Here is a 110,786-nt window from a genome sequence, read left to right on the forward strand (position 1 = left end):
AACCAAACAGTCTGGGCCCCGGTCGAGAACCCTCGCGGTTCTCCCGGGGCCCAGACTCGTTTCCCGGCCCGCACGCGGCAAGGCCCGAACTCCTCACAGGGTTCGGGCCTTCGTCATGTCCGGGTCACAGCGGCAACCCGCGGCCTCGGACGGCCTCTCGTCGCGCTGGCGTGCTTCACGTTGCCCGCGGGGCGATACAGGCCGGGTTTCTGTCTGGCGGTGGAATCACTGCCGCGGGTGCTCCGTGTTGCGAGAAAGCGTGGGGGATGAGCCAGCAGGACCGACTGCGGAGGTCTCCCTGCCACCTAGTGCAGGCGCGCCGACGCGAGGAGTACGCGGCCAGTTGCCGGAAGCGGAGGTACGCGGCGAGGGAGTTCGGCCGGCATCGCCGTAACAGGGAAAGGCAGCCCGTGGCGGGCTTGTTTTCATCGCCCGAAGCCCGAAGCCCGAAGCCCGAAGCCCGAAGCCCGAAGCCCGAAGCCCGAAGCCCGAAGCCCGAAGCCCGAAGCCCGAAGCCCGAAGCCCGAAGCCCGAAGCCCGAAGCCCGGCGGGCAGCGAGGACCCCAGGCCAGCGCCGGACAAGCCGGATCAGCCTGGCCCAGCCGAGCCAGCCGGGCTAACCGGGGCGCCCGGATCACCCAGATCAGCTGGGGCCGCCGAAGGCCAGGCGGCTTGGCCCGTAGCCCCCCCGTCCGCTTCCGAGGCAAATGGGCCGAACCCGGCCCGTCGATCCTGTTTCCGGGCAACGAAAAAGGTGCCGGAGCACGAAGCTCCGGCACCTCTCTCTGTCGAACCGCTCAGTCGAACCGAACCCGGTCCCCGTTCTGGCCGCTGGTCTTACTGGGCCGAGCCCTTCTGCCAGTCGGTCCAGGACTTGGACCAGTCGCCGTACAGGTCCCACACCGGCAGCTGCGGGCCGCCCGAGTTGGTGACCTCTACGACGTCGCCGAGGCCGAAGTTGTTGAAGAACCACTCGGCGTTGGCGGCGTTCAGGTTGATGCAGCCGTGCGAGACGTTCGAGCTGCCCTGCTGCCCGACGCTGTTCGGGTTCTCGTGGACGAACTCGCCGTCGTTCGAGATGCGCTGCGAGAACTTCTCGTTCGAGCGGTACGCCTTCGGGTCCGGCGGGCACACGCCGTACGTGCAGGAGTCCATCGTGTAGTTCGCCTGCTTGTCCGAGATGACGTGCGGGCCGAGGTGCGTGGGCGTCGCGTCCTTGCCCATCGAGATCGGCATCGACTTCACCATCGAACCGTTGTGGAAGATCTGCATCTGCTCGCTGTTGCCGTCGGCTTTCGCGATCCACGAATCGTGCACCTTGTACGTTTCGGTGCGATCGTCCGCTCCGTACACGCCATTTCCGAAATCGACGCCGTAAATCTTCGCGGTGACGGTGAGCGTGGTGCCCGGTTTCCAGTATTCCTTCGGCCGGTAGTGGACGTTCTTGTCGTCCATCCAATACCAGCTGCCTTCTTGCTTCGGCGACGACTCGACCGTGAGCGCCTTCTCCACGGCCGCCTTGTTCTTCACGGCGGTCCCGAAGCTGAACACGATCGGCTGCCCCACGCCGACGCCGGTGCTCTTGACCGCGCCGGGGGCCGGGATCAGGTTCGCGTTCGCCTGCTTCTTCGGCGACAGCGTGGTGACCTGGCCCTGCTGTTCGACGGATTTCCCGTCAGCGCCTTGGGCATGCGCCTTCACCTGGTAGGTGCCGCCGTAGCCGAGGACCTCGGTGGTCGTCCAGCTGAGCTTGTCCGCCGCGAACTCGCCCGCGACGGGTTTGCCTTTGGCACTCGTGACCGTGACGTCCGTGAGCTTCCCGTTCGCCGCCTTCACGACGATGGGCGTGCTCGGGCTGATCCCGGACGCGTTGGCCGGTTCGATCGACACCGAAGCCGGTGTCGCGGTCTGGCTCGACCCGCCCGGCGCACCGGGCGTGCCAGCGTCGCTGCCGCCGTCCTCGGAGGAACAGGCGGAAAGCAGCAAGGTCGCCGCGAGAATTCCGGCAACCGGAAAAAATGTCTTCTTCGGGAACATTATGTCTCTTTTGTGAGGGTCGCGGACCGGCAGGGTTCAACTGCAAAACTACGCGATCGGAAAGACGCCCTGACCGGTGGATCGGTGCATTGGGGTGACGCGGATCACTCTCGCGATTTCCGGCCGCCTCGCGGTCAGGGTCGAAGCAATCCGGGGGCTCCGTACAGGCCGGGGCCGTCGACGGTGAGTTCCTTCAGATGGTCCCGCGCGGAGCGGTAGGCCTGCGACGCCAGGTCGTCGGTGCGGGTGAAGTCCAGCGGGCTCACCTGAACCGGTGCCGGGCCTGGCAGGTAGACGACCGGCACCTTCCGGGCCGCGGCCGGCGCTTCCAGGACGGCCTGATTGCGCATGCTGATCATCGCGGTGAACATCATGACCTCGGCGAACGTCCGCGGCGCGCCGGGCATTTTGCCGGGGAACGCGCAGTCGAGGACGACCAGCGACTTCGCGCCCATGCTCAACGCCTGTCGCATCGGGACATTGGCGACCAGGCCGCCGTCGTAGAGGAGCCGGTCCTCGTGCGGCACCGGCGGGTAGATGCCGGGGATCGCGCAGCTCGCCAGGAGCGGTGCCTGCAGCGGGCCCGAGGTGAGCAGAACCGGCTCGGCGGTGTCGACGTCGGTGGTGACGACGCCCAGCGGCAGCGCCATGTCCTCGAACCGGCTGCCCGCGCCGAGGTGATCGTCGATGATTTTGGCGAGGCCGGTGTTGGGGAAGAGGTGGGTTTTGCTGTGCCGGAGCGTCCGGACCTGGCTGAGCACGCCGCCGGGGAAGGCCTCGGCTTTGGTCATGTGCGCCCAGATGTCGCGAAGCCGCCCGAGTCGGTCGTCGCCGGGAAGGGAGAGCACCGCGGCGTTCAGCGAGCCGACGGACGTGCCGACCGCCAGATCCGGCGTGATGCCCGCTTCGTCGAGGGCCTGGAGCATGCCCACCTGCAACGCGCCGAGGCTGCCGCCCCCGCCGAGAACGAACGCGACCGGCTTCGGGAGGTCTAGTGCCTGCATACGGTCGAATCTAATTCGCGAACGGGACCTCGGGTGGGTGACTTCGGGTCTGGGGCGGGGGTTGGGTGAGTGAGGTTCGCCGCTTCGCTCGCTGACGGGCTGGGCGGGCGGTCGCGGGGCGGGTGGATGAGGAACGTGGCTCGCCTGGGCCGGGGGCGGGAGGGCGCGGGTGAATGGGGCGGACGCATGCGCTGACCGGCCAGGCGGGCAGGCCGTGCGCGACGCGGATCGGCGGAGGCACCCGGCGGCGGGGTGTGGCAGCCCGGCTGGTTTCGCTCGGAAGCCGGGAGGGCGGGTGAGCTGGGCGGGCAGATGCGTTGGCCAGCCTGCTGGGTGGGCTAGTGCAGGCAGAGGCGTGCCGGGCAGCGCGGGTGGAGGAAACTCGGCTTGCCTGCTTGCCTGCCTGCCTGCCTGCCTGCCTGCCTGCCTGCCTGCGCGGCACGGCAACGCAGGTGGAGAAACTCGGCTTGCCCACTCGTGCTGCCCGGCACGGCCAGGCAGTGGACAAAACTCGGCTTGCCCACCCGTGCTGCGCGGCGCGGCCAGGCAGCGGAGAAAACTCGATTTGCCCGCCCGCACTGCCCGGCACGGCCAGGCAGTCCGCCGGACGCGGCGAACTAGTTGCCGGTGCGAGCAGGCTCCTCCGCCTGTTCGTCCGGAGAACCCGCAGCCTCCGACACGCCCAGTGCCTTGCGTTTCTTCAATCGCAGCAAGAAGAACACCAATACCCCCACCGCCAGCGCGGCCACCACCAGGAATCCGGTGTTCATCGCGCTCTCGACCTGCTTGGCCGCCTCTCCGAGCGCCGCACCGAGGCTGATGTGCACCAGCGACCAGCAGAACGCGCCAGCCGCGGTTGCGGGGAGGAATTTGCGGAACGGCAGGTTCGAGGCTCCCGCGGCGGCTGGCGTCAGGGTGCGCAGCACGGGCAGGAACCGCGCGAAGAAGACCGCCCACGCGCCTCGGCGTTCGAGGACGCCGGTGGCTCGGTCCCAGGCATCCAGACCGAATTTGCGGATGAGCTTCGTCTCCCGCAAGCGCGGTCCGAACTTCCGGCCGAGGACGTAGCCGACCGAATCGCCCAGTGCCGCGCAGACGGTGACTACCGCCCACAGGGTCAGGAAGCGGGGCACGGACGTCGCCGTGGTCGCCGCGATCAGCAGGCCTGATTCGCCGGGGGCGATGAAGCCCAGGCCGATCGTGCACTCGGCGAACACGAGCCCGCCGGCTGCCGCGACGAGACCCGGTTGGGGGAGTGCTTGCAACCAGTCGAGGAGGTCCGTTACTAAAGCCACACCATCACTTTACTGATTCTTGGGAATTGGGCGCCGCGTTCGGGGGACAGCGCAAGGGCCCCGGTACGTAACCGGGGCCCTTCGGTGAACGGGGGTCAGCGGGACAGCAGGCTGCTGGCTTCCTGCGCGGCCGGTCCTTCGGCGGTGAGGTGGGCCAGGTTTTCCGGCAGGTCCTCGCCGCGGTGGGCCTTGGTCTGGGCGTAGAGCCGTCCGGCGCGGTAGGACGAGCGGACCAGCGGGCCGGCCATGACGCCCGGGAAGCCGATCTCCTCGGCGGTCTTCGCGTGGCCGACGAATTCCTCCGGCTTGACCCAGCGGTCGACCGGGTGGTGTCGCGGCGAGGGGCGCAGGTACTGGGTGATCGTGATGATCTCGCAGCCCGCGTCGAAGAGCTCCCGCAGCGCGACGCTGACCTCGTCCGGGGTTTCGCCCATGCCGAGGATCAGGTTGGACTTCGTCACGAGTCCGGCCGCGCGGGCCTGGGTGATGACGTCCAGCGACCGCGCGTAGCGGAAGCCGGGGCGGATCCGCTTGAAGATGCGCGGCACCGTCTCCACGTTGTGCGCCAGCACCTCGGGACGGGAACCGAACACTTCGGCCAGTTGGTCGGGCTCGGCGTTGAAGTCCGGGATCAGCAGTTCGACGCCGGTGCCGGGGTTCAACGCGTGGATCTGGCGGACGGTCTCGGCGTACAGCCAGGCGCCGCCGTCGGCGAGGTCGTCGCGGGCGACGCCGGTGATCGTCGAGTACCGCAAGCCCATGGCCTGCACCGATTCGGCGACCTTGCGGGGCTCGGTGCGGTCCAGCGCGGCAGGCTTGCCGGTGTCGATCTGGCAGAAGTCACAGCGCCGGGTGCACTGGTCGCCGCCGATCAGGAACGTCGCTTCGCGGTCTTCCCAGCATTCGTAGATGTTGGGACAACCCGCCTCTTCACAAACGGTGTGGAGGCCTTCGCGGCGCACCAGGCCTTTGAGTTCGGTGAATTCGGGACCCATTCGCACCCGGGTCTTGATCCACGGCGGCTTCTTCTCGATCGGGGTCTCGCTGTTGCGCACCTCAAGCCGCAACAACTTCCGTCCCTCCGGTGCAGCACTCACGGGCTCCACCCTACGCCGGGGTTTTCCGGTGAACCGGGCCCGATCAACCCCCGGGACAGCCGGAACGCACAGGGTTCTCCCAGAAGCTCTCCGGATTCCCCCGGACCGCCCCGGCACGCTCGCCGGCATGACAGCGATCGAAGTACGCGGGCTCACGAAACGGTACGGGCCCGACACCGTGGTGGACGACCTGTCGTTCACCGTCGAGCCCGGGCAGGTCACCGGATTCCTCGGGCCGAACGGGGCGGGCAAGTCCACGACGCTCAAGATGGTCACCGGTCTCGCCGCGCCGTCCCGTGGGTCGGTGACGATCGGCGGGCTGCGTTACCGGGACCTGCCGGTTCCGCTCACCGAGGTCGGCGCGCTGCTGGACGCGGGTGCGGTGCACGGGGCCCGCAAGGCGCGCGATCACCTGCTCGCGCTTGCGGCGAGCAACCGGCTTCCCCCACGCCGGGTCGACGAAGTTCTTGCCCGTACCGGCCTGGAGAGCGTGGCCGGACGGAGAGCAGGCGGGTTTTCGCTCGGGATGCGGCAGCGGCTCGGGCTCGCGGCCGCGCTGCTCGGCGATCCCCGGGTGCTGATTTTCGACGAACCGGTGAACGGCCTCGACCCCGAGGGCATCCGCTGGATCCGGCACTTCATGCGCTCGCTCGCCCGCGAAGGCCGTGCGGTCCTGGTGTCCAGCCATCTCATGAGCGAGATGGCGCAGACCGCCGACCATCTGGTGGTCATCGGCCGGGGAAAGCTGCTCGCCGACACCACGACCCACGAGTTGGCCGGTCCGGAGGGGACGGTGCTCGTCCGCACCTCCGATCCGGACGGGTTCACGCGGCATCTGCTCGCCGCCGGGGCCACTGTGCGGGACGGTGCCGGGCGTGCGCTGATCGTGTCTGGCCTGACCAGCGACGAGGTCGGAAAACTGGCCGCCTACCACGGGATCGCGCTCAGCGAGCTCACACCGCAGCAGGGTTCGCTCGAGGACGCGTTCCTCGCGCTCACCGAGGACAGCGTCGAGTACCAGGGGGCCGCGGCATGATGATCTCCGGAGCCCTCCGGTCGGAGTGGATCAAGCTCCGCAGTCTGCGTTCCACCTGGTACACCGTGGGTGGCCTGTTCGTCGCCGGGATCGGCATCACCGCGTTGGCGACAGCTTCGGCGGGTGCCGAGTACGCCAAGGCGACGGCTGCGGAACGCGCGGCTTGGGACCCGACCGGCCTCAGCCTCAAGTCCTTCATCATCGCGCAGCTGATCATCGGGGTGCTGGGTGTTCTCGTCGTCACGTCGGAGTACGCGACCGGCCTGATCCAGTCGTCGCTCACCGCAACGCCGCGGCGGTCGAGGCTGCTCGCGGCGAAGGTGGTGCTCGCCGCCGCGGTCGCCGTCGTGGCCGGGCAGGTGCTGATGTTCGCCGCTTTCCTGATCGGGCAAGGGTTTCTCGCCGGACAACAGTTGCCGCACGCGAGCCTCGGCGACCCCGGCGTGTTCGGGGCCGTGGCGGGCGGCGGGCTGTACCTCGCCGCGATCGCGCTGCTCGCGGTCGGCCTCGGCACGCTGATCAGGGCGACCGCGGGCGCGTTGGCCGCCCTCGTCGGCATCGTGCTGCTGGTGCCCGCGGTCGCGGGCGTCTTCCCGGACTGGATGCAGTGGCTGTTCACGTTCTGGCCGTCCAAGGGTGCGGCGGCGATCTTCTCCGTCAAGCTCGATCCGGCGTACCCGGACCCGTGGCTCAACCTCGCCGGTCTGTACGCCGGAGTGGTTGTGGTGCTGGCAGCCTCATTCGCGGCCTTCCGGCGGCGGGACGTGTGACCGCGGTCTCCGTACGCTGGCTTCCATGGCAGTGATGACGCCCGCGCGTCTGCTGGTGGTCGACGACGAGGCGACCGTGCGGGAGCTGCTGTCTGCGGCGCTGCGGTTCGCCGGGTTCGAGGTGAGTTCCGCGGCGACCGCGGGCGAAGCGGTCGCCGCGGCCGACGGGGAGCCGCCTGACCTGGTGCTGCTCGACGTGATGCTGCCGGACGCGGACGGTTTCGAGGTCGCCCGGCGCTTGCGCGAACGGCATCGGCCCGGCCGGAGCGGGCCGGTGCCGGTGCTCTTCCTCACCGCCCGCGACCGGCAGGCGGACAAGGTGGCCGGCCTGTCGCTGGGCGCCGACGACTACGTCACCAAACCGTTCGACCTGGAGGAGCTGATCGCCCGCATCCGCGCGATCCTCCGGCGCACGCAAGGACACCAGGAGGTGGTGACGGTGGGCGAGCTGGTGCTCGACGCGGAAGGCCACCAGGTCACGCGGGCCGGACAGCCGGTCCGCGTCTCCGCCACCGAATTCCGGCTGTTGCGGTACCTGATGGAGAACGCCGGGCGCGTGGTGTCGAAGGCGCAGATCCTCGACCGGGTGTGGCAGTACGACTTCGGCGGCGACGCCAGCATCGTCGACACGTACATCTCCTACGTGCGGCGCAAGGTCGACACCGGCGAGCCCAAGCTGATCCACACCGTGCACGGCGTCGGTTACGTGATGCGGGAACCGCGGCGGTGAGGCATCCGCTGCGCCGGATGTCGTTGCGCACCCGGCTTCTGCTGATCACCGCGGGTCTGTTGCTGGCCGGGCTCACGCTGATCAGCGCCGTCGTCTCGGACAGCCTGGAGAGCTACCAGCTCGACCGGATCGACACCCAGCTGCGCGGTTTCACCGAACTGATCGCGCGCGTGCCGTCCGGCGGGCTGCCCGCCGGCGACCCCAGGACGAAGTCGCTCGATCCGGCGCTGGACCTCATCGGCGCCCCGTACGTGCTCTATCTGGACGCGAACGGCGCGGTGACCGGCGGGATCCATTCGTCGCGGCTGGCGGCGGAAACCCTGCCCTCGCCCGAGGATCTGCGGTCGCTCCCGGTGCACGGCGCGCCAGCGGACCTGCGGGCCGGTTCGCAGCGCTGGCGTGCGGTCGCGGCGCCGACGCCGGGCGGGACTGTGATCGCGGCGGCTCCGCTAGCCGAGGCGGACGCCCTGATCTCCCGCCTGCGGCTCAGCAGCGTGCTGACCGGCTCCGCGCTGCTCGTGCTGCTCACCGGTGCCGGTTGGTTGGCGCTTCGCGGCGGATTGCGTCCGTTGCGCCGGATCGAGCACACCGCGGCGGCGATCGCCGGTGGCGACCTCAGCCGCCGGGTGCCCGGGATCGCCGCGCCAGGAACGGAAATCGGGCGCTTGGCGGTGTCGCTCAACACCATGCTCGGACAGCTGGAGCGCGCCTTCGCCGACCGGACCGCCTCCGAGGCGCGGATGCGGACCTTCGTCGCGGACGTCAGCCACGAACTGCGCACGCCGCTTTTCGGGATCAAGGGCACCGCCGAGCTGTACCGGATGGGCGCGCTCGCCGAACAGTCCGATGTGGACGAAGCCATGCACCGGATCGACCGGGAAGCGGTCCGGCTCGCCGCGCTCACCGAGGACCTGCTTTTGCTTGCCCAGCTTGACGAAGCTCCGGAAGCGCAGCTCGACCGCGCGCCGATGGACCTGCGCACGCTCGCCGGTGACGCCCGGCACTCGTTGCGCGCGCTCGACCCGTCGCGGCCGATCGAACTGACCGGTCCCGGCGGCGAGGTCACGCCCGGCCCGGCTCCGGTGTACGGCGACGAGGCGCGGCTTCGGCAGGTCGTCACCAACCTCGTCGGCAACGCCGTCGCGCACACTCCGCCGGGCACCGCGGTCCGCGTCGGGGTCGGGACAGCGGACGGCTGGGCGGTGCTGGAGGTGGCTGACGAAGGCCCGGGAATGACTGCGGCGCAAGCGAAACGGGTTTTCGACCGGTTCTACCGCGCGGACCGTTCCCGGGCCAGGACGGCAGGGGCGGACGCGGGTCTCGGGCTGGCGATCGCCCGTTCCCTGACGCGGGCGCACGACGGCGAGCTCGAACTGGAGACCGCCGTGGGCGAGGGTGCGTGCTTCCGGATCGTGTTGCCGCTGCTGGAACTCAGCGCGGATCGGGAGTGACGCCGGTCAGCTCCGCGGTCAGCTCCCACAATGTGGTCCCGGCTTCCGGATTCCGGGCAGGCGCGAGGGTGCGCACCTTCGTCGGACGGCCACGCGCGACGAAGACCGGTCCGATGTAGTCGCCGCCTTCGATGCCGGGAGCGGTCGCGGCGTACAGCTGCGGCAGCGCGCCGCGTTCGACGCGTTGGGCCAGCAGCATTCCGCCGAGCTTGCCGACTTCCCGAAGTGTCGTGCGTACCAAGGGATTCTGGTACGAGCTCGCCATGTTCGTGGTCAGGCCGGTCGCGCTGTAGCCGGGATGCGCCAGCACACTGAGCACAGTGGAATCCGCAGCGCGGAGGCGTCGGTCCAGCTCGATGCCGAAGGCCTGGTTCGACAGTTTCGCCTGGCCGTACGCGGCCGCCGCGCGGTACGGGCGGTGTTCGGCGTTCGGGTCGTCCAGATGCAGGTGCGCGCCGAAGGCGGCGACGCTGGACAGCGTGACGACGCGCCCCGCCGGTGCGCCGCGCAGGGCGGGCATCAGCAGCCACGTCAGCGCGGCGTGTCCGAGGTGGTTCGTGCCGAATTGCAGCTCGAAACCGTCCGCGGTGCGGCCTTGTGCGGTGGCCATGACGCCGGCGTTGTTCATCAGCACGTCCAGCGCGTCGCCGGTGAGTTCGCGCACGGCCGCGGCGGCGTCCCGGACGGACGCCAGGTCGGCGAGGTCCACCCGGACGAGTTCGGGTTTGGCGCCCGAAGCCGCGGCGCGGACCTGGTTGAGCGCGGTTTCGCCGCGCTCGGGCGAGCGGCAGCCGAGCAGCACGCGGGCGCCGTGTGCGGCAAGGACTTCCGCCGAACGCAGGCCGAGGCCGGAGTTCGCTCCGGTGATCAGGACGGTCCGGCCGCTCTGGTCGGGGATCAGGGCCTCGGTCCAGCGTTCGTTCATCGGGTCAGCTAACTACACCTCAGGCACTCGGCGCGAGCAGGCGCATCAGATGCCCGACCGGGCCGCGCCTGCGGACCGGGCCCGCGTCGCCCGCGCGCAGCAGCGCGTCGAGCGTCCGCCCGACCTTGACGATCTCGTCGGCCGGTTCGCCCGGTTCGGCGAGTCCGGCGGTGAGCGCCAGCGTGTGCAGTTCGATGCGGTGCAACGGTTCCAGCGCGGGGCAGCGCTCCAAAGCGCCGTCCAGCACGGCACGCAGGTCTTCGTGGTCGTGCTGTGCCTGCCGCCACGCGCGGGTGACGGCGTCGACCTGGTCGCCGGGCACGTCCGCCTCGTCGGGATCGGCGAACTCGGCGCGCAGGTAGCCGCTGAGCAGCTGCGTCCACTTGTACTGCAGTGCCAGCAACAGGTTTTCTTCGGTGCCGAACTCGTCGGCGGCACCCGGGATTTCGGCCAGCGAAAGCGGCGCTTGCGGTGCGCGCCTCGCCTGGCGGACAGCGGCATCGAGGATCTCTCGCCGCCGGTAGAAGTCGGTCCAGCTCATGGTTGTGGCTCCCCTTCCGTGACCCGGGTCATACTGCCGGTCTGCGGCATACTCCCGGTACGGACCTGACGCAGCCAACATACCACGGGTATGGTCCGCCAGGCCCCGGCGTAAGGTTGTGAGCGTGCCGACAATGAGGTCCCGACGACTCGACTACTCCGAGTCGACCCGTTCCGCCCTGGTCGACAGCGCGGTCGAACTGTTCACGAAACGCGGATACGCGGGTACCTCGCTCGACGAGGTCGCCAAACGCGCTCGCGTCACGAAAGGCGCGCTGTACCACCATTTCAGCGGAAAGCAGGCGCTCTTCGAAGCCGCTTTCGAACAGGTGGAAAGCCTGGTCTACGACCGGCTGCAGAAGATCATGACCGGCGACGGCGAGCCGTGGGAGCGCGCGATGGGCGGGCTGCAGGCGTTCATCCGCAGCTGCCTCGACCCGTCGTACCAGCGGATCGCCATCCACGAGGGTCCGGTCGTGATGGGCTGGGAGCGCTGGCGCGAGGCCGAGGAGCAGTCCAGCTTCGGGCTCGTGCGGTCCGGGCTGCAGCTGCTCGTGGACGCGGGCGAGGTGGAGCCGGTGCCGGTCGACCTGACCGCGCGGCTGCTGTTCGGCGCGCTGTCGAGCGCGGCCACCGAGATCGCGGGCGCGGCCGACCCGAAGAAGGTCGGGGCCGAGATCGAGGACGTCATCATGCGGATGCTGTTCCGGCTGCGCCGTCCGGCAGGCGACCAGGAGCGGCCCGCCGCAGGCTGAGCGGTTCGCCGTTAGGCTGGCGGACATGGACTTGAGGATCTTCACCGAACCCCAGCAGGGGGCGAGCTACGACGACCTGCTGCGGGTCGCGCGGACCACTGAGGCCGCGGGCTACGACGCGTTCTTCCGCAGCGACCACTACCTCAAGATGGGCAGCGCGGACGGCCTTCCCGGGCCGACCGACGCGTGGATCACCCTCGCCGGCCTCGCCCGCGAGACCGAGCGGGTCCGGCTCGGCACGCTCGTCACCGCGGCCACCTTCCGCCACCCCGGCCCGCTCGCGATCTCGGTCGCGCAGGTGGACCAGATGTCCGGCGGGCGCGTGGAATTCGGCATCGGCACCGGCTGGTACGACGACGAGCACACCGCCTACGGCCTCACCCTGCCGCCGCTCAAAGAGCGCTTCGACCGCTACGCCGAGCAGCTCGCGGTGATCACCGGTCTGTGGAAGACCCCGGCGGGGAAGACGTTCTCCTACTCCGGCGACTACTACACGTTCGCCGACTCGCCCGCGCTGCCGAAGCCCGCGCAGTCGCCCGCGCCGCCGGTGATCATCGGCGGCGGCGGCAAGAAGCGCACCCCGGCGCTGGCCGCGCAGTACGCCGACGAGTTCAACCTGCCGTTCGTGGACGCCGAAACCGCGCTCGCGCAGTTCGAGCGCGTGGACGCGGCGGCGGAGGCGATCGGCCGCAACCCCAAGGAAATCCTGCGTTCGGTCGCGCTCGTGCTCGCGGCGGGCCGGGACGAGGCCGAGGTCGCGCGCCGGGCCTCCGCGATCGGCCGGGAGACCGACGAACTGCGGGCCAACGGCCTGGCCGGGACCGCGGCGGAGATCGTGGACCGGATCGGGCAGTGGCGGGAGAAGACCGGGATCACCCGGCTGTACCTGCAGGTGCTCGACCTGTCCGACCTGGACCACATCGAGTTCGTGGCCTCCGAGGTCGCCCCGCAGCTCGACTGAGCCCCCGAAAAGCCGTGAAGGGAACCCTGAGGGACTCAGAGTCCCTCAGGGTTCCCCTCACGGACAGCTGGGTCAGTTTTGCAGGGCGAAGGTGACGCCGGGGGCCTTCGGGGCCTCCGGACGCGGCAGCCAGCGGTCGTCGCTCACCGGCAGTTCGCCCTCGAGCGCCGCCAGCACCAGCTCCTTCGCCAGCGGCAGCACCTCGGCGACCGGGACGTCGCGCTGCAGTTCATACGACAGCGAGGTGACGCCCGCGTCCCGGATGCCGCACGGCACGATGTTGTCGAACGCGGCCAGGTCGGCGTTGCAGTTCAGCTCGAAGCCGTGCATCGTCACGCCGCGCTGGACGCGGATGCCGATCGCGGCGATCTTGCGCTCGATGCCGCGTTCGTCGGCCGGGATCCAGACGCCGCTGCGGCCCTCGACGCGGCCGGTGCGCACGCCGAACCGGTCGCACACCGCGATCAGCGCCTCCTCGAGCCGCCGCACGTAGTGCATGACGTCGATCGGGTCGGCGAGCTTCAGGATCGGGTAGCCGACCAGCTGGCCGGGGCCGTGCCAGGTGATCTTGCCGCCGCGGTCGACGTCGATCACCGGGGTGCCGTCGGACGGCCGGTCCTCGGGTTCGGTGCGCTTGCCCGCGGTGTAGACCGACGGGTGCTCCAGCAGCAGCATGGTGTCCGGCCCGGTCTCGTCCGCGCGCGCGGCGAGGATCTCCCGCTGCAGGTCCCAGGCCTCGGTGTAGTCGATCGTCCCGACCTCGCGCACGACCAGGGGTTCGGCGGCGATACGACAGCTTGCGCTCGAAGAACTCACCCGTCGAGGCTACGCCTTCCGCCCGCCGGAAAGGGGATCAGCCGGAGTGCGGTCGCTGACACCAGACCCACGCCGAGCACCGCGAGCACGGCCCCGGCAGTGTCGGTCACCCAGTGCACGCCGAGCACGATCCGGCAGGCCGCGGCCAGCACGGTCGCGGCGGCGGAAATCCAGATCGCCCACCGCACGAGCCGCGGCCGGAGCCAGGCACAGAGCAGGACCACGACCAGGCCGGTCGTCGCGACGGAAACGACGTGGCCGCTGGGGTAGCTCAGATCCGGGTACGCGCGCGGGCGCTGCCGCTGGAACACCGGTTTGAACGCCAGGCTCGTCGACCGGCACAGCAGAAGCACCACGGCGAGCCGTGCGCAGAGCGAGAACTGCGACCGGTCCCGCAGCACGATCGCCAGCAGCACCACACCGAGCACATACGGCAGAACCGGGCCGAGGACGTTCGTCACCACGCCCGCGACCTGGCCGGCCGGGCGAGTGTCCTGTCCTCGCAAGGCAGTGGCGACCTCGACGTCGAGCTGCAGCGGCTGCCGGTCCACCAGGAACCCGAGCCAGCCGAACGCGGCGAACAGCACCGCCCCGGTGACGATCCACCGGACGCGCGGCATCGTCACGTCGCCGCGGCGAGCGCGCTGTCGACGGTGCGGTGCCGGAATTCGTAACCGCTCGCCTCGAGCTTCCGGGGCACCGCGCGCTGCCCGTACAACGCCATCTCTTCGGCGGCCTGGCCGAGGGCGATCTTCATCGCGATCTCCGGCACCCACCACGGCGCGGGCCGGTGCACGGCGTGGCCGAGGGCGTGGGTGAACTCGGCGTTGGTCACCGGGATCGGGCCGGTGAGATTGACCGGGCCGGACAACGAGTCGTGCTCCAGGATGTGCACGAGGGCGCCGATTTCGTCGTCCAGCGCGATCCACGGCATGTACTGGCTGCCGTCGCCGAGCCGTCCGCCGAGCGCGAAGCGGAAGAGCGGGCGCAGCACGTCGAGCAGACCGCCGTGCCGCGCGAGGACGAGACCGGTGCGGATCGAGACCACCCGGGCGTTCGTCGCCGCAGCGGTCGCGGCTTCCCACTCGGTGCACATTTCGGCGAGAAAACCGTTGCCGGCTTTGGTGTTCTCATCGACCACAGTGGACCCGGAGTTGCCGTAGTAGCCCACGGCGGAGGCGTTCACCAGTACGCCGATGCCGTGCTCGGCCACCGCTTCGGCGAGCACTTCAGTCGGCTCTACGCGGCTGTCGAGCAGTTGCTGTTTGCGCATTCCGCTCCAGCGGCCGGGCAGCAACGGCGCGCCGCACAGATTCACCACCGCGTCGATGCCGTCGAACGCGCCGTCGTCGATCCGTCCCGACGGCGGGTCCCAGCCGCTCTCGTCGGAAGCCTGCGAGGTGCGCCGCACCAGCCGGCGCACGTCGTGCCCGGATTCGCGCAGCCGTCCGGTCAATGCGGTGCCGAGGAGACCGCCGGAGCCCGCGATGAGTACCCGCATGCCTCTGATCGTGTCCTATCGGCCGGGCTCGTGCACACCCGGGCGGAGCTGACCGGCGACGTCGGCGGCGGCGGTCAGCAGCACCAGCGCGGGAATCGCGGCGGTCGGCTTGAGCCGGTAGCTGCCGCGCCGGTCCTGCTCGACCAGCCCGGCCGCGGTGAGCGCCTTGAGGTGGTGGTAGAGCCGTCCCGGGGAGCTGAGTTCCGCCGCTTCCTGCAGCGCGGCACCGGTTTGCGCGCCGTCGCGGGCGAGCAGCCGGACGAGCGCGATCCGGTCGGTGTTCGCCAGCGCGGCGAGCACCTCGGCGCGCGGGCCGTCCGGCAGCGAGAGGACCGCGGGCGTGGTGAGCCGGATTTCCCAGCGCAGCTCGGGATCGCTCAATTCACCCTGATAGCCCACGATCCCCTGCGGACCGCCCTGGACGGATTCGGCGGGCCGCCCCTCCAATGCGGCCATCCGGCGTTCGAGCGCCGCGACGCGCTCGGCGAGGTCTTCGGTCATGCGGGTCAGTGTCCCAGCGCGCGCTCCAGAGCCCGGAAGGTGGCGGGTTGGCTCAGCGCGCGGACACCCAAATCGAGCAGCACTTCGTAGTGCGCGTTATCCGCTTCGGTCGCGTTCTGCAGCATGATCGTGCCGGTGCCGGGGCGGCGGTCCGGCCACAGCACGTCGAATCCGAAAGTGAGGATGGCGGGCAGGCTGCCGCCCTTGAACAGCAACGCGTCCGAGCCAGGCGGCTTCCTGGACGCGAGCACGGTGCCGAGGACTTGCTGCGCGAGAACGGCGGCGCGATCGCGGCTGGAGGCGATTTCGCGGTGCAGGCCGAACAGTTGCGCGGCGCTGCCGCGGCCGGTGGCGGCCGCCCACGCGTAAGTCTGTTCCAGCGACGGGGGATTCGCCGTGACCCTCGGGATTACCTGGGCACGGAACGATGTGTCGTAGGCGAACCGGTTCGCGAGCGCGTCGCCCGCGGCGCGGCGCACGGCGACCGGGCTGCCCGGCGGCGGACAGTATTCGGGGAACAACAGCAGCAGCACCTCGCCGCTGAACATCCGGACGTCCGGCATCGGCCAGCCGCTGCGAGCCCCCGCCGCCCGCAGTGCCCGGTCGCCGAGCCGGTGGCGCAGGTAGTCGGCCGCCGCGTTGTCGCTGACGAAGATCGTCATTTCCGCGATGTTCCGCAGCGGCACGGACTGATCCAGATTCTTCGCCATGCCGTATTCGTCGCACGGGATTCCGAGCTGCGTCAGGGCTTGCCAGTGCGCGCCCGAGCCGATCGGGCCGTCGCCGAGATAGGGATGCCAGGCGTCCCAGTCGCCGACGCGCACCGGCTCGTCCGGATCGAGCCGTCCTTCGGCGACCGCGGTCGTGTAGGCGAGCAGGTGCACCGCCTTGATCGCGGACGCGAGCGGACGCGGCCGGTCCGCGAGATGGGTCAGCCGTCGGCCGGTGCCGTCGGCGAAAACCGCCGACACGTCGTCGCGGTGCGCGGCGAGCCGGGCGAGCCAGCCTTCGGGAGTGGATTGGTCCGGTGGGTCGGCCAGCGCGAGCGAGGGCGCGACGATCGTGACGGCCCCCGCTGCTGCGACCGACGTCAGCAAGCTGCGTCGAGTGAGCATGAGCCCACTCTACTCTGCAAATCCGGAATTCCGGAATAGTTGACCACGGGAAAACAACGACGGCCCCCGCACTCCGGAGAGTGCGGGGGCCGCCAGGAGGAGTGACCGGATCAGAGACCCAGCTCGTCCTCGAAGTTGCCCTCTTCCAGGCGCTGCTTGACCGTGGTCAGGAAGCGGCCGGCGTCCGCGCCGTCGACCAGGCGGTGGTCGTAGGTCAGCGGAAGGTACGCCATCGAGCGGACCGCGATGGTGTCGTTGCCCTCGGCGTCGGCCACGACGACCGGGCGCTTCACCACGGCGCCGGTGCCGAGCATGCCGGACTGCGGCTGCACGATGATCGGCGTGTCGAACAGGGCCCCATTGGAGCCGATGTTCGTGACGGTGAAGGTGCCGCCGATCAGTTCGTCCGGCTTGATCTTGTTGGCCCGGGCCCGCGCCGCCAGATCGGCGATGCGGTGCGCGAGACCGGCGAGGCTCAGCTCGCCCGCGTCGTGGATCACGACCGAGAGCAGGCCGCGCTCGGTGTCCACCGCGATGCCCAGGTGCACGGCGCCGTGGTAGGTGATCTCCTTCGTGTCCTCGTTGTAGGACGCGTTGACGTTCGGGTGCTGCTTGAGCGCCTCGACCGTCGCCTTGGCGAAGAACGGCAGGAACGTGAGGTTGACGCCCTCGCGCTCCTTGAACGCCGCCTTCGCGCGCTGGCGCAGCTTGGCGATCTTGGTGACGTCCACCTCGTGCACCTGCGTGAGCTGCGCGGAGACCTGCAGCGACTCGCGGGTCTTGGTGGCGGTGATCTGCCGGATCCGGCTCGCCTTCTGCACGGTGCCGCGCAGGGCGGCGACCTCCGGCGAGACCGCGGCGGCGCGCGGCGCGGACGGAGCGGCGGCGGCCGGAGCGGACGGGGCCGCGGCAGCCGGGGCCGGAGCCGCCTTCTGCTTGGCCTCGGCCGCGGCGAGCACGTCCTGCTTGCGGATGCGGCCGCCGACTCCGCTGCCGGTCAGCGACGCGAGGTCGATGCCGTGCTCGGAGGCGAGCTTGCGCACCAGCGGCGTGACGTACGGGCCGTCCGCGGACTCGGCCGGGGCCTGCGCGGCCGGGGCCGGAGCTGCCGGGGCCGGAGCTGCCGGGGCCTGTGCCGCGGGGGCCGGAGCGGCGGGCGCGGGGGCCGGAGCGGCCGGAGCCGGGGCGGGCTTGGACTCCTGCACCGGAGCCGGAGCGGGCTTGGACTCCTGCGCCGGGGCCGGAGCCGGAGCGGCCGGAGCCGCCGCCGGGGCGGCGTTCGCGTCGCCGATGACCGCGAGCACCCCGCCGACCTCGACGGTCTCGTCCTCGCCCGCGCGGATCTCCAGCACGGTGCCGGCGACCGGCGACGGGACCTCGGTGTCGACCTTGTCGGTGGAGATCTCGAGCAGCGGCTCGTCGACCTCGACGGACTCGCCGACCTGCTTCAGCCAGCGGGTGACGGTGCCCTCGGTGACGCTCTCGCCCAGTTCGGGCAGCTTCACCTCGGTGCCCGAACCGCCCGCGGCCGGAGCGGTGTCCGGCTGCGACGGAGCGGACTCCGCCGGGGCGGCCGCCGCGGGAGCAGGGGCTTCCTGCTGCTGCGGGGCGGGCTCCGGCTCGGCCTGCTGGGCGGGGGCGGAGGACTCGGGCACGCCGCCGGTGCCGTCGTCGATCACCGCCAGCTCGCCGCCGACCTCGACGGTGTCGTCTTCCTTGGCGCTGATCTTCACGACCGTGCCGGCGACCGGCGACGGTACTTCGGTGTCGACCTTGTCGGTCGAGATCTCGAGCAACGGCTCGTCGACCTCGACGGTGTCGCCCTCCTGCTTCAACCACCGGGTGACGGTGCCCTCGGTGACGCTCTCGCCGAGCTCCGGCAGCGTGACGGAGTAGGCCATTGTTCGCTGGCTCCCTTGATCGCTAAGACGTGGTCTGGATTGTGCTGGTTGCGCGTCAGCTGTGCACGTGCAGCGGCTTGCCCGCGAGGGCGAGGAACGCTTCGCCGAGTGCCTCGGTCTGCGTGGGGTGCGCGTGGATCAGCGGGGCGACGTCCTCCGGGAACGCCTCCCAGCTGTAGATCAGCTGCGCTTCGCCGATCAGCTCGCCGACCCGGTCGCCGACCATGTGCACGCCGACGACGGGGCCGTCCGGCGCCTTCACCAGCTTCACGCCGCCGGAGGTCTTGAGGATCTGGCTCTTGCCGTTGCCGCCGAGGTCGTAGGTGAACGTGGTGACGTCCGAGCCGTACTTCTCCTTGGCCTGGGCTTCGGTGAGCCCGACCGAGGCGACCTCGGGGTGCGAGTAGGTGACGCGCGGGATGCCGCGCTCGTCGATGACGCGCGGGTTCAGGCCGGCGATCTCCTCGGCCACGAAGATGCCCTGCTGGAAGCCGCGGTGCGCGAGCTGAAGGCCCGGCACGATGTCGCCGACCGCGTACACGTTCGGCAGGTTGGTGCGGAGCCGGTCGTCGGTGAGCACGAAGCCGCGGTCGATCTGGACGCCCGCCTCCTCGTAGCCGTGCCCGGCCGAGTTCGGGCCGCGGCCGACGGCGACGAGCAGCAGGTCGGCTTCCAGCGTCTCGCCGGACTCCAGCGACACGCTGACGCCGTTGTCGTCCTGCTTCGCGCCGGTGAACCGGACGCCGGTCTTGAAGCCGATCTTGCGGCGGCGGAACGCGCGCTCGAGCTGCTTGGAGGCGTACTCGTCCTCGTTCGGGACCAGCCGCGGGAGCGCCTCGACCACGGTGACGTCGACCCCGAAGGAGGCCCACACGCTGGCGAACTCCACGCCGATCACGCCGCCGCCGAGCACGACGACCTTCTTCGGCACGTAGTCCAGCGTCAGCGCCTGCTCGCTCGCGATGATGCGGCCGCCGAGCTCGAGGCCGGGAAGCGTGCGCGAGTAGGAACCGGTGGCGAGGATGACGTTCTTGCCGGTGTACCGGGTGCCTTCGACCTCGACGGTCGTGCCGCCGACGAACCGGCCGGTGCCCTCGACGAGGTTCACCTTGTGCGCCTTGGCCAGGCCCTGGAGGCCCTTGTACAGCCGGGAGACGATGCCGTCCTTGTACTTGTTCACCCCCGCGATGTCGATGCCCTCGAACACGGCCTTGACGCCGAACGTCTCGGCGTCGCGGGCCTCGTCGGCGACCTCGGCGGCGTGCAGCAGGGCCTTGGTCGGGATGCAGCCCCGGTGGAGGCAGGTCCCGCCCAGCTTGTCCTTCTCGATCAGCGTGACGGAAAGGCCCAGCTCGGCCGCGCGGAAGGCCGCGGCGTAGCCGCCCGATCCGCCTCCCAGGATCACGAGGTCGGCGGAGGTGTCGCTCACTTCAATAACTCCTCGGCAGCGATAGGGGTGAAGCTTCGGTCGCCGCGGCACCCGGTATAAACGCGCGCGCGACAACAGCCATCTTGTCACTACGCCGATCGGCGTTGCGACCTAGCCGGGCCAAGGCGACACTGCGACACCGGCCACACGCGCCACCGGGAATAATGGAGGCCGGACTCTCACCTGAAGAAAGGTGGTCGAAGTGGGGATCTTCGACTCGTTGCGCCGCCGCGGCAGACGCGGCCCGTCCGCTGGAGCAAGCCGCTCCGGAGGTCAGGCCGATACCCGCTACCTGCAGGAATGGGCTGCCGCGCGTCGCGGAGTGGAAGCCTTCGTCGAGCCGAAAACCACGGTGACCGACACCACTGTGGTGCTCGTCGCGCACGACGGCGAATGGACCCGGCGGCGCATCGGAAGCTTCGACGCCGCGCAGCGGTTCGGGCACAAGAACACGATTCCGGTGTACGAGGTCGCGCGCGTCGGCTACCCGCAGCGCATGCGCGACTACACCGAACGGCAGAAGCGCCGCCCGGGCAGCTGAGCCTGGTGCTCGCTCGCCGTAGTCGGCGGGGCTGAATTCTTGGGGTGGCTCGTCGCCTGGCGGCGACATCGGCCCTGGCGTGCGTGGGGCACCCCGAAGCTTGATTGTGCTGACGGTTCGGGGGTGCTTGTCAAGGCGGGAAAGATGCCTTGACAAGCACCCCCGAACCGCAGGGAGGCTTCGTATCGGGGTGCGGGGGAGGGGCTGGGTGCCTCGATCGTTGAGTGCGTCGGTGCGGTTGGCGGGTGCTGGGGGCTAGCGCCCCAATGCGGCATTGGGTGCATGTGACGCACCGAATGCCACATTGGGTGCGTGGGACGCACCGAATGCCACATTGGGTGCGTGGGACGCACCCAATGCCGCATTGGGGCGCATCGCGGCGGGCGGTGGTCGTGAGGGGAACCCTGAGGGAATCTGGGTTCGTGAGGGTTCCCCTCACGGACTTCAGCGGGTGGGTGAGTCACGCACTCGCTTCCAGCAGCCGGTGATGGTGTTCCAGCAATGCGCGGAACGAGTCGTGCGCGGTGCTGCCGTAGGTGAGGTCGACCTCGACCGCTCGCCAGCTGTCGCCGGTGTGCGTGAGCAGGACCGTGGCGGGGTCGGAGACGATCACGACGGTGCCGTTGGCGCGCAGTTCGCGGGCGGGCAGCAGGCGCGGGAACACCACGTCCGCGGGCAATCCGTCCGTGATCGCCAGGAACTCTCGGTAGTCGTCGGGCAGGCGGAAGCCGAGGCGGTGTTCAGTCGCGGCCAGGTCGGCTTGCGACACCGGGGCGAGGGCGCGTTGTCCGCGCAGCCGGAGGATCGCGGCGACCAGTTCCGGCAGGCTGCCCGGGCCGGTCGGATGGCGTTCGCGCAGCGCGGCGATCAGTGCGCCCGCGCACTGGTCCGGCCACTCCGCGCCGAGGCCGAGCGGGTCCGCGCCGGCGGCCAGCCGGGCGGCGAGTGGGCGGGTGGCGGCGAGCGTCGCGACGTCTGGGTTCGGGTGGTTTTCCACTAGCGTGGCCCACGCGTCGAGGTCGGCGGCGGCCAGTGCGTCGCGCACTGGATCCGGTCGTTCCGGGGCGATCGCGGAGACCACCCCGGCGACGGGCGAACCGTCGAAGAGACCGTCTAAATCGGACACTCGGCGGGCGAGAAGTGCTTGGTGGGCTTGCTCTTCCGCGTCCAGGTCGAGCGGGACGAGGGCGTCTGCCCATTGTGGACGGTCGCCGCGCGCCTCGAAGAGCATCGCCCAGGCTCGGGCGCGCACGGCGTCGTCGGCGAGGACGGATGTCGGGCGGCCGGTTACTGCGTGCCATTGCGTGACAAGACGATCCGCGGCGCCGGACGCGCCCGCGGTCGCGAGGAGGAGCGCGGCGTGGCCGATCCGGCGGTCAGCGGCGGCCTCGTCGGCGGTGAGTACGTCGCGGACGGCGGTTTCGAGGTAGTCGTCGCGCTGCATGAACGCGAGCGTGCCACACGGCTTGGCCGGCCCCAATGCCACATTGGGTGCATCTGACGCACCGAATGCCACATTGGGTGCGCTGGGCGCACCCAACGTGGCATTCGGGCGTAAGCGGGTCAGCCCTGGTCGGCGATGTCCGCCAGCACCGCGGCGATGGTGCGGACCGGGACGCCGGTGCCGCCCTTGCCGGTGTAGCCCCACGGGCCGCCGGAGTTGAAGGCCGGGCCCGCGACGTCGAGGTGCACCCACGGCAGGTCCGCGGGCACGAACTCGCGCAGGAAGACGCCCGCGACGAGCATGCCCGCCCAGCGCTGGCCGGTGACGTTCGCGATGTCCGCGAGCCGCGAGTCGAGGTCGCCGCGCAGTTCGTCGGGCAGCGGCATCGCCCAGCCGCCCTCGCCGGTGGCCTGCATGATGCCCGCGACCCGGTCGCGGAACTCGTCCGAGCCCATCACACCGGAGATCCGGTTGCCCAGCGCGACCACCTGCGCGCCGGTCAGCGTGGCGGTCTCGATCAGGTAGTCCGGGTTCTCCTCGGCGGCGCGCACGATCGCGTCGGCGAGCACGAGCCGTCCCTCGGCGTCGGTGTTGAGCACCTCGACGGTCTTGCCGCCGTACATGGTGAGGACGTCGCCGGGGCGGTAGGAGGTCGCCGAGGGCAGGTTCTCCGCGAGCGGGATGTGCGCGGTGACCTCGAGCGGGTACTTCAGCTTCGCGGCCAGCACGACCGACGCGAGCACGGCGGCCGCGCCCGACATGTCGGAGGTCATGTGGTCCATGTTGGCGGCGGGCTTGAGCGAGATGCCGCCGGAGTCGAAGGTGATGCCCTTGCCGACCAGCGCGACCTTCTTGCCCGCCTTCGCCGGCTTCCAGCTGACGCGCAGCAGGCGCGGCGGCCGCGACGAACCGCCGCCGACGCCGAGGATGCCGCCGAAGCCCTTGCGCTTGAGGACCTTCTCGTCGAGCACCTCGAACTCGAGGCCGTTCGCCTCGGCGAGCTTCTTCGCGCGGTCCGCGAAAGACGCCGGGAAGAGGTCGTTCGGCGGGGTGTTGATCAGGTCGCGGGCGATGATCACCGATTCGGCGATGAACCCGGCCGCCTTGAGGGTGGCCTTGTGCTCGCGCGCGGTGCCCTCGGCCGGGCTGACCAGGTCGGCCTTCGCCAGCGGGGCGTCGCCCTTCTCCGAGCGGTACTCGGTGAAGACGTACGCGCCCAGCGCGATGCCTTCGGTGGCGGCGTGCAGGTCGACGGCCGACAGCGTGACGAACGCCCGCTCGGTGCCGCTCAGCGTGCGGGCCGCGGCACCGGCCGCGCGGCGCACCTGCTCGGCGGTGATCTCCCCGTCCTTCGGCTTGCCGAGGCCGACGGCCAGCACGACGCCCGCGGGCAGCTTGCCCAGCGTCGGCAGCTTCACGATCTCCTCGGCCTTGCCGGACGCGCCGAGCGTGCCCAGCACCTCGGCGAGCTTGCCGTCGAACGCCGCGTCGGCGACCTCGGAGCCGGCGGCGAGCGCGAGGCCGTCCTCGCCCTGGAGGGTGCCGATCACGACGACGTCGGCGCGGGTCTTGCCCAATGCCGCACCCGTGTTCTCGGAGAGGGCAAGCTTCGGCACGGTCACTTCTGGCTCCTCGCGACGTCGCGGTGGTGCCGGGCGATCTGCCCGGTCGATCGTGAGCCATGCTAATGACAAAGCCATCCGGACGGGGGAAGGGGGATCGCGGTGCGGCTCGCGGGAGCACTCCTGGTGACGCTGGCGGCAGGCGCCGCCGGGGCCGGGTTTTGGGTGCTCGCCGGGGTTGTGCTCGCCGCGCTGGCCGCGGTCGCGGCTTCCCGGCTGCCCGCGCTCGGCGACGATCCGGCTGCCCGGATCGTCGGCGGATTATCCCGGCTGACACAGATTGTCGTGCTCGCGCAAGCCTTCGGCGCGTATGTCTTCCCGCTGCGGCCCGGATACGCCGCCGCTGCGCTGGTCGTGTTCGTCGCCGCGGCGGGCTTCGCCGGGCTCCGGTTGCCGGATCTGCTGGTCAAGTGGGTATCGGGCGTGCTGCTGGCCGCCGCGGCGGTGCTGGTGGCCATGTGTCTCGCGGTCGCTCCGGTATCGCAGACGGGCGGATTCGGGACGCCGAACGCGGCCGCGATCGTCGTCGCGGCGTTGTTCCTGCTGCCGTTCCTGATTCCGGAACCAGGGGAGCGGAGCACCGGACGCGCGATCGTTCTGGGCCTGGTCGCGGTCATCGTCACCGCGGTGACGCTCTTCCAGCTGGGTCCGGTTCGGCTCGGGTTGTCCGGGACAGCGATGCGGGACCTGCTCTCCGCGGCGGACGCCGGGCAGCTTCAGCCGTTGCTCACGGTGATCGCAGTGCTGGCCACTCTTCCCGCTGCATTCACGACTTTCGTCGGGGCGCGGCAGCGGTTTGCGCCGTCCGGCGGGGCTCCGGTCGCGGTCGGCGCACTGCTGGCAGCGGCCGCCGCGGCGTTCGTCCCGCTGCCGGCGGTGCTGCTCGCGGCCGGGCTCGGCGCGGTCGTCGAAGTGCTGCTGCGGGTGCGGGTTCGTCGCTACCGTGGCGTCCATGACTGAGCACCGCTGGGCGCCGGGACAGACAGTCGTCGAACGTTTCGTCCGCCCGGACGGCAGCATCGGCCAGCACCATCCGCTGCGCGTGGTCTCCGACGACGGCGAGACGCTGCTCGGCTGGCTCCCGCTCGGCACGCCGATCGTCGGCAGCAGGCTCGCGGACGGCCGAAGCCTGCGCGAAGCGCCCCTGGAACAACGGTTTCGCGAGCCGCGCGTGCGGGTGCCGGACATCTGGCACGGCACCTCGACGCTGCGGCTGATTCCCGACGATGCCTGGTCGTCGGTGTGGTGGTTCTTCGAGGCGGACGGACGGTTCCGCGACTGGTACGTGAACCTCGAAATCCCGCGCGGGCGCACCGAAACCGGCCCGGACCGCGTCGACGGCATCCTCGACCTGGTCGTGACGCCGGGCGCGGGCTGGAAGTGGAAGGACGAGGACGAAGCCGAGGCGGCCGTCGAGGCGGGGCGGCTCACCACCGCCGAACTCGACACGCTGCGCGCGGAAGGCGAACGGATGGGCGCGCTGGCCGAGCGGGGCGCGTATCCGTTCGACGGCACGCACACCGATTTCCGCCCGGACCCGGGCTGGCCCGCGCCGGAGCTGCCCGCCGGACTCCGGCCTACTGGGCCAGCAGGACCAGCGCGATGAACAGCACGATGTTGACGACGAGCAGGATCACCACCGATTTGGTCGGCACGTTCCTGGCGATCACCTGGCCGTGCAGGTTCTTCCACCAGTAGATGCCGAACCCGGCGACGACCAGGCCGAGGAAGAAGCCGAACCCGCTGGAAAGCAGGCCCCAGCCGACCATCCCGAGCATTCCGGCCCCGAAGGTCAGCAGGGCCGCGGTGCCGAAGGTCTTGACGTCCGGCCCGGCGCCCGGCCCGGCTTGGCGTGCTGGTTGAGTGCTCACGCCGTCCATCGTAGTGGGGTGACGCTGCGAGCGCGGGGCAGCGCGGCGAGTAAAACCACAGGACTTCCGACTAACGTGCTTCCGACCAAGCGTTATTGTCTAAGCATGACGACAGCGACGCAGTTCACTCACGTTCCGAACCCGAGCCCCGCGAGTGCTGAACGCGTCGCCGAGGTACTTGCCAAGCCGGGGTTCGGCACGCACTTCACCGACCACATGGTCACCGTGCGCTACAGCACCGAGAAGGGCTGGCACGACGCCAAGGTCGGGCCGTACGAACCGTTTTCCCTCGACCCGGCCACGTCCGTGCTGCACTACGGGCAGGCCATCTTCGAGGGCCTCAAGGCCTACCGGCAGCCGGACGGCACGATCGCCGCGTTCCGGCCGGACGCCAACGCACAGCGGTTCCGCGAATCCGCCGAGCGGCTCGCGATGCCGCAGCTGCCGGTGGAGACCTTCGTCGACTCGCTGCGCGAGCTGATCGCCGTCGACGAGCGCTGGGTGCCGACCCGCGAGGGCGATTCCCTGTACCTGCGCCCGTTCATGATCTCCACCTCGGCGGGACTGGGCGTGAACAGCCCGGCCGACGAGTACGTCTTCGCGGTCATCGCCTCGCCGGCCGGCTCGTACTTCAGCGGCGGCGTGAAGCCGGTCAGCGTGTGGCTGTCCACTGAGTACGTGCGCGCGGCCCCCGGCGGCACCGGCGCGGCGAAGTGCGCGGGCAACTACGCGGCGTCCTTCGTGGCGCAGGCGCAGGCTGTCGAGAAGGGCTGCGACCAGGTGGTGTGGCTCGACGCGGTCGAGCGCCGCTGGGTCGAGGAGATGGGCGGGATGAACCTGTTCTTCGTCTTCGGCTCGGGCGACGACGTCCGCGTGGTCACGCCGGAGCTGACCGGTTCGCTGCTGCCGGGCGTCACCCGGAAGTCGTTGCTGCAGCTGGCGAAGGACGCCGGGCACAAGGTCGAGGAGCGCCGGATCTCCACTGACGAATGGGAGAAGGCGGCCGCCTCGGGCGAGCTGACCGAGGTGTTCGCGTGCGGCACGGCGGCGGTCATCACGCCGGTCGGCCACGTGAAGCACGGCGGCGGCGAGTTCTCGATCTCCGGCGGGCAGCCGGGCTCGGTCACCATGGCCCTGCGCGAGCAACTCGTCGGCATCCAGGAAGGCACCCGTCCGGCCCCCGCGGGCTGGATGACCCCGCTCAGCTGAAGCTGTCCGTGAAGGGCTCCTTGAGGGAATCAGATTCCTTCAAGGAGCCCTTCACGGCTTTCAGGACGAGAGCGGGCCGGACACGCCGGATTGCTCGTGCGTGGTCATTTCCGCGAGCACGCGGCTGGCCATCATCAGCAGCGGCAGCGCGGTGACCGCGCCGGTGCCCTCACCGAGGCGGACGTCGAGGTCGAGCAGCGCGCCGAGGTCCAGCTGCTCCAGCGCGAGCGCGTGCGCGGGTTCGCCGGTGAGCTGCCCGGACATCCACCAGCGGCGGGCACCGGGAGCGAGTTCTTCGGCGACGAGCGCGGCGGAGCAGACGACCAGGCCGTCGAGCACCACCGGCGTGCGGCGGACTGCCGCCTGCGCGAGAAAGCCCGCCATCGCGGCGATATCGGCACCAGAAGACGTCCGCAGCAGCGCGAGCGGGTCCGCCAGCACCGCACGGGCCCGGCGCAGCGCGTCGCGGACCGCGGCGGCCTTGCGCATCCAGGTGTTGTCGTCGATGCCCGAACCGCGGCCGACCACGGCGACCGGCTCGCTGCCGGTCAGCGCCGCGACCAGCACCGACGCCGGGGTGCTGTTGCCGATGCCCAGGTCGCCCGCGATCAGCAGGTCGGCACCGCCGTCGACCTCCGCGTCGGCGATCTTGCGGCCGGCATTGACCGCTGCGCGTACTTCAGCGTCGGTGAGCGCGTCCTCGACGTCGATCGAGCCGGAACCGCGGCGCACCTTGAACTCGCCGATCGACCGCATCGCGGATTCCTCGGTGTCCACGGCCATGTCGACCACGCGCACGCCCGCGCCCGCCGCCGCGGCGAGCACGTTGATCGCCGCGCCGCCGGTCAGCATGGTGCCGACGAGCTGCGAGGTGACCTCCCGCGGATACGCCGAGACGCCCTTCTGCGCGATGCCGTGATCGCCGGCGAACACGACGACGCGCGGCCGGGTGAACGGCCGCGGCGGGGCCTGGCCCTGGCACGAGGAGATCCACACGCCCAGCTCTTCCAGCCTGCCGAGCGAGCCCGCGGGTTTGACGAGCTTGTCGTGCAGCGCGATCGCGCCCGACCGGGCCTGGTCGCTCGGCGGTTCGATCTCGCCGAACTCGATGCCCGTTTCGCCGGTGTCCACAGCCAGGTTTCCTTTCGCCGCTGGGCGTCCCGGGGCCCAACCTACCGCCGTGGGGGCGGGGCCCTTAGGGTCGGTCGGCGTGCGGGAATCGACGGCGGCCGGGGTCGTGCTGGCCAGTGGTGCGGGGACCCGGGTCGGGGCCGCGCTGAACAAGGTCTACCTGCCGGTGGCGGGCAGGCGCGTGGTGGCGTGGTCGCTGGACGCGTTCGCCGCGGCGGCCGGGATCGGCGTGCTGGTGCTGGTGATCCGGCCCGAGGACGCGCCGCTGGCCGAGGAAGTGCTCGCCGGGCTGTCCGCGCCGGTCGAGATCGTGCCCGGCGGCGCGACGCGGCAGGCCTCCGAGCTGAACGCGCTGCGCCATCTCGCGCCGCGGATCGCCGACGGGACAGTGGATTCCGTGCTGCTGCACGACGGGGCCCGCCCGCTGGTGACGCCGGAGCTGATCTCCGCGGTGCTGGAACGGACCCGGGAAGACGGGGGAGCGGTACCGGGCTTGGCCGCGGACGACGTGGTCTCGATGGCCGGACCGGACAAGGTGGCGGGCCCGTTGCCGGGCGCGATCCGGGTGCAGACCCCGCAGGGCTTCCGGGCGCAACCGCTGCTGGCGGCTTACGAACAGGCTGCCGCGGAAGGCTTTCTCGGCACGGACACGGCCTCGTGCATGGAGCGATTCTCCGCGCTGCCGGTGCGGTGGGTGCCCGGCAGCGCGGAGAACGTGAAGATCACCTATCCGCACGACCTCGCGGTGGCGGAGCGGTTTCTGCTGCGGCCTTCTCCGTAACCGCCGCAGCGCCCGCGGGAGGTCCGTGAAGGGCTCCTTGCGGGAATCTAATTCCCGCAAGGAGCCCTTCACGGACGAACCCAGCTGCGGTGATCAGGGGGCGACGGTGAGCGCAGGGTCGCTGATCACGACGTCGCCGAGCGCCTCGTCGATCGCGGTCAGCAGCTCCGGCTCGAGCTTGACGCCCGCCGCCTTGACGTTGTCGTAGACCTGCTCCGGCCGCGAGGCCCCGATGATCGCCGACGCGACGTTCGGGTTCTGCAGCACCCACGCGACGGCGAGCTGCGCCATCGACAGCCCGGCGTCGGCCGCCAGCGGCTCCAGCTTCGCGACCGCGGTGAGGGTCTTCTCGTCGAGGAAGCGCTTCACCATGTTCGCGCCGCCGTTCTCGTCGGTCGCGCGCGAACCGGCGGGCAGCGGCTGGCCCACCTTGTACTTGCCGGTCAGGACGCCCTGCGCCACCGGCGACCAGACGATCTGGCTCAGGCCCTCGCGCTCGGAAGCGGGCACGACCTGCGACTCGATGACCCGCCACAGCATCGAGTACTGCGGCTGGTTCGACACGAACGGGATCTTCAGCTCGCGGGCGAGCGCCGCGCCGCGCGAGATCTGCTCGGCGTTCCACTCCGAGACGCCGATGTAGAGCGCCTTGCCCTGGCGGACCAGGTCGGCGAACGCCTGCATCGTCTCTTCCAGCGGCACCGTGCGGTCGAAGCGGTGCGCCTGGTAGAGGTCGACGTAGTCGGTGCCGAGCCGCTTGAGCGACGCGTTGGCCGACTCGATGATGTGCTTGCGCGAGAGGCCCTTGTCGTTCGGGCCCTTCGGACCGGTGGGCCAGAAGACCTTGGTGAAGATCTCCAGGCTCTCCCGGCGCTGGCCCTTGAGGCCGCGCCCGAGCACGGATTCGGCGGCGGTGTTCGCGTAGACGTCAGCCGTGTCGAAGGTCGTGATGCCTGCGTCGAGCGCCGCCTTGATGCAGGCCTGCGCCTGGTCCTCCTCGACCTGGGACCCGTGGGTCAGCCAGTTGCCGTAGGAGATCTCACTGATGTTGAGGCCGCTGCGGCCGAGACGTCGAAACTCCATGCCCACAGGGTAAACGTTTCGTTCGCCAGGCTAACGACCTGTGTGCCGCACGGCTCAGTCCGGGATCGGGTCCCCGGCCTTCAGCCGCGGCTTCGGAACCCGCAGCTTGCGGATCTGGCTCGCCCGCACGAACGCGTACCAGCCGACGCCGCGCGTGGCCGTCGACGGTTCCTTCGGGAAGCGTTCCCGGACCAGCTTCGAGATCTTGCGGCCGTTCACGAAGCCCTCGATGGCCATGACCAGCAGCATCGCCATGCAGACCAGGGTGATGTACTGCTGCACCGCCGGCGCGGGGACCAGCAGCGCGAGGAACACCAGGATCGCCAGCGGCATGAACAGGCCGAGGATGTTGCGCCGGGAGTCGACCAGGTCGCGGACGTACGCCTTGACCGGGCCCTTGTCGCGCGGCGGCAGGTACTTGTCGTCGCCCGACATCATCCGCTCGCGGCGGACGCGGGCGGCCTCCTTGCGGTCTTCCTTGCTGACCGGGTTGGCCTTGCGCAGCTCTTTGTTGCGCTTCATCGCCTCGCGCATGGAGGTGGGCGGCGCCGCGACCGGCCCGCGCTTGCGCCCCTCGGCCTCGCGCCGCTTCGGCGTGGCCTTGCCCTTTCCCGGCGTGTACGACTTGCTCGTGACCGTGGAATCGACAGCGGCGGCCTCGGCCGCGGAGTCGTCGGCGGCGGGGTCAGTGGTGCTTCGGCGCAGGAACCTCACCTCACCAGGGTATTGCAGGCGTCACGGCTTTGTTCACCAGGTCGTTCCATATGCGACGATGGAGGGGAACAGATCGGGCGAGTCCCGTGTTGTACGTACGACACGAGATGTACCCGCAGCGAGTTCGACCAAAGAGGGAGTGCCATGACGACCGCTGAGCAGACCGGTGCGGCTGCGGCCGAGACCGCCGAGGAGACCCACGGCGTGACGTTGACCGACGCCGCGGCCGCCAAGGCGAAGGCGCTGCTCGAACAGGAGGGCCGCGACGACATGCACCTGCGCATCGCCGTGCAGCCCGGCGGCTGTGCTGGCCTGCGCTACCAGCTGTTCTTCGACGAGCGCACGCTCGACGGCGACCTGTTCCGCGACTTCGACGGCCTGCAGGTGGCAGTGGACCGGATGAGCGCGCCGTACGTGACCGAGGCCGTGATCGACTTCGTCGACACCATCGAGAAGCAGGGCTTCACGATCGACAACCCGAACGCCACGGGTTCCTGCGCCTGCGGCGACAGCTTCCACTGAGTCCAGAGCCGACAACGGGCCCCGACGCATCCGCGCCGGGGCCCGTTGTTCGTTTCGGCCGCGGCTCGTTCGACTGCCGCGGAGATTCCCTGGATCAGACGTACGCGTCGAGGTCGGCGACCTGTGCGTGGCAGGCGTCGTCGACCGTCCACGGCCGCGCGGCCCTCGGCCGGGGCAGCCGGGCCTGGTCGGCGGCTTGCTCGGGGCGCAGCGCGGACGGGAGATGGGCGCAGTCGGCGATCAGGTCGCCGATCGTTTCCGGTTCGGTCGCGAGGTTCACGAACGTCACGCTATTCAGCTGGAGTTGAACGGGAAATGAGTACCGGCCGGTAGTGTCGGAACGTGGCGCGGAAACTACCCGGAAGGGTCATGACCAGCGGGTAACTTGCGTCAGGGCGCGAAAAGACAGCTCATCCACCTCGTGAGGAGAACCGGTGGCAGACAAGCCCAGGATCGCCGTGTCGGGCAGCATCGCGACAGACCATCTGATGCACTTCCCGGGGAGGTTCGCCGAGCAGCTCGTCGCCGAGCAGCTGCACCGGGTGTCGTTGAGCTTCCTCGCCGACGACCTCGTCGTGCGCCGCGGCGGCATCGGCGCGAACATCGCGTTCGGCCTCGGCGTGCTCGGCGTGCAGCCGGTGCTCGTCGGAGCCGTGGGCCAGGACTGGGCGGACTACCAGTCGTGGCTGCAGCGGCACGGCGTGGACACCGCCGGCGTGCTGGTGTCCGAGGTCGCGCACACCGCGCGCTTCGTGTGCACCACGGACGAGGACATGTGCCAGATCGCGACGTTCTACGCGGGCGCGATGGCGGAGTCTCGGAATATCGAGCTGGGGCCGATCTCGGACCGGGTCGGCGGGCTCGGGCTCGTGTTGATCAGCCCGGACGATCCTGAGGGCATGGTTCGGCACGCGCAGGAGTGCCGTCAGCGCGGGTACACGTTCGCGGTTGATCCCTCGCAGCAGCTGGCTCGGATGGACGGGGCGCAGGTGCGGGCGTTCGTGGAGGGGGCCAAGTATCTGTTCAGCAACGACTACGAGTGGGAGTTGCTGCTGCAGAAGACTGGCTGGACCGAGGCGGATGTGCTGGAGCGGGTCGGGTTGCGGATCACCACGCTGGGGGAGAAGGGCGTGGAGATCGTTGGGCGCGATGGGACTGCGCTGCAGATCGGGGCGGTGCCGGAGCGGGGGAAGGCTGATCCCACGGGGGTTGGGGATGGGTTCCGGGCTGGGTTTCTTGCCGCGGTTGATGGCGGGCTTAGTTTGGAGCGGGCTGCGCAGTTGGGGTGTTTGATCGCTGTGCTGGTGCTGGAGACTGTGGGGACGCAGGAGTGGACTTTGGAGCGCGGGGAGGCGTTGGGGCGGGTTCGCGAGGCGTTTGGGCCTGAGGCTGCTGAGGAGATTTCGGCGGTTTTGCCTGCTTGAGGGGGCGGCTCGTCGCCTGGCGGCGACATTGCGCCCATGGTTGCGTGGGGCACCCCGAAGCTTGATTGTGACGACGGCGCGGAGGTGCTTGTCAAGGCGGGAAAGATGCCTGACAAGCACCTCCGCGCCGCGTTTTTGGCTTCGTGTCGGGGTGCGGGGGTGGTGTGGGGTGCCTCGCTCGTTGGGTGCGCGGGCTGCGGTTTCGGGCTGGGGCTAGCGCCCCAATGCGGCGTTGGGTGCATGTGACGCACCGAACGCCACATTGGGTGCGTTGCGGCGGCGGGGGCGGGGGCGGGTCGTGAGGGGAACCCTGAGGGAATCAGATTCCCTCAGGGTTCCCCTCACGGACTTCGCTAGAGCTTGACTGGGTAGACCGGTTCCGGGATTTCCGGCTTGATGCGGTGTTCCACGAAGATTCCGTGCCACAGCATGAAGACCAGGAGCGCCCACAGTTGGCGGCTGCGGTCCAGTTGGCCTTCCTTGTGCTCGTCGAGCAGGCGCAGCACGGCGTTCTTGTCCAGCAGTTCGTCGGTCTTCGAGTCGTTGATGATGCCGCGGGCCCAGTCGTACATCTCGTTGCGCAGCCACAGGCGGATGGGCACCGGGAAGCCGAGCTTCTTCCGGTTCAGCACGTGGCCGGGGATGATCTTCGCCAAAGCCTGGCGCAGCGCGTACTTCGTGGTGCCGTGGGCGAGTTTCTGGTCCAGCGGGATCGAGGCGGCGACCTTGAACACCTCGGCGTCCAGGAACGGCACCCGCAGTTCCAGCGAGTTCGCCATGGTGACCTTGTCCGCCTTGACCAGGATGTCGCCGCGCAGCCAGGTGTAGAGATCCACGTGCTGCATCCGGGCCACGGGGTCCCAGCCGCGGGACACGTCGTACCAAGGGGCGGTGACGTCCTTGAAGCCGACGCCTTCCTCGTACGTCCGCAGCACCGCGCGCAGCTGCTCGTCGCGGAAGTTGCGGGCGTTGCCGTAGTAGCGGTCTTCCAGCGGAAGCGCGCCGCGGCGCAGGAGGTCCTTGCCTCGGGTGCCTTCGGGGATCTTCGTGGACACCTTGCCCAGCAGCTTGCGTACGCTGCCGGGGATTTTTTCGAACGGGGCCAGCGAAATCGGCTCGCCGTAGATCGTGTAGCCGCCGAACAGTTCGTCCGCGCCTTCGCCGGACAGCACGGCCTTCACGTGCTTGCGCGCCTCGCGGGCGATGAACCACAGCGGGACCAGCGCCGGGTCGGCGACCGGGTCGTCCAGGTACCAGACGATGAGCGGCAGCGCTTCCATCATCTCGTCCGCCGACACCGTGCGGACCACGTGCTTCACGCCGATCGCGGCGGCCGATTCCGCGGCCACGTCCACCTCGGAGTAGCCCTCGCGCTCGAATCCGGTGGTGAACGCGATCAGGTTCGGGTTGTGCTCCTTCGCGAGCGTCGCGGTCGCGGTGGAGTCGATGCCGCCGGAGAGGAACGCGCCGACGGTGACGTCCGGGTCGGAGATCATGTGCTTGCCGACCGAGTCGCGCATCACGTCGGCGATGCGCTCGTACAGCGCGTCGGCCTCGGCTTGGCCGTTGACCGGCTTCGCGGCGAACTTCGGGTGGAAGTAGCGGGTGAACTCGGTCTTCCCGCCCGGCGAGAGCCGGAACGAGGTGCCGGATTCGACGCGGCGGATCGCGGTGTGCAGCGATTCCGGCTCCGGCACGTACTGCAGGACCAGGTAGTGCTGCAGGGCCTTGCGGTCCAGCTCCTGCGCGACGCCGAGCGTGTCCGACAGCTCCAGCAGGCTCTTCTTCTCGCTGGAGAACGCGGTGCCCTTCGGGCCGGCGCTGTAGTAGAGCGGCTTGATGCCGAACGGGTCGCGCGCGCCGAAAACCACCTTTTCGGCCGAATCCCAGATCAGGAACGCGAACATGCCGCGCAGCTTTTCGACCGCTTTGTCGCCGAGGTAGTGATATGCCGCGACGATCGCCTCGCCGTCGCCTTCAGTGGCGAATTTCGCACCGAATTTTTCGGCGAGCTCGTCGCGCAGTTCGCGGTAGTTGTAGATCTCGCCGTTGAAGTTCAGCGTGTACCGGCCGGGAGCCTCTGGCGGACCCCACACCAGCGGCTGGTGCGCGTGGTCGACGTCGATGAAGGCGAGCCGGTTGAAGCCGTACACGACCTCGGCATCGGCCCAGGTGTCCTGCTCGTCAGGGCCGCGGTGGCGCTGGCAGCGCATCGCCGCGCCGACGCTCGCGCGGGCGTCCGCGGCGTCGTTTTCGGTCGCGCAGATCAGTCCAAGCAGGCCGCACACGTGTACTCACACACCTCAGGGTCGGGCCGGTCCGGGGAAGGGCCCAGTATGCCGGGGCGGGGCGCGTCGCCGGGAATGCGGGTGACGCGCGGCGCAACTGGTCACCCCTTGGTCAGCGGGAGCGGCCAACTCGGCTAGGCTCCGCCTGTCACGAAGATCGGTCGAAGAAGGCCCGGTGTGAGAGGGCCTGTTGGGTGAAAGGGCAGGGCGCAGTGGGAAAACCAGAGCGCACCCCGGTGGGTAAGCGGGTCGGGCGTGTCGCCGCGCTGGCCGTGCTGGTGGCGCTGACCGCGACGGGCTGCTCGGGAGACGAGATCCTCCGCTTCGGCTGGCCCAAGGGCGTCACGCCGCAGGCCGACCAGATGCGCACTCTCTGGACGTGGACGGTCGTCGCCGCGCTGGTCGTCGGCGCGATCGTGTGGGCCCTGATCTTCTGGACCGCGATCTTCCACCGCAAGAAGAAGGGCGCGGCCGCCGAAGGCCCCGAGGACCTGCCCCGGCAGTTCCAGTACAACATCCCGCTGGAGATCTTCACGGTCGTCCTCCCGACGATCATGGTCTGCGTGCTGTTCTTCTTCACCGCGACGACCGAGAGCAAGGTCCTCGACAAGAAGCCGAACCCGGACGTCGTCGTCGACGTGATCGCCTTCCAGTGGAACTGGGAGTTCAAGTACGAGGGCGACGCCGCCAAGCGCGCCGACGGCACCCAGGTGAGCACCGTCGGCTCCTCCGGCGAGATCCCGCTGCTCGTGCTGCCGACCAACAAGACGATCGAGTACCGGCTCCGCTCGACGGACGTCATCCACTCGTTCTGGGTCCCGGAGTTCAACTTCAAGCGCGACGTCATGCCGGACCCGGAGAAGAACAACCAGGACAGCTCGTTCCAGAACTCGATCGACCGCGAGGGATCGTTCGTCGGCCGCTGCGCCGAGCTGTGCGGGACGTACCATTCGGTGATGAACTTCGAGGTGCGGGCCTTGTCCCCGGACAAGTACGACCAGTACCTCAAGCTGCGCGCCGCGACGAACCCGAAGACCGGCAAGCCGAACACCGCGTCCGAGGCGCTGGCTTCGATGAACTGCGGCGAGCTGTGCAGCCCGTACGCGGTGACCACGAAGCCGTTCAACACCGACCGCACCGCGCGCACCGCGTCCAACTGACGGCGAACCAGAAGGAGCAGGGGACCAATCCCATGAAGGTCGAAGCCCGGATTTTCTACCTGGTGGCGGGGTTTGCCGTCCTCATGACCGCCGTCTACTGGGTCATGACCGCGCTCTTCACCACCGACCAGAAGGCTGAGCCGGTCGGCATCGTCGCGCTGTTCCTGACCGGCGGCCTGGCGTTCCTCGCCGGCAGCTACATGCAGTTCGTGTCCCGCCGGATCGAAGAGCGTCCGGAGGACCGCGAGGACGCCGAGATCAGCGACGGCGCGGGCGAGCTGGGCTTCTTCAGCCCGGGCAGCTACTGGCCGGTCGCGCTGGCCGCGTCGGCCGGTCTCGCCGGCCTCGCGCTCGCGTTCTTCCACATCTGGCTCCTCGTGATGGCGCTCGTGGCGCTGCTCATCGCGGTCGGCGGGCTGGTGTTCGAGTACCACACCGGTCCCGAGCACGACTGAGTTCTCCGCTTCACCGAGACGCCCGGCTGGGAATTCCCGGCTGGGCGTTTCGCGTATCCGCCTTGGCTCGCTGCGGGGCCAGCGCCGCGGCGAGCACCGCCAGCATCCCGAGGCCTTCGGGCCAGGTGAGCCGGTGGCCGAACGCCAGCATGTCCACCACGACCGCGACCACCGGGTACAGGTAGGACAGCAGCGCGACCGTCGTGGTCGGCAGCTTGCCGATGCTGGCGTACATCAGCACGTACATCACCGCCGTGTGCACCGTGCCCAGGAGCAGGAGCCACAGCAGCCCCGGAGCCGAACTCGGCAGCGGCGTGAAGATCAGCGCGGGCGCGAGCACGATCGCGCCGACCGTCAGCTGAACCGCGGCGAGCAGATGCGGCCGGATGTGCTTGAGCTGCTTCGCGATGAACGACTCACCGGCGTAGAGCAGGGCCGCGCCGAGCGCGAGCGCGATCCCCGCGAGCCGGACTGGGTGTCCGTCATCTCCTTGTGCGGAAAGGGAAATCACGACAACTCCGGCGAACGCCACGCCTGCTCGCATGAGGTGCGAACGGCCGACTTTCTCGCCGAGGAACATCGCCGCCATTCCGACCAGGATCAGCGGTTGGGTGTGGTAGACGACGGTGCTGACGCCGATGGACGACAGCGAGTAGGACGCGAACAGCAGCACCCAGTTGCCCACCAGCAGCAGTCCGCCCGCGACGGCGAGGAGCAGGTCGCGGCGGGTCGGCCGCCAGTCGCGGAACCAGCCGCGGGCGAGGGACCACACGACCAGCAGGACGCCGCCGACGAGGCAGCGGGCGAACGCGACCGCCGGGGCGGCCGCACCGCTTTCGAGCACGACCGCGCCGATCGTTCCGGACAACGCCATCGCCGCGGACCAATGCAGGACCGGGCGGGATTCGGGGTTCTTCATGCGTTCCAGATTCGCCTTCGCGGCGACGCTCAACCAGTGTCAGAGATGACAATGACCGCAAAACTTGTGACATCCTGGGCGGCATGGACGTAGAACGGGTCGCCGTACTGCTCGCGGACCGGGTTTCGCCGTTCGAGCTGGGGGTCGCGTGCGAGGTGTTCGGTACCGACCGCAGCGCGGACGGCATCCCCGGCTGGGACTTCGGCGTGTGCTCGCCGAATGGGGCGGAAGTGGCCAGCTGGTCCGGATTCGGCCTCTCGGGACTCCGTGATCTCGACTTCGCGGCGTCAGCTGATTTGGTGATTGTGCCCACCCAAGCGCCGCGGACCGCGCCGCCGCCGGAGCCGTTGCTGGACGCGTTGCGCGCGGCTCGGGAACGCGGCGCGTGGGTGGCCGGGTTCTGCGCGGGAGTGTTTTCCCTTGGCTACGCGGGCCTTCTGGACGGTCGTCGCTGCACGGTGCACTGGATCTACGAGCCGGAATTCCGTCGCCTGTTTCCCGCCGCGGAAGTAGACCCGCAAGCCCTCTACGCGGACGACGACGGCGTGTTCACCAGCGCTGGCACGGTCGCCGCTGTGGATCTGTGCCTGCACCTCGTGCGGCGGTTGCGCGGCGTTGCGGCGGCAACGGCGCTGGCCCGGCGGATGGTGGCCGCGCCGCACCGCGCCGGCGGGCAGGCGCAGTTCGTGCAGGCGCCGGTGCCCGCGACGGCCGCGCCGGACGACGCGGTGGTCGCCGAGGCGCTCGAATGGGTGGAACGGCGGTTGGATCAGCCGTTCACGGTCGCGGAGCTGGCTCGCCGCAGCGGATTGGGGGAGCGGACGTTCCTGCGCCGGTTCTCCGCCGCCACCGGGACGACGCCGCATCGCTGGCTGACCGAGCGCCGCCTCGACCGGGCACAGGCGCTGCTGGAGGAGGGGCGGTTGTCGGTGGAGGACATCGCCGCGGCGTGCGGGTACGCGTCGGCGGCTGCGTTGCGGCACCAGTTTTCGCGGCTGCGCTCGACTACGCCCAGCGCTTACCGGACCGCCTTCCGCTCCTGACTCCTCGGCCCGGGGCGCCCCAATGTGGCATTGGGTGCATGTGACGCACCGAACGCCACATTGGGTGCGTCTGACGCACCCAATGCCACATTGGGGCGCTTGCGATGCACCGAGCTGAGGGTGCGCTGGAAGCTGCGTGGAGTGTGCGGTGCGCCCCCAACGCCACATTGGATGCGCAGGTGCACCCAATGTGGCGTTCGGGTCGTGCCGAAGGTCAGCGATCAGCCGAGGAGAACGCGATCCAGCGGTCCAGCAGTGTCGCTGCCGCCCCGCTGTCGATGGCCTGGCGTGCTCGGTCCAGCCCAGCCGCCAAATCGTCCTCGAGCGAATCGGAGAAGCCCGTGAACGCGGCCAGCGCGGCAGCGGCGTTCAGCACCACCGCGTCGCGCACCGGGCCGGTCTTGCCGCTGACCAGTTCCCGGACGACCTCCGCGTTCGCCGCCGCGTCGCCGCCGCGCAGGTCTTCGGCCGTGGCGCGCGGGATGTCGAGCGACCGCGGGTCGAAGGTGCGTTCCGTCACCGTTCCGCCGGAGACCACCAGCACCGACGTCGTCGTGGTGGTGGTGATCTCGTCCAGTCCGTCGTCGCCGCGGGCCACCAGCACCGACATCCCGCGCTCGGCGAAAATCTCCGCCAGGGCACGGGTTTTGTCGGCGTAGGCGCACCCGATCAGCGCGCTTCGCGGCTGCGCCGGGTTGGTCAGCGGGCCCAGCAGGTTGAACGTGGTCGGCACGCCCAGTTCGCGCCGCGGCGGGCCGGTGTGCCGGAACGCCGGGTGGAACGCCGGGGCGAAGCAGAACCCGATGCCGATCTCCTCGAGCGACGCGAGCACCGCCTCGGGCGGCAGGTCGATCTTCACGCCGAGGGTCTCCAGCACGTCTGCCGCGCCGGACTTCGACGACGCGCTCCGGTTGCCGTGCTTGGCCACCGGCGCGCCCGCCGCCGCCGTGACGATCGTCGCCATCGTGGAGATGTTCACCGAGTTCGACCGGTCGCCGCCGGTGCCGACGATGTCCACCGCCGGGCGGCTCAGCGTGATCCGCCGGGCGTGCGACAGCATCGCGTCGGCCATGCCGGAGATCTCCGCGGGCGTTTCGCCCTTGGCGCGCAGCGCGACCGCGAAGCCGCCGATCTGCGCCTGCCCGGCACTGCCGGACATGATCTGGTCCATCGCCCATGCCGTGTCCTCGCCCGCCAGGTCCTCGCCGGCGATGAGCCGGGTGAGCAGCGCGGGCCAGGTGTGCGGGGTGGCGCCCACCGGGCTCAGCCGCCGTTGACGGCGGGGACCCGCCCGGCGCGCAGCACGCCGGCGACGGTCTCCGCCGCGGTCAGCGGGTCGAGCGGATGCACCAGCACCGCGTCGGACAGCGCCCAGGTGGCGAGCCATCGGTCGTCGCGGCGGCGGACGGCCACCACGATCGGCGGGCAGTCGTCGATCTCGTGCTTGAGCTGGCGGGTCAGCCCGATGCCGCCGGTCGGCTGGGCCTCGCCGTCGAGGATCGCGAGGTCGACCGAGCCCGCGTCCATTTCGGCGAGCACGTCGGCGATGCCGGACGCCTCGACCCACTCGACGCGGCCGAGGTCGGCCGCCGGGCGCCTGCCGACGGCGTTCATGATCGCCTCGCGGACCTCGGCCTTGTGGCTGAACACCAGGATCCGCTGGGACTGCTCGCTCATTGAGCACGCCTCCGTCTCGTCACGGGTGGAACAGCCGCGATCGTATCCGCCGAGACGCATCTCACGCCGACGCGGTGGGCGAGTCACCCGGTTGCCGCGCCTCCCAGCCCGGCGCGTCGCCGCCGAGCCGCTGCGCCAGCCCGGCCATCCGGGACCGTTCCTGGGCGCAGTGCAGGGCGTCCAGCACCTGCACCCGCCGCGCGTGCGCCAGCACCCGGTCGCCGTCGCGGCTCTGCTCGCGCAGGTCGTAACCGTCCTGGGCGAGAATCGCCGCCGCCTCTTCGATCCGGTCCGCCGGAAGGACGAGGTGATGCACCAGGACCGCGGGCGCTTCGCTTGCCCAGCCGGGTGAATCGGCGAGCACCGCGGAGTCCGCGACGGCCGGATCGAACGCCGAAACGACGACCCGCAGACCGGGCGCGTCCGGGTCGAGAACCGCGTTCTCCGGCTTTCTCACCAGGTCACGGAGCTTCTCCAGCCAACTCACGAGTAGCTCCTTCCGGTGCTGGTCCGCCTCTCGCGCGCGGGTGTGACGCGAAGCTCCCACGACCCGCCGCAGACCCGGCGGGCGGGGTGCCCGCACGAGAGGACATAATGCGATTCGTGACAACGGCAGCTCCCACCATCAGCCAGCGGGTCCACTCGCTGAACCGGCCGAACATGGTCAGTGTCGGCACCGTCGTGTGGCTGTCCAGCGAACTGATGTTCTTCGCCGGACTGTTCGCCATGTTCTTCACCGTCAAGGCGCAGAACCCGGCCGGGGCGTCCTGGCCGCCGCCGTTGCACGGCGAGGAGTTCCACCTCAACGTCGCGTACGCGATCCCGTTCACGGTGATCCTCGTGCTGTCGTCGCTGACCTGCCAGTTCGGCGTGTTCGCCGCGGAGCGGGGCGACGTCTACGGGCTGCGGCGCTGGTACATCGTGACGCTGATCATGGGCGCGATCTTCGTGGCCGGGCAGGCGAACGAGTACCACAACCTCGTCGAGGAGGGGCTGACGATCCCGTCCGGCCCGTTCGGCACGGTGTTCTACCTCGCGACCGGTTTCCACGGCCTGCACGTGATCGGCGGGCTCATCGCCTTCGTGTTCCTGCTGATCCGCACGAAGCTCAGCAAGTTCACTCCGGCACAGGCCACCTCGGCGATCGTCGTGTCGTACTACTGGCACTTCGTCGACATCGTGTGGGTCGGCCTCTTCGCGGTGATCTACATCCTTCCCTGATCCCCGCACCGCCCACCACAAAACGGCCTGAACTGACAGCAAGGGTTGCCGCAAGATGACCACCAGCACCAAATCCTCGGAGCGCCGGTTCCGCGCGCGCTCGAAGATGCGCAGGCGCCTCGCGGGCGTGCTCGCACTCGGCGTCGCCCTGGTGGGGGCCGGCGCCCTGTACGCCGTCTTCGCCCCGGAACCGCAGACCGCGCAGGCACAGGGCGACCCGGCGCTGCTGCGCCAGGGCGAGCAGGTCTACAACAACACCTGCATCGAATGCCACGGCGCGAACCTCGAGGGCGTCAAGGACCGCGGTCCGAGCCTCATCGGCATCGGCGACGCGGCCGTCTACTTCCAGACTTCCTCCGGCCGGATGCCCGCGGCGCGCCAGGAGGCGCAGGCCGCCCGCAAGCCGCCGAAGCTGACCCCGAGCGAGATCGACGCGGTCGGCGCCTACGTGCAGGCGCACGGCGGCGGCGCGCAGCGTCCGGAGGAGCGCGGCGAGGCGCTGCGCGGGAACGACCCGGCGCGCGGCGGCGAGCTGTTCCGGCTCAACTGCGCCTCGTGCCACAACTTCACCGGCCGCGGGGGCGCGCTGTCGGCGGGCAAGTACGCGCCGCCGCTCGACCCGGCCACCGAGGAACAGATCTACGACGCGATGCTCACCGGGCCGCAGAACATGCCGAAGTTCTCCGACCGCCAGCTCAGCGTGGAAGAGAAGAAGGACATCATCGCCTACGTCAAGTCGGTGTCCGACGGCAACAACGACCCGGGCGGCAACGGTCTCGGCGGGGTCGGCCCCGCCTCCGAAGGCGTCATCGCCTTCGTCGTCGGAATCGGCGCGCTCGTCGGCATTACGCTGTGGATTGGATCGAAGGCATGAGTGCCGAAGGGCCCAAGCCGCCCTCGGAGGCGGAGCTGGCTGAGATGGACCGCGACGAGCTGCTCAAGCTCGGCGGTCAGCTGGACGGCGTGGAAATCGTCGACTACCCGGAACCGTGGCCGGTCGAGGGCACCCGCGCGGAGCGGCGCGCACAGCGCCTCGTCGCGTTCTGGTTCTCCCTGTCCGCGCTCGCCGGCCTGGCGTTCGTGGTCGTGATGGCCTGGCCGAAGTGGTGGGAGTACAAGGACCCGAGCGACCCGAGCGGGCACTCGACCTACAGCCTCTACACCCCGGCGCTCGGCGTCACGCTCGGTCTCGCGGTGCTGTCGCTCGGCATCGGCGTGATCCTCTACACCAAGAAGTTCGTCCCGCACGAGACCTCGGTGCAGCAGCGCAGCGACGGCCCGTCGACCGCGGTCGACCGGGCCACCATCCTGGCCCACCTCGCCGACGCCGGGACCCGCAACGGCATCGCCCGCCGGTCGCTGATCAAGCGCACCGCCGGCGCGGGCGCGGGTGCGCTCGGCCTCGCGGTCGCGGCGCTCCCGATCGCGTCCTTCATCAAGGACCCGTGGAAGGACACCGAGAACAAGGACGGCCTCTGGCACACCGGCTGGCTGCCGAACTTCAAGGGCGAGAAGGTCTACCTGCGGCGCAACACCGGCAACCTCGAGGCGGACGTCAAGGAAGGCGTCGCCCTGGTCAAGGCCGAGGACCTCGACGCGGGCGCGATGGAGACGGTCTTCCCGTACCGCGAATCGGAGAAGGGCGACGAGAAGGCCCTGTCCGAGGCGCTGATGCGGGTCGACAACCCGGTCATGCTCATCCGGCTGCGCCCGACCGACGCCTCGCGCGTCGTCAAGCGCAAGGGCCAGGAGGACTACAACTTCGGCGACTACTACGCGTACACGAAGATCTGCAGCCACGTCGGCTGCCCGACCTCCCTGTACGAGCAGCGCACGAACCGCATCCTCTGCCCGTGCCACCAGTCGCAGTTCGACGCCCTGCACTACGCGAAGCCGATCTTCGGCCCGGCGACGCGGCCGCTGGCCCAGCTTCCGATCACGGTTGACGAAGAGGGATACTTGATCGCGAAGGGCGACTTCAACGAGGCCATCGGACCGGCCTTCTGGGAGCGTAAGTCATGAGTTCACTCACCACGCCGACCAAGGGCACGAGCGCACTCCAGAAGCACCTGGGCGAGGCCGCGGACAACGCGGACCAGCGGTACAAGCTGGCCAAGGGCCTGCGGCACCAGATGAACAAGGTGTTCCCGACCCACTGGTCCTTCCTGCTGGGCGAGATCGCGCTGTACAGCTTCATCGTCATCCTGCTGTCCGGGGTGTACCTGACGCTGTTCTTCGACCCCTCCATGCAGGAGGTCACGTATCACGGCAGCTTCACGAACATGCAGGGCATGCAGATGTCCCAGGCGTTCAAGACGACGCTGGACCTCTCGTTCGACGTGCGCGGCGGCCTGTTCGTGCGGCAGCTGCACCACTGGGCGGCGCTGATCTTCGTCGCGTCGATGATGGTGCACATGCTCCGGATCTTCTTCACCGGCGCGTTCCGCAAGCCCCGCGAGGCGAACTGGGTCATCGGCGGCCTGCTGCTGATCCTGGGCATGTTCGAGGGCTTCTTCGGCTACTCGCTCCCGGACGACCTGCTGTCCGGCACCGGTATCCGCGCGACCCTGTCCGGCATCGTGCTGTCGGTGCCGGTGATCGGCACCTGGATCCACTGGGCGCTGTTCGGCGGGGAGTTCCCCGGCGACCAGATCATCCCGCGTCTCTACACGCTGCACATCCTGCTGGTCCCGGGCATCATGCTGGCGCTGATCGGCGCGCACCTCGCGCTGGTCTGGTACCAGAAGCACACCCAGTTCCCGGGCGTGCGGCGCAAGGAGACCAACGTCGTCGGCGTGCGGATCATGCCGTACTTCGCCCTCAAGGGCGGCGCGTTCTTCACCCTGGTCGTGGGCGTGCTGGCGCTGATGTCCGGCCTGTTCCAGATCAACCCGGTGTGGAACTTCGGGCCGTACAACCCGTCGATGGTGTCCGCGGGGTCCCAGCCTGACTTCTACATGGCCTGGGCAGACGGCATGCTCCGGATCTGGCCCGCCTGGGAGGTCTACCTCGGGAACTACACGATCCCGGCGGTGTTCTTCCCCGGCGCGATCGGCATGCCGATCCTGTTCGCGCTGCTGCTCGGGTATCCGTTCCTGGAACGGAAGCTGTCCAAGGACAACGCTTCGCACAATCTGCTGCAGCGTCCGCGCGACGCACCGGTCCGCACTGCGCTGGGCATGATGGCGCTCGGGTTCTTCGCGGTGATCGAGCTGTCCGGCTTCAACGACATCATCGCCGACCAGTTCGACATCTCGCTGAACGCGACGACGTGGGCCGGGCGCATCGGCGTGCTGATCGTGCCGCCGCTGGCGTACTACTTCACCTACCGGATCTGTCTCGGCCTGCAGCGGTCCGACCGGGAAGTGCTGGAGCACGGCGTCGAGACCGGCATCATCAAGCGGCTGCCGCACGGCGAGTTCATCGAGATCCACCAGCCGCTGGCCGGCACGGACAGCCACGGCCACGCCATCCCGCTCGAGTACCAGGGCGCGGCGGTGCCGAAGAAGATGAACAAGCTCGGCACCGCGGGCCACGCCGTCCCGGGTTCGATCTGGACGCCGGACCCGGCGGAAGAGACGAAGGCGCTCGACCGCGCTCGCGGCAACGGCCACGGGAACGGCAAGGCGCAGGTCGAAGGGGCCGAGGAGTCGACCGAGGTCGGTTCCGGGCACTGAGTCCCTGAGAACGCCGAGAAGGCCCCTTCCTCATCGCGAGGGAGGGGCCTTCTTGCTGTGGGGTCAGAGCTGGATGCGGCCGACGATCTCGCCGTCGTCGTCGATCTCGCCGGTGGGCTTGAAGCCGAGCCGCAGGTAGAACGGCTGCGGGCTGTGCTTGCCCGGCATCCAGCTGACCGTCACGGATGCGGCGTCGCGGCGGCGCGCTTCAGCCAGGACGGCTTCGACCGCGAACCGGCCGTAGCCCTTCTTCTGGTGTTTGGCGGCGATGTTCAGCCGCCAGAGGTAGGAGCGGTAGTAGTCGGTCGGGTTGTCCGGGTCGAAGGCGGCCATCACGAAGCCGACGAGTTTCTTCCCGGCGTAGACCAGCCTCGGCCAGGCGATGTCCGGCTGGACGTAGGCTTCGGCGAGCGAGCGGGCGACCGAGGAAACGTAGTCGCGCTGAGGTTTCGCCACTTTGAGATCGCAGGCGTCGTCGACGTTGTCGACCGTGAGTTCGACCAGACGCAGGGTCGTCATGCGAAATACGGTAGCGCGGCCCGCGAGGGTTCAGAGCCGGATGCGAGCGACGACCTCGCCCTCGTGGATCTGGCCGGTGGGCTCGAAACCCAGCCGCAGGTAGAACGGCTGCGGGCTGTGCTCGCCCGGTTCCCAGAGCACCGTCGCGGACTCGTTCCCGCGCCGACGCGCCTCGGCCAGCACCGCTTCGACGGCGAACTTCCCGTAGCCCTTCTTCTGGTGCTCGGCGGCGATGCTCAACCGCCAGACGCCGCACCGGAAGTAGTCGATCGGACAGTCCCGATCGAAGGCGGCCATGACGAAGCCGACGAGGTCATCCCCGGCGTAAATCAGCCTGGGCCAGGCCGTCTCTGGCTGGGTGTGGGCCTCCGCCAGCGACCGGGGCCACGTAATGCTCCTGGTGGGGCGCCACCGACAGATCGCAGGCCGCGCCCACGTTGTCGCTGGTGACCTCGGCCAACCGCAGTGTCGTCATGCCCCGGACGTTAGCCCGGGGTACGACAATTTCCGGCGGGTCAGGCCCCTTCGACGCCGATCTCGAACGCGGAGTCGGTGTCGGCGCGCGAGTAGGACCGGAACGCGATGTGGGTGACGGTGTCGAGCACGCCGCGAACCTTGCCGATGCGCCCGGGGATCAGGTCGGCGAGGTCCTCGTGGGCCTGCACGCGCACGGTGGCGATGAGGTCGACGTCCCCGGCGCACGAGTAGACCTCGGACACCTGGTCGAGGTCCGCGATCGCCTGCGCGGCCTGCGGGATCTCCTCGGCCTCTACGTTGATCAGCACGATCGCCGTGATCACAGCGTTCCTCCCACTTGCTGGCGGTAACTACTCGAGCGCGATCGTAGCCGGGAACGCCCCCGAGGACGCCGCGGCGGTGCGGTCAGCCTGCGATGTGTTCGAGGGAGCGGGCGTCGGCGACCTGTGCGAGCCAGGCTTGCCAGCCCGCGACGGCGGCAGGTTCGGCCCACGGCCGCGTAGTACGGACAAGCCGGGTCCCAGGCCGGGCGAGCCAGCGCAGCAGGATTCCGACTTCCTCGCCAGGAGCACCGCGCAACGGCCCATCGCCAGGCAGCACGGTTTCCCCTGCGGCGACCAGGGATTCGACCACCGGCATCGGCGGCACCCCACGGCGCGCGACCCCAGCGGAAGCGAGCCTGCCGTAGCGGATGACGGACAGTTCCCAGCCGCCATTGCCGTCCGGGGCAGCCGCGATGAGCTCCGCGACCGACGCGAGCGCTGCCTGCCGATGCGCGCGTCCGACGGCACGGACCAATCCGGCCAGTTCGTCGCGGTGCCGGGCGGCCTGTTCGTAGTGCCTTCGCTCCGACATCTCCTCCAGCCTCGCTGCGGCTAGATGCAACGGACGGCCGTCGTGACCAGCGATAAGTCCACGGGCGGCTTCCACGGCGGGGGAGTAGTCGGCGACGGTCTGCCTGCCTGCGCACGGCGCGCCGCAACGGCCGAGCTCAGCCAGAACGCACGGCGTGCCGGACGCGGAAGTGGCCGAGATGCGCTGCGTGCAGGTGCGCAGGCCGGAGGCGTCGGCGAGGGTCTCGGCGGCGGTGCGCGCGTCGGCCTGGCTGCGGAACGGACCGAGCGTGCCCGCGCGCGGCAGGCGTACCACGGAAAGCCGCGGGAAAGCCTCGTCAGTGAGGCTGATCCACCAGCCGTGGTGCGGGTTTTTCGAGCGCCGGTTGTACGCCGGCCGGTGCGCCGCGATCAGCCGCAGTTCGCGGATCTCGGCTTCGAGGGAATGCGCGCACTCGATGGCGTCCACCCGCTCCGCCAGCGCGACCATTTCCCGGATCCGGCCCCGGCTTTCGGAACCGGTGAAATAAGTCCGCACGCGCCGCCTGAGGTCCCGCGCGGTGCCGACGTACAGCACTTCGTCGCGCGGTCCCTTGAAGAGGTACACGCCGGGCCGCGACGGGAGGTCGGCGGCGAGGTTTCGCTTGCGGCGCTGGGCTGGCGTGACGTTCGGGAGGTAGTCGATCAGCTCCTCGACGGTATGGACGCCGAGATTGCCGACGCGCTCCAGCAGCGCGTGCAGGACGTCGGTGGTGGCGCGGGCGTCGTCGAGCGCGCGGTGCGTCGGCCGGGTGCGCGCGCCGAGCAGCATCGACAGCGACGACAACCGGTAGCTGCGCGCTTCTTCGCGCGGGATGACGCGGCGCGCGAGCTTCACCGTGCAGACGACGGTAGGGCGCGGCCAGACGTAGCCGTGGCCTTCGCAGGCTGCCTTCATGAAGCTGGTGTCGAAGCCGGAGTTGTGCGCGACCAGCACGGCGCCCGCGATGAACTCCAGGAACGCGGGCAGCACGCGTTCGATCCGCGGCGCGTCGTAGACCATCGCCTGCGTGATCCCGGTCAGCTCGACGATCTGCGGCGGGATCGGCGTGCCCGGGTTGACCAGCGTCGCGAACTCGCCCAGCACCTGTCCGGCGCGGACCTTGACCGCGCCGATCTCGGTGATCCCGTCCGGGCCGGGCTTGGTGCCGGTGGTCTCGAGGTCGAACACGACGAACGTGGTGTCCCGCAGCGGGGTGCCGAGCTCGTCGAACGCCAGCTGAACCTGGTCCGGCCTCGGTCGGGTCTCCATGATCGCGCACAGTAGGACCGACCACCGACAATCTTCGCGCACGCCGCCCGTGGCCCGATGGTGACCAGCGGAACGGGCCGGTGCGGCGCGGGATCCGGCGGCGGGGCCTACCCTGGACCAATGCACCCCCAGCCCGTCGAACCGGAAGAAGCCGCGGAGGCCGTCGGCCCCTCGGCGGTTCCGGCGCGGGCGGAGGAGGACGCCGAGGTCCCGGAAGCGGGGACTTGTCCGGAACCGTCGTCGTGGACGGGCCTGCCGGAGGCGGTGCGCGAGCGCATCGCCGAACTGGCCGCCGCCGCGGTCGCGAAACTGCCGGTCGCGGACGTGCCGAGGCAGCTGCGGCCGGTCGCGAAGTTCGCCCCGGCCAAGCGCGCGAAGCTCGGCGGCACCGCGCTGCTGACCGCGTTAGGAGATTCCGCGCAATTCCGGACCGCGGTCCTCGAATGGCTGCGGGAGCACCGGACAGACGCGCTGGACCCGAACGTTTCGGACTCCGTCGCGGCCGCTGCCGCCGCTGTGCTGCTCGGTGAATCCGGTGCGGCCGGACGCGTGCGGCTGGTCGCGAAAAACGCCGAAGAAACCGCGTTGCGCGCTGAGCGGGACGCGGCGCTGGCCCGGAATCAACGTCTGGAAGCCGAACTCGCCGAGCTGCGCGCCGATCTGGAAGAGGCGCGTGGGGCGGTCGAGAGCGTGCGCGGCGAACGCGAAGCCGAGGTCGAGAAGCTGCTGCGCCGACTGCGCGAGCAGGGCGTGCTGCTGCGGCAGGCCAAGGACGCGGCCGAAGCGGCGCGGACCGAGCTGGCCGACGGGGGAGTGACGCGGCAACGCGAGATCGAGACGCTGAACGTGCAGCTCGACCGGGAACGCCGTCGGGTCGCTTCCGAACGCGCTCGTGCTGAACGGGCAGTCGCGGACGCGGAGATGGCCCGACAATCGGCGCGCGAGGCCAGGGAGGCCGACGAGGTCCGGCTGGCGTTGCTGGTGGACACGATCGACGGTGCCGTGCACGGTTTACGTCGCGAACTCGCTTTGGGCGACCGCGGCGCGCGCCCTGCCGACATGGTGAGCGGCGCGCGGTCCGGGCTCGGCCCCGGCGGGCGGATCCAGGACGTCACGGCGCTCGACCGGCATCTGGCGTTGCCGAACGTCCATCTCATCGTGGACGGCTACAACGTCACCAAAACGGGTTATCCGGAGCTGGCGCTGGCCGACCAGCGAGACCGGCTGGTGCATCAGCTCTCGGCCCTGGCGGCGCGCACGTCGGCGGAGGTCACGGTGGTGTTCGACGGGGCTGGCGTGCTGTCGGTGCCCGCCGCGGTGCCGCGCGGGGTGCGAGTGCTGTTCTCCGAGCGTGGCGTGCTCGCCGACGACGTGATCCGGTCCCTGGTCGCGGCCGAGCCGAAGGGCCGCCTGATGGTCGTCGCGACGTCCGACCGGGCGGTCGCGGACTCGGTCCGCGCGGCCGGCGCGCACCCCGCTCCGTCGGCGGTGCTCGTCAGCCGATTGGGTCGAGTCTGACCCTGCCCGACGTGCGGGGCCCGAAAATTGTCGGTGGTGCTTCCTACCGTTTGTTCCCGAGGCGATTCCCGGAACCGGTCCGGGACTTCTCGGAGGAACGGAGGCTCAGCGATGGGCGAGGACAAGCAGGAGCGATTCGGGGTCGGTTCCGGCGTGCGTGCGGCGGGCTCGGCCGGGGTCAGCGGGGAAGTTCGCTTCGCGGCGGGTCCGGGGGATCGGGTCGCCGGTGTCGACGGCGGGGCGGCTGAACGTTCTCGGCCGCCGGACCGGGGCGGTCACCCGGGCGGGGTGAGTTCGGCGGTGAGTCTTGCCACTGGGGTGAATCCGGCCACGGCGGAGGCTCGGGACCGGGATCTGGAGGCGCGCCGGGAAAGCGGTGTTTCAGCTGGTTCCGGCGGGAGTGCTGAGTCTGCGGCTGTCGCGTTGCGGCGGCCTGGCGAGGCGGTCGGCGCCGGGACGGCACCGGGAGCAGAAGAAGCGGCTGATGCTGCGGGTTCGCTTGGCGTGGGCGAGCAGGTGCCGCTGTCGGGTGCGGAGGGAGAGGCGGAGACGCGGTCGGGAACAGGAACTGATGCTGCGGGCTCGCTGATCGCGCAGGAGCGGGTGCGGCCTGGTGCGGTGGACGAGGCGGAGGCCGACGAGTCGGCGGGTGCGGGCGAGCCTGCCGACCTTGCCCGGTCCCGGCGCTCGGCGCGGCGGCACTCGGGCGCGTCGCGGAGCGCGAAGCGGGCGAAACCCGTTACCTCCCACCGAGAAGAGCGGCGTCCGGCCGGTGCGGTGGACGTCGCGGTCGAGGACATCGACACGTTCGTCGTCGATTGCGACCGGTGTGCGGTGCGCGGGGCGGCGTGTGCCGATTGCGTGGTCAGCGTGCTGCTCGGGCCGCCGGTCGGGCTCGTCTGGGACGCGGACGAACGGCGAGCTGTCGACGCGCTCGCCGAGGCGGGGATGGTGCCGCGGCTGCGCCTGGTTCCGGAGACAGACAGTAGGTCGGCGTGACACCAGTGGGTGACACTGGCTCGCCGAGCGGTCGCCTCGGTGCGGTAAACGGTAAGTAACGGAGAGGGCCGTTTGCGCTGTCGCAGCGTGTGGTCTAAGTCACATTCAACTGCCTTGCTGGTCCGATGGTGTTTCACCGGACTACGGAGAGTTTTTACGGGGGGCCCGGTGGACGCGCCGACGGTCTTTTCGTAACCTGGCCGAGATCTCGCGCCAGGCAGCTGTCGGACGACGGCGACGCGGGATCGCCGCCGGTTCGGCTTTGTCGGGGAGTCAGGATCGGAACCAACCACCGTGCGCGGAAAAGCTGTTGTGGAACACGACGGCCGGAACGCGAACGGAAAGCGTGCGCGAAGAGGGCCCCCCGACCTCTTCCGCGCCGGGGTTCCGGCCACGGCGGCCCGACGAGCAAAGGAGACCCGCGCGGCCGTGCAGTCGCATCCAGTCAAGCGCGTGGTGTCAGGCGCCCTCGCGGCCGCCTCGGTGATCGCAATCGTCACCGCGGCGCAGCCAGCGGGCACCGCAGCCGCTTCCCCCCTCCCCGTCCTCCAGGCCCCGCCGGACTCCGGTTCGGACGCTCTCGCCAAGTACCGCGACCTCGCGGCGCAGGCGGAGAAGGCGAACGAGGACCTCCTCAAAGCCAAAGACGACCTGTCCGCGCGGCAGGGCGACCTCGACAAGGCCAACGGAGACGTGGGCAACGCCCACAACCTCTCCGCGCAGGCCGCCGAGAACGAGAAGAAGTACAAGGTCGACGTCGACAAGTTCGCGAACGCGTCGTTCCTGTCCGGCGTGCAGATGAACAAGCTGTCCGCGCTGCTGGCGGGCACGTCGACGCAGGAGTTCCTCGACCGTTCGGCGGCGCTGGACCAGATCGCGTCGCAGAAGGCCACCGCGCTCGAGAAGCTCCAGGGCGCGGTCGACCAGGCCAAGGCCGCCGAGAAGCTGGCCGCCGACGCCGCGCAGCGGGCCACCGCGGCGCGCGACGCGGCGGCGAAGCTGACCGAAGACATCACGGCCAAGAAGAAGACTCTCGACGACCAGGTCGCCGAGCTGAAGAAGACCACGTCCGGGCTCAGCCAGTCGGACCGGAACTCGCAGAAGGACACCGGCGGCGACTTCTCGCCGGACCTCTCGGCCGCCGGCCCGGCCGCGGCGGCTGCCGTCCAGGCCGCGCTGAGCCAGCGGGGCAAGCCCTACGAGTGGGGCGCCACCGGGCCGAGCTCGTACGACTGCTCCGGTCTCATGCTGTGGGCCTACCGGCAGGCGGGCGTCTCGCTGCCGCGTTCGAGCCAGGCGCAGAGCCAGACCGGCACGCCGGTCCCGCGCAGCCAGCTCCAGCCCGGCGACCTGGTGTTCTACTACACGCCGGTTTCGCACGTGGGCATGTACATCGGCAACGGGATGATGGTGCACGCGCCGACCACCGGCGACGTCGTCAAGATCTCGCCGCTGCAGAGCCAGTACGTGGGCGCGCGCCGGGTCGCCTGACCGGACGTTCTCGCCTCACCGGGGCGGTACCGCATGACGCGGTGCCGCCCCGGTGTCGTTTCGCGGGGTCTTCGCGACTGACGAACCGGCGGCGAAGAAATCCGCTAGCTTCACGCCTGGCTGACGGCAGTGCTGACCGAAGGAGTCGACGATGTCGCTCGCGGGCGAGCTGGTCACCGAGACCTTCGAATACGACGGCGGTCGCGAGGTCACGGTCTACGTTCCGGCGGATCGGCCCGAGGCGGTCGTGTTCGCCGGTGACGGCAAGGTGATCTCGCAGTGGGGCAGTGACCTCGAAGCCGCGGACGTGCCGTCCACGATGATCGTCGGTGTGCACCGCTCGGCCGACGAGACCCTGCGGCTCCATGAGTACTCGCCGGGCTTCGATCCGGAGCGGTTCTCGGCGCACGAGAAGTTTTTCTGCGAGGACGTCCGCCATTGGGCGCGATCAAGGTTCGGGGTGGCACTGCCCGCCGAGCGCACTGCGGTGTGCGGTGTCTCGGCCGGGGGAGAGCTGGCGCTGGCTATGGGGCTTCGGCATCCGGACGGCTACGGCACGGTCTTGTGCGCCTCGCCCGGAGGCGGTTATCGACCGCCCGCTGAACTGCCGACGCTTCCGCGTACGTACCTCGTCGCTGGCACGCAGGAACCGTTTTTCCTCCAGAACGCGACTAGGTGGGCGGACGCGTTGGGCGAAGCCGGGGCGGACGTCGTCTTGACCGAGCGAGCCGGATCGCACGGCGGCGCGTTCTGGCGCGAAGAGTTCCCGCTCATGGTGGCGTGGGCGTTCGGGGCATGATTCGCCGGTGAACGAACTGGTGGCGATCGAGCTGACTGACGACGAGCGCGCGGTGCTGTCTCGCGGGCTGGGCGAGTGGGGCGGGCCAGCGGACTGCACCGAGGAACTCGCGGTGGCGATGGGCTTCCAGGGCCTGGCTGGTCTGTACGAGGACGGGCGGCGCCTCCAAGCAGCGCTCTCTGCCGGTGAGCCGCTCAGCGTTCCGGACTGGCGACGGCTGCTGGTGTCCGCCGAGATCGTGTTCGCCAGCGACGTGTTCGGTTCCGGCATCGATTGGTCGATCACGACCGGCTTTTCGGACGAGGAGACGATCAGGATCCTGCGGCGGTTGCAACGAGGGATCGCGAGCGCGCTCCGCGGCGCACTCCATCGTCGCGAGGACCGGGCCGCCGACCGGTAACCACCGCATCGTTCGCCGGTTTCGCAGGTCGGCAAGTACCCGACAAGGCGTGCTCGCTTCACCGGCCCGCTCCGGCGAAACCGCCCGTCGGTAGCCTGCGGGGGTGCTGAGGACCCTGCTCGTGACGAACGACTTCCCGCCGCGCCCCGGGGGCATCCAGAATTACCTCAATTCGCTGGCCACCCGGCTGCCCGCGGACGACCTCGTCGTCTACGCGCCCTCGTGGGAGCGCAGCAGCGGTTCGCACGTCGAGTTCGACGCGGCCGCCCCGTTCGAAGTCGTGCGGCACCCGACGTCGCTGATGCTGCCCACCCCGGACGTCCTGCGTCGCGCGAAGCAGATCATGCGCGCTCGCGACTGTGAGGCCGTCTGGTTCGGTGCGGCCGCCCCGCTCGCGCTGCTCGGGCATTCGCTGCGGCAGGCCGGCACGCGCAGGATCGTCGCTTCCACGCACGGGCACGAAGTCGGCTGGTCGATGCTTCCGGGCTCGCGGCAGGCGTTGCGGAGGATCGGCGACACCGTCGACGTCGTGACATACGTCAGCAAGTACACGCGCAACCGGTTCGCCGCCGCGTTCGGTCGGCATGCTGGGCTCGAAATGCTGCCGAGTGGCGTCGACACCACGGTTTTCGCGCCGGATCCGGCTGGTCGTGAAGAGATCCGCGCCCGGCACGGTCTCGGCGACCGGCCGACGATCGTGTGCGTTTCGCGGCTGGTTCCGCGCAAGGGTCAGGACATGCTGATCTCCGCGCTGCCCGCGATCCGCGAGCGCGTGCCCGGCGCGGCTTTGCTGCTCGTCGGCGGCGGTCCGTACCGCAAGCGTCTAACCCAGCTGGCCGAGGCGCTCAATGTCGCCGACGACGTCGTCTTCACCGGCTCGGTGCCGTGGGAGGAACTGCCCGCGCACTACAACGCGGGCGACGTCTTCGCGATGCCTGCCCGCACGCGCGGCAAGGGGCTCGACGTGGAAGGGCTCGGCATCGTCTACCTGGAGGCGTCCGCAACCGGGCTGCCGGTGGTCGCGGGCACGTCCGGCGGAGCGCCGGAGGCGGTGCTGGACGAGGTGACCGGCCACGTGGTCGACGGCCGCGACCCGGGGCAGCTCGCGGAGACTTTGGCGGCGCTGCTGTCCGACCCGGTCCGCGCCCGCAGGATGGGCGAGGCGGGCCGTTCGTGGGTCGCCGAGAACTGGCGCTGGGACACGATGGCGAAGCGCCTCTCGACGCTCCTGGACGGCGATCCGGTGGCGGCGGTCCGCTGACCCGGGATCAGGGTTCGTAGATCGCGGGGTGGCGCGGGTCGTCCACGCGGACCACGACGTCCGCGAGGGCACTCGGGTCGACTTCGTTCTCGTAGCGTTCGTATGCGGGAAGCGCCCATTCGTCGGAGACTCGACGGCGCAGTGCACCCGGGGAAAGCCACAAATGCACCACGAAATCGAACGCCAATCCCGCGCCCAGCAAGAACTCTCCGTCGACCACTACGACGCCGCGGTCCGGCACCGGGACTCGCGGCAGCCTGGTCGCGCGGTCGCGTTCGGCGTCCCACAGCGCGGGCAGCACTTCGCCGCTGCCGTCGTCGGCGAGCGGGGCCAGGACTTCCCGGCGCAGACCGCCCACATCGAGCCAATCGGTATACCGGGCGTCCGGATCTTGTTTGCCGTGCTCGAAACGGAGTGACGCTGGTCGCAAAAATCCCGTGGCGGGCACGTGCAGCGCGGCCCGGCCGAGCAGCTTCAGCGGGCCGGTCAGCGCCTCGGCGAGCGGGCCCGTTCCGGCTGCTCCGTCGATCGCGACCGCGATTCGTCGGCGGTGCGTGAGCGCGTCGACGCGCTCGGTCAGTTCGGCGGCCAGGGCGTCGGGGGAGATGGGGCGGTAGCGCACGATCGCATGATCCCGCACCGGTTTCCGTCGGTCCCCGATGCCATGATGGCGGCATGGCCAACGAGGAGGGCAAGACCGGGCGGAGTGGTTGGGAGACAGCCGTTTCCCGCACGATGCCGTACCCGGGCAGCCGGGTATGGGAGTTCCTGGTGGGGGACGGCGTGGAGATCTGGCTCGGCCCTGGCGTCGAACTGCCGCGCGAGCGCGGGGCCGGATACGAGACCGAACACGGCACCACGGGCGAAATCCGCAGTTACGCCGACGACCGCTTGCGGCTCACCTGGCGTCCGACGGACTGGGACCACGATTCCTTGCTGGAGCTCGAAGTCGCGGACCTCGGCAAGCGCAGCACGCTGAAGATCCGCCAGGAGCGGCTCGCGGACGTGGCGGAGAAGGCCGAGCAGCGGGCATATTGGAAACAAGTGGTCGAGCGCGTCGAGGCGGCATTGGCAGAGCGCTGACCGAACTGCACAGGGGGTCCCCGCAGTGAACGTCGACGAACCAACCGAAGAACTCCCTTACGCGGGCGAGGAATTCTGGCAGAGCACGCACGAATGGCTGGCGCGGCGGCGCGAATCCGGTGCGGTGTGCCCGATGACCGCCCGGCGCGGCATCCCGTCCTACCTGGTCAGCGGATACGAGCAGGCGCGCGAGCTGCTCAACGATCCGCGCGTCAGCAAGGACAGCACGGACGTGGCGCGGGTGATCGCGGCGAAGGTCGGCCAGGACGTCCAGGGGCCGGACTTCGGCACTCTGCTCACCCGGCACATGCTCAACAGCGATCCGCCGGACCACACCCGGCTGCGCAAGCTGGTGAACAAGGCGTTCACCGCGCGCACCGTCGCCCGGCTGCGGCCGCGGATCCAGGAGATCGCCGACTCGCTGCTGGACGAAATGGCCCGGCACGAGCAGGTCGACCTGGTGCAGGCGTTCGCCGAGCCGTTGCCGATCACCGTGATCTGCGAGCTGCTCGGCGTGCGGATCGAGGACCGCGGCGAGTTCACCGCCTGGTCGCACCTGCTGCTGTCGTTCGCCGCGGACGAGGAAGCCCAAGCCGCGGCGGCGGGCGAGATGCAGAGCTACCTGCAGCAGCTGGTCGAGAGCAAACGCGCCGAACCGGCCGAAGACCTGCTCTCGGACCTCGTGCACGCCAGCGACGAAGGCGATTCCCTCGACGGGGACGAACTGATCTCGATGGCGTTCCTGCTGCTGATCGCCGGGCACGAGACCACGGTCAACCTGATCGCCAACGCCACGTTCGCGTTGCTGCGCGCGCCCGACCAGGCGGAGAAACTGCGCGCCGACCCGAGCTTGATGCCCGGCGCGGTCGAGGAATTCCTCCGGTTCGACGGGCCGATCAACTTCGCGACACTGCGCTACACGGTCAAGGAGGTCGAGGCGGACGGTGTCACCATCCCGACCGACGAATTCCTCAACATTTCGCTGCTGGCGGCCAACCGGGACCCGGAGAAGTTCCCCGACCCGGACACGCTCGACGTCACGCGTCCGCCCGGCGGGCACCTCGCGTTCGGGCACGGCATCCACTACTGCGTCGGCGCGCCGCTGGCCCGGCTGGAGGCGGAGATCGCGCTGGGCTCGCTGCTGAAGCGGTTCCCGGAGCTGAGCCTGGCCGTGCCCGCCGAGGACATCGTCTACCGGCCGAGTTCGCTGGTGCACGGCGTGCTGGCGCTGCCGGTGCGGACGAAGGCGGCGTAGCGGCTGTCACTGCGGTTCCGCCCGCCGCCCGGTTAGGGTCGGCGGGTGGAACCCAGTGCTGCCGATCTCCTCGCCCTCGACGCCGCGCACGTCTGGCATCCCTACGCGCCGATGCCGGGCCGCGTGCCGCCTCTTCTCGTGGAAGAGGCCAGCGGAGTGCGGTTGAAGCTCGCCGACGGACGGGAACTGGTCGACGGCATGTCGTCCTGGTGGGCGGCGGTGCACGGGTACCGGAACCCGGTGCTCGACGCCGCGCTGGCGCAGCAGGCCGGGCGGATGAGCCACGTGATGTTCGGCGGGCTCACGCACGAACCGGCGATCACGCTCGCGAAGACGCTGGTCGAGATGACTCCGGACGGGCTTGAGCACGTCTTCCTGTGCGATTCGGGCTCGGTTTCGGTCGAGGTCGCGGTGAAAATGTGCCTGCAGTACCAGCGTTCTCGCGGGCTGCCCGGCAAACACCGGCTGCTGACCTGGCGCGGCGGCTATCACGGCGACACGTTCACCCCGATGAGCGTCTGCGATCCGGACGGCGGCATGCATTCGCTGTGGCGCGGAGTGCTGCCGGACCAGGTTTTCGTGCCGTCGCCGCCGTCCGGGTTCGGCACTGAGGTCGATCAGTCCTATGTGGACGAACTGGCGAAGGCGATCGAGCAGCACGCGGACGAACTGGCCGCGGTGATCGTGGAACCGGTGGTGCAGGGCGCGGGCGGCATGCGGTTTCACCATCCCGGCTACCTGCGAGCGCTGCGCGAGCTGACTCGTGAACACGACGTGCTGCTGGTGTTCGACGAGATCGCGACCGGATTCGGCCGTACTGGAAAGCTTTTCGCGGCCGAGCACGCTGGCGTGACGCCCGACGTGCTGTGCGTCGGCAAGGCGCTGACCGGGGGCTATCTGACGATGGCCGCCGCGTTGTGCACGCCCGAAATCGCTGACGGCATCACGCGTGGAGAGCTGCCGGTGCTCGCGCACGGCCCGACGTTCATGGGAAATCCGCTGGCTTCGGCGGTCGCCAACGCTTCGCTCGGTTTGCTGGCTGAAGGCCAATGGCAGTCCGATGTGGCGCGGATCGAAACCGCGCTGCGCCAAGGACTTGAGCCGGCCCGGGAGCTGCCGCACGTCGTGGATGTGCGGGTGCTGGGCGCGATCGGCGTGCTGCAGCTCGATCACGAGGTGGACATGGGCGTCGCGACCGAAGTGGTGACGGCTGAGGGCGCGTGGCTGCGGCCGTTCCGGGACCTGATCTACGCGATGCCGCCGTACATCAGCACCGGCGCCGACCTGGCGGTGATCACGGGGGCGATGCTGGCTGCCGCGGCGAAAGCCTGAAGTTTCTTCGGGTTTTGCCTGGCTGCACGTAGTGGACCAAGCCTAGTCGCACAACCCGATCGTGGGTAATTCGATAAAGATCCACTCCATAGGGTGGGACATAGCGGACATTTCACAGGGATCCCGGTTTCCTGGTGATCATGAGACGACTTGCCGTGCTTCGCCACGACGTGCCCGCCTCGCTCGTGGTCTTCCTCGTCGCGGTCCCGCTTTCGCTCGGGATCGCCCTCGCGTCCGGCGCGCCGATCGTCGCCGGGCTGATCGCCGCCGTGGTCGGCGGCGTGGTCGCCGGCGCTCTCGGCGGCTCCCCACTGCAGGTCAGCGGGCCTGCCGCCGGGCTCACCGTGCTGATGGCCGAGACGATTTCCACCTTCGGGTGGGCGGTCACCTGCCTGATCACTGTCCTCGCCGGCGCGCTGCAGATCCTGTTCGGCCTGAGCCGCGTCGCGCGGGCGGCGCTGGCCATCTCGCCGGCGATCGTGCACGGGATGCTCGCCGGGATCGGCGTCACGATCGTGCTGGGCCAGCTGCACGTGCTGCTCGGCGGAAAGGCACAGAGTTCGGCGCTGGAGAACATCGCCCAGCTGCCCGCCCAGATCGTCGCCCACCACGACGCCGCCGCGCTGATCGGCGTCCTGACCCTCGCTATCCTGCTGATCTGGCCGAAATTGCCCAAGCAGGTCAAGAAAATCCCCGGTCCGCTGGCGGCGATCGCCGTCGCGACGCTCGTGTCCCTGGCCGCCGGGATGACGCTGCCGCGCGTCGAACTGTCCGGCGATCTGCTGCAGATCCGCTTCGCGCCGCAGCTGCCGGACGGCGGATGGGGCCAGGTCGCGGTCGCGGTGGTCACGATCGCGCTGATCGCCAGCGTCGAGAGCCTGCTGTCCGCGGTCGCGGTCGACAAACTGCAGAACGGTCCGCGCGCCAACCTGGACCGCGAGCTGATCGGCCAGGGCGCGGCGAACATGGTGTCCGGCACCCTCGGCGGGCTGCCGGTCACCGGCGTGATCGTGCGCAGTTCCACGAACGTCGCGGCCGGGGCGCGCACGCGGGCGTCGGCGATCCTGCACGGCGTGTGGGTGCTGGTGTTCGTGGTCGCGCTGGCCGGGGTGCTGAAGTCGATTCCGCTGGCCGCGCTCGCCGGGCTGCTCGTGCACGTCGGCGCGAAGCTGGTGAATCCCGGGCATCTGCGGCAGGTGCTGCGACACGGCGATCTGCCGCTTTACCTGGTGACCGTCGCCGGGGTGGTCGTGTTCGACCTGCTGACCGGCGTGCTCGCCGGGATCGTGCTGGCGGTGTTGCTGATGCTGCGCCGCACCGTGTGGTCGGGCGTGCATGCCGAGCAGCACAGCGGCGAATGGCGTGTGATCGTCGAAGGCGTGCTGACGTTCCTGTCGGTGCCGCGGTTGACGAAGGTGCTGGGCACGATCCCGGAGGGGTCGAAGGTGACGCTGGAGCTGGTCGCCGATTACCTCGACCACGCGGCGTTCGAAAGCCTTTCCGCTTGGCAGCAGGCGCATGAACGGACCGGCGGCACGGTGGTCGTCGACGAGATCGGGCATCCGTGGTTCGCCAAGGGCAAGGAAGGCCGTCCGACGCTCCGGCGCACCGCGGCGGCCGGCGCGATGCCCAGGTGGCTGGCTCCGTGGTCGGCCTGGCAGGCCGTGGACGTGCGGGTTCCCGGGCAGCGCACGCACCGGGGCGCGACCGAGTTCCAGCGCCGGGCCGCGCCGCTGCTCAAGGACGTCCTCAGCGGTCTCGCGCACGCTCAGCAGCCGCACACGCTGTTCATCACCTGCGGTGATTCGCGGATCGTGCCGAACCTGATCACCACGTCCGGTCCGGGCGACCTGTTCACCATCCGCAACATCGGCAACCTGGTGCCGCCCGGGCAGGCCGATCCGTCGACCAACGCGGCGATCGAATTCGCGGTCGGGGTGCTGGGCGTGCGGGAAATCGTGGTGTGCGGGCACTCCTCGTGCGGCGCGATGGGCGCGCTGGCCAGCGGTCCGCCCTCGGACACGGCGCTGGCGACCTGGCTGGTGCACGCCGAACCGAGCCGGAAGCGGGGCGGGGCGGTGACCCTCGGCGGGGAACGTCCGGAGCGCGAACCGGACCGGCTGGCGTTGCACAACGTCCTGCAGCAGCTGACGCATCTGCGGCAATATCCGCTGGTAGCCGAGGCCGAAGCACGCGGGGAGCTGGCGCTGACCGGGCTGTACTTCGACGTCGGCGAGGCGCAGGTGTACCTGTCCGACCCGGCGACGGGGGAGTTCATGGCCGCCGGGGCGCCCGCGGCGGCCCCGGCCGGCTGACTCAGGCCCTCGCGCGTGCCCTCCGGTGCGCGCGAGGGAACCCCGAGTGTTGACATCGGGGAGCACGTCAATATCTTGATGGCTCGTGACGACGCTCGTGATGACCGGAACCGGGACCGACGTCGGCAAAACGGTCGCCACTGCGGCGATCGCGGCGCTGGCCCTCGCGCAGGGACAACGCGTCGCGGTGCTGAAACCCGCACAGACCGGCGTGCTCCCCGGGGAGGCAGGCGACCTCGCCGAGGTGGTGCGGCTGGCGGGCAAGGACCTGACGATCCGCGAACTGCGGCGCTACCCGGATCCGCTCTCCCCGGAAGCCGCTTCCCGCCGCTCCGGGCTCCCGGCCGTCGGCCCCGGCGAGATCGCCGCCGCCGCGAGCGAACTGGACGCCACGCACGACCTGACGCTGGTCGAGGGCGCGGGCGGGCTGCTGGTCCGGTTCGATGCGCAGGGGAGCACGCTGGCGGATGTCGCCTGGTCGCTGGGCTCCCCGGTGGTTTTGGTAGCCCAAGCCGGACTGGGCACGCTCAACACCACTGCGCTGACCGCTGAAGTCGCTACCCGGCGGGGCCTGAACGTCGTGGGCGTCGTCATCGGCTCCTGGCCCAGCGCCCCCGACCTGGCCGCCCTGGAAAACCTCCGTGACCTGCCGGTCGCCGCCGGCGCCCCGCTGCTGGGCGCCCTCCCCGCCGGATTGGGCGCCGCCGATCGCGACACCTTCGCCGAGCAGGCCCGCCTGGGCTTGTCCCCGTGGTTCGGCGGCGAATTCGACCCGGAAGCCTTCACCGCCACCGCCTCCACCCAAAACTGACGCCCCCGCGCTCAACCACTCCCTCCGCGCTTAACCACCCATGACACCCCCTGGCCTTCCGCGCAAACCCAAGCAACCCCAAGTACCTTGAAACCCCAACTCGCCCCCACCGAGAAATCGCCCCGGTTTCTGGACTGAGCGATCCGATCGGCCCCCGGGCCGAGCGGATCGGGAGGGAAGAAACCGGATGAAGGCGATTTCTCCGCCGCGACGAAGTCGCGGCAATCCAATCCAGAAGGGAGTCCCCGGTGGTCGATTCCGCGGGAAAGGCGGCGCATCGGTCGTCGGCGGTTGCCGAGGGGTGGTCGGTGCCGGTGTTGTTTCCGCCGCAGCGTCCTCGGGTGGTGGTGAAGGCCGATCTTCTCCCCGCGGTGAGCGTCTTGTCGACTGCCGCGTTGCTGGGGATTCCGATGGGCTGGTTGTGGTCTCTGCTGGCTCCGGCCGAGCGGGTTCGGGTGATCAGCACCAACGGTCAGCTGGCTGCGTTGGAGCTGGAGAGCTGGCATCGGTTTGACGATCTCGCTGTGTTCGGGTTTCTCGCGATGGCGACCGGGTTGCTGATCGGGCTGGTGGTGTGGTTCCTGCGGGAGCGGCGCGGGCCGGTGGTGCTGGTCGCGGCTGCCGGCGGGGCGTTGGTCGCGGCTTGGCTGGGGACGCAGATGGGGCCCGCTTTCGCCAACTCGAAGTATTCGGTGGACGCGCCGCCCGCGCTGGGGGCGGTGGTTGAGCAGGCGCCTCGGATCGAGACCGGGTGGGTGGTGCTGGCCGCGCCGTTGGTGACGTGTTTGGTTTACGCGTTGATGACGGCTTGGAATGGGCGGGAGGATCTTGGGCGGCGGTTGGGGTGAGTCTCTGGGGGCGGCTCGTCGCCTGGCGGCGACATTGCGCACGGTGGTTGCGTGGGGCACCCCGAAGCTTGATTGTGCTGACGGACGGCGGGTGCTTGTCAAGGCGGGAAAGATGCCTTGACAAGCACCCGCCGTCCGCATTTCGGCTTCGTATCGGGGTGCGGGGGTGGTGTGGGTGCACTGCGAGTTGGGTGCGCTGGTGCGGCTAGGTGGTGGTGCGGGTGCACCTCGAGTTGGGTGCGCTGGTGCGGTTGGGTGGTGTGGGTGCATCGCGAGTTGGGGTGCGCGGGCTGCGGTTGGGCAGTGGGTGCACGCGGCTGAGTGGCTGGTCGCGGTGGGTTCGCGATGCGGGGGTTAGCGCCCCAATGTGGCGTTGGGTGCATCTGACGCACCGAATGCCACATTGGGTGCGTGGGACGCACCGAACGCCACATTGGGTGCATCGCGGCGGTGGGGTGGTCCGTGAAGGGGTCCTTGAGGGAATCTAAGTCCGTGAAGGGGCCCCTCACGGCCGTCGGAGCGGGTGCGTGGGTCGTGAGGGGAACCCTGAGGGAATCAGGGTTCGTGAGGGTGGCCCGCACGGACCGCGGCGGAGTTAGTTCAGGTCTGCGGGTTTGGTGAAGGTCGCCAGTTCGGTCGGCGGCAGCGGCACCGCGCCGAGGGTTTCCAGGAATCCGGCTTCCCTCGTGAGCAGGCGGCAGACGATGCGCAGGCGGCGCAGGGGATGCGTTTCCTCCAGCAGCAGCTGACGATCCTCCAGCGGAAGGAGGCAGTCGGCGGCTAGTTGGTAGGCGAGTTCGCCCAGGTCGGCGTCGTCGTGCGGGGGGTGCCAGTCGTCTGCGTGCCAGGCTGCTTCGCAGTATCGCTCGTGGGCGGCGCGGGCTACCTTGGCCAGTTGGTGGGCCGTCGATTCCGCTGTGGTGGGGACCGCGTCGTCGGGAAGCCAGTCCACCACGGCCATCAGGTACGGGGCGGACGCCCGGTGCAGTTCGCGCAGGCGGAAGCGGCGGGCTGCTTTGGTGACTACGTCGTAGCGGCCGTCGGGAAGGCGTTTTGCCTCGCGCAGGATTGTGCTGCAGCCGACGCTGTACACGTGGTCCAGACCACTGACCTCGCGCACGAGCGGCGCGCGCAGGGCGACTACGCCGAATTCGTGTTCGGGGACGGTGCCGGTCACCAGGTCCGCGGTGAGCTGCCGGTAGCGCGGTTCGAAGATGTGCAGCGGCAGGTGCGTACCGGGGAGCAGCACTGTCTGCAACGGAAACAACGGCAGGGTCGCCGTCCCGCTGGGGCACTGCTCTGGCTCGGTCACGCGGTCCACGGTACGGGCTGCGGAGCGCTGGCGCAGTTCGTGTTCACCGCCGCGGCGGGGGCTTCAGGACCGCGAAAGGGTCGGTGATGTGCATGTCTTTCGCGGCAAAAGAAAACAGCGCCGCAGGTCGTCCGCCTGCGCGACCGGGGGCGGCGGTGTGGCCGGTGGGGACCAGCAGACCACGCCGTTGGAGCACGCGTTGCAGGTTCGTCGCGGCCACTTTGTAGCCGAGTGCGGCGGAGTACAGGCCGCGCAGTGCGGAGATGGTGAATTCCTCTGGGGCCAGTGCGAAACCCAGGTTGGTGTAGCTCAGTTTCGACCGCAGACGGTCGCGGGCGCGCAGCACGATGGCCTCGTGGTCGAACGCGGTGCGCGGCAGGGCGTTCACGTCGTGCCACTCGGTGTCTTCGGGGACTGCTGGGTCCACGTCGGAGGGGACCAAGCCCAGGAACGCGGTGGCTACGACGCGTGGGCCGGGGACGCGGTCTGGGGCGCTAAAGACGGCTAGTTGCTCTACGTGCTTCAGCTGGCGGACGTCGACCTTCTCGGCGAGCTGCCGTCGGATGGAGGTTTCGACGTCCTCGTCGGGGCGAAGCCGGCCGCCCGGGAGGGACCAGCGGCCCAGGTGTGGATCTAGTGCTCGGCGCCACAAGAGGACGCGCAGTGTGTCGGAGCGCACTTGAAGGACTGCCGCCAGAACCTCGTGGGCCAGGGGGGCTCGGGTGTTAAGATGGCTTCGCACGGTTTTCGATTATAAGGCGAAAACTGGGATGGGGAGGAACCGGGGTCGATCCGGTTCCTAGGCCGGCGAAAGTCGAGAGGGCCGAAGACATGACCACCACGCTTGACCAGGATCTGACCCCTTACGGCGGGGTCGAGGCGGACGCGGACTGGGCCGCCCGCGTGCGGGAGCTCGCCCGCAAGCGCGACGCGGTGCTGCTCGCGCACAACTACCAGGTCCCGGAGATCCAGGACATCGCGGACTTCACCGGCGACTCTCTGGCGCTCAGCCGCATCGCGGCCGGCAGCGACGCGTCGACGATCGTCTTCTGCGGCGTGCACTTCATGGCCGAGACGGCGAAGATCCTGGCTCCGGAGAAGACGGTGCTGATCCCGGACGCGCGGGCGGGCTGCTCGCTCGCCGATTCCATCACCGGCGCGCAGTTGCGCGAGTGGAAGGCCGAGCACCCGGGCGCGGTGGTCGTCTCGTACGTCAACACGACGGCCGAGGTCAAGGCCGAGACGGACATCTGCTGCACGTCGTCGAACGCGGTCGACGTCGTCGCCTCCATCCCCGCTGACCAGGAAGTTCTCTTCCTTCCGGACCAGTTCCTCGGCGCGCACGTCAAGCGCGTGACCGGGCGCGAGAACATGCACATCTGGGCCGGGGAGTGCCACGTGCACGCCGGGATCAACGGGGCCGAGCTGGCCGCGCGCGCCGAGGAGAACCCGGACGCCGATCTGTTCATCCACCCCGAATGCGGCTGCGCGACCTCGGCGCTTTACCTGGCCGGCGAGGGCGCGGTGGCCCCGGATCGGGTCAAGATCCTGTCCACCGGGGACATGGTGCACGCGGCGCGCGACACCAAGGCGACCTCGGTGCTCGTGGCCACCGAGATCGGCATGATCCACCAGTTGCGCAAGGCCGCGCCGGAGATCGACTTCCGCGCGGTGAACGACCGGGCCTCGTGCCGGTACATGAAGATGATCACCCCGGCCGCGCTGCTGCGGAGCCTCACCGAGGGCGCGGACGAGGTCCACGTCGATCCCGAAACGGCTTCGCGGGCCCGCGCCTCGGTGCGGCGGATGATCGAAATCGGGCAGCCTGGCGGTGGAGAATGAGCGGCCTAGTTAACGCCGATGAGGCGAAAACCTCACCGGATCCGCGCTGGGAAGCACGGGCCGATGTGGTGGTGATCGGCAGCGGCGTGGCCGGGTTGTCGGCGGCGCTGCGGGCCCGCGAACTGGGGCTGCACGTGCTGGTCGTGACGAAGGCGGCGGTCGCCGACGGCAACACGCGGTGGGCACAGGGCGGCGTGGCCGTGGTGCTCGACGGCGAGCGCGACGAGGGCGACACGGTCGAGAAGCACACGGCGGACACGCTCACCGCCGGAGCCGGGATCTGCGACGAGGCCGCGGTGCGGTCGATCGTCGGCGGCGGTCCAGCGGCAGTCACCGAGCTGCGGCAGAACGGCGCGGTGTTCGATCACAGTTCGAGCGGCCTGTCGCGGGCTCGCGAGGGCGGGCACAGCGCGTTCCGGGTGATCCACGCTGGCGGCGACGCGACGGGCGCGGAGGTTGAACGCGCGCTGGTCGCGCAGGCTGGCGAGCGGCGGATTCCGGTGCTGGAGCACCACATCGCGGCCGACGCGCTGCGCACGCCCGCGGGCGAGGTGGCCGGAGTGACGGTGCTCGACCGCAACGGTGTGCCGGGTGTGGTGCGCGCGTCCGCGGTGGTGCTGGCCAGCGGCGGGTTCGGGCAGCTGTACCAGGCGACGTCCAATCCGGAGATCGCGACCGGTGACGGGCTGGCGCTCGCGCTGCGCGCCGGGGCGACGGCGGCCGACGTCGAGTTCGTGCAGTTCCACCCGACGGTGCTGTACACGCCGGGCGCGCGCGGGCGGTGTCCGCTCGTCACGGAGGCGGTGCGCGGCGAAGGTGCGACGCTTGTGGACGGCGCGGGCGCGTCGGTGATGGCCGGGGTGCATCCGCTCGGCGATCTGGCCCCGCGCGACGTCGTGGCGGCGGCGATCACCCGGCGGCAGTTGCTGGCCCCCGGCGGCATCGACGATCACGTTTTCCTTGACGCCACTGACATTCCCGGGTTCGCCAAGCGGTTCCCGACGGTGCACGCGGCGTGCGCGGTGCTCGGCATCGACCCGGCGGTGGACGCGATTCCGGTGACGCCCGCGGCGCACTTCGCGTGCGGCGGCGTGGTGGCCACTGTGGACGGACGGTCGAGCGTGCGCGGGCTGTATGCCGCGGGCGAGGTCGCTCGGACCGGGTTGCACGGGGCGAACCGGCTGGCGTCCAACAGTCTTCTCGAAGGGCTGGTCGTCGGGCGGCGGACCGCGGAGGCGGTCGCCGCGGATCTGGCCGCCGGGTTGCTGCCGGACCCGGCACGGGGCCGGATTCCGGAACGGACGGTCGCGCCGACGGCGGAACGTGATGTGCTGCAACGGGTGATGAGCCGGTACGCGGCGATCGGCCGGGACGCGGACGGGCTCGCGGCAGCGGTCTCGGCGCTCGACTTGTCGACAACGGACAGTCCGTTGTGGACACACAGTGGGGTGGAGGACGCGGCGCTCACCTTGGCGGCCCAGGCCTTGCTGGCGGCGGCGGAGCGGCGGACGGAGTCGCGGGGATGTCACGTGCGGACGGACTTCCCCGAGCGGGACGAAGGGCTGCGGCGGAGCCAGCTGATCCGGCTGAGCCCGTCGGGACAGCCGGTACTGGTCGAGGCGGCGTCGTTGGAAGGGGTGGCATGAGCGGGGAATTCTCCGAAGCGGTCGTGCGGTCGCTGGTGGTGGACGGGCTGGATGTCGCGGACGTGCGGCGGGTCGTGACCACCGCGCTGGAAGAGGATTTGCGGTACGGGCCGGACGCCACGACGGCGGCCACGGTTCCGGCGGATGCCCGCGCGGTGGCGGAGCTGACGCCGCGCGTCGCCGGTGTCGTGGCCGGGATTCCGGTGGCACTGGCGGTTTTCGACCAGGTGCTCGGCGACGACTACGAGGTGGTCTCGATCCGTGAGGACGGCTCGGCCGCCGTCCCGGGGGAGCCGGTGCTCGTGCTGCGCGGTCCGGTGCGCGGGTTGCTGACCGCGGAGCGCACGGCGTTGAACCTGTTGTGCCTGCTGTCCGGAGTGGCGACGGCGACCGCGGCGTGGGTGTCCGCGATCGACGGAACCGGTGCGGCGGTACGGGATTCGCGCAAGACGACGCCGGGCTTGCGGCTGCTGCAGAAGTACGCCGTGCGGTGCGGTGGCGGCGTGAACCACCGGATGGGTCTTGGCGACGCGGTGCTGATCAAGGACAACCACGTGGTCGCGGCCGGTTCGGTCACCGCGGCGCTGGCGGCCGCGCGGGAACACGCGCCGCAGCTGCCGTGCGAGGTCGAGGTGGACGATCTGGCCCAGTTGGACGAGGCGTTGACCGCCGGGGCGGACGAGGTGCTGCTGGACAACTTCACGCCGGAGGAGTGCGTGAAGGCGGTCGCGCGGCGCGACGAGGTGTCGCCGAAGACGCGGCTGGAGTCGTCCGGCGGGCTCACGCTCGACCGCGCGCGGCCGTACGCCGAGTCCGGTGTGGACTATCTCTCCGTCGGCGGGCTCACGCATTCCTCGCCCGCTCTCGATCTCGGGATGGACCTGCGATAACCCTGTCGCCGCGGCCCGCTCTCCACTAGAATCTCCTTGTCCGACAAGGGGAGGGGGCCGCGGTGCGGGGAATTGCCGCCGGAGCGGTGGCCGCGCTCGTGGTGCTCGGCCTGCCCGGCACGGCGACCTCGGCCCGGGCGGCCGCGTGCGCGAATCCGTCCGGCCCGTACACCGGCGCGGTGTCCTGGGGCCAGCGGCTGGTGAACCCGCCGCGGCTGTGGGCGCTGACCAGGGGCGAGGGCCAGACCGTCGCGGTGATCGGCACCGGCGTCGACAAGCAGAACGCGCAATTCGGGCCGGGACAGGTGCTCGGCGGCGCGGGCACGGCGGATTCCGACTGCGACGGCCGCGGCACGATCGCCGCGGGCATCGTCGGCGCGCAGCCGGCGAACGAGACCACCTTCACCGGCGTCGCGCCCGGTGTGAAGCTGCTTCCCTTGCGCTACACCGAAAGCAACGGTTCGTCCTCGGACGGCGGCGGTGATCCGGGTGCGCTGGCGGGGGCAATTGACACGGCGGTCGACCGCGGCGCCGGAGTGATTCTCGTGGCGGTTCCGGCGGGTTCGGACAGCGCGGCGCTCGGTGCGGCGCTCGACCACGCGAAATCGCGCGGGGCCGTGGTGATTTCAGCCGCGGCGGCTACTCAGCAAGGGGCGCATACGTATCCGACCGCGTCGAAGGACGTGCTCGCGGTCGGCTCGACGGACGAATCCGGCGCGCCGGTGCAGACCGAAGCCGGGGACTACCTCGGAATCGCCGCGCCTGGCGCGAATCTGGTGAGTACGTCGGCCGGTGGCGGGGGCGCGGTGGCGCATCGGTGGCCGATCACCGACCCGAGCCTGGCCGCGGCTTATGTCGCCGGAGTGGCGGCGCTGGTGCGGTCGGCGCATCCGGAGCTGAAGGGCGAGCAGGTGGTGAACCGGTTGATGCTCACCGCTTCCCGGCCGCCGTCCGGGGCGCACGATCCGCGCCGGGGCTGGGGAATGCTCGACGCTTACGCCGCGGTGTCGTCGACGTTGCCCGCCAACGCGCCCGGTCCGAGTGCGGCGGCGGTGCGGTCTCAGTTGCCCGCAGTGGTTCCGGCGGCCGCGCAGGCTCGGCCGACGTCTGATGTGGCGGCCGGAGTTGTTGCGGTGGGCGGGGTCGCGGCGGCTGCGGCGGCGGGGATCGGCGTGGCGGCGTTCCGACGGGGGCGGCGGCGCGGGTGGCGGCCGTCGCGGTTTCGGGCCTGAGCCGGAGGGGAGCTGACGGCGGGCACCCCGCGTTGGCTGCGCTGCTTGGTGCGGGGTCGCGAGCGGCAATGCCGGTGCTAACCGGGATCAACACTCACGAGACGGGTCGAGCCGATGATGGCCACCCCGCGTCCGTCGCGCGCGATGTGCACGCTGAAATCCGCGCCCTCGCGCGAAAACCGCCCGATCACTTCCCGATAAGTGCTGCGGTCGTACGATTCCCAGCCCGCCGCTTCCAACGTCGGACGCACCGCTTCGGCCAGCACCCGCAACGCACCCGGGCTGTCCTCCAGCCGGACCCCGTACTGCCAGCACACCAAATGCCCCGGCTGCGCGGGATCGCAGTCCAGCTCACCGTCCACTGTGGGCACTGCGCGCGAGCCGAACGCCTCGGCGACACTGTCGATGACGTTCGTCAGCTCGGCAGCCAGATCCGTCAATTCGCGCGTGATCACGGCAGCACCGCCGGAACCGGCACGGGTGCTTCAGTGACGTGGCCGCCGGTCAGGACGCCGTAGATGTTCTCCCACGAGTCCGAACCCGGTTTGAGCACGCCGCTGTGCGAGGACAAGCCCCACTGCACGTCGCCCGCCGCGTCGCGGCCGGTGGTGAGTTCGGTGACGCCGGGGAAGGTGTCCGGGTCGGCTCCGTGGCCGATGCCGGTCCATTCCAGTGCCCCGGCGTTGCCCTGGGCGAGGATGATCGGGTCCAGCGGGGCGGTCATCGAGTACCGCTGCACGCCTGCCTGGCTCGGCGGCAGGTCCGCTGGGCTCCATACGCCGTGTCCCATGCCCGCCGACTCTACGTGCAGCACCCGGTCCACTGGCAAGCCTTGCTGGTCAGCGAGCCCGACGGTGGCGCCGCCGTAGCTGTGTCCGATCGCGGTGATCGTGGCCGCCCCGCCGGTCTGGGAGTCGACCTGGCCGCGCAGTTCGTCGCCGAACGCCTTGAGGTTCGGGGCCATTGTCTGCGCGTAGCTGGCTTCGGCGCCCTCGGTGGTGACGTTCTGCGGGAAGACCCCGTCGGCCCAGACGACCATCGCGGTCCGGCCGCTCGGGTCGGCGGCGACGAGGCTGCGGCCGAGGTCGGCGTAGGACTGGAAGGTGTCCATCCGGGTGTGCACGCCGGGCACGAACAGCCCGACGTTGCGGGTGCCCGGCTGGATCGTGCCGACGAGTTCGGCGATCCGGCCGTTGCCGGACGGATCGAACCGCAGGATCTGCCGGTGGTCGTCGAGAATGCTTTGGTACAGCGCGATTCGCCGCTGCGAGCGGGCGATGTCGTCCGGATCGGACAGTCCGGCGAGGCGGGTCCGTTCGGCGGCGAGCGCGTCGGAAACCTTCGTCCGGTTGGCCGCGATGGTCCCGGCCCAGCCGCCGCTGCTGCTGGCGGATTTTCCGGCGGAGGGAACGGCTTCCTCGGGCAGCAGCGAGCGGTACATTGCCGCCACCTGCTCGTCGGCGCGCCGGTATCCCGCGGACGAAGCGGTGAGACCGTCGCGAAGGACCTGGACGCGAGCGACGCGCTGGTCGACGTCCCCGGCGAGGGTACCGAGCGTTTTCGCCAGCCCGGCGGCACATCCGGCCGACGCGGACACCTGGCCGAAGGCCGCGGCGGGCACTCGTTCGCCCGCCACGGCCTGCTGCGCGGTCCGGAGCGCGCCGGCGCGGGCGTCCAGTTCGGACGCCGCGCCGGCGAGTTTCGCCGGGGCGACCCGGTAGCCGTCGGTCACGGCTGGTCGGTCGGCTCTTCGCCGATGACCGAGGGCGCGACGGGAGCCTGCTGGCCCCACACGTTCTCGGTTTCGACGAGCCACGCGGGAATCCGCCTGCCGGAGCCCATGTCGCCGCCCGCGCCCATGCCGCCCATCGGCATCATGGGCATCATCGGCATCGCGCTCTTGGCCGCCGCGCCCGCCGCACCGGCGGCGCCGCCCGCGAGCCCGCTCAGGACGTTCGACTGCGCGTTCCCGGCGAGCCCGGAGTGCGCGGCCGGAGCTTCCCCGGCGCCGCTGAGGCCGCCGCCGGACGGAATGCCGCCGCCGTCGATCGACGGAGCGCCCCCGCCGCCGACCGGGATCCCGCCGCCGCCCCCGCCCTCGGGACCGGCCCCGCCGCCGAGCTTGATGCCCGGCGGAGTGTCCTGCTCTTTGTCCTTGTCGTTCTTGTCTTTGTTGGTGCCCGAGGCCCACGGCGGAACCTTCGGCATGATCGACCCGAAGCGGCCGAACGCGGCGGCGGACGCGGCCGCGAGACCGGCGGTGAACATGTCGCCGAACAGCGGGCTGCCCGGGGTCTGCGCGGGATGCCCTGGCTGGGAGCCGGGCGCCTGCGTGCCGTCGGTGGGCAGCGGGTGCGAGTCGACCGGGGCGCCGACCGCGGTGCCGCCGTCCGGGCTGTTGCCGATCGGGCCGGTGGCGCCGCCGGTGGAAGCGCCGCCGCCGGGGACCGGCTTGGGCGGCGGGGCGGCCGCGTTCGGCGAGACCGGGATCGTGTCCTCGGCGGTGTCGTAATTCGTCGCGAGGTTGTTCATCACGACGATCGCCTTCGCGTGCGCGGAGCCGGCGGCGTTGGCGGCCTGTTGCTGCGCTTCGACGTTGGCGATCGCCTGCTGCCGCTGCTGCGTCGCGGCGACGACGGTGGCGGGCGGGGTGTCCGGCGGGAGCAGCGGCGGGTTGACCGCCAGCGCGACGTCGGCGGGCGAGACGTCCGGCACCGCGACCGGCGGCGGCATCTCGGTTTTCGCCTTGACCAGCGCGTCCGCGGCGTCCTCCAGCATGTCGCGCATGCCCTGCGCGGTGACCGCGACCTTGCGGATGCCGCCGACGAGGTCGGTCATCATCGTCCGGTACTGGTCGGCCGCGCCGCCGGTCCACGAACTGGAGAAGTCGGTGAGCTGGTCGGACAGGTTCTCCGCCTGGTCGTACAGCCCGCGCGAGGCCGAACCCCACTGTTCGGCCGCGGCGCGCGCGGTGGTCGGATCGCCCGCCTGCAGCATCGCGTAGAGCTGCTGATGGGTGTAACCGGCGAAGTTGGTGCGAGGGCCGCTCATGCCTTCTTACCCCCTGAGGAATCGAGGCCCAGCAACGAGAAAAGCGGGTCCAGCAGACCGGTCTGCTGACCCGATTGGTGCAGGTCGCCCGCGACCGACTGGTCGGCTTGGGCGTAACCGTCGGCGACGGTGGTGGTGACGTCCTGAGCGAACGTGATCGCCCCGCGGACCTGTTCGAGCAGGCCCTGCATTTCGGCGACCGCGGCGTGGTGGGCGTCGGCGAGCGAAGCGGCTTCCCCGAACTCCCCGAACAGCAGCGGATGCTCCCCGAGGGTGCGCAGGAAGTCGTTCGGCCGGGACATCGCGTGGATCTGGGTTTCCAGCTCCCGGACGAAGTCGCTCAGCGATTCCAGGTGGACGTAGTACGACTGGTCGGGCATCGGCCGGTGACCTCTCGTGCGGCAGGACGCGGGAAAGCCGGCCGTCCGGAGCGGGCGGGGGGTGGTCCCGCCCCGGACGGCCGGCGTCGGGGCCGGATCAGGCGAACAGGCCCTGGTTTCGGTTCTCCAGCTGGTGCTGGAGATCGTGGGCGTCGCCGACCTTGGTGCCGAACTGCGCGATGATCGCGACGATGTCGGCGGTCGCCTGGCGGAGCCGGGTCTCGGACGCGCGCGCCGCTTCACCGGCGGAGCTGCCCGAGGCGTACCAGGTCTGGGTGATCGGCTGCAGGTTCTGGTGCAGCTGCTCCAGCTGGGAGGTCAGTGCCTTCGCCTTGGCGGCGAGCGACGCGGAGCTGTGCTGCAGGGCTCCGAAGCTGATTTCTACGACGTCAGCCATGGTGTCTTGTCCTCTCTCAGGGGTTGAGGCGAGGGATCACGTTGCCCTCGACGGTGTGGCTGACGCTCTGGAAGCTCTGGTGCACGTCGGAGTCGCCCGAGTTGTAGTTCGCGTGGCTGGTGTGGACCAGCTGCGACATCGTGTCCAGCTCGCGGACGGCGGCGGTCATCTTCTCCTGGAGCCTGCGCTGCAGGTCCCAGAACGCGACGGCCTGGTCGCCCTTGTAGTTCCGCAGCGTCTCGGTCAGCTCGGACTCCAAGCTGGCCATCGTCGTCTTCGCGCTCGACGCGGTCTCCTCGAAGCCCTGGACGGCGCGCGTCATGGCAGCTGAATCTGCCTGGAATCCCGGACTGGACATCTGACGGGCCACCTCCTTCCCTCTCGTGGAAAATCCCGGTGCGCGGCGGGCCGCGCGGTGTGAATGTCACGCTAGAAAAAGAGCGGGTCCGGTCAAACGGCACAACTGCCGGTCGCTTTGACGGCACTATTACCCACAGGTGGGGTGCGCCCTACCCCCAAGACGGGGGACGACGCCAGTGTTCGGCCCCCCGCTGGCAGCCAGGCTGACCCCATGACTTCCTGGGGATTACGACTGTTCCGGCTGCATCGCCCGCTGGGGGTGCTGGCCGGGGCGATGGTGCTGCTGTTCGCCGTGTGCGTGTTCGGGCTGCTGCTGGATGATCGCACGCTCGTCAACGCGCCGCTGTGGGCCAAACCGTTCAAATTCGCTGTTTCCGTGGCGTTGTACGCGCCGACGCTGGCGTGGCTGTTGTCGCTGGTGAAGCGCGGCCGCCGGGCCGGCTGGTGGATGGGCACGGTGTTCGCCGTCGCGATGGGCGCGGACATGGCGCTGCTGGTGTGGCAGGTGCTCGTCCAGGACCGTCCGCTGCACTTCAACCACGCGACGCCGGCCGACGTGACGATCGGCAACCTGCTGGCAGGCGGCGCATTCACCGCCTGGGGCACGACCGCGGCGGTGGTCGTCCTGCTGCTGTTCCAGAAGCTGCCGGACCGCGCCCTGACGTCCGCGCTGCGCTGGGGAACCGCGCTCGCGGTCGCGGGGATGGGGCTGGCGCTCATGATGTTCCAGCCCACCCCGGCACAGCAGAAGGCGATGGACGGCGGCGGGATGCCGGCGATGATCGGCGGGCACACGGTCGGTCTCGAGGACGGCGGGCCGGGGTTGCCGCTGCTGGGGTGGAGCACGGTCGGCGGGGACATGCGGATCACGCATTTCGTGGGGATCCACGCGATTCAGGCGTTGCCGCTTCTGGCGCTCGCGTTGGTGGCGCTGGCTCGGCGGTATCCGGTGCTGGGCAACGAACTCGTGCGGCGTCGGCTGGTGTGGACTGGGGCCGTCGGGTACGCGGGGGTCATGGCGATTACGGCGTGGCAGGCGATGCGGGGGCAGTCGATTGTGCGGCCGGACGTGTGGACGCTCGCGGCGACTGCTGGGTTGGTCGCGGTGGTGGTGCTTGGCGGGGTGCTGGCGGTGCGGGCGGTGCGGCCTTCGGCGGTTCCCAGTGAGCGGCATGCGTTGAGGGGATTCTGAGATCTGTTCGGTACCTCTTGCCGGGCCGGTCGCGGGTGGCTGGCCCGACGGGAGGACGGTGTCATGGCATTTCCCCAGGAGCTGCTGGATTCGCTGCGGCGCGCGCCGGAGGACGTCGCGTTCGAGCACGGGGAGCGGCGGGTTCGCCGGGGGGAGGTGCTCGATCTCGTCGGGCGGTTCGTCGCCGGGTTGCGGGCGGCCGGGGTGCGCGCCGGGGACGGCGTCGGGATCGCTACCGGGGTGACGCCGGAGGGGTGGGCCGCGCAGGTCGCTGTGCAGACGCTGGGGGCTCGGGCGGTGGGGGTGCGGGAGGGGTTGCCCGCGGCGCATCTGGCCGCGGTGCTGGACGGGGTTGCTGCCGTGGTGACTGATGGTTCATTTCAGTTGCCCGGGGTTCGGGTGTTGCGTATCGGGGCGGAGCTTCTTGCCGAGTACGAGGAGCCGGTGCCTTGCGGGCGGCCTGAGGACCTGGGGTGGGTGGTTTTCACCAGCGGGAGCACCGGGGCGCCCAAGGGGGTCGCGTATCGGTTTGACGCGTTGGGGGAGTTCGGGATCGAGCAGCGGGGGAAGACGCCGGAAGGGGAGTATCGGCGGTTTTTGCTGTTCGGGACTTTGAGCAGTGCGGTGATGGTGTTGCATTTGCAGGCTTGTTTGCTTGCCGGGGGGACTGTGGTTATTCCGGCGGGGGCGCCGGATTTTCCGTGGGTTCTTCCTCGGCTGGATATTACGGCGGCGTTGGTGACGGTGCCTCGGTTGTATCGAATGTTGGATGTGCTGCGGCGGGAACAGGTTGATCTTTCCCGGTTGCGTGCGCTGACCGTGGCCGGGTCGCCGGTGGAGCCTGGTTTGCTGGCCGAGGGGTTCGAGCGGATAGGTTCCTCGTTGCGGCAGGGATATGGGCAGACTGAGACCGGGAAATTGACTGTGTTGTATCGAGGGGACGTCGCCGAGCATCCGGAGGCGATCGCTTCGGTGGGGTTGCCTTGTGACGGTGTTTCCGTGGAGGTTCGGGATGCTGCCGGGCGAGCGGTTCCCGCTGGGGTTTCCGGGGAGGTTTTCGTTCGTGCGGCTCGGGCTTTCGCGGGGTATTGGGGGGATTCCGCGTCGAGTCGTTCGGTGCTGGTTGACGGGTGGGTTCGCACGCAGGACATCGGGCGGTTGGATGAGCGTGGATTTTTGTATCTGACCGGGCGCGCGCGGGATGTGGTGATCGTTAACGCGGTGATTCATTACACCGGGCCGATCGAGCGGGTGCTCGCTTCGCATCGCGAGGTGGATCAGGCGTACGTCGTGGCTGTGCCGGATGAGCGGACCGGAGAGGCGGCGCACGCGTTTGTTGTTGCCGCGCCGGGGTGTGTGCCTGATCCGGTGCGGTTGCGGGAGGCGGTCGCCGCGGAGCTGGGGGAGGGGGCGGTTCCGGCTTCGGTGACCGTGGTGGGGGAGGTTCCGGTGGCGGAGTCCGGGAAACCGGACAAGGGGGCGTTGCGGGGGATGGTTGTGCGGGGCGCGTGAAAGCCGTGAAGGGCTCCTTGCGGGAATCTGATTCCCGCAAGGAGCCCTTCACGGCTTTGTGTTACACGCCTGCGGTTTGCTTGATCCAGTCTCGGCTGGTGGCGACGCTGGCGTAGTTCTGGGTGCCGTGTTCGTCGCTGCCGGAGTTTTCGCCGGTGGAGCAGACGCCCACCTGGACGCCGTCGGCCAGCTGCGGGCCGCCGGAGTCGCCGTGCCACGAGGAGCCGGTGACGCCCTTGCTGGCGATTGCCTTGCCGTTGAAGGCGTCCGTGCTCTCACCGGTCACCTGGACGTCCGCGGTCTTGAGGGTGTCGGACGGCGGGCTCTGGTCCTTGGTGCGGCCCCAGCCGTAGATCTGGTTGGTGGCGCCGTTTTCCGGGTCCTTGTCGGCCAGCTTCATGAACGTCGTGTCCACCGCGGACTTGAGGTGCAGCAGGGCGATGTCGCCGTTGGGCGAGGCCTTCTGCTCGTCGACCGCCGCTTCAGTGCCCTTGCCCAGCGAGACGTCGCCGACCTTGACGTGCATGCCGCCCTTGTTCAGGCAGTGCTGCGCGGTGAGCACCCACTGCGAGGCGATGATCGTGCCGGAGCATTCGAAGCCGCCGTAGTCGGTCACGTCATCCCAGAAGATCTGGGCGCCCCACGGGGCCGACTTCACGGTGCCGCCGCCGATGATGTGCGTGTCGGCGCTCGCCGGGAGTGCCGCCCCGACTCCGAACGCCATCGCTGCCCCTGCGACGACGGCCGCCGCTTTCGCGTAACGCATGGAAAATCCCTCCGCCTCGGTGGTGATTTCCCGACCGTAGGCGGCATCTGGAAATCCGGTAACCTACGGAAGTCGGTCTTCGATCCACGTTTCGCGGAGCGTGCCGTCCGGGTCAAGACGCTGGTAGAGGGCTTCGGCTTGCTCCGGACGGGTGAGCGCGGCGACGGCGGCTTCCTGCTGAAGACGCAGTGCGCGGGCGGAGACGCGGAGTTTGCGGATCCGCCCGCGTACCCGGACGCGGGCTCGCCACGGGTGCCAGAGAACGGCTAGCAGAAGGCTGGTGGTTTCGGCGCGGTAAGTCTGGGCGGCTTGGGCGAGCTGGTCGGCGTTGGCGTTGGGGATACCGCCTAGGCGTCGGTCGACAGTTGTCACTACGGCGCTTTCCAGGACGCGTTCGTGCGCGCCGCCGGCGAAATCGGCTACTCGGCGGGGGATTCCGGCGACCAGTACCGCGGTGAGGAGTTCGGACAGAGCGTCGTGGAGGGCGCGGTGGGCGTCCGTGCCGTCTTCGAGGACGGCGGCGATCCCGAGTGCGTTGGCGAGAGTTTTCCGGCTGGTCAAGGTGTTCGGGGGCAAACCGATCCGGATTTCGTGCACGCCGCCGGAGATCGCGCGGGTCGCTTCGAGCCGGCGGTATACCTCGGCGCGGAGCTGGCGGCGTTCCTGGACCTTGGCAAGGTAGTTCGTCAGCGCGGCGCCGACGACACCTCCGCCGGTGGTGTAGGCCAGTTCGACCAGGCCGGGCATCCGGGCTCCCTCCCTCGCGGACTGCATATGCTGGCAGGCAAGCGAGAACTACAGGGGAGTGGGATGCGAACGGTGACCTTCGGCGCGGCTCGCGGCGACCGGCTGGTGATCGCGGTCCGCGGTCGGGCGCATCCCGGCGCGGACGACTTCTGGGACGGGAACTGGCTGGTCAGCCCGATCGAAATCGTGTCCGGCGGGTTCACCGCGCGGTTGGACGCGGGGTTGCGGGTCAATGAATTGCAGGCGTTTCGCCAGGAGTTGGCTGCCTGCACGGAGTCCGGGGGCAGCGCGCGGCTGACGTCGCTGGAGGACTGGCTGGACCTGACCGTGACCGTCGAGGACGGCCGCGTCGAGGCGGAGGGTGTGGCGGTCGCGGATCATTCGAGCGGGAACCGGTTGTTGTTCCGTCTCGAGGGGATCGAGTACGCGCAGGTGGCGGAGGTTGTGGCCGCGTTGGCTGCGGTGGAGGAGGAGTTTCCGGTACTGGGGCTTCCGTGAAGGCCTGCCTGCAAGCGGCGTACGGATTCACTGTCAACGTGGGTGAGGAACGCTCTATGACGGCGGGATGCGCGGATGGCGTATGAGATCCACTTGTACTGCAGGACTGGCGGGGTGGACGCCGCAGCGGGGTTCGATGCCCTGACTGCGGGTGCTGCGGTGTCGGTCGAGGATCGGCAAAGCGGCGAAGGCTGGGTGTCCGCGGAGGTGGGCGACGGTTGCCAGCTCCAGTTCTCCGCGGGGACTCCGGTGGCGGCCGCGATGATCGCCGAACTGGCGCCGAGCGACGAGTCGGGCCGGGTCGGCGTCTCGGACGCGATAGCGACGCTCACGCTGAGCGGCGAGGTCGAGTGGTCGACGGTGTCGGCGGTGTGGCGTTCGGCGAAGTCGTTGTGGGACGTGGTTCCTTACGATGACGGCTCCGGTTTCGCAGTGGACCTGGACGCGTTGTGACCGGCGACAGTGGGGATGCTCCTGGCTGCTGGCGGGACGGTATCCGGAGCTGGCGGTCGCGGCGGAGCACCCGGTGCTGACGCCGGTGTGGGCCAAGCGAAGCGAGGTGCCCGCTGATTCCGGTGTGTCGCGGGAGCTTGCCGCGATGGAGGCGTTGGTTCGCGGGGAGTTGTGCGGGCCAGAGTTTCCCGGGCCTGGGGTGCTGCTTGGCGGTTGTCCAACGAGCGTCGGGAACGGTTGCGGACCCGTTCTATCTGGTCTTGAACCACCTCTGCTTCGTGCTCGAGGACTATCCGATCGATCCGACGCTGCGCGACCCGGGCGACGTGACGGACGAGGAGCTGCTCGCCGAGGTGCGTGCGGCGCTGCGACGGCTGGCGGCGGCGGAAGGCTTCTCCGTCCGCGGTCCGGTTGCGCGGGGGATCCAGCTGTACTGCCGGACCGGCGGGTTGAGTGCTGCCGCCGGGTTCGACGCGCTGACTGCGGCGTTGCCGGTCGACGATCGCCGCGACGGTGAAGGCTGGGTGTCTGCTGAGGTGGGTTGTCATCTTGAGCTCTCCGCGGTCGCGCCGCTGATTTCGGAGGCGCACTTGGAGATGATCCTGAAGTTGTCGCCGGGTGACGAGCCGGGTCGCGTCGCCGCTGCCGACGCGATCGTGACGCTCGCGGTGAGCGACGAGGTCGCGTGGCCGGAGGTAACGGCGGTGCGGCGGGCGGCGAAGTCGTTGTGGGACGTGGTTCGGTACGGCAGCGGCGCGGGCAGGGAGGCTGAGTGAGCTACATTTTCACTACTGTCGACGACGAGGACGTGTGGAGTCCGGCACTTCGGGTCGGCCGGTTGTTCGTGAGCATGGGTGTGACGCTGGCGCACAACTTCGACCTGGACATCAGCGACGCCGGGCTGAGCCCGATGGCCGCCGATTTCTCTTACGTGGATCCGGCGAAGCTTGCCGTGTTCGTGCGGACGGTGCTCGACAGTTCCGTGATGACTCATCAGGTGTACCGGGAATTGGCGCGCGGGTTTCTCGGGGTCTGCCTGGTTCTGCTGGAACGGTCCGGTATTCCGGTCGAAGACGTGCCGCCGGATGTTGCTCGCTGCCGGGATTCGACGCGGAATATCCCGAGCTGATGTCGTGGCCGGAGATCCCGCGGTTGGTCAGGTTGTCGTTGCGGGAGCGGTTCGAGTGGTGGATCGGCGGGGGACGGCTGCCGGACGGAACGCATCCGCGGGGCTGGAGCGAGTTGCTCAGTCTGTTGTTCAGCGGGTTGTGGAGAGAGATCGACGAGGGGCAGGCGTGGTCGGAGGCGGAGAAGGACCGGTATCTGCGCGCGGCCTGTGACGTGCTCTCGTACGTGGAGGAACACGGGCTGCTAGAGGAGGACGAACTGCTGAACCGGCAGATGTTCATGTCGATCGGGCTCGTGAAATCCGGTTTTTCCTTGCCTGGCAAGGGGTATGCTGCGGAGGACGCCATCCGGCAGATCATGGCGGTGCTCACGCCCGAGCGGATCGACGAGTGCGAGCGGCTGAGCCCTGGGTGGACGAAGTTGTCGACGCCGGAGATCGCCCGGCTGCATCGGGTCAAGCAGCTCATCAAGCTTGCCGGAGAGATGCGGGACCATCTCGTCGATCCGGAGCTGCGTGCCGTCGTGCTTCGGTGGGAACCGCTGTATCCGCGATTGCCCTGAGAGAGGCGGAAATGCTGAGCCAGCACGAACGCATGGCCGACGTGATGAACCGTCCCGGCGTGTACGGGATTTACCGCCTGGAGCAAGCCCTCGCCTTCTTCGGCGGGTTTAACGCGGCGGCCGAACTCGGGTACTTCCGCGGATTCGAAGCATGGCTGGCCCGCAACGGAGGCCCTGGGCCGAACCTCGCCTGGCCGTATCAGGCGGAGAAGGTGGTCGCCGCGCGGGCGGCGAAGCAGGCGGACGAGGTAGAAGAGTTTTTCTCGCTGGTGAGGGAGTTCCTCGCCGAAGTACGGCAGCTCACGCTTCCGCCGCCGCCTTCGCCGAGTCGCTTGCTTTCGCAAGAGCGTGCCGGTGCGGAGGAAAGCCGGTGATTGACCCGGAGCCTCAGCGACCGGTCAGTTTCTGGGACTTCCACCGGATCTCGGACATATTCGCCTGGCCCACTCGCCGCAAGTCGCTCCCCGCGGAACGGCCGGATATCCAGTGGCGGTCGATCAAGGTCATGGTGGAATGGTGCGCCGACCCGCTGTGGATCTTCGATCCGTACACCCACGACGTGACGATCCCAGTCAACCCCGCGTCGCCGGAGCTGGGGTTGAGCGCGGAGCTGGCTCGCGACCTGTCCGACTGGCGGGACGAATGGGAAGCCACGAGGAACTGGGCTGACCCGCCTTCGTCCGCGTTTCCGTCGGACGAGGCCGAACGTCGCTTCGACGAGCGCGGCTGGGAACTCGCCCGGCGGGTTCGGCGGGAAGTGCCCGCGGAGTGGGACGTTTCCTACTCGGGCCATCTGTCGAGCCGAGAGATCTTCCTCGACTGAGACCCCTCAGTCCTCCACCGGTTTAGTCCACGCCACCTGCACCAGCTCCGTCCCGTGCCGTCGCGAAACCAGCGTCCCCCGGCCAGCCGGTTGCGGAGTGGGCTTCACATCCCCCATCAGCGCGCCCTCCTCCTTGCCGCCGGACATGACCAGACCAGGCGACCCCAGCTCCCGCACCCGCTGGATCACCGCCTCGTACATACCCCGCCCGGCGCCGCCGGAGGAGCGGGCCAGGATCAGGTGCAGGCCGATATCCCTTGCCTGCGGGAGGAATTCCAGCAACGGCAGCACCGGGTTCCGGCCCGCGGTCGCGACGAGTTCGTAGTCGTCGATGACTACGTACAGGTCCGGCCCCCGCCACCACGATCGGTTGCGTAGCTGATCGGGCGTGACATCGGGACCGGGGAGGCGGTTGCGCATCGCGGTCGCGCATTGGTTCACCAAGTCCGTCAGGGTGTTCTCCGCACCGGCATAGCCGAGCAGGTGCGGTTGGTCCACCACGCCCAGCAGACCCCGGCGATAGTCGCCGACCAGGATCAGGGCCTCGTCGGGGGTGTTAGCCGCACAGATGCCGGTGACGAGCGAACGCAGCAGCGAGCTCTTGCCCGATTCGACGTCGCCGAAGGCCAGGAAGTGCGGGTCCGTCCGGAAATCCAGGTGGACGGGGCGCAGGGTCGATTCGGCCAGACCCAGGGTGATCCGGCCGCGCGGGGCGGCGGGGAACGAGTCCAGCGGGACTTCCGGCGGAAGAAGGCGGACCTGGGGCGCGCGCGGGCCGGTCCAGGCTGCGGAGACTCGGCGGACCAGGTCCAGGCCGCCGGCGCCGACGGTTTCCGGGCGTTGGTCCGAGTCGATGCGCGGGAGGGCCGCGAGGAAGTGCAGTTTGTCCGCGGTGAGACCGCGGCCGGGGCGGTCGGCGGGGACGTTTTGGGCTACCTTGCGGTCGATCGACGAGTCCGCCGGGTCGCCCAGCCGCAGTTCGAAGCGGGTGCTGATGGCGTCACGCAGCTGCGCGCGGGCGCCGATCCACTGGTTCAGCGAGACCAGGACGTGGATGCCGAAGCCCAGACCCCGTTGCGCCAGCGCGGTGATTTGTTCTTCCAGGCGTTCGTACTCCGAGCGGATGGTGGTCCAGTTGTCCACGAAGAGGAACACATCGCCGAACTCGCGGTCGTCGCTGCTTTCGGTGAATTCGCCGCGGCGGCTGCGGAAGGAGGCCATCGACTCGATCCCGTGCGCGGCGAAGAATTCTTCCCGTTGTTCCAGCAATGTCACGAGTTCCGCGACGACCCGGCGGCAGCGTTGCGGGTCGCGGCGGGTGGCGTAGCCCGAGACGTGCGGCAGGCCGGCGATCGGGGCCAGCGCGCCGCCGCCCATGTCCAGGATGAAGAACTGCACCTCGGCGGGAGTGTGCGTGAGCGCGAGCATCGCCGCGATGTCCTTCATCAATGTCGACTTGCCGCTTTGCGGTGCGCCGACGATCACCGCGTTGCCCGCCGCGCCGGAGAAATCCGCCCACAGCATGTCGCGACGCTGTTCGAAAGGCTTGTCCACCAACGCGACCGGGATGGTCAGCTTTCCGTTGCCGCCCCAGCCGAGGGGACACAAACCGCGGTGGGGGTCTTCGCCGATCGGGGGCAGCAGCTGGTCCAAGGTGGGCGGTTCGGCCAACGGCGGCAGCCAGATCTGGTGGGCGGCCGGGCCGCGTCCTTCCAACCGGGACAGCATCGCGCCGATGATGGTTTCGCCGGTGCCTTTCGCGGGGGCCTCGGCGGCGGGTTGTTCGGCGACCGGTACTTCAACCGGCCCCAAAGTGAACGGCAGGACGCCCAGTTGTTGACCGTCTGACCGCACAATCCGGCTGCGTGGCGGGAGTTCGCCGGAGACGTATGCGGCCTTCAGCCGGATCAGGGTGTCGTTGTCGGACTTCAGATACGCCGAACCCGGCACCGGCGGCAGCTGGTAGGCGTCCGCGACACCCAGCACCGCACGGCTTTCCGCGGCGGAGAACGTCCGGAGGCCGATCCGGTACGACAGGTGCGAGTCGAGCCCGCGCAGGCGGCCCTCTTCGAGACGCTGCGAAGCCAGAAGCAGGTGGATGCCCAGGGAGCGGCCGAGCCGTCCGATGGCGACGAACAGGTCGATGAACTCCGGGCGTGAGGACAAGAGCTCGGAGAACTCGTCGATGATCACCAGCAGCGACGGCAACGGCTGCAGCGGAGTACCGTCCGCGCGCGCCTTTTCGTAGTCGCGCACCGAGGCGTAGTTGCCTGCCGCGTGCAGAAGTTCCTGCCGTCGCAGCAGTTCGCCGTTCAGCGCGTCCGCCATGCGGTCGACGAGCGCGAGGTCGTCGGACAGGTTCGTGATCACCGCGCAGGTGTGCGGCAGGTCGGTCATGCCGGCGAACGTCGCGCCGCCCTTGAAGTCGATCAGCGCGAGGTTCAGCTTTTCCGACGAATGCGTGACGGCCAGCGCGGTGACCAGGGTCCGCAGCAGTTCGCTCTTGCCGGACCCGGTCGCGCCGATCACCAAGCCGTGCGGGCCCATGCCGCCCTCGGCGGATTCCTTGAGGTCGAGGTCGACGGGACGGCCGTCGGGGTTCACGCCCAACGGGATCCGCAGGCGGTCGCGCGCGGGGCGCGGGGCCCAGGTGACGGTGGTGTCGGTGTCGCGCGGGTCGCCGATGCCGAGAAGACCGGCCAAGCCGAACGTCGAGGACATCGGTTGTTCGCTGACCACCGCGCCGCCGTGGTGCAGCGGCGTCAGCATCCGGGCCAGTGCTTCGGCCGCGCCGTGGTCGAGCCGGTCCGGCATGCCGAGGAAGCCGAGCCGCGCTTCGGTGCCGTCGAGCACCACCATGCCGAGCTGATCCGGTGAGACGTGCAGGCTCAGCAACCGCTCGGTCGAGGTCGCGCGCGGCTGGTCGCCGCCGACTTCCAGCACTGTGATGCCCAAACGGCCTTCTTCGGCCAGCAGCCGAGGTTCGCCGTGGGAGTCTCCGCCGTCGACGACGAGCACGATGTGCGGCAGGTCGGCCGACACCCCGCGGCGCGAGAACGCGGGGCGGTCGCCCAGGTCCGGGCCGAGCAACCGCGCCAGTTCCGCGGCGTTGTCGGCGAACAGCCGCCGCTGGCCGGTCGCGTCGGCGAGCACTGGCGCGGTGGCGTGCGGCAGCCACTTCGCCCAATCCCAGTCGTGCGAACGGTCCGGGGCGACGCAGAACGCGACGCGCAGGTCGGTCGGCGAGTGGAACGTGACCAGTTGAGCCAGCACCGCGCGCGTCATCCCGAGCACGTCGAACCGGCGGCCGGACAGGGTCGCGGCCGCGTACGAGCGCAGCGACACCGAAACCGGCAGGCCTTCGACGGTGGAGAAAGTCTGGATGAAGTGCTTGAGGTTGGTGGAGGAAACCGGGTCCAGCTCTTCCAGCGGTGCGATCTGCGGCGCGCGCAACGGCGTCGCGAGGGGCTGCGGGCCGGTGGCCGCGCGCACCATCGCGAACGAGCGGTCGGCGCGGCGGCGGTCCCAGTGCTGGTCGGTTTCGACGTAGGACCACAGGTCCGCCGGATCCGGCTGCTGCGCGATCAGCGTCGCGCGCTGGGAGTCGGCCACCGCGCGCACGCGCGTGCGAAGACCCGCGAGATACCGCTGGTAGTCGCGGCGCTCCTCGTTGATCTGCGCCTTCTTCGCCATGCCGCCGCGGCCGAGCGACATCACGATCATGCCGCCCATCGCGGTGACGAACAGCGCGCCGAAGATCCAGGTCATCACCCCGCCGTCGCGTCCGATGTAGACGAACGACATCGCGCCCATGCCGAGCATCATCGGCAGGAACATCATGAGCTGCATCACGCCGCCGGAGCCGCTCTTGGGCAGCATCGGCGGGGACTGCAGCATGATCTCCCCAGGCTGCTCCCCGAGCAGGCCGAGGCGGTCGCGGGTGGAACTCATGCCCCGTATTTTGGCCGCCTGTTGTCCGGTCGCGGTGGGTACTTTTGCCGTCCGCTCGCCCGGCGGCGCGAACTTACGCTCTGCGCAGACGCCCCGCACCGGTGCGTCGTACGCACGGAGCGGGAGGGAGAGCCATGGGCACGACCGGCGAGTACCGGGCCGAGCCGGAGGCCATGCGCTCCACCGTCGGCAACGTGGGCGGCATCATCGCCCACGGCATCAACGCCGTCGCAGACCTGGAAAAACTCGTCCTGCAGCCGACGACGTTCGCCAGTTTCGGCAGCGTCGTCGCGGCGGCGAACGAGGCGCTGCACTCGCAACAGGTGACCGCGGTGCGTTCGCTGCTGCAGCTGCTGCAGGAGATCAACGGCCTGGTCAAGCACAGCGCGGACGCCTACCAAAGCGCCGACGAAGCAGTTTCCGACGGCTACGGCGGCGGTGCTCAGTCTGCTGGGTCTTCTACGTCGCTGACGTCGATCTGGGGAGCCCCGCACGCCGCGCACCTGGCCGCGGCGGCGATCACCGACAGCACCGGCGCGCACGGCGAACCGTCCTCGGTCGGCAATGTGCTGCGCTACCTCGGCGACGCGGACCTCGGCAGGCTCGCCGAGCACCCGCTGACCGACGCCCGGTTCCACGGCGTCGCGGACTTCAACGACTGGCTCGCCGGCGACGCCGACAACCAGGCGCGCGTCGGCCTGATCGAGGTGTATTCGGGCACCGCGCGCACCTTCGGCGACGTGCCCGGCGGCGTGCACAGCGGCGACGTCGTCGTCGTGGAGCCGCTCCTGCTGCCCGACCACCACCCGGTGATCGGCGTCGCCGGGGACGGCGGCGCCCTCTACAACCACGGCCTGCTCGACCCGGGCCTCGGCGGACTGGCCAAGGTCAGCGTTTACCGGCCCGCCTCCGTCTGACCCCGAACCCCCGACCAAGTGAGGTCCGAAGCCGATGTTCTTCCCGAACTCCAGCGCGATGGACGCCACCGCGACCAGCGGCGGCCCGATCACCGTGCTGCCGCAGATCGTCACCGGCCAGCCCGAGCAGATCGCCAAGCACGTCCTCGACCTGCTGCACAAGGCCGCCGAGCTGACCTCGCTCTACACCGAGCTCAGCAAGGCCGCCGACCAGCTCGGCAAGGTCTGGTCCGGCGGGGCGTCGGAATCGGCGCTGCAGAAGATCTCCCACTCGCTCGAGCAGCTCACCAAGATCATCAACGTGATCGAGAAGGGCGCTGAGCTGCTCGGCGTCTCGGGCACGCTGGTGAAGGCGGCGCAGGAGGCGTACCGGTCGGTGGTCGCCGCGGTGAACCCGACCGTCGCGTCGCTGATGTCGAACTGGTGGACCTACGGGGCCGCGGTCGCGCTTTCCACTGCCACGAGCGCCACGCTGCGCGGATTCATCACCGCGGTCGGCGGTCTGCTGAAGGCGCTCGGCGCGGGGGACCTCGCGAACCAGATCACCCAGGTCGCGACGATCATCGGCGACATCGAAAAGCTGTTCCACCACGGTTCTTCCGACGCCAATGGCGCGGCGGGCAACGCGGCGGTCTCGGGTACTCCGGTCACCGCGCCGCAGCTGCCCGCGCCGGTCGCGAGCGCGTCCGGACAGGCGGCCATCGGCGGCAGCGGCGGGGGAGTACCCGGGGGCAATCCGTCGTTCACGAACTACACGCCGCCCGCGTTGTCCAACGGCGGCTGGCCTTCGGGCAGCGGCACTGGCGGTTGGCCGTCCGGCGGAGGTGCCGGATCGGCGGCCAACGCGGGGAACAGCTGGATTCCCGTGGATCCCGCCCCGGCCCCGGCTCCGTCCCCCGCGCCGTCGGTGCCGGGACAGTCGACCGGTGCGCACGAGGTGGTCATCCACACCGACCTGAACACCGGCCAGTCGACGGTCGAAGCTCCGGCCGGGCAGGACGTGGACATCGATGTCGACGTCACCTACCAGGGCAAGCACTTCCAGCAGCACGTCGACATCGACGCGAAGGGCGCGTAGCCGGTGGCCGTGGACGCGTCCGGAGTCGTCAGCTCGGTGCTGTCGAACTACCGGCAGGTGCTGGTCGAATACCAGCGCCGGGTCACCGGCGACCCGGCGGCGCTCGAAGCGGCGGCGAACCGCTGTGGCACCAACGCGTCCACGATTACCGGCAAAGCCACCGAAATCGCGGACGCCGCCACGGCATTGCACGCTGACTGGGACGGCGCTGCGTACACCGCGTACGCGACAGCAGCGTCCGATGTCGCGCACGCCTTGACCGAGGACGGCACGAAGCTGGCCGACCAAGGCAAGCGGTTGTCGATGGCCGGACAGTTGTTGCGGTGGGCGCGTTCTGGCGTTGACTCCGTCGCCGCGCAGTTCGAGCAGTACGGCACGCAGCTGATCAACCAGGCGCGCTCGGCGGATCCGAACGCGGTGGGCGCTTTCATCGCCGCCGCAAGGGATTTGGGCGAGCAGGCGGTCGCCGCGGCCGGGCAGGTCGCCGACGAGTTGTCCGACGCGTTGGCGGAGTTGTTCCCCGCGCCGTGGGCCGGTCCGATGAGCAAGCCGGGCAAGCTCGGCAAGCGCAACTACGGCCCGTTGTCCTGGGTCAACGGCGACACCCTCGACGGACGGAAACGGCCTCGTTCGGCGCCGTCGTGGTTCGGCAATTCCGGCTGGAAGAAGCTGACCTGGAACGGTTTGGAAGGCACGCGGGCGCCGAAGAAGGCCGACACGCCGTTCGGACAGCCGAAGCTGAAGAGCGAGATCGCCCGCGCCACCGAGATCACCTACTACAAGACCGCGCACGAGCAAGACGGCTTCATTCCGGAGTACGACGGGAAAATCTCCTCGCAGGGCTGGGACGCGAAAGCTTCGGGCCACGCTGAACTGGGGTTCCGGGAGGACATCGGGACCAGCGGGAGCTACGGAGTTGCGCACGGCAGCGCCCGCGGTTCCGCGTTCGCGGGCGGCGAGGTCAGCGCTTCGGGCCAGCTGGGGATCCACGGACTCGGCGTGCACGCCAACGCCTTCGCGGGCGGCAAGCTTGAGGGCCAGGTCGCGGCTGACGTCGCCGGGGTCGGCGTCGGCGCGAGCGGGAGTGTCCAATATGGAATCGGCGCTCAGCTCGACGGGCAGTTCGTGTACGACAACGGGCATCTGAAGATGAACTTCAAGGCCGGCGCCGCGCTGGGCCTCGGCGCCGGACTCGGGGCGAAGATCGACATCGACCTGCCGAAGGTCGGCGCGGCGGTCAGCGAATACGGCGGTGCGGCGGTCGACGCGGTCGGCGACGCGGCGAGCGAGGCGGCCAACGCGCTGGGCGGGGCCTGGGACGACGCCGCGCAGTATGTGGGTTCCTGGTGAGCGCCATGGCCGATCTGGTGACGCTCCCGCTGGGCTTCGACGTCCCCGAGGGCTGGACGCCGGTGCCGCCGATCGCGCCCGGGCTGGTTTTCGTCGCCGTGCACCCGAAACCGGTCGCGGACTTCACGCCGAACATCACGCTCGGCATCCAGCAGCGCCGGGATTCCTTGCCGATGAAGGACATCGCCGACGAGGCCGTCGAACGGCTCGGCCGGACGATGGCGCTGCTGGACGTCCTCGACCGCCAAGAGGTCGGCAGCCCCGCCGCGCCCGGCTGCACCCAGACCTTGCGGATGCGCACCGGCGAAGGCCAGGATCTGCTGCAGATCCAGGTGTTCCTGACCGTGCCCGGTCCGGCCGGGCGGGTCGTGCTGGAACTGGTTTGCACCGCCGATCCGCGGGACGCGCGCACGCTCGTCCCCGACTTCCGGAAGTTCGTCGCCAGCGTGCACGTCCGCCGGGAAACCCCGCAGGAGAAGGAGAACGACGGTGACTGAACCGTATGCCGTGCCGGACATGGACGACCTGCTCGCGCAGGTCCGCAAGCAGACCGAAGAGGTGCAGCGGATCCAGCGCACGGTCGAGGCGATGGAGGTCAAGGCGGCTTCGCGGCAGAACGAGGTGACCGTGACGCTGCGCGGCGACGGCCGGTTCACCTCGGTCGACATCGACCAGCGCGCGATCCGCGAGTACGACGCGCGCACGCTGTCGGAGATCGTCCTCGAAGCGGTGAACGCCGGCCTGCAGAAGCTCGCCGAGGCGAGCAGCGCGAAGTTCGCCCCGGTGATCGAGGCGTCCAGGTCCCAGCTGTGAGCGCGCCGGCCGTCGCCGGGTCGACCCGGCGCGTCACGATCGTCACCCCGCGCGCCAGGGTGGACGTCGCGCTGCCGCAGCAGAGCACGTTCGCCGAACTGGTGCCGCAGCTGGTCCGGCTCGCCGGGGCGGCCGGGCAGGCGTCGGCCGAGCATCCGGGCTGGGTGCTGTCGCGGCTCGGCGGCGCGCCGCTCGCGCTCGGGCTCACCGTGGCCGCCGCGCAGGTGCGCGACGGCGAAGTGCTCCACCTGACCCCGCGCGAACGTCCGCGGGGTCCGTTGCTGTTCGACGACGTGGTCGATTCGATCGCGAGCGTCGGCGATTCAGCATCGACCACGTGGGGTCCGAAGGTCGCTCGCCGAGCTGGGATCACGGCCGCCGCGGCGCTGTTTTTCGCGGGCGGGCTGCTGGTCCAGGCCTCGCTGGCGGGCAGCGTGCTCGCGCCGATCGGCACCGGGCTGCTCGCCGTCGTGCTGCTGCTCGGCGGCGGTGCGTTGAGCCGGGCGTACGGCGACTCGGGCGCGGGTGCGGCCGGTGCGCTGGCCGGGGTCGGTGTGGCGTTCCTGGCCGGAATTTCTTTGCTGCCACCGCATTCGGTGTTCTCCCTCTCCGCCGGGCCGCTTGCTGCGGGGCTCGCGGCGGTGACTGTTTACGGTGTGCTGGCTGCGGTTTCCGTCGCCGACCGGTTGCCGTTCTTCGTGGCGGTCGTCGGTTCGGCCGGGATCGGCGCGATCGCGACCGGTGTGGTGCTGCTGACCGGGTCGAAGCCGGTCGCCGCCGCGGCTGTCGCGGCGGTGTTGGCGACGGCGTTGGCGGCTGTCGCGCCGATGCTCGCGCTGCGGCTGGGCCGGATGCCGCTTCCGCGCGTGCCGGACGACATGGAATCCTTCCGTGCCAACGAACAGCCGTCGCTCGGCGTGGAAATGGCCGGGCGGACCACGTACGCGCAGGCGTTGCTCACGAGCCTGCTGGTGGCGCTCGGGCTGGTGGTGATCGGTTCCTCGATCGTGCTCACTGCCGGCGGGCCGTGGGAAGCCGGGCTGGCCGCGCTCGTGGGGACGGCCTGGATCCAGCGGTCGCGCTCGTACGCGGGCCGCACGCAACGGCTGGTGCTGGTCGGCTTCGGCCTCATTGCCTTGCTGACGGCGGGTTTCTGGCTGATCGCGGCCAACCAGCGGATCGCGCTGCTCGCGGTCGGGCTGGCGCTGGTGGTGGCCGCGGTGGTGTCGCTGTTCTACGCGACGCGGGTCGCGCGCGGGGTGCGGTCGCCGTATTGGTCGCGGTTGCTGGACATTTCGGAATTCCTGGTGCTGTTGTCGCTGGTGCCGTTCGTGGCGTTGATCGCCGGGGTGTACGAGGCGGTCAGCGGCTGAGCGGACTCGCGGCTTTCAGCGTCCGCAGGACCGGCGCGGTTTCGCAGGAACGGATGCCGGGCAGCGCGCCGAGCCGGTGGGTGAGGTAGCGGTGCAGCGCTGGGGGATCGGCGCAGAGGGCGTGCGCGAGCAGGTTTGTCGGTCCGGTGGTCGCGGCTACGACGGCTAGCTCGCGGTGGGTGGCGAGTTCGGTGGCTACGGCGTCGAGATCGGCTGGGGCGACCGCCATCCACAGCAGAGCCTGTGTGGTCGCGCCGAAGAGCCGGGCGTCGATTTCCACGTCGAAGTACAGGGTTTCGGCCGCTCGCAGGTCGGCGATCCGGCGTGCGACGGTCGCGGCGGACCAGCCCGTAATCGCCGCCAGTTCGGTCTGACCGAGGCGGCCGTCTCGCTGCAATGCGGTGAGCAGAGGTCCGTCGGCGGCGGTCGCTGGGGCAAGCGTGGCGCGGGTTTCCGGTTCCAGCTGGCGGCGTTGGGCGTCGGTCAGGACTTCGGCGCGGCCCAGCCAGGCGGTCGGCCCGCCGTGGTACAGATGCAGCAGCTGGTGCGCGGAGACGGCGGTGATGCCGGTCGTGCGCGGGATGTCGTGCAGCAGCAGGCCGTGCTCCGGCGTGGAGTCGTTGGCAGCGTGGACGATCACGCAGATTTCCGTACCGCCTCCGGCCAGCTTGACCCAGGTCGTGTCGGTGCGCCGGACGAGCGCGTCGGCGACCCGTTGCGCGACCGCCGGGACGACGGTGAGCCGCACGAGCCACTGCGTCTGCCCGGCGCGATGCGGCGCGGCCAGCCCGACGACGCGTAGTCCGGCTTCGGCGAGCAGCCGTCGGTACCGGCGGGCGACAGTTTGCGTCGAGACGCCCAGGACGGTGCCGATCCGCGCGAACGGGGCGCGGCCGTCGATCTGGAGTGCGTGGACCAGGGCGTGGTCGAGGTCGTCGAGCATGGCTTGATTCTGCACCAGACTGTCCCGAGTGGAAGATTTCTGCTCGTTGTGGACGGCGGCTGGAACCTTGCTGGGCTGCTGCCCAGGCTGGCGGCATGAACGATTCACGCCGCTGGACCGCGCTGGCGGTCCTGCTCGTCGCGGAAGCGATGAACCTCCTCGACACCACCATCGTCCAGGTCGCCGCGCCCGCGGTGCACGCCGAACTGGGCGGTGCGATCTCCTTCTACACCGTCGGGTACACGCTGCCGTTCGCGCTTTTGCTGATCACCGGCGGACGCCTCGGCGACATTCTCGGCCGGCGCCGCACTTTCCAGTTCGGCATGGCCGGTTTCGTTCTCGCCTCGGCCCTGTGCGCGGCCGCGGCCACCCCGGGGTTCCTGCTCGTTTTCCGTGCCCTGCAAGGGGCTTCGGCCGCGTTGGTGATCCCGCAGACGATCGGGCTGATTCGCGTCCTCTTCGACGGCGCGGCCCGGGCCCGGGCGCTCGGCATGATCGGCCCGGTGATGGGACTGGCCGCGGTGAGCGGACCGGTCCTCGGCGGACTGCTGACCGACGCCTGGTCGTGGCGGGCGGTGTTCCTGGTGAACGTCCCGCTCGGACTCGCCGTGCTCGCCGCGTCCGGGCTGCTCACGGAGGACCGTTCGGCCGCCCGGCCGCGGCTCGACCTGCTCGGGACCGCCTTGGTCGTCGTGGGCGCCGGGCTGGTGGTCTATCCGCTCCTCACGCGGTGGAACGGCTATCTCGTCTCCGCCGGAGTGGTTGTGCTGGTGGTTTTCGCGGTGCAGCAACGGTTTCGCGACGGCCTGATCGAACGCAGCCTCTTCCGCGGCCTGGGTTTCCCGGCCGGGTTGGCGACGTCAGTGCTGTTCTTCGCCGTGATGACCGGCCTGACCCAGGTCGTCGTCCTGTTCCTGCAGTTGACCCAGCACGCCGACGCCCGGACCGCCGGACTCTCGTTGCTGCCATGGTCGTGCGGGCTGGCGGTATCGTCCTTTGCGGCCGGACGCTGGCTGGTCCCGTGTTATGGCAGCCGGATTCTCTTTGCTGGCTTGGGCTTCCTGGCTGTCGGCATCGCCGGGATCGCTTGGGGCTGGCCACTGCTGCTCTCGCTGGCGATCGCGGGAACGGGAACCGGGTTGTTCACCGTGCCGTTCTTCACCGCGGCGCTGGCGCTAGTCCGTCCCTCGGAGACGGGTTCGGCCGCGGGCCTGCTGAACGCGGTGCAGCAGCTCGGCGGAACCGTCGGAGTCGCTGTGCTGACCGCGGTTTTCCTCGCGACCGATGTAAGAGTCGCGTGCTGGACGGCCGTCGGCCTGACCGTCGCGGCCGGGCTGACCGCGCTTGGGCTCACCCGCGGAACGCGCGCCGGTAGTCCGTCGGAGCCGTCCCCAGCCGGAGTGTGAAATGGCGGCGGAGGTTGGCCGCCGAGCCGAGGCCGCTGCGTTCGCCGATCAGTCCGATCGGCAGGTCGGTGGATTCCAGCAGGCTGCGGGCGTGCAGGACGCGCTGGTCGAGCAGCCATTGCAACGGCGTGGTCCCGGTGGCTTCGTGGAACCGGCGGACGAACGTGCGCGGGCTGACTCCGGCCTGGCGGGCCAACTGCTCGACGGTCAGCGGCTGGTCGAGGTGCCGGGTCGCCCAGTGCAGCACCGGGCCGAGCCCGGCGTCGTCGGTCTCCGGCACGGTCGCGGACACGTACTGCGCCTGGCCGCCGCCGCGGTGCGCGGGCAGCACCATCCGGCGCGCGACCTCGTTGGCGACGTGCGCGCCGAGGTCGCCGCGCACGACGTGCAGGCAGAGGTCGATTCCCGCGCTGCGTCCGGCGCTGGTGAGCACCCGCCCGTCGTCCACGTAGAGCACCGACGCGTCCACCTGGACCCGCGGATACAGCATGCCGAGGGTGGCGGCGTACATCCAATGCGTCGCCGCGCGCCGACCGTCCAGCAACCCTGCCGCCGCGAGCGCGAACGCACCCGTGCACAGCGAGACGATCCGCGCTCCCGCCTCTGCTGCCTCCCGGATCGCGCTGACCAGATTCGCCGGCATGGGCTGTCCAGTTTGGACACACGCATACGGCAACGCGGGGACCAGCACGGTGTCGGCGCCCTTGAGCGTCTCGAGACCGTGACTGGCGTGGTGCCGGAACCCGAACTCGGTGCGGGTTTCCGGCTTCGCCGCGCAGAACCGCAGCTCGTACCAGGGGTCGGCGAGGTCGGTCCGGGACGGCCCGAACACCTCCGCCGCGATGGCCAGCTCGAACAGCGGCATGTCGTCGACCAGCGCGACCGCGACGGTTCGCATGGTTCGAGGATACGGCAGGAATTGTGCGGAAGGTGTCAGTCCTGCCACTCGCTCTGGCGATGGCGAGGTGGCAGATTCGCCGCGGTGACCGTCGTGGAGCTTCGCCAGTACACCCTCCGTCCCGGGCAACGGGACGTCCTGATCGACCTGTTCGACCGTGAACTGCTGGAACCGCAGGAGGCGGCGGGCTGCACGGTCGTCGGCCAATTCCGCGACGAGGACGACCCGGACCGCTTCGTGTGGTTCCGTTCCTTCCCGGACATGGCGTCGCGGCACGCCGCGCTGACCGCGTTCTACCTCGAAGGCGAGGCGTGGCGGACACATCGCGACGCCGCCAACGCCACCATGCTCGACAGCGACAACGTCCTGCTGCTGCGCCCCGAAGCGGACTTCCCGCCGTTGCCCCGGCCAGTCGATGCCGCGTCATCGCGAATCCTGGTGCTGATCGGCCCGGCTTCTACGGACTTTGTCGCACCGTTCGCTTCCTTCGTCACCGAGCCCGCGGAGAACACCTTCCGTGCGCTGCCGGTGCGGGAAGGGGAGAACGTCCGGGTGGGAGTCTGGGTTTTCCCTGACCTGGCCGCCCGGCAGGCTTTCGAACGCGGGTTGGCTATGCCCGACGTGCAGCGGCTTCGCTTGGCTCCGACGTCGCGTTCTTCGCTTCGCTGATCCGCTGGGCGACAAGCTGATCGATGCGCTGCCAGGCCGGACTGTCGAGATGCTGAGTGAGAAGCTCGACAACCTGATGGGGCACTTTCCGGAAGTTCGGCAGATCAGACGGCAACGTCATCCGCTTCGCGAGCTCCGCTGCGGTGTCGGCGATCTCTTCGAGCCGTGGATCGTCGGGACTCCACTCGATCGCCTCGTCGTACGCGCGGAGAACGGCGACGTACTCCGGATCGTCCAGCAACGCGATGCGACTGGCGAGGATCGCGCGGCTGATGTCCGGAGCCAGCGCGCAGGCGAGGATCCAGCCGTCGCGGATCGCGTGCTCGTGGCGCTCGGACAGCCCCATCGGTCGGAGCCGCTCCATGAACGCGATGGCTTCGGGCGGCAGGCAGAGCCGATCGGGCTGATCGAGATCCCGCAACCGGACGCGACGTTGCTGGAGCTGCCGGATCCGGTCGTGCAACTCGGCGTCGATCTGCTCGAGCGCGGTTTCGTCGGCGTTCAGCACCTGAGGAATGCGCGCCAGCGGGACGCCCGCTTGGGCGAGCGTGACGATGCGGGCGAGGTCGATGACCGCCTGCGCGTCGTAACGGCGATACCCGGAGGCGTCGCGTTCGGGCTCGGGAAGCAGCCCTTTGGCGTGGTAGACGCGGACCGCCTTGGCCGAAACCCCAGCGTGGCGGGCGAGCTGGCCGATGGTGAGCATGTCTCCAGTATCGCGCTTGACCTTGTCCCTAGGGCAAGGTTGGAAACTGGCCGCATGGCTGACTACGACACCCTGCGCGCGCTCGCCGACGAAGGAAACGAGACCGCACTGGACCGCCTAGCCGACCTCGCCGACGGCCGCGGCGACCTGACCGAACTGTCGGATCTCCTGGATGAGGGCAGCGAACACGCGGGCCGGTTGCTGACCCGGCGGGCGGTGGAGAACCGCGATCTGCGGGAGCTGCAACGGCTTTCGGACGCGGGGAGCGGCGAGGCGGAGACGGAGCTGGAACGGCTGCTTCGCGCTGATTGACTCGGCTTGCCAGGTTCGGGGGCCCCTTCGCGGACTGAATCAATGCCAGGGCCTTGAAGCGGCGCTGCGGGTGCGGTGTGCCCAGGTCGGAGGACCTGGGCGGGGTTAGGCGTCCGTGAGGGGAACCCTGACGGACTCAGAGTCCCTCAGGGTTCCCCTCACGGACTTCAAGACCTAGCCGCCTGGCGACAAATCGGGCGCGGGCTACGCAGCTTGCCGTAAGTTCCTGGCAGCGGGTTTCACGTGAGGGCGAGCGGCAACGTCCGCCGTACTGCCGCGGCCTGTTCGCCGTGCAACGGGACCACCGAAACCCCTTGCGGCACCGGCGCTTCCTCTGCCCGAGTCCCCACCCGGATGGTCAGCTCAAGCTTCTCCCGCCCACCCGGCGTGCGCCGCAACGTCGCGGAAGTAGCCGTAAACGCCGCCCCCGGCACCGCCACCCCCAGCGTCCGCGCAAGACCCCGAGCAGACCGCGGCGAGTAGCACGTCTGCGTAAGCCCGCCCCACTTCCACGCGCGCCACAAATCCCCATCGGACTGCGGGTCGCCGGTCGAAACCCCCAGCGCCACTCGAAGCTCGTTGGTCAGCTCCCCAGCTTCCAGGACCGTCGACGGATGCCCCGACTCCGCCAGCGCCACCATCAAACTCAACGCCGCACTCGCGGTACTCCGCAGCGCCCCTAGCTCACCGCCGCCCCGCGCGAGGGCGGCGATCGGCGCGTCCTCCGGCCGGTAGCGCACCGCGAGCCAGCGCACCCGGTACACCCGCGAATCCCTTGGCACCGCCCACGTCAGCAGCTGCGCGGCGGCCAGCGGGATGTCCGTGTTCTGGAACGTCGTGCGGAGGATCGCCAGCAGCTCGTCCGTCGAGGGCTCACCAGCACCAGGGGTGAGGCGGACGATCGCGCTCCAGTCGCCGTCGACCTCGGCGACGCCGAATCGGTTGCCCGCGCGGTCGACGTGCTGGCGGACCTTCACCGGACCGGCGATGCGCAGCAGGGCGTCGGGACTGTCGCGGCGGCTGTCGTGGCGACGCAGGCGGTGCGCGAGCCACGTCCACGCCCACCCGGCGAAATGCCGCCCGGCGACCCGCACCGACGTCGTCACCACCAGCAGCCCGGCCAGCGCGGCGACGGTGATCCGCACCGGCTGGGCCAGGCCGTGCACGGTGAACGCGAGCAGCAGCGCCAGCGCGGCGATCTCCCACCCGGCCGCCTGCAGCGGACGGATCGGCAGCAGCCACGGCCACGGCGCGGTGCCCGAAATCCCGGCGGTCCCGGGGGCGCGGGCGTGAGCCGGGGCAGGCGGCGCGGACACGGACAACGCATTCCCCTCTTCCCCGGGCAGCGACCCGGCCCCGCGAACGCTAGCGTCCCCGCGCGGGCGCGTGGGCGTAAAAATTACCCTCGTAGGCCGTCGGAGAACTGTCTAGCCTGCGCGAGAAGCGGATGTGATCTCCAGGGGGCCGGGACAGCGTGTGGACGCAGCGGGACCAGATCCAGGCGTACCAGTTCCTGCGCCGCCGTCTCGTGTCCGCGCTCGTCGCCGCGGACGCCAACCATCCGGTGTCGCCCAGCCGCCGGCTCGTGCTCGGCACGGTGCTCGGCGTCGGCGCGGCCCTGCTCGCGACCGCGGTGTTCGGGGTGATCGGCCTGGTCAGCCCGTCCGGCGGGAAGGACTGGCTCGCCGGCGGCAAAGTGATCGTGGAAGCGGACAGCGGAGCGAGGTTCGTGCTCGGCGCGGACGGCGCGGTGCACCCGGTGCTCAACTACGCGTCCGCGCGGCTGCTCGCCGGCGGCAACGGCCATGAGACCGTCACGGTGCCCGCCGAAAAGCTCGGCACCGCCCCGCGCGGCACGCAGATCGGGATCGTCGGCGCGCCGGATTCGTTGCCCAGCACGCTGATCACCACCCCGTGGACCAGTTGCAGCCGCACCACCCAGGACGCGCCCGCCTCGGCCGAACCGCTCGTCGCCGTGCTGCTGGAAGCGGCGGCTTCCGGGGTCGAGCTGCCCCGAGATTCGGGCGTGATCGTCCGCGTCCCGCAGGGCGGCCGGTTCCTCCTCGCGGGCGGCCACCGCTACCGGCTGAGCGACGAAGCCGCGGCGGCTCTGCAATTCGACAGCTACCCGACGATCACCGTGTCCGCGCGCTGGATCGACACCGTGCCCGCCGGACGCGACCTCGGCGAGATCCCCGTCGACGGCGCCGGAAACCGCGGCCCGCGCGTCGGGACGCAGGAGACGCGCGTCGGCCAGGTGCTGTCGGTCGTCGACCCGATGGCCGGGGCGGCCACCGCCTCGACGTACTACCTCGTCCGCCCGGACGGTCTCGAACCCGTCGGCCAGACCCAGGCCGCGCTGCTCGTCACGACCCCGGCGAACGAGTCGGCGTACTCGGGCCGCCCGGAACCGGCGCGGGTGCGCGCCGCGGACGTCGCGGCGGTCAAGAAGGTGAGCGAACCCCGCTCCGGCGGCGCGGATCCGGCGGCCTATCCGGACCGGATCCCCGGCAAAGCGCCGATCACCGGCAGCGCGGTGACCCTGTGCGCGCAGAACGGCCGCGTGACGGTCTCGGCGGATCTGCCGGTCCCGTCCGGCGCCCGCGCGCTGCCGGTGCAGAGCCGGACCGACGCCCGGGTCGCGGATGTCGTCTACGTCCCGCCCTCGCGCGGCGCGGTCGCGACGGACGCCGGGTCCGGCACGATTTATCTCGTCACGGACACAGGACGAAAATATCCGGTGGCGAACGGGACGGCGCTCACGTCGCTGGGCTACGGTTCTGGGTCCGGGCATCCGGTCGCGGGCGGGCTTCTCGCGCTGATGCCGACCGGTCCCGCGCTCGATCCCGCCGTGGCCGGGCAGCCTGCGGGGACGGGGTGAGCGAGCCGGTGACCACGACAGCGCAGCGACCCAGCGGCGTGGGGGAGCCGGAGCCGGAACCGTTGGCTCCCGGCGCCGTCCGGGTGGCCGTGATCGAAGACCACCCGCTTTACCGCCGTTCGGTGGAACGCGTCCTCATCGAAGCGCCGGACGTCGAACTGGGCGCGGTGGTCGATTCGGTCGCCCGCTTCCACGTCGCGCGCCAGCCGGCCGGCAGCGTCGTCCTCCTCGATCTCGGCCTGCCCGGCGTCGCCGGCGCGGCCGCGGTGCTCGAAGTCGCGGAGCTGGGCCATCACGTGCTGGTCGTGTCCGCGCAAGCCGAACCGGAGACGGTGCTCGCCGCGATCGCCGCCGGCGCCAAGGGATTCCTGTCGAAGGACGTCGACGTCGACGAACTGCTCATCGCCATCCGCGCGGTCGCGGGCGGCGGCGCGTACGTGTCGGCCGTCGTCGCCGGAATGATCATCAAGGACAACACCGACCGCCCGGTCACGCGGCCGGAAATGGAGCTGTCGCCGCGCGAAGTGCAGGTGCTGCGGCTCGTCGCGGCGGGGGAACGGGACGTCGACATCGCGCGGATCCTCGACATCGGCGTCCGCACCGTGCGCGGCTATCTCGACCGGATCCGCGACAAGACCGGCGAACGGCGGCGCCCCGGCCTCGTGAAGGAAGCGATCCGCCGCGGGCTGGTGGGGAAGGAAACACTGAGGTGAAAGCCGACGAGGGGCGGCGCCGGAGCGGACCCATCCAGGTCGGGGTGATCGAAGACCACCCGCTGTACCGGGACGCGGTAGCGCGCGTGCTGAACGAGGCGCCGGACATCGAACTGGTCGCGGTGGCCGACTCCGTGGCGCGGTTCGCGGTCCAGGACCAACCGCCGGGCAGCGTGGTCGTGCTCGACCTGAAACTCCGCGGCGTCCAGGACGCCGCGGCAGTGCTCGAGGTGGGGCAGATGGGGCACAAGGTGCTCGTGGTGTCCGCGCACGCGGAACAGCCGGAGGTGCTCGGCGCGATGCAGGCCGGCGCCAAGGGCTTCCTGTCGAAGGACGTCGACGGGGACGAGCTGCTGCGCGCGATCCGGACTATCGCGGAGGACAACGCCTACGTCTCGCCGACGCTGGCCGGGATGATCATCCAGGACAGCGACGAACGGCACGCCGGTCCGAAGATCGTGCTGTCGGAGCGGGAAAAACAGGTCCTGCGCCTGGTGGCGGCGGGGGAGCGGGACGTCGACGTCGCGGAGATCCTGGACATCAGCGTCCGCACGGTGCGGTCCTATCTGGACCGGATCCGGGACAAGACGGGGGAGCGGCGCCGGGCCGGTTTCGTCCGGGTGGCGATCCGGGAAGGGCTGCTGCGCTAGAACTTCGCCCGCCCTTGGGCTTTTCCTCGACCGGTGCGCTCGGCGCGCGATGGCGGATGTCCGTGAAGGGCCCCTTGAAGGAATCAGATTCCCAATGCCAGGGACTTAAGCTGCGCAGCCCACGACCGTCCACAAAGGACGGCCGTGCAGCCGGAATGCCTGATTTATGACAAGGTGACCGTTTGCCGATGTCCGTGAGGGGAACCCTGAGGGACTCAGAGTCCCTCAGGGTTCCCCTCACGGACATCGGTGGGAGCGGAGCCACGCGGCCCGTCTCAGCTGGTGCTTCGCGCCGTCCCAGCAAGCATCGCGGCAGCGAACCCGCCGCACACCGCGCTGCTGAGAAACCCCAATGCCACATTGGGTGCGTCTGACGCACCGAATGCCACATTGGGTGCGTCGCATGCACCGAACGCCGCATTGGGTGCGTCGCATGCACCCAATGTGGCATTGGGGCGCAAGGGAACCCGGGTCACAACCGCCGATTCGCCAGTGCCCCGGTAGCCGTCCGAGCCTTCCCCGCGACCTCCGGCTCGACATCCACCACCAGCATCTCCGCCCCGGCCCCAGCCTGCGCCTCCACCCGGCCAAAACCGTCCGCCACCAGCGAGTACCCGATCCCGGTCGGCGCCTTCGGATTGACCTCCGCCCCGGTCACCGCAGGATCAGCCTGCCCGCAAGCCGCCACCCAGCAGCCGGAGTCCAGCGCCCGCGCGCGCACCAGCACCTCCCACTGCTCCCGCTTCCCGGCCCCGGCACCCCACGAAGCCGGGACCGCCACCACGTCCGCCCCGTCGTCGGCCAGCCGCCGGAACAGCTCAGGGAACCGCAGGTCATAGCAGGTAGCGACGCCGAAAACCGTCCCCTCCGCGGAGAACGTCACGACCTCCGACCCCGGCGCGACAGTGTCCGACTCCGCGAACCCGAACGCGTCGTACAGGTGGATCTTGTCGTACCCGAGATGCTGCCCCAGCCCGGTGACCAGCAGCGTGTTCCGCACCCGCCCGTTGTCCGCCGGCGTGAACATCCCCGCGATGACCAGCACGTCGTGCTCCGCCGCGATGGAGGCCACCGCCGAGGCCCACGGGCCGTCCAGGGACTCGGCCACCGGGGCGAGCGGGCGGCCGAAGCGGGCCATCGTCGCCTCCGGGAACACCACCACCCTGGCGCCGGCGGCCGCCGCGGCTTCCGCGCCGGAGCGAACCGTCTTCAGGTTTTCTTCCGGGTCGTCGCCCGAGTTGAGCTGGCACAACGCGATCCGGGGCACACGAGCCTCCCTGGTCCGGGGACAGCGGGTCGACACCGAGTATCCCTGCCGGGAGCGCGCGGGCCACCTCGTACCCTGGTGTCCATGTTGAACCGCACCGACCTGCGCGGGCAGGTCCCCTCCGCTGCCGAGCTCCGTGCTGCGCTTCCGCGCGCCGAGTACGACGTGGACGCGGCGCTGCATCACGTCCGGCCGGTGGTCGAGGCGGTGCGCGAGCGCGGGGTCGAGGCGGTCCTCGAGTTCACCGAGCGGTTCGACAAGGTGCGCCCGGAGACGGTCCGGGTGCCCGCCGAGGAGCTTTCGAAGGCGCTGTCCGAGCTGGCCCCCCAGGTCCGCGCCGCGCTGGAGGAGTCCATCAAGCGCGCCCGGAAGGTGCACTCGGACCAGCGCCGCCAGGACGTCACGACGCAGGTCGTCCCCGGCGGCACGGTCACCGAGCGCTGGGTGCCGGTCGACCGCGTCGGCCTGTACGCGCCGGGCGGGCTGGCGGTGTACCCGTCGACCGTGGTGATGAACGTCGTCCCGGCGCAGCTGGCCGGCGTGCGCTCGCTGGTCGTGTGCTCACCGCCGCAGGCCGCGTTCGGCGGACGGCCGCACCCGACGATCCTGGCCGCGGCCGCGCTGCTCGGCGTGGACGAGGTCTGGGCGGTCGGCGGCGCGCAGGCGGTCGCGCTGGCCGCGTACGGCGGCGTCGACACCGACGGCGCCGAGCTGGCCCCGGTGGACATCGTGACGGGGCCGGGCAACATCTACCTCACCGCGGCCAAGCGCCTGGTCCGCGGCGTGATCGGCATCGACTCCGAGGCCGGTCCCACCGAGATCGCGATCCTCGCCGACGAGACGGCCGACCCGGCGCACGTCGCCGCCGACCTGATCAGCCAGGCCGAGCACGACCCGCTGGCCGCGAGCGTCCTGGTGACCACTTCCGAGGAGCTGGCCGACGCCGTCGACCGCGAGCTGGCCAAGCGGGCCGCCGCGACGAAGCACTCCGAGCGGGTCGGCCAGGCACTGGGCGGCAAGCAGTCCGGCATCATCCTGGTGTCCACTGTGGACGACGGCTTGCGCGTGGTGGACGCGTATGCCGCCGAGCACCTGGAAATCCAGACCGCCAACGCCCGCGAAGTGGCCGCCCGGGTGCGCAACGCCGGGGCGGTTTTCGTCGGTGCGTACGCCCCGGTTTCGCTGGGCGACTACTGCGCGGGCTCGAACCACGTGCTGCCCACCGGCGGGTTCGCGCGGCACTCCTCGGGCCTGTCGGTGCAGAGTTTCCTGAAGGGGATCCACGTCGTGGACTACTCCGAGGACGCCCTGCGCGAGGTCGCCCCCCGCGTCGTCTCGCTCGCGAACGCCGAAGACCTGCCCGCCCACGGCGAAGCCGTCACCGCACGCTTCGAAGGAGACGGCCGATGACCGAAGCCATCCCCGGCGGCGAGGTCACCCTCGCCGAACTCCCGCTGCGCGAGGACCTGCGGGGCCGCACCCCGTACGGCGCGCCGCAGCTGGACGTCCCGATCCGGCTCAACACCAACGAAAACCCGTACCCGCCGCCGCCCGAGCTGGTCGACGACGTCGCCGAGGCCGTCCGCGCCGAAGCCGCTTCGCTGCACCGGTACCCGGACCGCGACGCGGTGGCGCTGCGCACCGATCTGGCGGATTACCTGACGGTGTCCACGCGAGTGGTGCTGTCCGAGTCCAACGTGTGGGCGGCGAACGGGTCGAACGAGATCCTGCAGCAGATCCTGCAGGCGTTCGGCGGTCCCGGCCGCACCGCGCTGGGCTTCGAGCCGTCGTACTCGATGCACCCGATCATCGCGACCGGCACGCGCACCGACTGGCTGCCGGTGCCGCGCCGCGCGGACTTCTCGCTCGACACCGCACAGGCCGCCAAGGCGGTCGCCGAGCGCAAGCCGGACATCGTCTTCGTGACCAGCCCGAACAACCCGACCGGCGGGTCGATCCCGCTGGACCAGCTGCGCGGCGTGCTCGACGCGGCCCCGGGGATCGTCGTGGTGGACGAGGCGTACGCGGAGTTTTCCTCGCAGGCCAGCGCGATCGAGCTGATCGCGGAGTATCCGGCGAAGCTGATCGTGTCGCGCACGATGAGCAAGGCGTTCGCCTTCGCGGGCGGCCGGCTGGGCTACCTCGCCGCCGCACCGGCCATGGTGGACGCGCTGCAGCTCGTTCGCTTGCCGTACCACCTGTCCAAGGTCACCCAGGCGGCCGCCCGAGCCGCCCTCCGGCACGCCGACGCCACCCTCGCGTCGGTGCACCGGCTCTCCGCCGAACGCGACCGCGTCGTGGAAGCCTTGCTGGGCTTGGGTTTCACCCCGGTGCCGAGCGACGCCAACTTCGTCCTCTTCGGACAGTTCAGCGACGCGCCGGCCAGCTGGCAGTCCTATTTGGACCACGGTGTGCTGATCCGGGACGTGGGCATCGAAGGCCACCTGCGGGTGACCGTCGGCACCCCGGAAGAGAACGACGCTTTCCTCGAAGCGAGCAAGGAAGTCAAGCGATGAGCCGCATCGGCAAAATCGAGCGCACCACCAAGGAATCGTCCATCCTGGTCCAATTGGACCTCGACGGGACCGGCCAGGTGGACATCGCCACCGGCGTGCCGTTCTACGACCACATGCTCACCGCGTTCGGCGTGCACGGCTCGCTGGACCTGAAGGTCGAAGCGACCGGCGACGTCCACATCGACGCCCACCACACCGTCGAGGACACCGCGATCGTGCTCGGCCAGGCACTGCGCCAGGCCCTGGGCGACAAGAGCGGCATCCGGCGATTCGGCGACGCGTGGATCCCGATGGACGAAACCCTCGCCCACGCCGCGATCGACGTCTCCGGCCGCCCGTACTGCGTGCACGTGGGGGAGCCGGAGGAGTACAACACGTTCACCATCGGCAACAACTACCCCTTCGTCCTGACCCGGCACGTGTTCGACTCGCTGGCGTTCCACGCGCAGATCGCCCTGCACGTCCGGCTCGTCCACGGCCGCGACCCGCACCACATCGCGGAGGCGGAGTACAAGGCCGTGGCGCGGGCGCTGCGGGCGGCTACGGAGCCGGATCCCCGGGCTGGCGGGATTCCGTCCACGAAGGGCGTGCTTTAACGGCTATGGACGTGCGCGGTTCTCTGAAAGAAATACTGCGCGCTCCTGATCAGCAGGCCGCGGCACTGGCGACGGAGCTGGTCCGAGCAGAAGATACGGGAGTCGACGACGCGATACTCGCAGTGGCGACCCGCGGGACCTTGTCTGGCGCGGTAGTCACGCTGGCAATCCGGATTCTCGTGGAGCGCGACCGCGATCGCGATCCGGCTCCGCTGCTCGACCTCGTCCCGGACGGACAGGTCCGAGCCGAGGACCGCCGACCCGCCTGGCCGGTCAGAGCTCCGATCGTCACCCGCTACCGATTCGGGTTCAGCCGGCTCCGCCCGCTCGACCCAGTGGCCCAGTACGAGAGGGTCCTCGACCACTATCCCGCTGTGGTGCGGATGGACGCGGCAGTCGGGCTGGGAGATTCCGGAGAGATCAGCGCTCTTGATCCCTTGGCGAAGGCGTTGAAGGACCGCAATCCCGCAGTGCGCACGCTCAGTGCGAACGCGGTCCGCAGGCTGGGCAACGCGGGCTTGCGCGAAGCAGCGCGGGAGCACCCCGTCCGGGAATTGCTGATCGATCTTCTCCAGGACATCCTCCGGGAGACCAGGATCGCCGCGGCGCGAGCACTCGCTTCGCTGGGGGAGTTGGAGGTTCTGGCGGAGCACCGTCCGAAGTCGGCTCGTGACCAGCGCGAATGGGCGAGGATGACGCGGGGCGAGATTCCGCCCCTGAAACGAACCTGGCCAGGGGATCTCACGATCTGATTCACACGCGGAACACCGTGCGCGGCGCGGCATAGGTCACTGGCCCGGGAAAGTGTTCGGCAGCAAGGCGAACCGCGTCGCGCGCGGTGACGGTGTGGCCGAGATGCGTGAGCACCAGCCGCGCCGCTCCGGCAGCCGCGCGGCCCGCTTCCTCAGGCGTCAGGTGTTCCGCGGACGGTTCGATGCTGTCCGCCTCGCACAAGAACAGATCCGTCCCCTCCGCCAACGTCGACAGGGCCTCGCACGGACCGGTGTCACCGGAGTACGCGAAAGTCCGTTCCCCGTCAGTGATACGCACTCCGAACGCCGGGAATCCGTGCGACACGGCCACCGTCTCCAGTTGCAGGCCGCCGACCCGGGTTCGGTGTCCGTCGTGCAGTTCCCGGACCGCGAACGCCTCCTCGATCGGCGCGCGGCCGGTGTTGCTCAGGAACGCGGAGATCCGCGCCGCCGTGCCCGGCGGGCCGTACAGCGGGATGGGGCGTCGCAGGCGCAGATCCGCGAACAACAGTGCGTACACCGCCGGTAACAGATCCGCGACGTGGTCCGCGTGCAGATGCGAGATCCAGATCGCGTCCAGTTCCGCCGGCGAGACGTGTTCCTGCAGGGCAGCGAGGGTGCCGGGGCCGGCGTCGAGCCAGATCGCGGTGTCCTCGTGGCGCACCAGGTACCCGGAGCACGGAGCGTCCGGGCGCGGGTACGGCGTCGCGCTGCCCAGTACCGTCACGGTGAAAGCCATGTGGCACGCTAACCCCTGTGAGCAAAGAGCTGATCGCGGTCCTGCTGCTGGCCCTCGGCGGCTTCCTGGGCGGCGGAGTCTACTCGCTGTGGAAGACCGCGAAGTTCTTCGCCGTGGTGCTGGGCATCGCGGCAGTGCTGGCGATCGGCGGGGCCATCGCCTGGCTCGTCAGCTGACCGACGCTGGCCCTTTCGCCGCCGACCCGTGCTTCTCCGCGACTGACGCGGACCGCTCCGAACCTGACGCTCGCCTCCCTCCGACCAACGCGGACCTCCTGCACCTCACGCGGGCCTTCCCGCACCTGACCGGGCTCTCCCCGCGACTGACGCGTGGGTTTCCCCTCCTGGCGCGGGCACTGCACACAACGAGCGCGCGCCTCTCCGCGCCCAACGGGGCGCGCAACGAGCGCGCGTCTCTCCGCGCCTAACCGGGGCCCCGCAACGAACGTGCGCCTCTCCTCGGCCAACGGGGGCCCGCAACGAACGTGCGCCTCTCCGCACTTAACGCGCGGCCCTCCCTGCGCCAAACGCGCGCCCCTCGGCACCTAACGTGGGCACTCCCCGCGACTAATGCGCGGCTCTCCGCACCCGACGCAGGCTCCTCCCACGACGAACGCGCAGTCCTCCGCACGCGACACGGGCCCTCCCAGCCACTAACGCGCACCCTCCCCGCGAACTAACGCGAGCGCCCCCTAACGAACGCGATCCTCCCCACGACCTAAGACTCCAACGGCTGATAAATGCACTCCGCCAACGTCGCGTGCTTCTTCCACCCCAACGTCTCGTACAGCGCCCGCCCGGCATCCGTAGCCCCGAGAACGCCAAGCACCGCACCATCCGCAACCGCGCGATCGGCCAGCGTGCGCATCACAAAACCACCCAGTCCGCGTCGCCGGTGGGCCTCCTCGGTTACCACCCGGTCGACGATCACCGCGTCGCCGACCCTCGCCAGCTGACCCTTCGCCGCCTGCTCGCCGGACGCGTCCAGCACCCGCAGGAACGTGACGGCTCCGCTGGTCTCCGCCGCCACGGTGTAGCCCTCCGGCGCGACCGGGTTCGTCGCCAGCAGATCCGTCGCCATCAGATGGCCGGTGTCCTGCCAGGCGACGATCCAGCCCTCCGGCATCCACGGCTCGAGCGTTTCCGGTTCGGCGGGCGTCTTCAGCCACGTCCGAGGTTCGCTGACCGCGCCCGCGGCGGCGCGGACCAGCGATTCCTCAGCCTCCGGCAGGACGTGCCTGCCGACCTCCGCGGGATTGTCCGGGACCTCGACGAAAAGACCCCATGGCTTCTCGACCGGCGGCGGTGTCCGCCGCGACAACGCCCATCCCGCCACCCAGGTCCGCACCGTGTCTTCGATCATGAAAACAGGGTACGAACCACCACCGACAAAAATCCGGCAAAAGATCAGACCCGCGTCAGTTCGCGTTCGTCGTCGCCGGGTGTGCCGAGTTCGCGGACCAGCCCCTCGCCTTCGACATCGACGTTCGGCAGGATCCGGTCCAGCCACTTCGGCAGCCACCACGCGCCGCGCCCGAGCAGGGACATCACCGCGGGCACGATCGTCATCCGGATCACGAACGCGTCCACCAGCACCCCGAAGGCCAGCGCGAACCCGATCGACTGGATCAGCGTCGACTCGGCCAGCACGAACCCGGCGAACACCGAGATCATGATCAGCGCCGCCGCCACGACGACCCGCGCCCCGTGCCGGAATCCGGTCACCATCGCTTCCTGCGGCTCGGCTCCGTGCACGTGTTCCTCGCGCATCCGGGTCACCAGGAACACCTGGTAGTCCATCGCGAGCCCGAACAGGACGCCGATCAGCAGGATCGGCAGCATGCTCATGATCGGGCCGGTCGAGGCGACCCCGAGCAGGTCGGTCAGCCAGCCCCACTGGAACACCGCGACGACCGCGCCGAACGTCGCGACCACCGAGCCGAGGAACCCGAGCGTCGCCTTCAGCGGCACCACGACCGACCGGAACACCAGCATCAGCAACAGGAACGCCAGCCCGACGATCAGCGCGAGGTAGGGCAGCATCGCGTCGGACAGCTTCTGCGAGACGTCGATGTTGGCCGCGGTCTGGCCGGTCACCGCGAGGCTGCCGCCGGTGTTTTCCTGCAGCGGCGCGGATTGCGCGCGGATCGCCGACACGAGGTCTTCGGTCTGCGTGCTGCTCGGTCCGCTCTTCGGGATCACCGTGAGCACCGCGGTGTCCCCAGCCGGGTTGACCTTCGGCGGCGTCACCGCGGCGACGTCCGGCAGCTTGCCGATGTCCGCGGCGGCCTGCTTCAGCGACTCGGGATTGTGGTTCGGGCCGGTGTCGACGACGACCAGCAGCGGTCCGTTCGCGCCCTCGCCGAAGCCCTTGCTGACCAGGTCGTACGCCTTGCGCTGCGTGGTGTCCGGCGCGGCAGTGCTGTCATTGGGCAGGCCGAGCTGCATGCTCAGCGCGGGAATCGCGACGACTGCCAACCCGACCAGAGCGGCCAGCAGCACCGGAACCCGGTGCCGCGCAACGAAACGCGCCCAGCGCTCGCCGTGCGTCGGGCCCTCGGTGCGGCGGCGCACCCGGATCTTGTTGCTGCCGACCCGGGCGCCGGCGAAGCCGAGCACGGCGGGCAGCAGCGTCAACGCGATCAGCACGGCCACCACGACAGTCGCCGCGGCGGCAACGCCCATCTGGCCGAGGAACGGAATGCCGACCACCGTGAGCCCGGCGAGCGCGATGATCACGGTGAGCCCGGCGAACACCACGGCGGAGCCAGCGGTGCCGACAGCTCGACCGGCGGCTTCCTCGGGTTCGCGGCCCTCGGCCAGTTCGTGCCGATAACGGGAGACGATGAAGAGCGCGTAGTCGATGCCGACCGCGAGCCCGATCATCAACGCCAGCACCGGGGTGTTGGAGTTCAGCTCCATCGAACCCGACGCCAGCATGATGCCCGCCATCCCGACGCCGACCCCGATCAACGCGGTGAGCAACGGAATCCCGGCGGCCAGCAGCGAGCCGAAGGTGATGATCAGGACGACCGCCGCGACCGCGACGCCGAGCCCCTCGGTGGCCCCGGTCGCCGGAACGCCCTGCACCGCGTCGCCGCCGTACTCGACCTGATACCCCAGCTGCTTCGCGTGCTCGCCGGTGGCGAGCAGCGCTTGCCGGTCGCTGTCGCTGAGCTCGAAGCCCTTGACCTGGTAGCTCACCTGCGCGAGCGCGACCCGGCCGTCGGGGGAGACGGACTTGGCCTGGAACGGGTCGACGACCCCGGCGACCTTCGGCGCGGACTTCAGCTTGCCGACCACGCCCTCGACGGCCGCCTGGCCCGCCGGGCCGGTGATCTTCCGCCCGTCCGGCGCGGCGATCGCGACGCGCGCGGTGCCGCCGCCCGCCGCGGCCTGCGGGAAGTGCTCGGCCAGCCGGTCGATCGCCTGCTGCGATTCGGTGCCGGGAATGGTCACCGAATCCGACAGCTTGCCCGACAGCGTGAGCGCGCCCGCGCCCAACGCCATGAGAACAAGCGCCCAGACCGCCGCCACGAGGGCCCGGCGGCGGAACGACAGCCTGCCGAGCCGGTACAGGAAGGGTGCCACGAGTCGTCTCCGTTTCGCGCCCGAAGCGGGCTCTCCGCACTGGAATCGCCCTTTCGAAGCTAGCCGTTCGGCAAGGAGCTGCCAAGCCGATCGGCTAGGATGTGACTAGCCGCACGGCAAGTTTCGGGCTAGTCGTTCGGCTAGTATCATGATGTGCTGCGGAGCCGCGCACTCCGCTTGAGGAGGAGGGCGCGATGACGACCGTCGAACCGGTCGCGGACACCCGCACCAGGCTGCTCGCCACTGCGCTGCGGCTGTTCTCCGAGCACGGCGTGGAGGGCACGTCGCTGCAGATGATCGCCGACGAGCTGGGTGTCACCAAGGCCGCGGTGTACTACCACTTCAAGACGAAGTCGGAGATCACCGAGGCGGTCGCGGAGCCGGGCATCCGGGAGCTGGACCAGCTCGTCGTCGAGGCCGCGAAGCACCCGCGGCACGGCGCGCGAGTGGACCACCTGGTGGACGGTTTCGTCGATCTCGTGGTGCGGCACCGGGTGCTGGTCGCGCTGTTCTCCAGCGACCCGGGCATCGACGCGGCGCTGGCGAAATCGGTGCACGGCGTCGAAGGGTTCAAACAGGCGCTGATCTCGATCGTGGCCGGCGGGCCGGAACTGGACGTGACCGCGCGCGTGACGGCGATCGTGGCGTTCACCGGCATCGCGATGGCGGGCGGAGCGCCCGACCTGGCCGAGGTGGACGACGAAACCCTGCGCCGGGAACTGGTCCGGGTGGGCAGGCGGCTGCTGGGCAGGCCGCGTCGCCGGGTCTGCTGAACACGTCCGCAGTTCTCGAATGCTGAGAACTCTGTTGCAGTATTTGGGAACTCGCTCCTAATCTCGAAGCATGCCTTCGGAAAGCAGCTACGGGCAGGGTCACGCGGAAAGCGTCGTACGTTCACAACATTGGCGCACCGTCGACAATTCGGCGGCCTACCTCGCACCGGAGCTGCTTCCCGGGCGGAGCGTGCTGGACGTCGGCTGCGGTCCCGGGACGATCACAGTGGACATCGCCCGCCGGGTGGCCCCTGGCGAGGTGCTCGGCATCGATTTGTCGGAAGCCGTTCTGGAACAGGCGCGTGCGCACGCTGAGCGCGAAGGCGTGTCCAATGTCCGGTTCGAGCGCGCCGACATCACGGCGTCCGAGGTGGCTGGCCGATTCGACATCGTGCACGCGCACCAAGTGCTGCTGCACCTGACCGAACCGGTGGAAGCGTTGCGGCACATGCTGGCGCTGGCCAAGCCCGGCGGTGTCGTCGCCGCCCGCGACACCGACTACGCCGCCGCGTTCTGGTGGCCGGCGGACTCGCGACTGGACCGCTGGCTGGAGGTCTACCGCGCGGTCGCGCACGGCAACGGTTCCGAACCGGACGCCGGACGGCGATTGCTGGCCTGGGCGCACGCCGCCGGTGCTCGCGACGTCCAGCCGAGCGCCTCCATCTGGTGCCATTCCACGCCGGAAGGACGGGCGTGGTGGGGCGGCATGTGGGCGGACCGGATCCTGGACTCCAAGATCGCCGAACAGGCCGTGGCAGGCGGGTACGCGTCCGCCGAAGACCTCCGCGAGATCTCCGAAGCGTGGCGTGCCTGGGCGGCGGATCCGGACGGCTGGTTCTCGATCCCGCACGGGGAAATCCTGTGCCGCGTGGCCGAAACCGGCTGATCGCCGCGCGACCTCTCGCGGCGGCCCCGCTCGCGCAGAAGTACGTGAGGGGAACCCTCACGGAATCAGATTCCCTCAGGGTTCCCCTCACGGACTTCCGCATCGCGCATCAGGCCGACCGGCGAAGGGGAACCCGACTGTGGTTGATTACGGCAGCCGGGAGTCCTTCAGCGCTTCGGCCGCGCGCAGTTCCTCGGCGCTCAACTGGTCCGCGGAAACCTGGACGACGGAGCGGAAACGGTGGCACACCGGGCATTTCTGCACCCGGCGCTCGCCGAGCCGGATCGCCTTGAGCGACACGAACGGGAGCCAGATCGTGGAGAAGTAGTGGCCTTGGCT

Annotated in this window: 114 protein-coding genes (1 of these 114 running past the window's edge); 64 read left to right on the forward strand and 50 right to left on the reverse strand. The window is 70.1% G+C overall.

The genetic code is table 11. The features are described 5' to 3' along the window. Positions 1 to 837 precede the first annotated feature (837 nt). From ACFORO_RS30480 to lipA, 4 genes are all read right to left on the reverse strand, one after another. Entirely contained in the window at positions 838 to 2,037 is a 1,200-nt protein-coding gene (locus tag ACFORO_RS30480) for an Ig-like domain-containing protein (RefSeq protein ID WP_377869702.1), read from the reverse strand. Between the two features lie 134 nt (positions 2,038 to 2,171). After that, complete coding sequence (locus ACFORO_RS30485) at positions 2,172 to 3,041, reverse strand: patatin-like phospholipase family protein (protein WP_377869703.1); 870 nt, start codon at positions 3,039 to 3,041, stop codon at positions 2,172 to 2,174. Positions 3,042 to 3,658: 617 nt separating this feature from the next. Then, positions 3,659 to 4,336, reverse strand: a complete 678-nt coding sequence (locus tag ACFORO_RS30490) for a DedA family protein (protein WP_377869704.1) — start codon at positions 4,334 to 4,336, stop codon at positions 3,659 to 3,661. A gap of 95 nt (positions 4,337 to 4,431) precedes the next feature. Then, positions 4,432 to 5,433, reverse strand: coding sequence for a lipoyl synthase (lipA, locus tag ACFORO_RS30495; RefSeq protein WP_377869705.1), 1,002 nt, complete (start codon positions 5,431 to 5,433; stop codon positions 4,432 to 4,434). 127 nt (positions 5,434 to 5,560) lie between these two features. On the opposite strand from lipA, the gene ACFORO_RS30500 reads away from it, so the two are divergent. Genes ACFORO_RS30500 through ACFORO_RS30515 form a run of 4 tightly spaced genes read left to right on the forward strand, consistent with a single transcriptional unit; the run spans position 5,561 to position 9,420 of the window. Beyond that, entirely contained in the window at positions 5,561 to 6,469 is a 909-nt protein-coding gene (locus tag ACFORO_RS30500) for an ABC transporter ATP-binding protein (protein ID WP_377869706.1), read from the forward strand. Next, positions 6,466 to 7,239, forward strand: coding sequence for an ABC transporter permease (locus tag ACFORO_RS30505; RefSeq protein WP_377869707.1), 774 nt, complete (start codon positions 6,466 to 6,468; stop codon positions 7,237 to 7,239). The genes ACFORO_RS30500 and ACFORO_RS30505 overlap by 4 nt, the downstream gene beginning before the upstream one ends. A 34-nt stretch (positions 7,240 to 7,273) precedes the next feature. Continuing rightward, entirely contained in the window at positions 7,274 to 7,969 is a 696-nt protein-coding gene (locus tag ACFORO_RS30510) for a response regulator transcription factor (RefSeq protein ID WP_354751054.1), read from the forward strand. A gap of 17 nt (positions 7,970 to 7,986) precedes the next feature. Continuing rightward, positions 7,987 to 9,420, forward strand: coding sequence for a sensor histidine kinase (locus ACFORO_RS30515; RefSeq protein WP_377869709.1), 1,434 nt, complete (start codon positions 7,987 to 7,989; stop codon positions 9,418 to 9,420). Here the strand turns inward: ACFORO_RS30515 and ACFORO_RS30520 are convergent. Then, the gene (locus ACFORO_RS30520) at positions 9,401 to 10,345 is read right to left on the reverse strand and encodes an oxidoreductase (protein ID WP_377869710.1); all 945 of its coding nucleotides are present in this window, start codon (positions 10,343 to 10,345) and stop codon (positions 9,401 to 9,403) included. The genes ACFORO_RS30515 and ACFORO_RS30520 overlap by 20 nt on opposite strands. 19 nt (positions 10,346 to 10,364) lie before the next feature. Then, a complete protein-coding gene (locus ACFORO_RS30525; RefSeq protein ID WP_354751051.1) occupies positions 10,365 to 10,886 on the reverse strand; it encodes a hypothetical protein in 522 nt (173 codons plus the stop codon). Positions 10,887 to 11,019: 133 nt separating this feature from the next. On the opposite strand from ACFORO_RS30525, the gene ACFORO_RS30530 reads away from it, so the two are divergent. Both ACFORO_RS30530 and ACFORO_RS30535 read left to right on the forward strand, forming a co-directional pair. After that, a complete protein-coding gene (locus ACFORO_RS30530) occupies positions 11,020 to 11,640 on the forward strand; it encodes a TetR/AcrR family transcriptional regulator (protein WP_344268426.1) in 621 nt (206 codons plus the stop codon). Positions 11,641 to 11,665: 25 nt separating this feature from the next. Next, positions 11,666 to 12,601 carry an LLM class F420-dependent oxidoreductase gene (locus tag ACFORO_RS30535; protein ID WP_377869711.1) on the forward strand — a complete coding sequence of 312 codons (936 nt, stop codon included), beginning with the start codon at positions 11,666 to 11,668 and terminating at the stop codon, positions 12,599 to 12,601. A gap of 72 nt (positions 12,602 to 12,673) precedes the next feature. Here ACFORO_RS30535 and lipB read toward each other — a convergent pair whose 3' ends face one another. The 7 genes from lipB to lpdA form a co-directional block, all read right to left on the reverse strand. Then, on the reverse strand, positions 12,674 to 13,417 hold the full coding sequence (gene lipB / locus ACFORO_RS30540; RefSeq protein ID WP_344268420.1) for a lipoyl(octanoyl) transferase LipB: 744 nt from the start codon (positions 13,415 to 13,417) through the stop codon (positions 12,674 to 12,676). Continuing rightward, positions 13,414 to 14,043 carry a phosphatase PAP2 family protein gene (locus ACFORO_RS30545; protein WP_354751194.1) on the reverse strand — a complete coding sequence of 210 codons (630 nt, stop codon included), beginning with the start codon at positions 14,041 to 14,043 and terminating at the stop codon, positions 13,414 to 13,416. Before ACFORO_RS30545 ends, lipB begins: the two co-directional genes overlap by 4 nt. After that, the gene (locus ACFORO_RS30550; RefSeq protein WP_377869712.1) at positions 14,040 to 14,918 is read right to left on the reverse strand and encodes a TIGR01777 family oxidoreductase; all 879 of its coding nucleotides are present in this window, start codon (positions 14,916 to 14,918) and stop codon (positions 14,040 to 14,042) included. Before ACFORO_RS30550 ends, ACFORO_RS30545 begins: the two co-directional genes overlap by 4 nt. Before the next feature lie 15 nt (positions 14,919 to 14,933). After that, positions 14,934 to 15,419, reverse strand: a complete 486-nt coding sequence (locus tag ACFORO_RS30555; protein ID WP_354751192.1) for an ArsR/SmtB family transcription factor — start codon at positions 15,417 to 15,419, stop codon at positions 14,934 to 14,936. A gap of 5 nt (positions 15,420 to 15,424) precedes the next feature. Beyond that, positions 15,425 to 16,534, reverse strand: a complete 1,110-nt coding sequence (locus tag ACFORO_RS30560; protein WP_377869713.1) for a serine hydrolase — start codon at positions 16,532 to 16,534, stop codon at positions 15,425 to 15,427. A 110-nt stretch (positions 16,535 to 16,644) separates the two neighbouring features. Next, positions 16,645 to 18,435 carry a 2-oxoglutarate dehydrogenase, E2 component, dihydrolipoamide succinyltransferase gene (gene sucB / locus ACFORO_RS30565; protein WP_377896681.1) on the reverse strand — a complete coding sequence of 597 codons (1,791 nt, stop codon included), beginning with the start codon at positions 18,433 to 18,435 and terminating at the stop codon, positions 16,645 to 16,647. Between the two features lie 55 nt (positions 18,436 to 18,490). Beyond that, positions 18,491 to 19,864 (reverse strand): dihydrolipoyl dehydrogenase, encoded by a 1,374-nt coding sequence (gene lpdA, locus ACFORO_RS30570; protein ID WP_377869714.1) that lies wholly within the window; start codon positions 19,862 to 19,864, stop codon positions 18,491 to 18,493. Positions 19,865 to 20,057: 193 nt separating this feature from the next. On the opposite strand from lpdA, the gene ACFORO_RS30575 reads away from it, so the two are divergent. Beyond that, on the forward strand, positions 20,058 to 20,405 hold the full coding sequence (locus tag ACFORO_RS30575; RefSeq protein ID WP_377869715.1) for an oxidoreductase: 348 nt from the start codon (positions 20,058 to 20,060) through the stop codon (positions 20,403 to 20,405). A gap of 460 nt (positions 20,406 to 20,865) precedes the next feature. Here ACFORO_RS30575 and ACFORO_RS30580 read toward each other — a convergent pair whose 3' ends face one another. Together ACFORO_RS30580 and ACFORO_RS30585 are read right to left on the reverse strand one after the other, a co-directional pair. Then, complete coding sequence (locus ACFORO_RS30580; protein ID WP_377869716.1) at positions 20,866 to 21,849, reverse strand: SMI1/KNR4 family protein; 984 nt, start codon at positions 21,847 to 21,849, stop codon at positions 20,866 to 20,868. A 119-nt stretch (positions 21,850 to 21,968) separates the two neighbouring features. Next, positions 21,969 to 23,471: a leucyl aminopeptidase gene (locus ACFORO_RS30585; protein ID WP_377869717.1), complete on the reverse strand. Its 1,503-nt coding sequence runs from the start codon at positions 23,469 to 23,471 to the stop codon at positions 21,969 to 21,971. A 102-nt stretch (positions 23,472 to 23,573) separates the two neighbouring features. Between ACFORO_RS30585 and ACFORO_RS30590 the strand changes: the two genes are divergently transcribed. Then, complete coding sequence (locus ACFORO_RS30590; RefSeq protein ID WP_377869718.1) at positions 23,574 to 24,431, forward strand: sulfatase; 858 nt, start codon at positions 23,574 to 23,576, stop codon at positions 24,429 to 24,431. Next, positions 24,424 to 25,077 (forward strand): DUF402 domain-containing protein, encoded by a 654-nt coding sequence (locus ACFORO_RS30595; RefSeq protein ID WP_377869719.1) that lies wholly within the window; start codon positions 24,424 to 24,426, stop codon positions 25,075 to 25,077. The genes ACFORO_RS30590 and ACFORO_RS30595 overlap by 8 nt, the downstream gene beginning before the upstream one ends. Here the strand turns inward: ACFORO_RS30595 and ACFORO_RS30600 are convergent. Next, positions 25,049 to 25,351, reverse strand: a complete 303-nt coding sequence (locus ACFORO_RS30600; RefSeq protein ID WP_354751107.1) for a hypothetical protein — start codon at positions 25,349 to 25,351, stop codon at positions 25,049 to 25,051. The two genes, ACFORO_RS30595 and ACFORO_RS30600, sit on opposite strands and share 29 nt — an antisense overlap. A gap of 96 nt (positions 25,352 to 25,447) precedes the next feature. Here ACFORO_RS30600 and ACFORO_RS30605 point away from each other — a divergent pair, with 96 nt between their 5' ends. Continuing rightward, positions 25,448 to 26,551 (forward strand): branched-chain amino acid aminotransferase, encoded by a 1,104-nt coding sequence (locus ACFORO_RS30605; protein WP_377869720.1) that lies wholly within the window; start codon positions 25,448 to 25,450, stop codon positions 26,549 to 26,551. A 60-nt stretch (positions 26,552 to 26,611) separates the two neighbouring features. On the opposite strand, the gene cobT is transcribed toward ACFORO_RS30605, so the two are convergent. Next, a complete protein-coding gene (gene cobT, locus ACFORO_RS30610) occupies positions 26,612 to 27,682 on the reverse strand; it encodes a nicotinate-nucleotide--dimethylbenzimidazole phosphoribosyltransferase (RefSeq protein WP_354751105.1) in 1,071 nt (356 codons plus the stop codon). A 79-nt stretch (positions 27,683 to 27,761) separates the two neighbouring features. On the opposite strand from cobT, the gene ACFORO_RS30615 reads away from it, so the two are divergent. Further along, positions 27,762 to 28,463: an IspD/TarI family cytidylyltransferase gene (locus ACFORO_RS30615; protein ID WP_377869721.1), complete on the forward strand. Its 702-nt coding sequence runs from the start codon at positions 27,762 to 27,764 to the stop codon at positions 28,461 to 28,463. Between the two features lie 93 nt (positions 28,464 to 28,556). Here the strand turns inward: ACFORO_RS30615 and ACFORO_RS30620 are convergent, their stop codons facing one another. Beyond that, positions 28,557 to 29,546: an aldo/keto reductase family protein gene (locus ACFORO_RS30620; RefSeq protein WP_354751103.1), complete on the reverse strand. Its 990-nt coding sequence runs from the start codon at positions 29,544 to 29,546 to the stop codon at positions 28,557 to 28,559. Positions 29,547 to 29,600: 54 nt separating this feature from the next. Continuing rightward, positions 29,601 to 30,260, reverse strand: a complete 660-nt coding sequence (locus tag ACFORO_RS30625) for a DUF3043 domain-containing protein (RefSeq protein ID WP_377869722.1) — start codon at positions 30,258 to 30,260, stop codon at positions 29,601 to 29,603. A gap of 144 nt (positions 30,261 to 30,404) precedes the next feature. Here ACFORO_RS30625 and ACFORO_RS30630 point away from each other — a divergent pair, with 144 nt between their 5' ends. Continuing rightward, the gene (locus ACFORO_RS30630) at positions 30,405 to 30,782 is read left to right on the forward strand and encodes a HesB/IscA family protein (protein ID WP_116203874.1); all 378 of its coding nucleotides are present in this window, start codon (positions 30,405 to 30,407) and stop codon (positions 30,780 to 30,782) included. Positions 30,783 to 30,876: 94 nt separating this feature from the next. On the opposite strand, the gene ACFORO_RS30635 is transcribed toward ACFORO_RS30630, so the two are convergent. Further along, the gene (locus tag ACFORO_RS30635) at positions 30,877 to 31,062 is read right to left on the reverse strand and encodes a hypothetical protein (protein ID WP_354751101.1); all 186 of its coding nucleotides are present in this window, start codon (positions 31,060 to 31,062) and stop codon (positions 30,877 to 30,879) included. Positions 31,063 to 31,216: 154 nt separating this feature from the next. On the opposite strand from ACFORO_RS30635, the gene ACFORO_RS30640 reads away from it, so the two are divergent. After that, complete coding sequence (locus ACFORO_RS30640; RefSeq protein ID WP_377869723.1) at positions 31,217 to 32,206, forward strand: carbohydrate kinase family protein; 990 nt, start codon at positions 31,217 to 31,219, stop codon at positions 32,204 to 32,206. A gap of 353 nt (positions 32,207 to 32,559) precedes the next feature. On the opposite strand, the gene asnB is transcribed toward ACFORO_RS30640, so the two are convergent. Next, a complete protein-coding gene (asnB, locus tag ACFORO_RS30645) occupies positions 32,560 to 34,494 on the reverse strand; it encodes an asparagine synthase (glutamine-hydrolyzing) (protein WP_354750227.1) in 1,935 nt (644 codons plus the stop codon). A gap of 212 nt (positions 34,495 to 34,706) precedes the next feature. Between asnB and ctaC the strand changes: the two genes are divergently transcribed. Then, positions 34,707 to 35,654: an aa3-type cytochrome oxidase subunit II gene (gene ctaC, locus ACFORO_RS30650; RefSeq protein ID WP_354750229.1), complete on the forward strand. Its 948-nt coding sequence runs from the start codon at positions 34,707 to 34,709 to the stop codon at positions 35,652 to 35,654. A 32-nt stretch (positions 35,655 to 35,686) separates the two neighbouring features. Next, positions 35,687 to 36,109 (forward strand): cytochrome c oxidase subunit 4, encoded by a 423-nt coding sequence (locus ACFORO_RS30655; protein WP_377875875.1) that lies wholly within the window; start codon positions 35,687 to 35,689, stop codon positions 36,107 to 36,109. Between the two features lie 10 nt (positions 36,110 to 36,119). On the opposite strand, the gene ACFORO_RS30660 is transcribed toward ACFORO_RS30655, so the two are convergent. Further along, complete coding sequence (locus ACFORO_RS30660) at positions 36,120 to 37,028, reverse strand: DMT family transporter (RefSeq protein ID WP_377875877.1); 909 nt, start codon at positions 37,026 to 37,028, stop codon at positions 36,120 to 36,122. Between the two features lie 83 nt (positions 37,029 to 37,111). Between ACFORO_RS30660 and ACFORO_RS30665 the strand changes: the two genes are divergently transcribed. Further along, on the forward strand, positions 37,112 to 38,071 hold the full coding sequence (locus ACFORO_RS30665) for a GlxA family transcriptional regulator (protein WP_377875879.1): 960 nt from the start codon (positions 37,112 to 37,114) through the stop codon (positions 38,069 to 38,071). Between the two features lie 214 nt (positions 38,072 to 38,285). Here the strand turns inward: ACFORO_RS30665 and trpD are convergent, their stop codons facing one another. From trpD to ACFORO_RS30680, 3 genes are all read right to left on the reverse strand, one after another. Further along, positions 38,286 to 39,329: an anthranilate phosphoribosyltransferase gene (gene trpD, locus ACFORO_RS30670; RefSeq protein WP_377875881.1), complete on the reverse strand. Its 1,044-nt coding sequence runs from the start codon at positions 39,327 to 39,329 to the stop codon at positions 38,286 to 38,288. 5 nt (positions 39,330 to 39,334) lie between these two features. Then, complete coding sequence (locus ACFORO_RS30675) at positions 39,335 to 39,748, reverse strand: hypothetical protein (RefSeq protein WP_377875883.1); 414 nt, start codon at positions 39,746 to 39,748, stop codon at positions 39,335 to 39,337. Positions 39,749 to 39,809: 61 nt separating this feature from the next. Beyond that, a complete protein-coding gene (locus ACFORO_RS30680) occupies positions 39,810 to 40,235 on the reverse strand; it encodes a ribonuclease E inhibitor RraB (RefSeq protein WP_354750241.1) in 426 nt (141 codons plus the stop codon). A gap of 107 nt (positions 40,236 to 40,342) precedes the next feature. Between ACFORO_RS30680 and ctaE the strand changes: the two genes are divergently transcribed. From ctaE to qcrB, 4 genes are read left to right on the forward strand one after another with little or no spacing between them, the layout of a single operon-like run. After that, positions 40,343 to 40,969, forward strand: a complete 627-nt coding sequence (ctaE, locus tag ACFORO_RS30685) for an aa3-type cytochrome oxidase subunit III (protein WP_354750243.1) — start codon at positions 40,343 to 40,345, stop codon at positions 40,967 to 40,969. Between the two features lie 55 nt (positions 40,970 to 41,024). Beyond that, entirely contained in the window at positions 41,025 to 41,843 is an 819-nt protein-coding gene (qcrC, locus tag ACFORO_RS30690) for a cytochrome bc1 complex diheme cytochrome c subunit (protein WP_354750245.1), read from the forward strand. After that, positions 41,840 to 42,991, forward strand: coding sequence for a cytochrome bc1 complex Rieske iron-sulfur subunit (gene qcrA / locus ACFORO_RS30695; RefSeq protein WP_354750247.1), 1,152 nt, complete (start codon positions 41,840 to 41,842; stop codon positions 42,989 to 42,991). The genes qcrC and qcrA overlap by 4 nt, the downstream gene beginning before the upstream one ends. Then, positions 42,988 to 44,646 carry a cytochrome bc1 complex cytochrome b subunit gene (gene qcrB, locus ACFORO_RS30700; protein ID WP_354750249.1) on the forward strand — a complete coding sequence of 553 codons (1,659 nt, stop codon included), beginning with the start codon at positions 42,988 to 42,990 and terminating at the stop codon, positions 44,644 to 44,646. The genes qcrA and qcrB overlap by 4 nt, the downstream gene beginning before the upstream one ends. 63 nt (positions 44,647 to 44,709) lie before the next feature. Here the strand turns inward: qcrB and ACFORO_RS30705 are convergent, their stop codons facing one another. From ACFORO_RS30705 to ACFORO_RS30720, 4 genes are all read right to left on the reverse strand, one after another. Continuing rightward, positions 44,710 to 45,165 (reverse strand): GNAT family N-acetyltransferase, encoded by a 456-nt coding sequence (locus ACFORO_RS30705; RefSeq protein WP_354750251.1) that lies wholly within the window; start codon positions 45,163 to 45,165, stop codon positions 44,710 to 44,712. Between the two features lie 30 nt (positions 45,166 to 45,195). Further along, a complete protein-coding gene (locus ACFORO_RS30710) occupies positions 45,196 to 45,585 on the reverse strand; it encodes a GNAT family N-acetyltransferase (protein WP_377875928.1) in 390 nt (129 codons plus the stop codon). A 95-nt stretch (positions 45,586 to 45,680) separates the two neighbouring features. After that, entirely contained in the window at positions 45,681 to 45,965 is a 285-nt protein-coding gene (locus ACFORO_RS30715) for an Lrp/AsnC family transcriptional regulator (protein ID WP_009074830.1), read from the reverse strand. Between the two features lie 82 nt (positions 45,966 to 46,047). Continuing rightward, complete coding sequence (locus tag ACFORO_RS30720; protein ID WP_377875888.1) at positions 46,048 to 47,766, reverse strand: DEDD exonuclease domain-containing protein; 1,719 nt, start codon at positions 47,764 to 47,766, stop codon at positions 46,048 to 46,050. A 120-nt stretch (positions 47,767 to 47,886) separates the two neighbouring features. Between ACFORO_RS30720 and ACFORO_RS30725 the strand changes: the two genes are divergently transcribed. The 6 genes from ACFORO_RS30725 (at position 47,887) to ACFORO_RS30750 (ending at position 54,234) form a co-directional block, all read left to right on the forward strand. Beyond that, a complete protein-coding gene (locus ACFORO_RS30725; protein ID WP_377875890.1) occupies positions 47,887 to 49,284 on the forward strand; it encodes an NYN domain-containing protein in 1,398 nt (465 codons plus the stop codon). A gap of 777 nt (positions 49,285 to 50,061) precedes the next feature. Continuing rightward, the gene (locus ACFORO_RS30730; RefSeq protein WP_037358162.1) at positions 50,062 to 50,283 is read left to right on the forward strand and encodes a hypothetical protein; all 222 of its coding nucleotides are present in this window, start codon (positions 50,062 to 50,064) and stop codon (positions 50,281 to 50,283) included. A 429-nt stretch (positions 50,284 to 50,712) separates the two neighbouring features. Beyond that, on the forward strand, positions 50,713 to 51,774 hold the full coding sequence (locus ACFORO_RS30735; protein WP_377875892.1) for a C40 family peptidase: 1,062 nt from the start codon (positions 50,713 to 50,715) through the stop codon (positions 51,772 to 51,774). Between the two features lie 151 nt (positions 51,775 to 51,925). Further along, complete coding sequence (locus ACFORO_RS30740) at positions 51,926 to 52,573, forward strand: alpha/beta hydrolase (protein ID WP_377875894.1); 648 nt, start codon at positions 51,926 to 51,928, stop codon at positions 52,571 to 52,573. 7 nt (positions 52,574 to 52,580) lie between these two features. Then, positions 52,581 to 52,973 (forward strand): hypothetical protein, encoded by a 393-nt coding sequence (locus ACFORO_RS30745; protein ID WP_377875896.1) that lies wholly within the window; start codon positions 52,581 to 52,583, stop codon positions 52,971 to 52,973. 103 nt (positions 52,974 to 53,076) lie between these two features. Then, a complete protein-coding gene (locus ACFORO_RS30750) occupies positions 53,077 to 54,234 on the forward strand; it encodes a glycosyltransferase family 4 protein (RefSeq protein WP_377875898.1) in 1,158 nt (385 codons plus the stop codon). A gap of 7 nt (positions 54,235 to 54,241) precedes the next feature. Here ACFORO_RS30750 and ACFORO_RS30755 read toward each other — a convergent pair whose 3' ends face one another. After that, the gene (locus ACFORO_RS30755; RefSeq protein ID WP_377875900.1) at positions 54,242 to 54,856 is read right to left on the reverse strand and encodes a uridine kinase; all 615 of its coding nucleotides are present in this window, start codon (positions 54,854 to 54,856) and stop codon (positions 54,242 to 54,244) included. Positions 54,857 to 54,909: 53 nt separating this feature from the next. Between ACFORO_RS30755 and ACFORO_RS30760 the strand changes: the two genes are divergently transcribed. From ACFORO_RS30760 to ACFORO_RS30785, 6 genes are all read left to right on the forward strand, one after another. Next, the gene (locus ACFORO_RS30760; RefSeq protein ID WP_377875902.1) at positions 54,910 to 55,317 is read left to right on the forward strand and encodes an SRPBCC domain-containing protein; all 408 of its coding nucleotides are present in this window, start codon (positions 54,910 to 54,912) and stop codon (positions 55,315 to 55,317) included. A gap of 25 nt (positions 55,318 to 55,342) precedes the next feature. Next, positions 55,343 to 56,572 (forward strand): cytochrome P450 family protein, encoded by a 1,230-nt coding sequence (locus ACFORO_RS30765; RefSeq protein ID WP_377875904.1) that lies wholly within the window; start codon positions 55,343 to 55,345, stop codon positions 56,570 to 56,572. Positions 56,573 to 56,617: 45 nt separating this feature from the next. Then, positions 56,618 to 57,904, forward strand: a complete 1,287-nt coding sequence (locus ACFORO_RS30770) for an adenosylmethionine--8-amino-7-oxononanoate transaminase (RefSeq protein WP_377875906.1) — start codon at positions 56,618 to 56,620, stop codon at positions 57,902 to 57,904. Positions 57,905 to 58,044: 140 nt separating this feature from the next. Next, positions 58,045 to 60,219: a SulP family inorganic anion transporter gene (locus ACFORO_RS30775; protein WP_377875908.1), complete on the forward strand. Its 2,175-nt coding sequence runs from the start codon at positions 58,045 to 58,047 to the stop codon at positions 60,217 to 60,219. Positions 60,220 to 60,304: 85 nt separating this feature from the next. Then, positions 60,305 to 61,030 carry a dethiobiotin synthase gene (gene bioD / locus ACFORO_RS30780; protein ID WP_377875911.1) on the forward strand — a complete coding sequence of 242 codons (726 nt, stop codon included), beginning with the start codon at positions 60,305 to 60,307 and terminating at the stop codon, positions 61,028 to 61,030. A 248-nt stretch (positions 61,031 to 61,278) separates the two neighbouring features. Continuing rightward, positions 61,279 to 61,878 (forward strand): DUF2567 domain-containing protein, encoded by a 600-nt coding sequence (locus tag ACFORO_RS30785; RefSeq protein ID WP_354750275.1) that lies wholly within the window; start codon positions 61,279 to 61,281, stop codon positions 61,876 to 61,878. A gap of 595 nt (positions 61,879 to 62,473) precedes the next feature. Here the strand turns inward: ACFORO_RS30785 and ACFORO_RS30790 are convergent. Next, on the reverse strand, positions 62,474 to 63,190 hold the full coding sequence (locus tag ACFORO_RS30790) for an LON peptidase substrate-binding domain-containing protein (protein ID WP_354737746.1): 717 nt from the start codon (positions 63,188 to 63,190) through the stop codon (positions 62,474 to 62,476). A 43-nt stretch (positions 63,191 to 63,233) separates the two neighbouring features. Further along, positions 63,234 to 63,869, reverse strand: a complete 636-nt coding sequence (locus ACFORO_RS30795; RefSeq protein ID WP_377875914.1) for an NUDIX hydrolase — start codon at positions 63,867 to 63,869, stop codon at positions 63,234 to 63,236. A 152-nt stretch (positions 63,870 to 64,021) separates the two neighbouring features. Between ACFORO_RS30795 and nadA the strand changes: the two genes are divergently transcribed. The 4 genes from nadA to ACFORO_RS30815 all read left to right on the forward strand — a co-directional run bounded on the left by nadA (position 64,022) and on the right by ACFORO_RS30815 (position 68,800). After that, positions 64,022 to 65,032: a quinolinate synthase NadA gene (gene nadA / locus ACFORO_RS30800; protein ID WP_377875916.1), complete on the forward strand. Its 1,011-nt coding sequence runs from the start codon at positions 64,022 to 64,024 to the stop codon at positions 65,030 to 65,032. After that, a complete protein-coding gene (locus ACFORO_RS30805; RefSeq protein ID WP_377875918.1) occupies positions 65,029 to 66,678 on the forward strand; it encodes an L-aspartate oxidase in 1,650 nt (549 codons plus the stop codon). The genes nadA and ACFORO_RS30805 overlap by 4 nt, the downstream gene beginning before the upstream one ends. Then, on the forward strand, positions 66,675 to 67,568 hold the full coding sequence (gene nadC, locus ACFORO_RS30810) for a carboxylating nicotinate-nucleotide diphosphorylase (protein WP_377875920.1): 894 nt from the start codon (positions 66,675 to 66,677) through the stop codon (positions 67,566 to 67,568). The genes ACFORO_RS30805 and nadC overlap by 4 nt, the downstream gene beginning before the upstream one ends. A 62-nt stretch (positions 67,569 to 67,630) precedes the next feature. Beyond that, positions 67,631 to 68,800 carry a S8 family serine peptidase gene (locus tag ACFORO_RS30815; protein ID WP_377875922.1) on the forward strand — a complete coding sequence of 390 codons (1,170 nt, stop codon included), beginning with the start codon at positions 67,631 to 67,633 and terminating at the stop codon, positions 68,798 to 68,800. Positions 68,801 to 68,877: 77 nt separating this feature from the next. Here the strand turns inward: ACFORO_RS30815 and ACFORO_RS30820 are convergent, their stop codons facing one another. The 6 genes from ACFORO_RS30820 to ACFORO_RS30845 all read right to left on the reverse strand — a co-directional run bounded on the left by ACFORO_RS30820 (position 68,878) and on the right by ACFORO_RS30845 (position 72,986). After that, positions 68,878 to 69,255: a hypothetical protein gene (locus tag ACFORO_RS30820; protein ID WP_377875924.1), complete on the reverse strand. Its 378-nt coding sequence runs from the start codon at positions 69,253 to 69,255 to the stop codon at positions 68,878 to 68,880. Next, complete coding sequence (locus ACFORO_RS30825; RefSeq protein WP_377896682.1) at positions 69,252 to 70,532, reverse strand: alpha/beta hydrolase; 1,281 nt, start codon at positions 70,530 to 70,532, stop codon at positions 69,252 to 69,254. The genes ACFORO_RS30820 and ACFORO_RS30825 overlap by 4 nt, the downstream gene beginning before the upstream one ends. Continuing rightward, positions 70,529 to 71,851, reverse strand: a complete 1,323-nt coding sequence (locus tag ACFORO_RS30830) for a WXG100 family type VII secretion target (protein ID WP_377896683.1) — start codon at positions 71,849 to 71,851, stop codon at positions 70,529 to 70,531. Before ACFORO_RS30830 ends, ACFORO_RS30825 begins: the two co-directional genes overlap by 4 nt. Next, positions 71,848 to 72,231 (reverse strand): hypothetical protein, encoded by a 384-nt coding sequence (locus ACFORO_RS30835; protein ID WP_344268260.1) that lies wholly within the window; start codon positions 72,229 to 72,231, stop codon positions 71,848 to 71,850. The genes ACFORO_RS30830 and ACFORO_RS30835 overlap by 4 nt, the downstream gene beginning before the upstream one ends. A 97-nt stretch (positions 72,232 to 72,328) precedes the next feature. Further along, positions 72,329 to 72,628, reverse strand: coding sequence for a hypothetical protein (locus ACFORO_RS30840; protein ID WP_037809581.1), 300 nt, complete (start codon positions 72,626 to 72,628; stop codon positions 72,329 to 72,331). 16 nt (positions 72,629 to 72,644) lie between these two features. Further along, on the reverse strand, positions 72,645 to 72,986 hold the full coding sequence (locus tag ACFORO_RS30845; RefSeq protein WP_093576046.1) for a WXG100 family type VII secretion target: 342 nt from the start codon (positions 72,984 to 72,986) through the stop codon (positions 72,645 to 72,647). 213 nt (positions 72,987 to 73,199) lie between these two features. On the opposite strand from ACFORO_RS30845, the gene ACFORO_RS30850 reads away from it, so the two are divergent. Then, positions 73,200 to 74,180 carry a hypothetical protein gene (locus ACFORO_RS30850; protein WP_377872799.1) on the forward strand — a complete coding sequence of 327 codons (981 nt, stop codon included), beginning with the start codon at positions 73,200 to 73,202 and terminating at the stop codon, positions 74,178 to 74,180. 63 nt (positions 74,181 to 74,243) lie between these two features. After that, positions 74,244 to 75,692, forward strand: coding sequence for a class I adenylate-forming enzyme family protein (locus ACFORO_RS30855; protein WP_377872798.1), 1,449 nt, complete (start codon positions 74,244 to 74,246; stop codon positions 75,690 to 75,692). 61 nt (positions 75,693 to 75,753) lie between these two features. Here ACFORO_RS30855 and ACFORO_RS30860 read toward each other — a convergent pair whose 3' ends face one another. Both ACFORO_RS30860 and ACFORO_RS30865 read right to left on the reverse strand, forming a co-directional pair. Continuing rightward, positions 75,754 to 76,458, reverse strand: coding sequence for a S1 family peptidase (locus tag ACFORO_RS30860; protein ID WP_377872797.1), 705 nt, complete (start codon positions 76,456 to 76,458; stop codon positions 75,754 to 75,756). Positions 76,459 to 76,521: 63 nt separating this feature from the next. Continuing rightward, a complete protein-coding gene (locus ACFORO_RS30865) occupies positions 76,522 to 77,205 on the reverse strand; it encodes a hypothetical protein (protein WP_377872796.1) in 684 nt (227 codons plus the stop codon). A 63-nt stretch (positions 77,206 to 77,268) separates the two neighbouring features. Between ACFORO_RS30865 and ACFORO_RS30870 the strand changes: the two genes are divergently transcribed. The 7 genes from ACFORO_RS30870 (at position 77,269) to ACFORO_RS30900 (ending at position 80,668) form a co-directional block, all read left to right on the forward strand. After that, positions 77,269 to 77,703, forward strand: coding sequence for a WapI family immunity protein (locus ACFORO_RS30870; protein WP_377872795.1), 435 nt, complete (start codon positions 77,269 to 77,271; stop codon positions 77,701 to 77,703). Between the two features lie 114 nt (positions 77,704 to 77,817). Beyond that, entirely contained in the window at positions 77,818 to 78,156 is a 339-nt protein-coding gene (locus ACFORO_RS30875) for a hypothetical protein (RefSeq protein ID WP_377872794.1), read from the forward strand. A gap of 260 nt (positions 78,157 to 78,416) precedes the next feature. Next, positions 78,417 to 78,932 carry a hypothetical protein gene (locus ACFORO_RS30880; protein ID WP_377872793.1) on the forward strand — a complete coding sequence of 172 codons (516 nt, stop codon included), beginning with the start codon at positions 78,417 to 78,419 and terminating at the stop codon, positions 78,930 to 78,932. After that, entirely contained in the window at positions 78,929 to 79,285 is a 357-nt protein-coding gene (locus ACFORO_RS30885) for a DUF6086 family protein (protein ID WP_354737719.1), read from the forward strand. Before ACFORO_RS30880 ends, ACFORO_RS30885 begins: the two co-directional genes overlap by 4 nt. Beyond that, positions 79,285 to 79,845, forward strand: a complete 561-nt coding sequence (locus ACFORO_RS30890) for a hypothetical protein (RefSeq protein ID WP_377872792.1) — start codon at positions 79,285 to 79,287, stop codon at positions 79,843 to 79,845. Before ACFORO_RS30885 ends, ACFORO_RS30890 begins: the two co-directional genes overlap by 1 nt. A gap of 11 nt (positions 79,846 to 79,856) precedes the next feature. Next, positions 79,857 to 80,219 (forward strand): hypothetical protein, encoded by a 363-nt coding sequence (locus tag ACFORO_RS30895; RefSeq protein ID WP_377872791.1) that lies wholly within the window; start codon positions 79,857 to 79,859, stop codon positions 80,217 to 80,219. Beyond that, positions 80,216 to 80,668, forward strand: a complete 453-nt coding sequence (locus ACFORO_RS30900) for a hypothetical protein (protein WP_377872790.1) — start codon at positions 80,216 to 80,218, stop codon at positions 80,666 to 80,668. The genes ACFORO_RS30895 and ACFORO_RS30900 overlap by 4 nt, the downstream gene beginning before the upstream one ends. A 6-nt stretch (positions 80,669 to 80,674) precedes the next feature. On the opposite strand, the gene eccCa is transcribed toward ACFORO_RS30900, so the two are convergent. After that, a complete protein-coding gene (gene eccCa, locus ACFORO_RS30905; RefSeq protein WP_377872789.1) occupies positions 80,675 to 84,619 on the reverse strand; it encodes a type VII secretion protein EccCa in 3,945 nt (1,314 codons plus the stop codon). Between the two features lie 134 nt (positions 84,620 to 84,753). Here eccCa and ACFORO_RS30910 point away from each other — a divergent pair, with 134 nt between their 5' ends. From ACFORO_RS30910 to eccD, 6 genes are read left to right on the forward strand one after another with little or no spacing between them, the layout of a single operon-like run. Beyond that, entirely contained in the window at positions 84,754 to 85,536 is a 783-nt protein-coding gene (locus ACFORO_RS30910; RefSeq protein ID WP_377872788.1) for a WXG100 family type VII secretion target, read from the forward strand. Between the two features lie 34 nt (positions 85,537 to 85,570). Continuing rightward, a complete protein-coding gene (locus ACFORO_RS30915; RefSeq protein ID WP_377872787.1) occupies positions 85,571 to 86,614 on the forward strand; it encodes a WXG100 family type VII secretion target in 1,044 nt (347 codons plus the stop codon). Between the two features lie 3 nt (positions 86,615 to 86,617). Further along, on the forward strand, positions 86,618 to 87,964 hold the full coding sequence (locus tag ACFORO_RS30920; RefSeq protein WP_377872786.1) for a WXG100 family type VII secretion target: 1,347 nt from the start codon (positions 86,618 to 86,620) through the stop codon (positions 87,962 to 87,964). Between the two features lie 5 nt (positions 87,965 to 87,969). Continuing rightward, positions 87,970 to 88,461, forward strand: coding sequence for a hypothetical protein (locus ACFORO_RS30925; RefSeq protein WP_377872785.1), 492 nt, complete (start codon positions 87,970 to 87,972; stop codon positions 88,459 to 88,461). Further along, a complete protein-coding gene (locus tag ACFORO_RS30930) occupies positions 88,454 to 88,777 on the forward strand; it encodes a YbaB/EbfC family nucleoid-associated protein (protein ID WP_116202260.1) in 324 nt (107 codons plus the stop codon). The genes ACFORO_RS30925 and ACFORO_RS30930 overlap by 8 nt, the downstream gene beginning before the upstream one ends. Next, positions 88,774 to 90,150 (forward strand): type VII secretion integral membrane protein EccD, encoded by a 1,377-nt coding sequence (gene eccD, locus ACFORO_RS30935; protein WP_377896684.1) that lies wholly within the window; start codon positions 88,774 to 88,776, stop codon positions 90,148 to 90,150. Before ACFORO_RS30930 ends, eccD begins: the two co-directional genes overlap by 4 nt. On the opposite strand, the gene ACFORO_RS30940 is transcribed toward eccD, so the two are convergent. Then, positions 90,140 to 91,093: an Lrp/AsnC family transcriptional regulator gene (locus tag ACFORO_RS30940; protein WP_377872783.1), complete on the reverse strand. Its 954-nt coding sequence runs from the start codon at positions 91,091 to 91,093 to the stop codon at positions 90,140 to 90,142. The genes eccD and ACFORO_RS30940 overlap by 11 nt on opposite strands. Before the next feature lie 95 nt (positions 91,094 to 91,188). On the opposite strand from ACFORO_RS30940, the gene ACFORO_RS30945 reads away from it, so the two are divergent. Then, a complete protein-coding gene (locus ACFORO_RS30945; protein WP_377872782.1) occupies positions 91,189 to 92,499 on the forward strand; it encodes an MFS transporter in 1,311 nt (436 codons plus the stop codon). Here the strand turns inward: ACFORO_RS30945 and ACFORO_RS30950 are convergent. Then, positions 92,444 to 93,397 carry a helix-turn-helix domain-containing protein gene (locus ACFORO_RS30950; RefSeq protein ID WP_377872781.1) on the reverse strand — a complete coding sequence of 318 codons (954 nt, stop codon included), beginning with the start codon at positions 93,395 to 93,397 and terminating at the stop codon, positions 92,444 to 92,446. The genes ACFORO_RS30945 and ACFORO_RS30950 overlap by 56 nt on opposite strands. An 84-nt stretch (positions 93,398 to 93,481) precedes the next feature. On the opposite strand from ACFORO_RS30950, the gene ACFORO_RS30955 reads away from it, so the two are divergent. Beyond that, the gene (locus ACFORO_RS30955) at positions 93,482 to 94,066 is read left to right on the forward strand and encodes an NIPSNAP family protein (RefSeq protein WP_377872780.1); all 585 of its coding nucleotides are present in this window, start codon (positions 93,482 to 93,484) and stop codon (positions 94,064 to 94,066) included. On the opposite strand, the gene ACFORO_RS30960 is transcribed toward ACFORO_RS30955, so the two are convergent. Beyond that, the gene (locus ACFORO_RS30960; RefSeq protein WP_377872779.1) at positions 94,008 to 94,772 is read right to left on the reverse strand and encodes a MerR family transcriptional regulator; all 765 of its coding nucleotides are present in this window, start codon (positions 94,770 to 94,772) and stop codon (positions 94,008 to 94,010) included. The two genes, ACFORO_RS30955 and ACFORO_RS30960, sit on opposite strands and share 59 nt — an antisense overlap. Positions 94,773 to 94,826: 54 nt before the next feature. On the opposite strand from ACFORO_RS30960, the gene ACFORO_RS30965 reads away from it, so the two are divergent. Continuing rightward, complete coding sequence (locus ACFORO_RS30965) at positions 94,827 to 95,084, forward strand: hypothetical protein (RefSeq protein WP_377872778.1); 258 nt, start codon at positions 94,827 to 94,829, stop codon at positions 95,082 to 95,084. Between the two features lie 239 nt (positions 95,085 to 95,323). Here the strand turns inward: ACFORO_RS30965 and ACFORO_RS30970 are convergent, their stop codons facing one another. After that, positions 95,324 to 96,406: a type VII secretion protein EccE gene (locus ACFORO_RS30970; protein ID WP_377872777.1), complete on the reverse strand. Its 1,083-nt coding sequence runs from the start codon at positions 96,404 to 96,406 to the stop codon at positions 95,324 to 95,326. A 152-nt stretch (positions 96,407 to 96,558) separates the two neighbouring features. On the opposite strand from ACFORO_RS30970, the gene eccB reads away from it, so the two are divergent. Genes eccB through ACFORO_RS30985 form a run of 3 tightly spaced genes read left to right on the forward strand, consistent with a single transcriptional unit; the run spans position 96,559 to position 99,328 of the window. Then, positions 96,559 to 97,965 (forward strand): type VII secretion protein EccB, encoded by a 1,407-nt coding sequence (eccB, locus tag ACFORO_RS30975; protein WP_377872776.1) that lies wholly within the window; start codon positions 96,559 to 96,561, stop codon positions 97,963 to 97,965. A 38-nt stretch (positions 97,966 to 98,003) separates the two neighbouring features. After that, positions 98,004 to 98,678 carry a response regulator transcription factor gene (locus tag ACFORO_RS30980; RefSeq protein ID WP_354737767.1) on the forward strand — a complete coding sequence of 225 codons (675 nt, stop codon included), beginning with the start codon at positions 98,004 to 98,006 and terminating at the stop codon, positions 98,676 to 98,678. Beyond that, complete coding sequence (locus tag ACFORO_RS30985; RefSeq protein ID WP_116202251.1) at positions 98,675 to 99,328, forward strand: response regulator; 654 nt, start codon at positions 98,675 to 98,677, stop codon at positions 99,326 to 99,328. The genes ACFORO_RS30980 and ACFORO_RS30985 overlap by 4 nt, the downstream gene beginning before the upstream one ends. A 472-nt stretch (positions 99,329 to 99,800) precedes the next feature. Here the strand turns inward: ACFORO_RS30985 and ACFORO_RS30990 are convergent, their stop codons facing one another. Further along, positions 99,801 to 100,595 (reverse strand): carbon-nitrogen hydrolase family protein, encoded by a 795-nt coding sequence (locus ACFORO_RS30990; RefSeq protein WP_377896685.1) that lies wholly within the window; start codon positions 100,593 to 100,595, stop codon positions 99,801 to 99,803. 84 nt (positions 100,596 to 100,679) lie between these two features. On the opposite strand from ACFORO_RS30990, the gene hisD reads away from it, so the two are divergent. The 4 genes from hisD to ACFORO_RS31010 are packed head-to-tail and all read left to right on the forward strand — an operon-like array spanning position 100,680 to position 104,459. Beyond that, positions 100,680 to 102,005 (forward strand): histidinol dehydrogenase, encoded by a 1,326-nt coding sequence (gene hisD / locus ACFORO_RS30995; protein ID WP_377872774.1) that lies wholly within the window; start codon positions 100,680 to 100,682, stop codon positions 102,003 to 102,005. Continuing rightward, positions 102,002 to 103,111 (forward strand): histidinol-phosphate transaminase, encoded by a 1,110-nt coding sequence (locus tag ACFORO_RS31000; protein ID WP_377872773.1) that lies wholly within the window; start codon positions 102,002 to 102,004, stop codon positions 103,109 to 103,111. Before hisD ends, ACFORO_RS31000 begins: the two co-directional genes overlap by 4 nt. Next, a complete protein-coding gene (gene hisB, locus ACFORO_RS31005; RefSeq protein ID WP_377872772.1) occupies positions 103,108 to 103,707 on the forward strand; it encodes an imidazoleglycerol-phosphate dehydratase HisB in 600 nt (199 codons plus the stop codon). The genes ACFORO_RS31000 and hisB overlap by 4 nt, the downstream gene beginning before the upstream one ends. An 11-nt stretch (positions 103,708 to 103,718) precedes the next feature. Next, positions 103,719 to 104,459, forward strand: a complete 741-nt coding sequence (locus ACFORO_RS31010; RefSeq protein WP_377896686.1) for a HEAT repeat domain-containing protein — start codon at positions 103,719 to 103,721, stop codon at positions 104,457 to 104,459. Position 104,460: 1 nt separating this feature from the next. Here the strand turns inward: ACFORO_RS31010 and ACFORO_RS31015 are convergent, their stop codons facing one another. After that, the gene (locus tag ACFORO_RS31015) at positions 104,461 to 105,198 is read right to left on the reverse strand and encodes an MBL fold metallo-hydrolase (protein ID WP_377872770.1); all 738 of its coding nucleotides are present in this window, start codon (positions 105,196 to 105,198) and stop codon (positions 104,461 to 104,463) included. Positions 105,199 to 105,215: 17 nt separating this feature from the next. On the opposite strand from ACFORO_RS31015, the gene ACFORO_RS31020 reads away from it, so the two are divergent. Beyond that, the gene (locus tag ACFORO_RS31020; RefSeq protein WP_354737668.1) at positions 105,216 to 105,374 is read left to right on the forward strand and encodes a hypothetical protein; all 159 of its coding nucleotides are present in this window, start codon (positions 105,216 to 105,218) and stop codon (positions 105,372 to 105,374) included. A 541-nt stretch (positions 105,375 to 105,915) separates the two neighbouring features. Here ACFORO_RS31020 and ACFORO_RS31025 read toward each other — a convergent pair. Further along, positions 105,916 to 106,560 carry a GNAT family N-acetyltransferase gene (locus ACFORO_RS31025; protein ID WP_377872769.1) on the reverse strand — a complete coding sequence of 215 codons (645 nt, stop codon included), beginning with the start codon at positions 106,558 to 106,560 and terminating at the stop codon, positions 105,916 to 105,918. Positions 106,561 to 106,604: 44 nt separating this feature from the next. Next, complete coding sequence (locus ACFORO_RS31030; protein WP_377872768.1) at positions 106,605 to 108,788, reverse strand: MMPL family transporter; 2,184 nt, start codon at positions 108,786 to 108,788, stop codon at positions 106,605 to 106,607. A 194-nt stretch (positions 108,789 to 108,982) separates the two neighbouring features. On the opposite strand from ACFORO_RS31030, the gene ACFORO_RS31035 reads away from it, so the two are divergent. Beyond that, positions 108,983 to 109,561: a TetR/AcrR family transcriptional regulator gene (locus ACFORO_RS31035; RefSeq protein ID WP_354737662.1), complete on the forward strand. Its 579-nt coding sequence runs from the start codon at positions 108,983 to 108,985 to the stop codon at positions 109,559 to 109,561. A 70-nt stretch (positions 109,562 to 109,631) separates the two neighbouring features. Next, the gene (locus ACFORO_RS31040) at positions 109,632 to 110,447 is read left to right on the forward strand and encodes a class I SAM-dependent methyltransferase (RefSeq protein WP_377872767.1); all 816 of its coding nucleotides are present in this window, start codon (positions 109,632 to 109,634) and stop codon (positions 110,445 to 110,447) included. A 147-nt stretch (positions 110,448 to 110,594) separates the two neighbouring features. Here the strand turns inward: ACFORO_RS31040 and ACFORO_RS31045 are convergent, their stop codons facing one another. Beyond that, on the reverse strand, positions 110,595 to 110,786 hold the 3' portion of the coding sequence (locus ACFORO_RS31045) for a hypothetical protein (protein ID WP_377872766.1). The gene runs 27 nt beyond the window's last position; 192 of the gene's 219 nt are visible here — the last part of the coding sequence; the start codon falls outside the window, past its right edge; the stop codon is at positions 110,595 to 110,597.

This window comes from Amycolatopsis halotolerans (genome assembly GCF_042647905.1).
GTDB classification, from domain to species: Bacteria; Actinomycetota; Actinomycetes; order Mycobacteriales; family Pseudonocardiaceae; genus Amycolatopsis; species Amycolatopsis halotolerans.

What these genes read in the sequence shown, in the direction of transcription:
- ACFORO_RS30580 (WP_377869716.1), bottom strand. Translation starts at nt 21,849, where the DNA reads ATGCAGCGCGACGACTACCTCGAAACCGCCGTCCGCGACGTACTCACC.
- ACFORO_RS30605 (WP_377869720.1), top strand. Translation starts at nt 25,448, where the DNA reads ATGACGACAGCGACGCAGTTCACTCACGTTCCGAACCCGAGCCCCGCG.
- ACFORO_RS30665 (WP_377875879.1), top strand. Translation starts at nt 37,112, where the DNA reads ATGGACGTAGAACGGGTCGCCGTACTGCTCGCGGACCGGGTTTCGCCG.
- ACFORO_RS30515 (WP_377869709.1), top strand. Translation starts at nt 7,987, where the DNA reads ATGTCGTTGCGCACCCGGCTTCTGCTGATCACCGCGGGTCTGTTGCTG.
- ACFORO_RS30530 (WP_344268426.1), top strand. Translation starts at nt 11,020, where the DNA reads ATGAGGTCCCGACGACTCGACTACTCCGAGTCGACCCGTTCCGCCCTG.
- ACFORO_RS30760 (WP_377875902.1), top strand. Translation starts at nt 54,910, where the DNA reads ATGGCCAACGAGGAGGGCAAGACCGGGCGGAGTGGTTGGGAGACAGCC.
- ACFORO_RS30510 (WP_354751054.1), top strand. Translation starts at nt 7,274, where the DNA reads ATGACGCCCGCGCGTCTGCTGGTGGTCGACGACGAGGCGACCGTGCGG.
- ACFORO_RS31025 (WP_377872769.1), bottom strand. Translation starts at nt 106,560, where the DNA reads ATGATCGAAGACACGGTGCGGACCTGGGTGGCGGGATGGGCGTTGTCG.
- ACFORO_RS30560 (WP_377869713.1), bottom strand. Translation starts at nt 16,534, where the DNA reads ATGCTCACTCGACGCAGCTTGCTGACGTCGGTCGCAGCAGCGGGGGCC.
- ACFORO_RS30965 (WP_377872778.1), top strand. Translation starts at nt 94,827, where the DNA reads ATGGCTGACTACGACACCCTGCGCGCGCTCGCCGACGAAGGAAACGAG.
- nadC (WP_377875920.1), top strand. Translation starts at nt 66,675, where the DNA reads ATGAGCGGGGAATTCTCCGAAGCGGTCGTGCGGTCGCTGGTGGTGGAC.
- ACFORO_RS30870 (WP_377872795.1), top strand. Translation starts at nt 77,269, where the DNA reads ATGCGAACGGTGACCTTCGGCGCGGCTCGCGGCGACCGGCTGGTGATC.
- ctaE (WP_354750243.1), top strand. Translation starts at nt 40,343, where the DNA reads ATGCGATTCGTGACAACGGCAGCTCCCACCATCAGCCAGCGGGTCCAC.
- nadA (WP_377875916.1), top strand. Translation starts at nt 64,022, where the DNA reads ATGACCACCACGCTTGACCAGGATCTGACCCCTTACGGCGGGGTCGAG.
- ACFORO_RS30595 (WP_377869719.1), top strand. Translation starts at nt 24,424, where the DNA reads ATGACTGAGCACCGCTGGGCGCCGGGACAGACAGTCGTCGAACGTTTC.
- ACFORO_RS30960 (WP_377872779.1), bottom strand. Translation starts at nt 94,772, where the DNA reads ATGCTCACCATCGGCCAGCTCGCCCGCCACGCTGGGGTTTCGGCCAAG.
- ACFORO_RS30805 (WP_377875918.1), top strand. Translation starts at nt 65,029, where the DNA reads ATGAGCGGCCTAGTTAACGCCGATGAGGCGAAAACCTCACCGGATCCG.
- ACFORO_RS31015 (WP_377872770.1), bottom strand. Translation starts at nt 105,198, where the DNA reads ATGGCTTTCACCGTGACGGTACTGGGCAGCGCGACGCCGTACCCGCGC.
- qcrA (WP_354750247.1), top strand. Translation starts at nt 41,840, where the DNA reads ATGAGTGCCGAAGGGCCCAAGCCGCCCTCGGAGGCGGAGCTGGCTGAG.
- ACFORO_RS30725 (WP_377875890.1), top strand. Translation starts at nt 47,887, where the DNA reads ATGCACCCCCAGCCCGTCGAACCGGAAGAAGCCGCGGAGGCCGTCGGC.
- ACFORO_RS31040 (WP_377872767.1), top strand. Translation starts at nt 109,632, where the DNA reads ATGCCTTCGGAAAGCAGCTACGGGCAGGGTCACGCGGAAAGCGTCGTA.
- ACFORO_RS30910 (WP_377872788.1), top strand. Translation starts at nt 84,754, where the DNA reads ATGGGCACGACCGGCGAGTACCGGGCCGAGCCGGAGGCCATGCGCTCC.
- ACFORO_RS30525 (WP_354751051.1), bottom strand. Translation starts at nt 10,886, where the DNA reads ATGAGCTGGACCGACTTCTACCGGCGGCGAGAGATCCTCGATGCCGCT.
- ACFORO_RS30890 (WP_377872792.1), top strand. Translation starts at nt 79,285, where the DNA reads ATGTCGTGGCCGGAGATCCCGCGGTTGGTCAGGTTGTCGTTGCGGGAG.
- ACFORO_RS31000 (WP_377872773.1), top strand. Translation starts at nt 102,002, where the DNA reads ATGACCGAAGCCATCCCCGGCGGCGAGGTCACCCTCGCCGAACTCCCG.
- sucB (WP_377896681.1), bottom strand. Translation starts at nt 18,435, where the DNA reads ATGGCCTACTCCGTCACGCTGCCGGAGCTCGGCGAGAGCGTCACCGAG.
- ACFORO_RS30485 (WP_377869703.1), bottom strand. Translation starts at nt 3,041, where the DNA reads ATGCAGGCACTAGACCTCCCGAAGCCGGTCGCGTTCGTTCTCGGCGGG.
- ACFORO_RS30600 (WP_354751107.1), bottom strand. Translation starts at nt 25,351, where the DNA reads ATGGACGGCGTGAGCACTCAACCAGCACGCCAAGCCGGGCCGGGCGCC.
- ACFORO_RS30630 (WP_116203874.1), top strand. Translation starts at nt 30,405, where the DNA reads ATGACGACCGCTGAGCAGACCGGTGCGGCTGCGGCCGAGACCGCCGAG.
- ACFORO_RS30850 (WP_377872799.1), top strand. Translation starts at nt 73,200, where the DNA reads ATGACTTCCTGGGGATTACGACTGTTCCGGCTGCATCGCCCGCTGGGG.
- ACFORO_RS30940 (WP_377872783.1), bottom strand. Translation starts at nt 91,093, where the DNA reads ATGCTCGACGACCTCGACCACGCCCTGGTCCACGCACTCCAGATCGAC.
- ACFORO_RS30555 (WP_354751192.1), bottom strand. Translation starts at nt 15,419, where the DNA reads ATGACCGAAGACCTCGCCGAGCGCGTCGCGGCGCTCGAACGCCGGATG.
- ACFORO_RS30655 (WP_377875875.1), top strand. Translation starts at nt 35,687, where the DNA reads ATGAAGGTCGAAGCCCGGATTTTCTACCTGGTGGCGGGGTTTGCCGTC.
- ACFORO_RS31035 (WP_354737662.1), top strand. Translation starts at nt 108,983, where the DNA reads ATGACGACCGTCGAACCGGTCGCGGACACCCGCACCAGGCTGCTCGCC.
- ACFORO_RS30675 (WP_377875883.1), bottom strand. Translation starts at nt 39,748, where the DNA reads ATGAGCGAGCAGTCCCAGCGGATCCTGGTGTTCAGCCACAAGGCCGAG.
- ACFORO_RS30550 (WP_377869712.1), bottom strand. Translation starts at nt 14,918, where the DNA reads ATGCGGGTACTCATCGCGGGCTCCGGCGGTCTCCTCGGCACCGCATTG.
- ACFORO_RS30740 (WP_377875894.1), top strand. Translation starts at nt 51,926, where the DNA reads ATGTCGCTCGCGGGCGAGCTGGTCACCGAGACCTTCGAATACGACGGC.
- qcrB (WP_354750249.1), top strand. Translation starts at nt 42,988, where the DNA reads ATGAGTTCACTCACCACGCCGACCAAGGGCACGAGCGCACTCCAGAAG.
- ACFORO_RS30480 (WP_377869702.1), bottom strand. Translation starts at nt 2,037, where the DNA reads ATGTTCCCGAAGAAGACATTTTTTCCGGTTGCCGGAATTCTCGCGGCG.
- qcrC (WP_354750245.1), top strand. Translation starts at nt 41,025, where the DNA reads ATGACCACCAGCACCAAATCCTCGGAGCGCCGGTTCCGCGCGCGCTCG.
- ACFORO_RS30845 (WP_093576046.1), bottom strand. Translation starts at nt 72,986, where the DNA reads ATGTCCAGTCCGGGATTCCAGGCAGATTCAGCTGCCATGACGCGCGCC.
- eccCa (WP_377872789.1), bottom strand. Translation starts at nt 84,619, where the DNA reads ATGAGTTCCACCCGCGACCGCCTCGGCCTGCTCGGGGAGCAGCCTGGG.
- ACFORO_RS30855 (WP_377872798.1), top strand. Translation starts at nt 74,244, where the DNA reads ATGGCATTTCCCCAGGAGCTGCTGGATTCGCTGCGGCGCGCGCCGGAG.
- ACFORO_RS30720 (WP_377875888.1), bottom strand. Translation starts at nt 47,766, where the DNA reads ATGGAGACCCGACCGAGGCCGGACCAGGTTCAGCTGGCGTTCGACGAG.
- hisD (WP_377872774.1), top strand. Translation starts at nt 100,680, where the DNA reads ATGTTGAACCGCACCGACCTGCGCGGGCAGGTCCCCTCCGCTGCCGAG.
- ACFORO_RS30925 (WP_377872785.1), top strand. Translation starts at nt 87,970, where the DNA reads ATGGCCGATCTGGTGACGCTCCCGCTGGGCTTCGACGTCCCCGAGGGC.
- ACFORO_RS30775 (WP_377875908.1), top strand. Translation starts at nt 58,045, where the DNA reads ATGAGACGACTTGCCGTGCTTCGCCACGACGTGCCCGCCTCGCTCGTG.
- ACFORO_RS30945 (WP_377872782.1), top strand. Translation starts at nt 91,189, where the DNA reads ATGAACGATTCACGCCGCTGGACCGCGCTGGCGGTCCTGCTCGTCGCG.
- ACFORO_RS30520 (WP_377869710.1), bottom strand. Translation starts at nt 10,345, where the DNA reads ATGAACGAACGCTGGACCGAGGCCCTGATCCCCGACCAGAGCGGCCGG.
- ACFORO_RS30830 (WP_377896683.1), bottom strand. Translation starts at nt 71,851, where the DNA reads ATGAGCGGCCCTCGCACCAACTTCGCCGGTTACACCCATCAGCAGCTC.
- ACFORO_RS30505 (WP_377869707.1), top strand. Translation starts at nt 6,466, where the DNA reads ATGATGATCTCCGGAGCCCTCCGGTCGGAGTGGATCAAGCTCCGCAGT.
- ACFORO_RS30895 (WP_377872791.1), top strand. Translation starts at nt 79,857, where the DNA reads ATGCTGAGCCAGCACGAACGCATGGCCGACGTGATGAACCGTCCCGGC.
- ACFORO_RS30535 (WP_377869711.1), top strand. Translation starts at nt 11,666, where the DNA reads ATGGACTTGAGGATCTTCACCGAACCCCAGCAGGGGGCGAGCTACGAC.
- ACFORO_RS30915 (WP_377872787.1), top strand. Translation starts at nt 85,571, where the DNA reads ATGTTCTTCCCGAACTCCAGCGCGATGGACGCCACCGCGACCAGCGGC.
- ACFORO_RS30705 (WP_354750251.1), bottom strand. Translation starts at nt 45,165, where the DNA reads ATGACGACCCTGCGTCTGGTCGAACTCACGGTCGACAACGTCGACGAC.
- ACFORO_RS30835 (WP_344268260.1), bottom strand. Translation starts at nt 72,231, where the DNA reads ATGCCCGACCAGTCGTACTACGTCCACCTGGAATCGCTGAGCGACTTC.
- hisB (WP_377872772.1), top strand. Translation starts at nt 103,108, where the DNA reads ATGAGCCGCATCGGCAAAATCGAGCGCACCACCAAGGAATCGTCCATC.
- ACFORO_RS30500 (WP_377869706.1), top strand. Translation starts at nt 5,561, where the DNA reads ATGACAGCGATCGAAGTACGCGGGCTCACGAAACGGTACGGGCCCGAC.
- ACFORO_RS30620 (WP_354751103.1), bottom strand. Translation starts at nt 29,546, where the DNA reads ATGGAGTTTCGACGTCTCGGCCGCAGCGGCCTCAACATCAGTGAGATC.
- ACFORO_RS30865 (WP_377872796.1), bottom strand. Translation starts at nt 77,205, where the DNA reads ATGCCCGGCCTGGTCGAACTGGCCTACACCACCGGCGGAGGTGTCGTC.
- ACFORO_RS30950 (WP_377872781.1), bottom strand. Translation starts at nt 93,397, where the DNA reads ATGCGAACCGTCGCGGTCGCGCTGGTCGACGACATGCCGCTGTTCGAG.
- ACFORO_RS30840 (WP_037809581.1), bottom strand. Translation starts at nt 72,628, where the DNA reads ATGGCTGACGTCGTAGAAATCAGCTTCGGAGCCCTGCAGCACAGCTCC.
- ACFORO_RS30660 (WP_377875877.1), bottom strand. Translation starts at nt 37,028, where the DNA reads ATGAAGAACCCCGAATCCCGCCCGGTCCTGCATTGGTCCGCGGCGATG.
- ACFORO_RS30860 (WP_377872797.1), bottom strand. Translation starts at nt 76,458, where the DNA reads ATGCGTTACGCGAAAGCGGCGGCCGTCGTCGCAGGGGCAGCGATGGCG.